Here is a 107987-nt window from a genome sequence, read left to right as displayed (position 1 = left end):
GTCCGCGCTGCGCGCCGCGCGGCTGCGCCACCGCTTGCGCCACGTCCGCGCCTGCCGCCCGCTTGTTCCTGCTCGACTGCCGCGTCTTCGCCCATGGCTCTGCCTTCCGTAAGAATCCGTTTTTTGCCGCCCATGCGGCTCTACGACGGATCGTAATCATGCACCCATATCGAAACGGCTTGCCAGCGCCAACGCCTGTCGCAAAATCGACAAGCCGACAGCCAAGACGACAGCCGGACTGCCAGTCGCTTTCGTTTTGCAGGAGGTCGCAAATCAGCTATGGATTTGCGGCACTTGCAAGCTAGGTATAGCGCAACATCAGCAAGCCGCACTTTAGCGCTGCCTCGAGGGAGCCTCCGAAGATGTCCGACGACGAAATCATCCTGTCCGAGCTTTCCGACGACGAACTCGTGCAGCAGATGCACGACGACCTTTATGACGGGCTCAAGGAAGAAATCGAGGAAGGGACGAACATCCTGCTTGAGCGCGGCTGGGTGCCCTACAAGGTCCTGACCGAAGCACTGGTCGAAGGCATGCGCATCGTCGGCGAGGATTTTCGCGACGGCATCCTGTTCGTGCCGGAAGTGCTGCTCTCGGCAAACGCCATGAAGGCCGGCATGTTCATCCTTCGCCCGCTGCTTGCCGCCACCGGCGCGCCCAAGCAGGGCAAGATGGTCATCGGCACCGTCAAGGGCGACATCCACGACATCGGCAAGAACCTCGTCGGCATGATGATGGAAGGCGCTGGCTTTGACGTCATCGACCTCGGCATCAACAACCCGGTCGAGAACTATCTCAATGCCATCGAAGAGCATCAGCCCGACATCATCGGCATGTCGGCGCTTCTGACCACGACCATGCCCTACATGAAGGTCGTCATCGACACGATGAAGGAAAAGGGCATCCGCGACGACTACGTCGTGCTCGTCGGCGGCGCGCCGCTCAACGAGGAGTTCGGCAAGGCCGTCGGGGCCGATGCCTACTGCCGTGACGCGGCAGTCGCCGTCGAAACCGCCAAGGACTACATGAAGCGCAAGCACAATCTGCGCGCTGCCGGCTGATGACGAAGGGCCGCCCCTTGCGGCGCGGCCCTTTCATTCCGATCTGAGTCTTGCCGATCTGAGACGCGCCGATTTGAGATGTGGCGGCGTCGTGCCTTATTGGACTGTGTCTTCGATGGCGTTGGCCGTGCCTTTGACATCCTTGCCGACGCCGCGAACGGTGTTGGCGCAGGAGGCCAGTGCGAGCGCACAGGCGATGACGGCGATCGGTGCCAGACGTGACAGTTTCATGGACGGTGTCTCCCTCTCTCGATAAACTTCGACCTATAGCAACGAAGGCCGGTTCGACTGGTTCCATGGCCGCAAAACAAACAACTAAACCCGACGTCGAAGACAGGCTGCTGGTCATAGGCTGCGGCATGATTGCGCGCGAGGTTTTGGCGGTCAAGCAGCAGCTCGCGCTCGATCATCTCGAACTGAGCTGCCTGCCGGCCGATTTCCATTTCCACCCCAACCGCATCGCGCCCGCCATGGACCAGGCCATCACCGCAGCGAAGGCGGAAGGGTATCGGCACATCTATGTCGGCTACGCCGATTGCGGCACCGGCGGCCTGCTCGACCGTGTCTGCGAAAAGCATGGCGTCGAGCGCATTGCCGGCCCGCATTGCTTTGCCTTCTACCAGGGTGCTGCTGCCTATGCGCAAGTCGGCGAGGCCGACATGATGTCGTTTTACATGACCGATTTCCTCTGCCGGCAGTTCGAGGCCTTCTTCATCAAGCCGCTCGGCCTCGACCGGCATCCCGAGCTGGTGCAGGACTATTTCGGCAATTACGAGAAGCTCATCTATCTCGCCCAGACCGACGACGCCGCGCTCGACAAGGTTGCCGAGGATGCAGCAAAGATGCTCGGCCTCGTCTATGAGCGCCGCGCCACCGGCTATGGCGACCTGCCCGAAGCTCTTGCCAACGCATCGGGCGCTGCGGCACATCATCAAAGAGCCTGATTCCTCCCCTGGGGTTCGGCCTTTGGAGAGGTTTGCCATGGCTTTTCGACAACTGACGGCTTTTCGACGACTGATTCTTGCGGCAGGCATCGCTGCCACGGCGACTTTCGCGCATGCCGACGGCGTGGTGCAGAAGCTGATCACGCCGGCCGACAAGGCCAGGCTCGAAAAATACGATGCCACGCGCACGGACGCGCTTCAGGCGGCCAAGGCAGGCGCGGCACGCGATGTCGCCGTCCTCGACGCCATCGCCGCCAGCAAGCCGCTGTCTTTTTCCGACTTCGATATGACCGGAAGCTGGCAATGCCGCACCATCAAGGCCGGAGGCCTGGGCCCGCTTGTCGTTTACGGCTGGTTCAAGTGCAAGGTCACCGACGACGGCTCCGGCTGGATGCTGGAGAAGATTTCCGGCTCGCAACGCACCAAGGGCCGCTTCTACACCGACAGTGACACCAGGTTGATCTATCTCGGATCCGGCTTCGTCGCGGGTGAGAAGCCCAAAGCCTATGGCCGTGGCCCCGACACCGACCAGGTCGGTTATGCCTTCCGCAGCGGACCCGCGGAATGGCGCATCGAGCTCCCGGCACCGCGATACGAATCGAAGCTGGACATCATCGAATTCCGCCGGTGATGTTGCATTCTGCGCGAAGCGACATCACATTCGCACCCTCTGGGGTCATCAAGGATTAACCTGGCCGTCGCACACTGCGACGGGGGTTGGGCGACGGGGATTGGCGCGTCTGAAAGCGGGCCGCAAGTGGACTGAAGGCTGAATGTCAGGGCTAGACAACCAAACCGACGCAGGCGAATTCGAAGCAGCGCCGAAGCGCCGCCGCGGCCGGCGCCTGTCTGCGATCTTCGCCCAGATCGCCCGCGATGCCAAAGGCAACATTTCGATCGGCGATATCAGGGACACGCTAGGCAAGCGCAGTTTCGCGCCGCTGCTGGTGCTTTTTGCCGCCTTCAACATGCTGCCGCTGCCGCCGGGCGCTTCGGCCGTGCTCGGCCTGCCGCTGCTGATCGTCGCCGCACAGATGGCTTTCGGCAGCAATCGCGCCTGGCTGCCCGACTTCATCACGCGGCGCTCGCTGTCGGCGGAACAGTTCCGCACCGTCACCGACTGGGTCATTCCAAGGCTGATCCGCCTCGAACAGGTGGTGCGGCCGCGCTACTGGCCCTTCTGGCGCAAGCGCGGCGACCGCGTCATCGGCATCATCGCCCTGATCCTCTCCGTCTCGATCACGCTGCCGATCCCGTTCGGTAACTGGCTGCCGGCCTTTGCCACCGCATTGCTCGGCCTGGCGCTGTCTGAACGCGACGGCATCCTGTTTGCCGTCGGCAGCGCCGTTGGCGTCGCCTCGCTCGCGGTCGTCTGTGCCGTCGTCGGCGGCGCCGGCTTTGCCACGCACGCCTTCCTGGCATGGCTGGGGTAGACTGAATGGACCGCAGGCCGATCGTCTTCGTGACCGAAGGCGGCGAACATATCTGGGCGATCATCAACAGCCTGACCGATCGCTTCGGCCCCATAACAGTCGTACTGGAAACGCCTTATTCCAAGCGTGAACTGCTGACCCGTCGCGCCAGGAAGCTCGGCTGGGTCTCGGTGGCCGGCCAGTTGGGAACCATGGTCCTCATCCGTGTCGCCAAACGTTTCCTGAACGGCGGCATCGCGCGCATCATCGCCGAGGAAAAACTGGAAACCGGGCCACGCCCAGGCCAGCAGATCGTTGCCGTCGCCTCCGCCAATGGCCCCGAGCTCATCGACGTCGTCGCCAAGCTCGCGCCATCAGTGGTGTTTCTCGCCAGCTGCCGGCTGCTGTCGGCCAGGACGCTGGCGGCCATCCCATGTCCGGTCATCAACTATCACTCCGGCATCAACCCGAAATACCGCGGCATGAATGGCGGCTACTGGGCGCTCGCCACCGGTGACCACGGCAATTTCGGCTCGACCGTGCATATCGTCGATGCCGGTGTCGACACCGGCTCCGTCCTCTACCAGGCCAGGGGAAATCCTGAAAAAGGCGACAGCATCGCCAGCTATGCGATGCGTCAGGCGGCCTTTTCGCGCGACATCTGCATCAGGGCAGTCGAAGACGTGCTCGCCGCCCGATTGACATCAGTTGATACCGGCCTGCCCTCGCAGCAATGGTACCATCCGACCATCTGGCAATACCTCTGGACGGGCATCCGCCGCGGCGTCTGGTAGCCGCGTCTGCGGCAATCCTCACTTTATCTTTTTGCGACAGGAGATCGCGTCGCTTTTGAATGCGCGCGCGTCGTCCCATAACAAGCAGCACCCGCATGGTTGCGGCAAAGCTCAACCTCATCGAAAGCGAGACTGATATGGCCGACCTGATCATCGTCTACTGGCGCGACATCCCTGCCCAGGTCATCGTCAAGAAGGGCCGGCAGAACGCCAAGCGCGAATTGCCGCTGCGTTTCACCGAAGCGATCGACATGTGCGCCATGCGCACCGGTGCCGGTGACACCGACGCCTATCTGGCGGAGTGGCGCAAGGCCGATCCGGTTCCGGTCAGCGACGACCTCGAGGCGGAAGCTGACAAGGCGATGGCCGAGATCGATGCGAATTTCACACGCGAGCGGCTGGTCGCTCTCGTCAAGGCAGGCGGCAAGGAAGATGGTTGATACCCAGCCGACAGTAACCCAGGCGACTTTGGTCAAGAAGGCCGCGCCGAAAAGCGACTACAAGCCTGCCGACGTGTCGCCGCAGCGACGCGTCCAGCGCAGCTACACAATCAGGCTGTGGTCGATCCGCCACTCGCGCCTGCTCGAATGGTTCTACAGCCGCTTCGCCGACATGTTCCTGCTGCTCCATCCGCTGTGGAAAAAGCTCGGCTATGGCCGCGTCGAGGCCCCGATCAAGTTTGTCGAGAAGCGGGTCAAGGGCCTGATGTTCGACTGCCGCATGTGCGGCCAGTGCGTGCTGTCGTCGACGGGCATGTCCTGCCCGATGAACTGCCCCAAGCAGCTGCGCAACGGGCCTTGCGGCGGCGTCCGTGCCAACGGCAATTGCGAGGTCGAACCCGACATGCCCTGTGTCTGGGTCAAGGCCTGGGAAGGTTCGCGCAACATGGTCAAGGGCGACGCCATCCTCAACGTCCAGAAGCCGGTCGACCAGTCGCTGCGTGAAACCTCGGCATGGCTGAGGGTGACCGCACAGGCTGCCGCAACGCGCGAAAGCGCCAGCAAGGAAGTCGCATGACACCGCCGCGCCCGCGCCAGCCCGACGAGCATCCCGACGGCATCGACCTGCCGCTCGATCCCCTGCCCGGCCATTCCTCGCGCGGCCGCCTCGAGCGCGTGCTGCGCCGTGGCGAGTTCGCCGTCACCACCGAACTGAACCCGCCCGACAGCGCCGACCCCGAAGATGTCTACAACCGCGCCAAGATCTTCGACGGCTGGGTCGACGGCATCAATGCGGTCGATGCTTCGGGTGCCAACTGCCACATGTCGTCGGTCGGCATCTGCGCGCTTCTGACCCGCATGGGCTATGCCCCGATCATGCAGATCGCCTGCCGCGACAAGAACCGCATCGCCATTCAGGGCGACGTTCTCGGCGCTGCCGCCATGGGCGTGGCCAACATCCTGTGCCTGACCGGCGATGGCGTGCAGGCAGGCGACCAGCCCGGCGCCAAACCGGTGTTCGACCTCGACTCGATGTCGCTGCTCGAAACAGTGCGCATCATGCGCGACAACGGAAAGTTCCTGTCGGGCCGCAAGCTGACCACGCCGCCGCAGCTCTTCCTCGGCGCTGCAGTCAATCCCTTCGCCCCGCCGCATGATTTCAGGCCCGTGCATCTCGGCAAGAAGATCGCCGCCGGCGCGCAGTTCGTGCAGAGCCAGTACTGCTTCGACGTGCCGATGTTCCGCACCTTCATGAACCGCGTGCGCGACCTCGGCTACGACGAGAAATGCTTCATCCTGGTCGGTGTAGGCCCCCTTGCCTCGGCCAAGACGGCCAAGTGGATCCGCGCCAACGTGCCGGGCATCCACATCCCGGATGCCGTCATCAAGCGTCTGGAGGGCGCCCAGGACCAGAAGAAGGAAGGCAAACAGCTCTGCATCGACATCATCAACGAGGTCAAGGAAATACCGGGCGTGTCGGGTGTCCACGTGATGGCCTACCGGCAGGAGGAGTATGTCGCCGAGATCGTCGATGAATCGGGCGTGCTGAAGGGTCGCCGGCCATGGAAACGCGAGGCCCGTGCCGACGACCAGCGTGTCGCCGAGCGGCTGGAGCACATCCTTCACGACGACGTCACCGAATCGCAGGTCGACATGGTGAAGACCGCGCACTGACAGGCAGGCGCGGCTGCCGCGCTTGAACGAAACCAGACAACGATATAAAGAAATCTTTATATCTTAGGGAGAACTTCATGACCCGCACCATCGTCGCCTCGGCGACCCGCGAAATCATCATCGGTTTCGATCAGCCTTTCTGCGTCATTGGCGAACGAATCAATCCGACCGGCCGCAAGAAGCTGGCCGCCGAGATGGTTGCCGGCAATTTCGAGACCGTCATCAAGGACGCCCTGGAGCAGGCCGCCTGCGGCGCGACAATGCTGGACATCAATGCCGGCGTGACGGCTGTCGATCCGAATGCGACCGAGCCGGCGCTTCTGGTGCAGACGCTCGAGATCGTCCAGAATCTGGTCGACCTGCCGCTGGCGATCGACAGCTCGGTGTCGGCGGCGATCGAGGCAGCCCTCAAGGTTGCCAAGGGCCGCCCGCTCGTCAACTCCGTCACCGGCGAGGAAGAGAAGCTCGAGGCGATCCTGCCGCTGGTCAAGAAGTACAACGTCCCGGTCGTCGCCATCTCCAATGACGAAACCGGCATCTCGATGGATCCCGACGTCCGCTTTGCGGTTGCCAAGAAGATCGTCGAGCGTTGCGCCGATTTCGGTATTCCCGCCCATGACGTGGTCGTCGATCCTCTCGTCATGCCGATCGGCGCGCTTGGCGATGCCGGCCGCCAGGTCTTCGCGCTGCTGCGCCGCCTGCGCGAAGAGCTCAAGGTCAACACCACCTGCGGCCTGTCCAACATCTCGTTCGGCCTGCCGCACCGCCACGGTATCAACGCCGCCTTCATCCCGATGGTCATCGGCGCCGGCATGACCTCGGCGATCATGAACCCGGTTCGTCCGCAGGAAATGGAAGCGGTCCGCGGCGCCAATGTGCTCAACGGCACAGACGAGCATTGCACCCACTGGATCAAGACCTACAAGGACTACAAGCCATCGGAGGGCGGTCACGCCGTTGCAGCCCCCGTTGCCGTCAGCGCACCGGGTGACGCCGCCGGCGGCCGCCGGCGCGGCGGTCGTGAAGCCCGGATGGCGCGCGGCTGAGATCAATCGTGATATACGACGCGCTCCATTTTCCCCCAGTCGTCCCGTCGGACGGGGAAGCGGAGCCGTCGCATGATTTTCCTTCCCCCCGCACGCGGGGGGAAGTTGCCCGCAGGCAGATGAGGGGCAACCCGATCGCCATAAGGTCGGTGCATTCCGGAGCATTGAAATGAACTCTCCCGCCAACATCACCGATCCGCTTGTCCTGTTCATGCCTTCGGGCAAGCGTGGCCGGTTTCCGGTGGGAACGCCCGTGCTCGACGCGGCGCGTACTCTTGGCGTCTATGTCGAAAGCGTGTGCGGCGGACGCGCCACCTGCGGCCGCTGCCAGGTCGAGGTGCAGGAAGGCAATTTCGCCAAGCACAAGATCATCTCGTCGAACGACCACATCTCGCCCAAGGGCCCGAAGGAAGAGCGCTATGAGCGCGTTCGCGGCCTGCCTGAGGGCCGGCGCCTGTCATGTTCGGCGACGATCCAGGGCGACCTCGTCATCGACGTGCCACAGGACACCGTCATCAACGCGCAGGTCGTGCGCAAGGCGGCCACCGATCGTGTCATCGAGCGCAATGCCGCCGTCCAGCTCTGCTATGTCGAGCTGGAAGAGCCCGACATGCACAAGCCGCTCGGCGACCTCGACCGCCTCAAGGTAGCGCTTGAAAAGGACTGGGGCTGGAAAGACCTGCTGGTCGCCCCTCACCTTATCGCCCAGGTCCAGAAGATCCTTCGCACCAAGCTGCCCGACCAGCCGGAAGTCACACCCGGCAAATGGGGCGTGACCGCGGTTGTCCACCGCGACATGGATTCCTCGCGCCCCTTCATAATCGGCCTGTTCCCCGGCTTGAAGAACGAGGCCTATGGCATCGCCTGCGACATCGGCTCGACGACCATCGCCATGCATCTGGTGTCGCTTTTGTCCGGCCGCATCGCCGCTTCGTCAGGCACATCCAATCCGCAGATCCGCTTCGGCGAAGATCTGATGAGCCGTGTCTCCTATGTGATGATGAACCCCGACGGTCGCGAAGCCATGACCAAGGCCGTGCGCGAGGCCGTCAACGGGCTCATCGGCAAGGTCTGCGAGGAAGGCCAGGCCAATCGTGACGACATCTTCGACTGCGTCTTCGTCGCCAATCCGATCATGCATCACCTGTTCCTCGGCATCGACCCGACGGAACTCGGCCAGGCGCCGTTCGCGCTCGCCGTTTCAGGCGCGCTGCAATTCTGGGCGCATGAGATCGACATCGAGGTCAATCGCGGCGCCCGTCTCTACACCTTGCCCTGTATCGCCGGGCACGTCGGCGCGGATGCCGCCGGTGCGACCCTGTCCGAGGGACCGTACCGCCAGGACAAGATGATGCTGCTGGTCGATGTCGGCACCAATGCCGAGATCATCCTCGGCAACCGGAACCGGGTCGTCGCCGCGTCCTCGCCTACCGGCCCGGCCTTCGAAGGCGCCGAAATCTCCTCTGGCCAACGTGCAGCTCCTGGCGCCATCGAGCGCGTGCGCATCGACCCTGAGACGCTGGAGCCGAAATACCGCGTCATCGGCACCGACAAATGGTCGGACGAGGAAGGCTTCGACGAGGCATCCTGGACCACCGGCGTCACCGGCATCTGCGGCTCGGCGATCATCGAGGTGGTGGCGGAGATGTATCTGTCTGGCATCATCTCCGAAGATGGCGTCATCGACGGATCGATGGCCGAGAAAAGCCCGCGCATCATCCCGAACGGCCGCACTTTCTCCTATCTGCTGCGCGAAGGCCGCCAGGGCGAGCCACGCATCACCGTTACCCAGAACGACGTTCGCGCCATCCAGCTCGCCAAGGCCGCTCTTTATGCCGGCGTGAAGCTGCTGATGGAAAAGCAGGGCGTCGAGACCGTCGACACCATCCGCTTCGCCGGCGCCTTCGGCTCCTTCATCGATCCGAAATACGCAATGGTGCTCGGCCTGATCCCCGATTGCGACCTCGACGAGGTCAAGGCTGTCGGCAATGCCGCCGGCACCGGCGCGCTGATGGCGCTGCTCAACCGCAATCACCGCCGCGAAATCGAGACGGAAGTCGGCCAGATCGAAAAGATCGAGACCGCGCTCGAGCCGCACTTCCAGCAGCTGTTCATCGACGCCATGGCGCTGCCCAACAAGGTCGATCCGTTCCCCAAGCTGCAGGCCGCGGTCAAGCTGCCGCCGCGCAAGGCGGCAAGCGCGGAAGGCGAACCTTCCGACGGCGCGCCACGCCGCCGGTCGCGCGAGGAACGCGCCGCGCGTCGCTCTCGCGACTGAACCGCAAGGACATCTGCCCAACCGGCGCTTCGACGAGGTTTTCCGCGCCTCGCCGGAGCGTTGTTGTGTTATGATGCACGTATCGGGTGTGTTTCAGTCAGGCAACAATTCGACCTAAAGTTGCCGCCCATACGAAATCGATACGAAACAATCCCGAACTAGTTTCCGCTCGTCAGCCGCCAGCGAGCTTCGCCTCTCGGGCGGCAAACTGCATGGCCTCGAAGATCGAATTCGGTTTTTGGCATGGATCAGGCAGCGATTCACACGAACCACAGCGTTCATTGCACGCCCCTGAGGCGCGCGGCGCAGCGGGATTTGCAGGAGACAACTAATGTCGATGATGAGCACCATCGGCCGCTTCGGTGCGGCCATCCAGAGCGCGCGCCGCGCCGCCCGCTCCGAACGCATGCTGAACAGGCTGCCGCCGGAGATCCAGAAGGACATTGGCTGGCCCACCCCGGAACATGGCCGGCGCCACGCGACACTGGCGCTCTACATGTCGCCGGATCGCTGAGACGAGTGTTTCAGCATCGCGCGCAATCTGAAACAGGAAAGCGCTCAAGCGATATCAACCTGAAACACAAACGAGCATAAACTTTGCCCGGCCGACGGCGCATCCAGTCTCGCGTGGTGCCGCCGGCCCGTTACTCCCAGGAGACGACCATGTCCATCATTGGAGAGTTTCATCAGTACGGCTCGGTGTTGCGCCATGCGTGCCGCGATAGCCGCATCGAGAACATGATGAACGGCTTGCCGCGCGAATTGCAGGTCGAGCTCGGCTGGATCGACGGGCTGACCCACCATGGGTCGGGCGCCGCGGGTCAACTCCACAAATATGGTCGCGTGGCGATGCTGATCGACGCGTTGCCCATGGACATTCAGATCGAACTCGGCTGGCCCGTCGGCCCCTTGGCGCCGGCGACAAATGTCATCGCGTTCGCCCGGCCGAAAGCGCGCTGCGCATGACCTTCGCCGAAAAGGTCGGCCTGCTCGCCTTTCGCCAGCGCACCGCCGGCCGGCCTGCCGCGGCCGACCGGCGCCTGCGCATGGCATTGAAGCCGCGCCGCCGCGCGATCTGACAGCCAGCATTTCGGAAATTGGAATTCACGAATTGAAAGGAGGGCCAGATGCCCCTTTTCGACGATCTCGGCCGCATTGGCGCCCGCTACAAGCAGGCGCGAAGCGCCCGCCGGACCGCCCGCATCATGAATGCGCTGCCACCGGAGATCCAGCGCGACCTCGCCTGGAACCCGCCATCGTCGCTGATGGCGCGCATCTACCGTTCGATGACCGCTGCGGTCAGGCGTTGAAACCTTCACCGCAGGTACGCGCCAGAACTTGACCGCAGCTGCGCTCTAGAACTTGCCGGTCAGGTTGAAGGTCTCGAAGGCCGCGCGGATGTGGTCGGCCGCGGCCTTGACCGGCGCGCTTGCCTCGGGTGCCACGATCATCGCGAGGCTGTAGTTGCCTATCTCCGGCATGCCGTCCTTGACGCCCAGTTCGACAAGTTCGTCGCCGATGAACGACCGCGGCAACGGTGCCACCGCCAGGTCGGAGAGAATGGCGGCCCGCTGGCCGGCCGTGTGTGCGCTCATATAGGCGACGCGGTAGTTGCGGCCATCTCGGCCGAGCGCTTCGAGCGCCCCTGCCCGCCAGGCGCAGCCCTCTTCCCAGATCGACACGGGCAGCGGCTCGCGCAGATGGGCGCAGCCGCCCCTGGCGCCAGCCCAGACGATCGGCTCGGTCAACAGCGTTTCAGCGCCTGCTGCATTGGCCCTGCAGGCATTGGTCAGCAGCGTGATGTCAAGCGCCCGATCGTCCATGCGGCGCCTGAGATTGCTGCTCTGGTCGATGATCACGTCGACGGCGATCGAAGGATGCGTCTGGGCAAAACGCTTGAGCACATGCGGCAGCACGCGTTCGCCGAAATCGTCGGGCGACCCCAGGCGAACAACGCCGACGATGTCGGGGATGATGAACTTCGACACCGCTTCGCGGTTGATCGCCAGCATGCGCCGCGCGTAACCGAGCAGCATCTCCCCGTCGGTGGTCAGAGTGACCGAGCGCGCGTCGCGGAAGAAGACCGAGCGCCCGAGAATGTCCTCGAGCTTCTTTATCTGCATCGAAACGGCCGAGGGTGTGCGGAACACCGCATTGGCCGCCGTCGTGAAGCTGCCTGTTTCTGCAATCGCAACGAAGGTGCGCAGCACGTCGAGGTCAAGCAGCGGCAGCGGATGATTGAGTGGTGCATTCATGGCCAATGCCCTTCAATATTTCTGATCGAACACATCATTTCATTTCGTTTGATTGAACCTCATCCCTGAGCGATAGTCAACACCATCGAAGCAGCGGCCATGGCCAAGCCTCGACAGAGCCCGGAACGGAAGCGCCATGGTGCGCGAGACGGTTGAAGCAAGCGGTGCCCACCGGGCGAGCACCTCAAGCCGGCCTTGAACCGGCCCAGCAGGAAGGAGAGACCGCAATGTCCATTTTCTCGTCGATCGGGCGCATCGCCAGCGAACTCAACGCCGCCCGTACACGCTTTAACACCGCCCGCTCGATCCGCTCGTTGCCGATCGAATTGCAGAAGGACATCGGCTGGCCGGAAGCCTTCGATTCCAACACCGGCTACCGTCGCGGCCACAGCGGTGAAGCGATTTGAGCAGTGTCGAGGCGAAGTCGCGAGCCTGTCGCCTAGTGCAGACAGGTTATGCGACCTCGCCTCAGCCATGCGAGCGCCGCACGCCTGGGATGAACGGCTTGCATGGCGCCGCCGAAAGCCCTCAAGAAACTGAAATCATTTGATTTTTCACCACAGCCGACGTCGCATCCATAGGAATGTCGCATGTCGTGTCGCTTTTGAGGTGTGCCACTTCGCATTTGCAGCATAATCCGCATCGGCCAAGGCCTATATGCGCGTCATCAAACGAGCTGCCCCACTCCAAAACGCGAAGGCACCCCGTGTAACCACTGTGCATGGAGACGTGTCATGAAGATTTTTGCCCGCCTGTTCGGTTTCCGCCGCGACACCTCGCTGTCGACCGCAATCGAGCGCCAGCGCCTTTCCAGGACGATGCCCGGCCAGACCGGCGCGATCGCCGCAAACCGCCTTGGCATGCTCGTCGGCTGAGTTTCATTCGATCCTTTCCTCCCGGATCGAACCCCGATCCTCCCGGGTCGAACCATTGGAGCGGCGCAAGCCGCTCTTTTCTTTTGCATCTTTTGCAGCTGCCGTCATTCGACTGCGCTGCGGACCACGACACCGCTGCTGTCTGGCCTGGCCTCGCCGTTTCAAACGCGTCATTTGCTCGCCCAATAGAGCCAGCGGCGTTTTGCCCATGTCGCAAACTTTAATTTTAGCGACAGCTTCAAACCCATTGACAGCAAGGGAATTTGCTGTTGACGCTATGCTATTCGCGACATCAAAGTCGCGTCGTTCCCGGCCAGCGCGAGGGTTCCTTGAACGCCATCAGACATCCGATCAAACGATCGCTTGTGTTCTTCCTTGTCCCCGACTTCACCATGGTCGCCTTTGCGACCGCCCTCGACCCGTTGCGCATCGCAAACCGCATGCTCGGCTACGAGGCTTACAAATGGCGCCTGGCCAGCATCGACGGCAAGGCCGTGCCCGCCTCGAACGGCGTCGAATGCGCCGTCAACACCTCGCTCGATGAAGAACGCAAGAAAATGGCCGGGCCGGAACGCCCTTCGATGGTCATCGTCTGCACCGGCATCAACGTCGAGACCTACACCAACAAGTCGGTCTTTGCCTGGCTGCGCGAGGAGTACAATCGCGGCGTCGCCGTCGGCGGCCTGTGCACCGGCGCCTATGTGCTGGCCAATGCCGGCCTGCTGTCCAACAAGCGCTGCGCCATCCATTGGGAAAATCTGCCGGGCTTCGCCGAGGCTTTCCCCAAGGCCAACGTCTATGCCGACCTGTTCGAGGTCGATCAGAACATCTACACCTGCGCCGGCGGCACGGCTGCCCTCGACATGATGCTCAAGCTGATCGGCGACGATTTCGACGACAACCTCGTCAACCGCATCTGCGAACAGGTGCTCACCGACCGCGTCCGCAGTCCGACCGACCGTCAGCGCCTGCCGCTCAGGGCACGGCTCGGCGTGCAGAACTCGAAGGTTCTGACCATCATCGAGCTGATGGAGGCCAATCTGTCGGAGCCGCTGTCGCTGATTGAGATCGCCGACCATGTCGGCCTGTCCAGGCGCCAGATCGAACGCCTGTTCCGCACCGAGATGGGCCGGTCCCCTGCCCGCTATTATCTTGAGATCAGGCTCGACCGCGCCCGGCACCTGCTGATCCAGTCCTCGATGCCTGTCGTCGAGGTTGCCGTCGCCTGCGGCTTCGTCTCGGCCTCGCACTTCTCAAAATGCTACCGCGAGCTTTATGCCCGTTCGCCGCAGCAGGAGCGTATCGACCGCAAGCAGTTGATCGCGGCCTGACCGGCTACTGTCGCCGGTACGGGTCGGAACCGTCGTCGCCGTCGTCCTGATAGCCGTCGCAGATGCACTCTGCCGACGATATCTGGTCGTTCCAGCCGCCGAGGGAGCGGGCATTGCGGTCGAACTCTTCCGACGCGCCCTGCATGCCGCTGTGCTGGTAGACCACAAGGGTGCAGCCGGGCGCCACCCGCACCGACGAAACGCGGTCGTTCCAGAACCGGCCGGCGCGGAAGCTGATCGACTGGTCGGCTCGCATCGGCAGGACGCGGCCGCCATAGCCGTTATGCTCGTACATCTCGCAGGCGACGTCGTCGTCATATTGGGCGTTGGCGCTGCCGGCCACCAGGGCCGATGCGACGGTGGCAAGGAGTGCTAGGCGTTTCATGATTCTCGTTGTCCTCGTGGCCAGAAGACGCAGAGAAAACAGCCGCGTGGCCAAACTTTGGCATTTCGCGCGACGACATCGCGGTTTGAAGGTGTTGCCTAGCGGCTGTCCCACAGCCAGGAGCGGTCGCGCCAGAGCTTTTCGCCGATCAGGCAGTCGTATTTTGGCTCCGACTGGGCAAGCATCACAGGCGGGTGCGCCGCTTCCTCCGCCGCCCAGTGGCGCGAAGACGGTCCGGCCAGTTCCATGACCAGCTTTCGCCGGATCGCCTCCGGAAACTGCGACCACTCATTCACCGGGATCATGAAGGCGCCCGGCCCGCCGATGACGCAGTCGGCATAATAGCGGTCTAGATCCTCGACATCATAGGCATTGCCAAAGCCGCCATTGGTCATTAGCGGCAGGCCGTTGATGGTGATGCCTTGCGCCACCGCAGCATCGCGGATGAGATCCACCGGCGGCCCCTGGTTGTTCGGTCCGTCGCCCGAGATGTCGATCACCCGCTTCAGGCCGCGATAGCCGCTTTCGGCGAAAAGATCGGTGCCGAACTCGAGCGCGCTGGAGATCGAGGTCCGGCGCGCGCTGTTGGGCGGCTTGGCCGACAATTGCCGCACCACACGTTCGGCATCGGCGCGATTGGCAATGACCGTCCAGGGCACGACGACGATCTGCGACGTCGAACCGGCCCACTCGACATAAGTCACCGCGATCTTGCCATAGGCTCCCTCGGCGATCGCCTCCAGCACCCGCTCATGGGTCAGCGCTGCCGCATAGCCGTGGCGCTGTATCTCGAGTTCATCAGGCGACATGGAGAGCGACACGTCGACGGCCAGCACCAGTTCGACATCGACCTGTTCGGCTGCATCGGCGTGCAGGCCGAGACCCAGCATCAGCGCCAAAGCAGCACCGCCTGCGAGAAGAGCTTTGGCCACGGCAGACATAAGCAAAGGGTAAGCGAGTTTCGGTCCGTTCAAAAGAAACACCCGGCGAGAAAGCCGGGCTTTTCAATCACATTGTCGGGAAGCGCACCGCAAATGGTTACCCCACCGAGGAATTGCCGTACGTCCTCGACCGAGCTTGCAGGCCGATCGTAAGGAAGACTGAAACGACGAAGACGATGGTCAAGCCGCTGGGCGGCATGATCGCCGTCATGACGGCGGTCCAGACGACAAGGCCCCAACCGACGAAAACGGGGATCGGCAGGCCGCGGCGATCGAGCCAGAAGATGAGGGCGCCGAGAATGACCAGCGGGATGGCCAGCGACCCGATGGATTGCCAGAACACACCGCCGGAAAGTGCCAGGTCGAGCGGCTGGGCCCTGAGCGGCGCCCAGTGATCCCAGGTCCAGAGATTGAGCGACAACCAGTTCGGCAGTTCCGCGGGGATTTCGGCCCCGAGCACGAGCATATGAATGATGCCGAGCGAAATCAGCGCAATGGCGCTCCATTTGACCATGACGTCCACCTCCTTCGATTGACCGCGGCCGCGCCGCAAGGCATGACCATACGCAACCGTATGTAGCGCGAGCGCCCAAAAATGACCATACGGATGCGTATGGTTTGGCGCGATGCCGCAAGAAGGGAGAGATGATGGCTGGGACTGGTCCGCAGACAAAAGGCGAGACAAGGGACCTGACGCGCGAAGACTGGCTGATCGCCGCCGTAGCTGCCCTGGCGGATGGCGGCGTTGAGGCAGTCAGGGTCGAGCGCCTCGCCAAGTCGCTCGGCGTCAGCAAGGGCTCGTTCTACTGGCACTTCAAGGACCGTCCGCAATTGCTAGCAGCGATCCTCGACCTTTGGGATGTCGACTTCACACAGCAGCTCATAGACAATGCGGCCGGATTGGCGACGCCGCAATTGCGCCTGCGCCATCTCGCCCGGGATGCCTTGGCAAGAACCGTCTACGGCATCGATTCAGCACGCGCAGAAGCCGCGATCCAGTCGTGGGCTGCGACCGACCTCCAGGTTGCGGAGCGTCTGCGAGCCGTCGACACCGCCCGCCTCGCCTATCTCGAAAGGGAACTCGCTGCCGCCGGCCAGCAACCAGACAAGGCCCGCGCCAGGGCGAAGGTGCTTTATCTGGCCTTGCTCGGGCTTTACGCGGCGCGCGGCTACAATCCGGAGCTCGCTGACGATGGCGCCTATCTCGCGCTGGTTGAATTGGCCCTGCAGTAGGCCAAGCCGCGCCTCAGCTGTGGGGGTGCGGCTATCATTGCAACTTGCTGGCATCGGCGTCGGGCATGCGGGATGCAGGCCAACGTCACCGTCGGATTGGCCGTCCGCCTTTGCCGCGCCACTCCAACGTCGCGGCTTCTTCCGGCGCTGGCTTCCTCGGCCTGGCCTTCCGGATGCCTCGCGCCGCCCGCCAGTTTGGACCGAAGGGCGGAGGCATCCAGATCAGGAAGCCTTTCGATGCCATCCACAGCATGGCAACTATGCGCAGTGTCGACAGGGTAAGGCCGAAAATCCCGACGATCCGCATCGCGGCTTGCGGGCTCAGCCTTGCCTGCAACAGCTCCCTGGCTATGAATCCCCCGTCGAGAGGCAGGGCCGGCAGCAGATTGAGACATGCGAGCGCAAGATTGAGGAGCGCGCCCAGCGCAAAGGTCCACGCCAGCAGGCGCAAAGGTTCGAGCGGTGGCGGGACAAGGCTGAGACCTGGCCCTGCGGAGGCAGCCAATAGATGATAGCCGGCCAGAAACAACAGCCCCAGGGCCAAGTTCACCATCGGCCCGGCAGCATAGATCCATGCCCATGGCGCGCGAATCTGGCCGAATGGTCTGAACAAGATAAACCCACCGAACAGATAGAATTCGATGCGCTCGGCGGCGATCTTGCTGCGGCGCGCGGCCCAGAGATGGCCGAGTTCGTGAAGCAGCACCGCCGAAAACAGCAGCACCGCGACAATGACGGTAAACACCAGCGCATGCTGCGGCCCGCACGAACCATTCATGCAGGAACGGCAGCATCACAGGAATGGCAAAGGTGGCGTGGACACGGACGGGAACGCCGGCCACGCGGAGCGTCAGCGCATCAACGCGCCTTTTTGATCGAACGGTCGCCAGAAGCCCCTCCCCGGTCGGCTGGTTTGGCCGAGGGTATCAGAGCAGCGCCAGGCAGGGGTAGAGCCGTGTCGAGCGGTCGACAGGATGTTCCGACCGTGCAACATCTGCCATGTCAGCTGCGCGGCTTGAGGTTCTCCGGATCATAGAGCGGCTTGTAGCCGATTCCGACAACCTCGACAGGATAGGTCTCGGCGAAATACTCGACATTCAGCTTGCGGCCTTCCTGGCAATAGGCGTGCGGCAGATAGGCCAGCGCGATATTCTTGCCGATGGTCGGGCCGAAGGCGATCGAGGTCGTGTAGGACCGGCGACCGAGCTCGTCGACAAGCACTTCGCCCGTCTGCGGGTCCATGACCGGCAGCGTGCCGACCGGGTAACGCTTGACGCCATTCCTGTCGGTGTTGTCAGTCATGACCAGCGTGCACAGCATAGCCGGCTGGTGCTCACGCGCTTTGTATTCAAGATGTTTGGCCTTGCCGCGGAAATCGACATCCTTGACCTTCGGGCGGGCAAGATCGGCCTCGATGAGATTGTACTGGGTGAGCAGGTCGGCGTTCTGCAGGCGCAGGCTCTTTTCCATGCGGCGCGAATTGGCATAGGTCTCGACGCCGAAGGCCATGACGCCGGTCGAGCGCAGCGCGTCCCAGACGGCGAGGCCATCCTCGTATTTCATGTGCAATTCCCAGCCCTGCTCGCCGACATAGGAGATGCGGAAGGCGGTGACCGGCTTGCCCGCGATCTCGATCTGCTTGATCGCGGCGAAGGCGAAGTTTTCCTGGTCGAGACCATCAGGGTTCGCCACCACCTTCTTCAGCGTCTCGCGGGCGTTCGGACCCCAGATGCCGATGGTGATGAATTTTTCCGAGGTGTCGGTGATGGTGACGTCGAGGCCACGATCCTCGGCGACACGCTTCATGTAGTGGAAGTCGCGAGGGCCGGCGTCGGCACCGTTCACCAGCCGGCAGCGGTCGGCCATGCGGAAGACGGTGAAGTCGGCGCGCACCATACCCTCGTCGTCGAGGAAGTGGGTGTAGACGCCCTTGCCGATGTTGCCCTCGCCGCCGATCTTGGCAGCGCAGAGCCATTCCAAGAGCTCGACATGGTCTGGGCCTTCTATATCGACCATGTGGAAGTGGCTGAGGTTGACGATGCCGCAATCCTCGCTCATTGCCAGATGCTCGGCGTTGGAGACGCGCCAGAAGTGCCTGGAGTCCCACTCGTTCTCGCGCACCGGCACGCGGTTGCCGTACTTCTCCAGCAGGTGCTCATTGGCCTTGTAGCCATGCGCACGCTCCCAGCCGCCAAGTTCCATGAAGTAGCCGCCGAGCTCTACTTCACGTTCGTAGAAGGGCGAGCGCTTGATGTTGCGGCCGGTGGCATAGGGCTCGCGGGTATGAACGGCCGGGAAATAGATCTTCTGGGCCGCCTCGAAGGTGCGGCCTTCGATAAACTTCTCTTCCAGCTGGTGCGGGTAGAAGCGGGCATAGTCGATTGAGTTGTGGTCGATCTCGGTGCGGCCGTCGGTCATCCAGTCGGCGATCAGCTTGCCGTAGCCGGGGCCGTCCTTGACCCAGATGGCGACACAGTACCAGAGGCCGCGCACCTTCTGGCTTTCGCCGCAGGAGGCGCCGCCGGCAGCGGAAACCTGCAGCAGGCCGTTGAAGGAGTGGCTCTCGTTGTAGCCGATCTCGCCAAGGATCGGCGTCAGCTGCATGGCGCGCTCAAGCGGCTCCATGATCTGTTCCATGTCGAGATCGCGCTGCGACGGCGACAGGCGCGCCTCATGTTTTTCCAGGAGCTCGCGCGGATGGCAGAGGCGCGGATTGGTCTGCTCGTAGTAGCCCCACTCGATCTGGCCGCCCTCGGTAGTCCTGGGGTCGCCGGTGTCACGCATATAGGCTGAGTTGCCCTGGTCGCGCAGCAGCGGGAAGCCGATTTCCTTGCCGGTGCCCTCGAACTCGTTATACGGGCCGAAGAAGGTCAGCGGGTGGTCGACCGGCATGACCGGCAGGTCCTCGCCGACCATTTCGGCGATCAGGCGGCCCCAGATGCCGGCGCAGACGACGACGTGGTCGGCCATGATGGTGCCGCGATGGGTGACGACGCCCTTGATGCGGCCGCCCTCGACGATAAGCGACGTCGCCGGGGTGTTGCCGAAAACCTGGAGCTTGCCGGACTTCTCGGCGGCATCGACAAGCTTGCCTGCGACCGTCTGCGAGCGCGGGATGACCAGGCCCGCATCGGGATCGAACATGCCGCCCATCACCTGATCTTCCTCGATCAGCGGGAACATCGCCTTGATCTCGGAGGGCGAAACATAATGCGCGCGGGTGCCGAACGCCTTGGCCGAGGAAAGCTTGCGCTTGATCTCCTCCATCCAGCTGTCGTCACCGGCGCGCGCCACCTCGAGGCCGCCGATGCGGGCGTAGTGGCCCATCTTCTCGTAGAAATCGATCGAGTACTGCGTGGTCCAGACCGAGAGATAGTCGTGGCTGGTGGTGTAGCAGAAGTCAGAGGCATGCGCCGTCGAGCCGATGTCGGTCGGCACGCCCGACTTGTCGATGCCGACGATGTCGGTCCAGCCGCGCTCGATCAGGTGATGGGCAATCGATGCGCCCACGATGCCGCCCAACCCAACGATGACGACCTTTGCCGTTTTCGGAAACTCAGCCATTACCCACGACTCCGAGATGATATTGCGCGCAGACTATAGAGCGCCGCCGAGCGATTGCAGCCTGTTTGCGACATTGCCACAAGGCCGCGCGACCTCGGCAAAATTGCCGGCATCGATCCGCCGCGCCGCCCGGTTCTGCTCTTGCCGCCGACGCGCCTTCGTCACCCCGGCCCACAGTCCGCGGCCACGGCGCAAGCATGGCGAAATCGGCCCGCTTAACGCTTTTGTCGCCATTTACCTGTAGTTGAATACAACAACGTCGTGTCGATCGAGATTGCCGCAGGTGCCGAAGATGAACACCACTTTCACGCCGCCTGCTGCATCCCTGGGTTCACGCCTCAAGGCCAAGACAACAAGCCCGCTTTTTCTTTTGGCTGTCGCATTTCTGCTGGTTTGCACCTTGCTGGCATTGCCGGTCTCCGTACCGATCGGTCCGATGTATTGGGACGTGCTGATCTATTACGATGCGGCGAACCGCATTTTCGACGGCCAGGTGCCGATCAACGACTTCTTCACCCCCGTCGGCCCGCTCGGCTATTACCTGTTTGCAGGCTGGGTGACGCTGTTTCCCAACGCCCAGCCGGCACTCGTGGCGCACTGGTCGCTGCTCGCCGTCACCGCGCCGCTGATGGCGCTGGTGCTGTGGGATGTCGGCCAGCGCTCGCGCGGCATAGCCTTTGCGCTGCTGGTGCCTTTCTTGCTGTTCGCGCTGCTGCCCTTCAACACGCGCGAATTCTATCCGTTCCCCGGTTCCGACGCATTCGGCATCTATAACCGCCAGGTCTGCCAGATGCTGTATGTGCTGGTGGCGGCGCTGATGTTCGTGCGCAATCGCTACCTGCTGGTTGCGCTGATTTCGCTCACAATGACGGCGCTGTTCTTCCTCAAGATCACCGGTTTCGTGGCCGGCGGCGTCATCGCCGCCTATGCGTTCTTCGCCGGCCGCGTGAAGTTTCGCTACGCGCTGGAGGCGCTGGTCATCTTCACCGCCGTCCTTGCCGTCATCGAACTGTCCAGCGGCATGGTCAGCCACTACATCACCGACATCCTCAAGTTGGTGATGATGAACGGCGGTACGCTGTTGCCGCGCTTCCTGCAGTCCACCTCGATCAATTTCGGTGTCGTGCTGGCGACGTCTGCGCTTGCCCTGGTCCTGCTCTGGTCCGACCGGCACAAGCTGTCCGAGCGCTTTTCCGCCGACCGCAAGACGTCGCTTGCGACAGCGGTTTCGGGGCTTCTCGACCATAACGGGCTTTGGCTGCTCGCTGTCCTGTTCGCCGGCGTGCTGTTCGAGACGCAGAACACCGGCAGCCAGGCGTTCATCTTCCTGGCGCCGCTCATCGTCGCCATCCTGCTCAAGGCGTCCAGGCTGCTTGCCAAGCCTATTGTGCTGCTCTCGGTCCTGGGACTGGCGGCGGCCGTCATATTGCCGCCGGCGTTGTTCGTCGTCGAGCGCGCGGCCCGCGCCTATATCGGCGCGCTCAAGAACCAGCCCATCGCGCAACGCAATCTGGCTACGCTCGGCGCCATCAACATGCGCAGCGAGGTCGCCGTCCGTGTCGACCATATGCTGAAATTCTACCCGGAGCATCGGCAGCTCTATACCGACCTCACCAATGCCGGCGAGTTGCCAACGCCGCTGCTCTATTCCGATTTCGACTTCCAGGTCACCTATCTCAGCAATGTCGACACGGCGGTCGATTCCATCCGCAAGCTGGAAGCCGACAAGGGCGTCCACTTCAACACGCTGATGTCGCTGAACTTCGTCAACCCCTTCCCCTGGCTGCTCGACCGCTCGGCACCGCTGCACATCGCCATCGGCGCCGATCCGATGCGCGCCGTGCCCGACCCCGGCTCGACCGAGGAGGCGGCGGTGGCGGACACCGACCTCGTCCTCCTGCCTACCTGCCCGCCGACCACGGCCAATGCCGCACTCTACGACATGTACAAGAGCGCACTAACCCAGCACCGCCGTATCCAGCTCGATTCCTGCTACGACGCCTTCGTCCATCCCAGGTTTTTCGCTGCGCTGGACAAGTAGCGTCGAGCCGCAAACGGAACGGCTTACCTGCTCTCGCGGTCGTAGTAGTCGGTCGTATTCTCGGCCCGGAACATCTTGCGGAGCCCGGGAAATCCCGGCTTGCCGGAGACGACCATCACCTTGCCCGAGTCCGGGTACTCGCAGGCATCGACCAGCGTCGACAATGCCAGATACCGCATCGTCGTCGTGCCGGTGTTGATGATCTGGTGGGCCACTTCAGCTCCCCCGGTTGGGCAGGCGATGACGTCGTGCTGGCGGATCGGAAAGCGCTTGTCGCCGAAGCGTAGCTCGCCCTCACCTTCCAGGATGAAGAACATCTCCTCTTCGCCGCGATGGTTGTGGAACGGGCACTGAACCTTGCCCGGCGGCAGGACTGTGAGGTTGTAGCCGAGGTTTTGCGCGCCGATGTGACGGCTTATCGACGCCCTCTTCGACGTGTAGATGCCATTCTCCTCGATGTCGTCGAACTCGACCTCGTCCAGATTCATGATCGGCTTGACCATTCGCTCCTCCCGATTTTTGCTCCGCCGCGCCATCCGAACATGCCGCGCTTGCGGAAGCCGGACAACCGCCTCCCGCCGACAGCGACAACGCCCTCCGGCAACCAGCTAACAAAAAAAGCCGGGTCGAGACCCGGCTTTGGAGGCAACGGGATGATGTCCCCTTACTTGACCTGGCTTTTGACGAAGTCCTTGACGATCGAAACGATGCCGCGGCCGAGCAGGCTGTCGAGGGCTGCGATCAGCACGTCGACATCGGCGCGGCTGCAGGTCAGCGGCGGCAGCAGGCGCACGACATTGCGGTTGTACTCGGTGAAGGCCACCAGCACGTCGTAGTCACGCAGCAGCAGCGCACCGACGAAGCCCGACAGCGACCCCTTGAGCTTGTCGTCGAGCACGCTGACCACCGGGCGCAGCACCATCGGCAGCGTCTGCGAGAAGTCGTGGAACTCGAGCCCGACCATCAGTCCCTGGCCGCGAACCTCTTTGATGATCTTGGGGTACTTGGCCTGGAGCTCCTCCAGCCGCGCCAGGAGATAGGCGCCGGTGTCGGCCGAATTCTCGATCAGGCCTTCGTCATAGAGCACGTTGAGCGTCTCGATGGCCGTGATGCAGCCTTCGCCGATACCGCCGAAGGTCGCCATGGCATGGATCATCGCGGTCTTCGGCGTGCCATAGGCCTTCATGTAGACGTCGCGGCGTGCGATCATTGCAGCCATCGCTGCCTTGCCGCCGCCCAGCGACTTGGCAACCGCAGTGATGTCGGGCACCACGTCATAGTGCTCGAAGGCATAGAAACGGCCCGAACGGCCGACGCCGCACTGCACCTCGTCGGCGACCCAGATCACGCCATACTGGTCGCACAGCGCGCGCAGCTTGTGCCAGAACGCGGCCGGCGCCTTGTTGATGCCGCCGCCACCCTGGATCGTCTCGAGCACGATGGCGCCGATGGCCGGATCGGAACGGAACGCCTTCTCGATGGCATCGATGTCGCCGAACGGCACCCGCACGGTGTTTTCGGTGAGCTTGAACTCACCGCGATAGAGCGCGCCGTCGGTGACCGAGAGCACGCCCTTGGTCTTTCCGTGGAACGAGTTCTCGGCATAGACGATCTTGGGACGTGCCGGACCCGCAGCACGCTCGGCGAGCTTGACCGCGGCTTCCATGGCTTCCGAACCGGACGAGCCGAAAAACACCATGTCGAGATCGCCGGGCGAGATCTGCGCCAGATTGTAGGCCAGCGCCGAGGCGTATTGCGACATGAAGGCGATGCCGATTTCGTGGCGCTTCTCGTCCTGGAACTTCTTGCGCGCCTCGAGCACGCGCGGATGGTTGTGGCCGAGCGCCAGCGAACCGAAGCCGCCGAAGAAATCGAGGATCTTGCGGCCGTTCTGATCGATGTAGTGCATGCCCTCGGCGCGCTCGATCTTGATCTTGTGGAAGCCGAGCAGCTTCATGAAATGCAGCTGGCCGGGGTTGAGATGCGCCTTGAACAGGTCGGTCATCCTGGCGACGTCGAGCGCCTTGGCCTGCTCGACCGACATCAGGTTCGGCTTGGCGAGCTTTGCCGAAGTCATTGCCGGAGCAACCGCGACGGCATGCGAATGGGCCGTATCCGGCTTGGTGACAAGCGTCATGTTCATATCCTCTATTCAGCCGGGGCGTGCTGCGTCGACGCAGCGAGGCCGTCCTTTTTGGCGCGATATTCCTTGTAGGCTGCGATGAGCATGTCCTCGTCGCGGTATTGCGGCACCCAGCCGAGCTGGCGCTCGCCCTTGGAGACGTCGAGCACGCACTCCTCGTCGGCGATCAGATACTGCTCGGGATCCATGATCGGCATGTTCATCAGGTCGAGCAGGTCGAGCGTCCGCTTGACCGCCCAGCCCGGCGTCGGCAGCAGGATCGACTTCGAACCGGCATGCTTGACCAGGTCGCCGAGCAGCTTGCGCACCGGCGGCGGATTGAGCGAACCGAGATTGTAGGCCTCGTTCGGCACGCCGGCCTTCCAGGCAAGCCGCGCTGCCTCGGCGCAGTCGAACACCGAGATGAATTGGTATGGATTCCTGCCCGAACCGATCATCGGCACCGGCAGGTTCCAGTCGATCAGCTTGAACAGCTTCTCCAGAATGCCGAGACGCCCGGGCCCGATGATCAGGCGCGGGCGGAACAGCGAGATGTTCATGCCGCGCGTCCGCCACTCGGCCGCCAGTTCCTCGGTCTTCTGCTTCGACCAGCCATATTCGCCGAGCGGCGCCACCGGATGCTCTTCGGTCATCGGATGGGTCACGGTGTGGCCGTAGATCATGTCGGTGGTGTAGTGGACCAGCCTCGGCGCTGCCGCATGGTCCATCGCCTTGATGATGTTCTCGGTACCGAAATAGTTGACCGGGAAAAAGAAGTCGTGGCGCTTGGCCCGCACCTGCAGCGGCGACAGCATTTTGGCCGACAGGTTGTAGACCATGTCGTCGGCCTTGATGCCAACGGCGGCGATCGCGGCGGGATCGGTCACGTCGCAATGGACAAAGCGTGCGTTGCGGTAATGCGCCAGATCGCTCTTGACGATGTCGGCAACGACAACCTCTTCGCCGTCGGCGATCAGTTTGGGCGCAAGATGACGACCGACGAAGCCGTCGCCTCCGAAAATGATGTGTCTCATCGCAAAAGCTCGCTTGTCTTGGTGGGTTCGGTAGAGGCCGCGGCGACAACTTCGCCATGGTCGCGGCCGCTCTGGGCGATCAGCACGGTGCCGACGCAGATGAAGGCGATGCCGGCGATGCGCCAGGCATTCAGGTCTTCATGAAAGACGAAGTAGGCAAACACCGCCACCGCCACATAGGCTAGGCTGAGGAAGGGATAGGCGAAGCTGAGCTCGACCTTGGACAGCACATAGAGGTGCGACGCCATAGAGATGACGAAAGTCAGCAGTCCGGCGAAGACCCATGGGCTGAAGACGATCTGCAGTATCTTGATCAGCGGATTGGTGCCTTCGAAAGAAAGCGGCCCAAGAGACATCATGCCCTGCTTCAGCATCAGCTGGGCCGCGGCATTGGTCATCACTGTGAAAAGGATGAAGAGGATATATTTCATTGCTTTGTCCGTCCTTCGCACAACCTATCGGAAAGCCCCTGATATTCTGTGAAGCTTTCCCGGCAATTTGAACTTTTTCCGCATTTCTCTAACAAGCGGCTACTCGGCCGCCTGCGCCGTCTCGCCATTGCGCCCGCCCAGGCGGCCGGCGGTCCGGGCCCAGAAGTCGGACATGAATGCCGGATCGCGCATCGCCTCGAGCCGCTGCCAGTCCCGGAACGAAGCCGCGAATGTCTCAGCCGACATGCGCGCGTCCTTGTAGGGATTGACCGCGCCACCGGCGCCGACGGTGATCCGGTCGAGTTCGGCGAGCAGTTCCAGCGTGCGCCGGCCATGGTTCGGAAAATCGAGCGTCAGCGTGTAGCCCGGGCGCGCGAAGGACAGCAAAGCTGGCGAACGCTGGCTGCCAAAACGTTTGAGCACGGTCAGGAACGAGCCCTGCCCGGCGCGCCGCGCCGCCGCCAGCAATGCCGGCATGGTTTCGCGCGCCGCAGCTTCAGGCACGACGCTCTGGTGCTGGTAAAGCCCGCTCGGACCGTAGAGCCGGTTCCAGTCGGCAACACCGTCGAGCGGAAAGAAGAACTTCTGGTAGCTCGCCTGGCTTTCCCTGAGGCGGCCGCGCCGCCAGCCATAAGCGGCGTTGAACAGCCTCAGGAAGGGCCGGTTGAGCAAGGTCAATGGCGGCTGGAACGGCACCGACAGTCTTGCCGTGCCGCGTTCGGCCGTCCGCGCGCCATAGGCGGCGTGGTTGCCGGCAAGCAGCAAGCCGCGGCCGGCATGCTTGCCGCCGGCCATCTGGTCGATCCAGGCAACGGCATATTCGTTGTCGCGGTCGGCGGCGTCGGCGAGATCGAAATATTCGCCCAGGCTGCCGAAAGGCTTCACCGTCTCGGCGATGTCGAGCGAGGGTACCCGCATCAGCCGGATCGTGGCGGACAGGATGATGCCGGTCAGCCCCATGCCGCCGATCGTCGCCCAGAACAGCCGGGCGTTCTCGCCGGCCGAGCAGGCATAGCTGCGCCCGTCCGAGCGCAGCAATGTCAGGCGTTCGACATGGCAGCCAAAACTGCCGCGACGGTGGTGGTTCTTGCCATGCACGTCGTTGGCGATGGCGCCGCCGAGCGTGACGAACTGCGTCCCCGGCACGACAGCCGGGAAAAACCCGTGTGGGGCGGCATAGGCGATGATGTCGGCCAGCAGCGTGCCGGCCTCGGCTTCGATCAGGCCGGTCTCGGCATTGAATGCGATGACGCGCTTGCGCGGCCGCATGTCGACGACGGCGCCGGCGCTGTTCTGGCAGCTGTCGCCATAGCTGCGGCCATTGCCATAAGCGAGCAGCGATCCGGCGCGTGCCGTCCCGCTGGCCAAAAGCCGCGTTGCCTCGGCGATATCCATCGCCTGGCTTGCGCCCGGATTGGCACGGCCAAAGCTCTGGTAACGGGCCGGTCCCACGCTCACAGGCCCGCCACCACAAGCAGCACCGCGCCGGCGAAAACGACGATCTGACTGCGCCAGTCACGAATGATGAAGACGACGGGATCGTCATGCAGTTCATCGCGCCGCGCCAGGATCCAAATACGCATGGTGAGATAGAGCACGATCGGGGCCAGCGGCCAGACCAGCCAGGGATGTTCGTAGAGCTCGCGCACTGCGCTGCTGTCGATGTAGAGCGCCAGAACCAGCGCCGAGGAAAACGCCGACGCCATGCCGGCCTGGGCAACGATCTCCTGGTCCTCGATGCGATAGCCACGACCGGCGATACGCTCGCCGACGCTGAGGCTGGACGAACGCAGCTCGACATAACGCTTCACCAGCGCCAGCGAGAGGAAGAAAAAGATCGAGAAGGCGAGCAGCCAGAACGACACGTCCACCCCGGTCGCTGCGGCACCCGCCAGGATGCGCAAGGTGTAGAGCCCGGCCAGGGTCAGCACGTCGAGCAGCAGCATCCGCTTGACCGAAAGCGAATATGCGGTGGTGGCGACGAGATAGACCAGCAGAACGCCGGCAAACTCGATCGTCGTGAAGGCCGCCGTTGCCAGGCTGATGACCAGAAGCACGGCCACGGACGCCAGTCCGAACGGGATCGACAGCCTGCCGCTGGCGAAAGGCCGTTCGCGCTTGGTCGCGTGCGCCCTGTCCAGCGCCAGGTCGAAGAAGTCGTTGACGATGTAGATGGCCGAGGCGGCGGCACTGAACGAGATGAACGCCAGGATGGCCGGCACAAGCATCTCGGGATTGAAATATTTGTGCGCCAGCACCAGCGGCACGGCGATCAGCACGTTCTTGAGCCATTGATGGACGCGCAGCATCTTTCGGATGGTGCGCAGGTCGGGCTTCGGCGTCTCGATCAGCTCGGACTGATGGCTGGCCTGCCAGCGTGCGGCGGCCCGGTCGGGCGCAACCACGATCGCCTCGCGCGCGGCATCGAACACTTTGACGTCGTGGCGGCTGTTGCCGGCATAATCGAAGCCGCCATCGCCATAGGCTGCCACCAGCGCCCTGCGCTTGCGTTCAGCGGTCAGGTTTTCGCCGCCGTCACTGGCGAGCACCGCGTCGAACAGGCCGAGATGGCGTGCGATGGCTTCGGCGAACTTGCGGGGCGTGCCGGTGGCCAGAACGATCTGGCGCCCATTGGCCTGCTCTTCGCGCAGGCGTCTCAGCACTTCCGGCCGGTAAGGCAAGGTCGCCGGGTCGATGTCGACCACCTCGGCAATCGCCTGCTTGAGACGCGCTGGGCCGCCCTTGAGCAACCAGAACGGCACCATGAAGATGGCGAGCGGGTTCTTCTTGAGAAGGGCAAACAGTCCTTCCCACAACAGATCGCTGGCGATCAGCGTGCCGTCGAGATCGACCGCCAGAGGTACTATCTTGTTGTCTGATCGCGCATCCATCAAACTGCCTGCCCTGCCCATTGCCGGACGGCGTGAACCTTCCGGACCCAATGCCGCTATAGCGGGCGACCACGTTCCGGATGGTTAAGGTCGAGGCCGAATGCTAAACGAGCACCAGTCATTTCGCCAGTCATGCTTAAGCAGACGTTAGCAGAATGCAGAAAAGGCCGGGCTGATGCCCGGCCTTTTCGATCATTAGCCTGCGTGTTGACAGACTTTACTTGATGCGGGCTGCGCCGCCCGAAATCTCTACTGTTTCATCACCGGTCAGCGCTTCGCGGTCACCATTCGGCAAGGTCACGAAGCAGCCGCTCGAGCAGAACTCGACCGTTTCGCCGGCGGCAAGGGAAAGCTCCGTCTTGGAGCCACCTTCCGTGACGATCAGGGTCCGCGGTTCGGCGTCGAGGTTTACCGCGCTTGCAGCATGCGCAGCGCCCGACATTGCCAGGACCAGCGCGCCTGCAGCGACAAGAAACCTTTTCATTTGCACTCGGTGTTTCCACCGTCCCTGTTCATCTCAGCAAGGCATTTTCGCCGTTTGCATGAGAGCTTATATGAGTTTGAAGCTGAACGGCAACTGAATGCCTTGTTCATGCCATAATTGCCCGACGCGCCCTGCCGTCACTCCGGATCCGGCTTCCTGGGCCTGCCGGGCTTGCGGCCGGCTGCGGCTTGTGCGGCGCGTTTGCTGCGCGCTTCCTCGAGTTCAGCCACCTGTGCCTCGACTTGTTCGTCGTCGGCAGGCCACTTTTCCGCCGGCTTGACGTCATGCGCCCGCGCCGTCGACGGGATGGCGATGTTTTCGCGCTCGAATGCTTCCAGCACGCCGAAGCGGATATCGTTCTGGACAGTATTGCTGCCGAGCAGATCAGCCAGGAAGAACCGCATTTCGAATTCCAGCGCTGCCGGGCCGAAATTGGCGAAAAGCACGAACGGCTCCGGGTTCTTCAGCACCATCGGATGCGAGCGCACGATGTCGAGCATGATCTCGTGGGCGCGCTTGGCGTCTGAATCATAGGCAACGCCGATCTTGATGTCGACGCGGCCCAGCTTGTTGCGGTGGGTCCAGTTGCCGACGGCGCTGTTGATCAGGTCCGAATTGGGCAGGATCACCGACTGGCGCTGGAAGGTCTCGATCTCGGTGGCGCGCACGCTGATCTTCTTGACCGTGCCCGACACGGCGCCCGCGACGATCCAGTCGCCGACCTTGAACGGACGCTCGGCCAGCAGGATCAGGCCGGAAACGAAGTTCGACACGACGTTCTGCAAGCCGAAACCGATACCGAGGGAGAGCGCACCGGCAACAAGCGCCAGGTTGGAAAGATCGATGCCGGCCGCAGACACGGCGATCAAACCGGCTATCGCCACGCCGGCATAGCCGACGGCGAGGCGTATGGAATTGCGCACGCCGGCGTCGACCTTGCCACGTGCCATGACCGAGCCGTCGAGCCAGCCCTGGAACCAGCGTGTCACGAAATAGCCGATGGCAAATACCATGACGCCGGAAAGCAGGCCGGCGGGCGAGAAGGTGAAACTGCCGATCTGGAAGCCCGAGCCGATACGATACAGCCATGTGATCATGTCGCCGGGCTGAAATCCCCAGGTAAACAGGATCAGCGGCACACCGACGATCAGCACGATCAGATTGATGACCATGCTGGTGACGAGGCCGAGCTGATCGAGCGTCGCATCGTCGAGCGTGAACATCCGCTTGATGCGACGGCCGACCGTCGTCTTGATGAAGGCGTCTTCCTCGTTGATCGCCTGCGAAGACAGGAAGCCGATATACATGGTCGCGAGGATCGTGCCGGTAATGACGATCTGCTGCGACACGAAGCGCGCAAGCCCGATATAGCCCAACAGTGCCGCGGCAATGGTGACCCCGCCCAGCGTGAGCACGATGTAGCGGAACAGACGCGGCCAGGGCTTCGGCCGTCCGTCCTCATCGATGAACGGCTTGACCAAGCCGATCAGCATGACCAGCACGCCGATCACTACGGTCGAAGTCAGCGCCTCGCCGACGGTCAACGCAACCGGCGAGCCGAGTACCTGATAGACCGAGCTCAGGAAGTAATCGAGGCCGGTAAACAGAGCGGTCGCTGTGATCAGCAGCATCAGCCAGCGCGCAGCGCCGCTTTCGACCGGTATAAGCCGCCACTTGGGCAGCCTGGGCGACAGCACGGCCATGCCGAGGCGCGAAACGAAGAACACGATGGCGATGACGTAGAACAGCGACCACAACATGGCGCCGATGTCGCCGCGCAGCACCTCGAAATAGGCGAACAGATAGTAGGTGACGCCAAGGAAGACGACGAGCGCCGCCGACTGCATGAAGGTCGACCAGAACGCGACCGACAGCCTGCTGAGATAGGATGGCTCCTCAACCCGGCCGTCAGGCTCGAACATCCGTCCGAACATGCGCCGGCCGCCGATGATGATGACCGCCGCCGCACCCAGGGCGAAGAACGTGGCCGCCAGCATCGACTTGAGCTTGAAGCTGACGACGAAACGAACCCAGGACGAGACCGTCCGGTAAAGGTCGTTAATCTCCGTCTTGAAGGCGTCGGCCACCTCGGAGCCCAGCGCGAAATTAATCTGGTAGCGCTTGGTCAACAGGTTCTGGAACAGGCTGCGGCGGATCTCGGTGATCTGGCTGATCAGCTTGTCAATGCGGATCGACAGGTTCTCGGCAACGCCGAGCACGGCATTGATCTCGGTCTTCTCTGCGTTCAGCTTCTCGCGCTCGCTGGTCACGACAGCGGGCTCGGCCGGTTGGCCGTCGGCCGGCGGCTTGCCGAGCTGTTCCAGCCGGGCGTTGATTTCGGTCAGGCGCGGACGAAAAGCGACGCCGCTTTGCAACAGGTCGCGCGACAGCTGCTCGAGCTGCAGGCGGATGTCGACGAGACCGGCATCGTCCTCGGCGCTCTGCTCCATCTTCTTCTGCAGCGCATCCGTCCTGGCGGTGATGCTGGCGATGACCTCCTGCTGGTCGGACACCACGCCGGCCGGCGCCTTGCCGAGATCGGCATCCTGCGCTGCGGCGTTTGCCACAAGCACGGCTGTGAAGATGAACAGGGTGGCAGCGATGCGCCGGACTGCGGAAAAAAACATGATTTGTCAGCGACTCGTAGTCAGTTTGCCGATGAAAAGGCGTGGCCATTGATAAAGACGCGCATCTCGGCGGGCAAGCCGATGCGCGCTGGCCCATGGGAAAGTCGGCCTGACGAAAAACAATGGCGGAATATTGGCTTGATCGCAGCAGTGCTGCCTGTAGTGTCCCCGCGCAGCCTGAAGGATGACATGAAGTATGGCGGAATATTCGGCCTTTTCGCTTCTCAAGAACGCGCTCAGCGGTAACCGCGACTGGAAGCCGGCATGGCGCAAGCCGAGCCCCAAGGCATCGTATGACGTCGTCATCATCGGCGGCGGCGGCCATGGATTGTCGACCGCCTACTACCTCGCCAAGGAGTTCGGCATCACCAACGTTGCCGTGCTGGAAAAGGGCTATCTCGGCTCCGGCAATGTCGGCCGCAACACCACCGCCGTCCGCTCCAACTACCTGTTGCCGCAGAACACACGCTTCTACGAACACTCGATGAAGATGTGGGAGAACCTTTCCCACGACCTCAACTACAACGTCATGTTCTCGCAGCGCGGCGTGCTCAACCTGGCGCACACGCCGGGCCAGCTCGACGACCTCGCCCGCAAGGGCAACGCCATGCGCCATCTCGGCGTCGACGCCGAGCTGATGACGCCGGCCGAGATCGGTCGCCGCGTCCCCGGGCTCGACATGTCGCAGCGGGCACGTTTCCCGATCTATGGCGGGCTGATGCAGGAACGCGCGGGTACTGCCCGCCACGATGCCGTTGCCTGGGGTTATGCCCGGGGTGCCGACCGCCGCGGCGTCGATATCATCGAGAATTGCGAAGTCACAGGCTTCCTGCGTGACGGCGACCGGGTCATCGGCGTCTCGACAAGTCGCGGCGAGATTCGTGCCAGGAAGGTCGCCGTTGCCGTGGCCGGCAGCACCGGGCGGGTAATGCAACTCGCCGGCATCGACCGCATGCCGATCGAGAGCCACGTCCTCCAGGCCTTCGTCTCGGAATCGCTCAAGCCGTTCCTCGACACCGTGCTGACCTTCGGCATGGGCCACTTCTATGTCGGTCAGTCCGACAAGGGCGGCCTAGTCTATGGCGGTGACCTCGACGGCTACAATTCCTATGCCCAGCGCGGCAGCCTGCCCATCGTCGAGGAAGTGATGAGCGAGATGCTGGCGCTGTTCCCTTCGCTGGCACCCGTGCGCGTGCTGCGCTCATGGGGTGGGGTCTGCGACATGTCGATGGATGGCTCGCCGATCATCACCACCGGCCCCTTGCCCGGCATGTATCTCAATTGCGGCTGGTGTTACGGCGGCTTCAAGGCAACGCCGGCTTCCGGCTTCTGCTTTGCCCACACCATCGCCAAGGACGCGCCGCACGAGTTCAACGCGCCCTTCACGCTCGACCGTTTCAGCCGTGGCACCGTCATCGACGACAAGGGCCAGGGTCCGACGCCGCGAATGCACTAGGGATTCGAATATGTTGATCACCTGCCCCTATTGCGGCCCGCGCGACGTTTCCGAATTCGCCTATCAGGGCGACGGCAACCGCAGCCGTCCCGATCCCGCTTCGACCGATGCCGAGGCGTGGAGCGCCTATGTCTATGACCGCCTCAACCCGGCCGGCATCCACAACGAGATCTGGCAACACGCCGGCGGCTGCCGCGCCCATCTCGCCGTCGTCCGCGACACGCTCACCCATGAAATCAAGAGCGTGCGTTTTGCCCGCGAACATGGCGCGCCGCCCCACGGCCGCCGCACATCCGGAGCCAAGGCATGAGCCCGCGCCGCACACCGTCGGGTGGCCGCATCGACCGGCTGCGGACCATCCGCTTCACCTTCGACGGCACCGCCTATACCGGCCACCAGGGCGATACGCTGGCCTCGGCGCTGCTTGCCAATGGGGTTTCGCTGTTCGGCCGCTCATTCAAGTACCACCGTCCGCGCGGCGTGCTGACATCAGGCGTCGATGAGCCGAACGCGCTGGTGACGGTGCTGCGCGGCGAGGTCCGCGAACCGAACATTCCCGCCACGATGGTCGAGATCCATGACGGCCTCACCGCCGTCAGCCAGAACCGCTTTCCCTCGCTCGCCTACGACGTCAGCGCCATCAACCAGCTCGGCGGCAAGTTCATCTCCGCCGGCTTCTACTACAAGACCTTCATGGGACCGGTGATCGGCCCGCTCAAGGGCACCCGGTTCTGGATGCTCTGCGAAAAGATCATCCGCCGCGCCGCCGGCCTCGGCCGCGCCGGCCACGCGCCCGATCCGTCGCGTTATGAGCGCATGAACGCCTTCTGCGACGTGCTTGTCGTCGGCTCCGGGCCCGCCGGCCTTGCCGCCGCGCACGAGGCTGCACAGTCGGGCGCTCAGGTCATCCTGGCTGAGCTCGATCCATGCTTCGGCGGCTCGGCCAATTGGTCGGGCGAGACGATCGACGGCGAGCCCGCCGCAACCTGGGCCTCCGACGTCGTCGGCGAACTCAAGACCCATGACAATGTCCGCCTGCTCAAGCGCACCACCGTCTGGGGCTATTATGACGGCAACACGCTGGCCGCCGTCGAACGTGTCAGCGACCACAAGGACACGCCCGCCAAGGGTGCGCCGCGCCATCGCCACTGGACCATCCGGGCAAGAAACGTCGTGCTCGCCACCGGTGCCTTCGAACGGCCACTTGTGTTCCCCGGCAACGACCGGCCGGGCGTGATGATGGCCAGCGCCGCGATGCGCTATGCCAACCAGTACGGCGTGCTGGCTGGCGAAAAGATCGCCGTTCTGGCCAACAACGACAGCGCCTATCGCGCAGCCGCGGCTCTAGCCAAGGCTGGAGCCAGGATCGTCGCCATCGCCGACCTGCGCTCCGACGTCTCCGCGGCCTGCCGCACGCTTGCATCAGAGGCCGGCGCCGAACTTTTGGCCGGCCATGCGGTGATCGGCACCGAAGGCGGCAAGAAGCTCTCCGGTGTCAAGCTGGCCCCATTCTCCGCCGCATCGGGTGTCTCCAAGGGCAACGCGCGCGACATCGGCGCCGACTGCCTAGTCGTTTCGGGCGGCTGGTCGCCGACCATCCACCTCGCCAGCCAGGCCGGGGCGCGGCCGGTCTGGAGCGACGACCTGCAGGCCTTCCTGCCGCCGGAAACCGGCAAGGGCTGGATCGGCGCCGGCGCCTTCAACGGAACCTTCTCGACGGCCGAAGTCATCTCCGAAGGCTTTTCCGCCGGCCGCAAGGCGGCAGGCCAGCCGGCGCTCGAAACCGCCACCCTGCCCCACGTCGAACCCGCGCCGCTCGACCCCAACCCGGCGCCGGTCTTCGAGATCAAGGCCAAGGGCAAGGCCTTCGTCGACCTCCAGCACGACGTGACGGCTGACGATGTCCGCCTCGCACACCTCGAAGGTTTCGTCTCGGTCGAGCATCTCAAGCGCTACACCACCCTCGGCATGGCCACCGACCAGGGCAAAGGCTCCAACGTGCCCGGCCTCGCCATCATGGCCGAAGCCCTGGGCAAGCCGATCCCCGAGGTCGGCACGACGCGCTTCCGCCCGCCATACGCACCTGTCTCCGTCGGCGCGCTTGCCGCCGAGCGTTTCGGCGACCTCAAGCCTGACCGGCTGACCCCGATGCATGACTGGCATCTGGAAAACGGCGCGACGATGTATTCGGCCGGCCTGTGGTTCCGCCCGATGATCTATGGCGGCCCCGGCGAGACGATCGAGCAGGCCTATGTCAGGGAAGCGGGAGCGACCCGCGAAACGGCGGGCATCGTCGACGTCTCGACGCTCGGCAAGATCGCCGTCCAGGGACCGGATGCCGCAGAGTTCCTCGACCGCATCTATTCCAACGTCTTTTCGACCTTGCCCGTCGGCAAGGCGCGCTACGGCCTGATGCTGCGCGAGGACGGCCTCGTCTTCGACGACGGCACCACCTGGCGGCTTGGCGAACACGACTTCCTGATGACCACGACCACGGCCAATGCCGGCAAGGTCATGCAGCACCTCGAATATTTCCTCGACGTCGTCTGGCCGGATCTCAAGGTTCACCTGACCTCCGTCACCGATCAGTGGGCCGGCGCGGCGATCGGCGGCCCAAAGGCGCGGGACATCCTCGCTGCCTGCGTCACCGGCACCAGGGTCGACAACGAGGCCCTGCCCTTCATGGGCATCGTCCATGGCGAGATTTCGGGCGCACCGGTGATGATCTGCCGGCTCTCCTTTTCAGGCGAGATGGCCTTCGAGGTATATTCCGGTGCCGGTCACGGCACCCATGCCTGGGAAGCGCTGATCGAGGCCGGCAAACCTTTCGGCATGGTTCCCTACGGGCTCGAGGCCCTCGGCACGATGCGCATCGAAAAAGGCCACGTCACCGGTGCCGAGATCGACGGCCGCACCTCGGCACGCGACCTCCATCTCGGCTGGATGCTGTCCAAGAAAAAACCCTTCATCGGCTCGGCGATGATGGACCGCGAAGGACTTGCCGCCTCGGGCAGGCTCGAACTGGTCGGCCTGATCTCACTCGACAACCGACCGCTCAGCGGTGGCGCGCACATCGTCGAGGAGGTCGACGCCGCCAACCCGCACGGATCGCTCGGCCACATCACCGCCGCCTGCTTCTCGCCCGCGCTCGGCAAGTACATAGCACTTGCCCTGGTCTCCGGCGGCAAAGCGCGCCATGGCAAGCGTGCTCACATCTCCGACCCGTTGCGCAACCGCTTCGGCCCGGTGGAAATCGTCAGCCACCACTTCTTCGATCCCGAAGGGAAGCGCATGCATGGTTGAGCAGCTTTCACCGCTCGAACCGGTATTCCGGCCCGGCTCGCATGGCAATTTCGTCGACGGCGTCGGCGTAACCTTGTCCGAGATCGCACCCGGCTCGATTGTCCAGCTTGCCGCCTGGCCGGGCGAGGAAAAGAAGCTGATGGCAACGATCGGTTCGGTCACCGGCCTCAAGCTGGCCGACGGCGCAGGCGCCGGCGCGTCGTCCGAGCGCTGTTGCGCCTTCGGCTTCGCTCCGGGAAAGTTCCTGGTATCAGACGCTTCGGAAGGACTTGCCACAGCCTTTGCCGGCAAGGTCACCGCAGCGATGGGCACGATCACCGACCTGTCGCATGGACGCACGGCGATCAGAATCGGCGGCCCGAAATCGGAATGGGTGCTGGCCAAGCTCTTCGCCGTCGACTTTGCGCTGGCCGCCTTTCCCCAGGGTTCCGGCACCTCGACCACCCATCACGACGTCTTCACCCAGATCCAGCGCAGCGGCCCCGACAGCTTCGACCTCTACGTCTTCCGCTCCTTCGCCCGCTCCTTCTGGAAAATGCTTTGCCATGCATCCGAAGACGTCGGCTACGAGGTCAGATAAGTCAGGCGGCAGTCATGATGCCCAGCCCGCATTCTGCAGCACGACGCGGTAACCATCACCGTCCTCGAAGGTCACGCCCCGCCTGTCCCAGTAGGGATTGAAGGACGGCACCGGCTGATGGCCATGCACCTTCATCCGCGAGACCGCCGCCTGCCAGTCGTCGCTGTCGGGCAAATAGAACACGACGAGATTGTCCTGCGTCGGCGCCCTGCCGGCGTCATGGCCATGGGCATGGGTGAACTCGAAATGATGCGCGTCGCCGGCCTTGCCGAGCATCAAGCCATCGAAACCGTCATGATTCTCGAAGCGGGCGAGTTCATCGAGCCCGAGCCCGTCGCGGTAGAAACGGACGGTGGCCTCGAGGTCGTTGGTGGGCCGCGCTACGCGCAGGACGACGTTCTGTTTCATGGTCTCTCTCCCTGGGTCGAGCCTAGCCTGCCTTCGCCGCACTTGCCCACTGGGTGACGACGAGCCCCATGACGATCAGCACCAGACCCGCAACCCTGGCGAGACCGGCCGGGCGCTGCACGAACCCCATCAGCCCGAAATGATCGATGACGAGCGACGCCATCATCTGCCCGCCGATGACGGCGACGACGAAGCTCGCCGCCCCCATCTTCGGCGCCAGCAGCAGCGCCGCCGTGACATAGACCACGCCCGCGGCGCCGCCGATCCAGATCCACCAGGGCCCAGTGGCTGCGGCGGTTGCAAAGCTCGGCACTGGGACCTTGAACGCCAGCATGACTGGTACGGCCAGGGCCACGCTGACGGCCAGCGAGACCATCGTCGCCCAGAGCGGATGGCCGAGCAGCCGCCCGAGCATGGCGTTGGCACCGGCCTGAAACGGGATGGCGGCGCCGGCGACCAGCGCTGCGGCGAGCAGGGATGAACCTAGGTTCGGCATGACATGTCTCCTTGTTTTCCAAGGCCTAGGCCATCCGAAATTCCGATGGAAATTCGTAATTCGTAGCCGCAATATGCACAGCATGAATAATCTCGCCGGCATCGACCTCAACCTCCTCGTCGTGCTCGACGCGCTTCTGGCCGAGCGCCATGTCTCGCGTGCCGCCATCCGCCTGAACAAGAGCCAGCCGGCGGTCAGCCATGCGCTTGGCCGTCTCCGCCATCTGCTCGACGATCCGCTGCTGGTCCGGCATGGCGGCGCGCTTCAGCCGACCATGCGTGCGCTGGAGATTGCGCCGCGGCTCGCCGAGGCGCTGGAACGCATGCACGATCTGCTCGCCCCGAGCGGCTTCGATCCGGCCACGGCACGCCGCAGCTTCCGCCTCGCAATGTCCGACTATGGCGCCACCGTCGTTTTGCCGCGCCTGTTGCCGCTTTTGCGCCGGCGCGCGCCAGGCATCAATCTCCAGGTCAGCCAGGCCGGCCGCGAAGCCATGGCGGCACAGGTCATGGACGGCGAGGTCGACATCGCGATCGGCGTTTTCCATGCGCTCGACAAGGCCGTCCGGCGGCAGCGGCTGTTCGAGGAGGACTATGCCTGCCTGGCCGATGCCAGTTTGCTGGGCAAAGCGGCTGGAATGGACATTGCCGCCTATCTCCAACGGCCCCATGCGCTGGTTGCGCTGCGCGCCGACGTCGAAAGCGAGATCGACGTGGCATTGGCCGCCGCTGGACACAAACGGCGCATCGCACTGGTGCTGCCGCATTGGGGCGTCGCCCCCGGGCTGATCGCCGGAACCGATCTGGTGCTCACCATCGCGCGCCGCCTGCACCCGGCAGTGCCGGCAGCAAGCGGCCTCGCTGCCTTCGAGCCGCCATTTGCGATACCGTCCTTCGCGTTCCAGCAGATCTGGCACAGGCGCCGCGACGGCGACGCCGCGCATCAATGGCTGCGCGAGACGATTGCGGGCCTGTTCGAAAGCCGACAACGCCTGCCATAGCCGAAAAGGAGCCGATGCATTAAGATCGACGTCGCTTGAATGGCGGTTGCACACCGGTATCGGCACTCATGGCCAGCAACGCGTTCCGCTTCGATGAGGTCTGGGAAATCCCCGAGGCATCCCCGCAACAGGTGTGGGACGTGCTCGCCGACGCGACGCTGCTGCCACTGTGGTGGGGCGACGTCTACAAGGACGTGGAAAAACTGACCTCCCATGACAAGCCGTCGGTCGGTGCCAGGGTATGCGCGCGTGCCCGGGGTTTTCTGCCCTATGAGCTCAACTTCATTCTCGAAGCGGTGGAACTTGAGCCCGGCAAGGTCGTGGCGGTGAAAACGTCGGGCGATTTCGACGGGCACTGGCGTGCGGTGCTGACGCCCTCGGGCCATGGCACCCACGTCGCGCTCACCTGGCAAGTCATCGTCGAGCGGCCGATCCTACGCCTGCTGTCGCCACTGCTGCGCCCGGCCTTCGCCTGGAACCATCGCTGGACCACGCCGCGCGGCGAAGCCGGCCTGCGCCGTTATCTCGCCGAGGACAGGCCGGCCGGGCCTGATCGCGCCGTCCGGCAGATTGACAGTTCCGACTGAAATTGCGTCATGTCGCCCGTGGCATGTGCAGCCGGCCGCTCGCCCCTTCCGGGAAGGTGAATGCACCAGGATTGACGTGGTTTGACCTTTGCACGGGCGATCCGCCAGAATGCGAACACTGGCACTTTCCAAAGTTCGCCCGAGCCAAGGATCGGACCACGCATTCCTTTCTCGACGCCAAACTGACGCCAAGGCGCTGCGCAAGACCATGGCGGCGCTGCGCGCAGCGCCGGCATTTCCCGGCTATTTCAGGAACTGCACCCACTCGTCGAGCGGCGCGCGATCGGTGCGGAAGGTGCTTTCCGGCTTCGACGTGTCTTCGTGGCCCAGCGCCATGCCGCAGACCACGACCTCTTCCTCGGGGATGCCGAGCACCGGCCGGATCTGGCGGTGATAGGGCGCGAACGCTGCCTGCGGGCAGGTGTGCAGCCCCCGCGCCCGCGCCGCGATCATGATATTCTGCAGGAACATGCCGTAGTCGATCCACGAGCCTTGGTTGAGCCTGCGGTCGATGGTGAAGATCATGCCGACCGGCGCGTCGAAGAAGACGAAGTTGCGGTCGTGCTGGGCGCGCATGCGGTCAACGTCGCGGCGGCCGATGCCGAGCGTGCTGTAGAGCCCGAAGCCGTTGGCGCGGCGGCGGCCGAGATAGGGCTCGAAGAACTGGTCCGGGTAATATTTGTATTCGTCCCAGACGGCCTTTTCGGCACGCACGCCCGAATTCAGGATGGCGTCGCTGATGCCGCGCAACGTCTCGCCCGAAGTCACATAGACCTTCCACGGCTGCATGTTGGTGCCGGAAGGCGCACGTGCGGCAACGTCGAGTATGTCTCTGATGACGCTGTCCTCGACCGGCGTCGGCAGGAATGCGCGCACCGAGCGGCGCGACACGATGGCCTCGTCAACGATATCGGTTTCGTCGTAGTGCTGCGGTTGTTGGTCCGGTGCCAGCATCAGCGGTCCCTATGGCATGGCTATTGTCGGATCGCCCCTCACCGCCCGTCCGAAACCGAGCCTTTGCACTCTCTCCCGGAGTCTCGCAAGAGAAACTTGCTGGACTGTGAAAATAGGCTTGAATTTTTCACCGCAATGCCATCACATGAAATTCTGCTTTGAAATTTCACGAGGGCGCATTTTGAGTCCCAACGCTACCGCCTCGCTGCGCAAGGACGGCAACGTCGCAACCGATGTGCTCGCCCACGACCTGCGCGCGCTGCGCAAGTCGCGCGGGCTGACGCTGACGGAGATCGCGCTGAAGCTCGGCCGTTCCGTCGGCTGGGTCAGCCAGGTCGAGCGCGGGTTGTCGACGCCCTCGATCGGCGACCTCCGCGCCTTTGCCGAACTGTTTGGCGTGCCGATCAGCCTGTTCTTCGGCCATGAAGCCACCAATGACATCGAGCGCGGCGTCGTTGTCCGCTCCGGACGGCGGCGATCGCTGGGCAGCAGCGAATCGGGGCTGGTCGAAGAGCTCTTGTCGCCCGACCTCGGTGGCAGCTTCGAAATGCTGCGCTCGATTTTCGCGCCCGGCGCCGGCATGGCGAAGCCTGTGACGCGCCCCACCGAAGAGGCCGGCTACGTCGTCTCGGGCGGCTTCGACATCGAGATCGACGGCACCTGGCACAGCCTGGGCGAAGGCGACAGCTTCCGCTTCGACCACAAGCCATTCCGGTGGCGAAACCCCGGCTCGGTGCCGGCGGTGGTCATCTGGGTGGTCTCGCCGCCGGTCTACTGAGAGAAATCATGAGCTCGACCCCCACTCCGTCTCGGCTGCGCCTCGACACCTCTCCCCCGATCGACGGGGGAGAGGAATTGCGCGTGGACCGCCGCAGGCGGATCCTCCCCCATGAGCAAGGCGAGAGGTGGTTTGCGCAGCAAACCGGACTGGGCGCGCTTCAACAAGGAGCCGATTCCAATGGCTGAACTCCCCTCTTTTGCACGCGTGGTGATCATCGGCGGAGGCGCGGTCGGCGTCTCCTCGCTCTATCACCTCGCCAAGGCCGGCTGGACGGATTGCGTGCTGCTTGAGAAGAACGAGCTGACCTCCGGCTCGACCTGGCATGCCGCCGGCAACGTGCCGACCTTCTCCTCGTCCTGGTCGCTGATGAACATGCAGCGCTATTCGACCGAGCTTTATCGCGGGCTGGCGGCCGAGGTCGACTACCCGATGAACTACCACGTCACCGGCTCGATCCGCCTCGCCCACAGCAGGGAGCGCATGCAGGAGTTCCAGCGCGCCAAGGGCATGGGCCGCTACCAGGGCATGGACATCGACGTCATCGGCCTCGACGAGATCAGGCGCCGCTATCCCTTCATCGAGACGCATGAGCTCAAGGGCGCGCTCTACGATCCCAGTGACGGCGACATCGACCCGGCGCAGCTGACCCAGGCGCTGGCCAAGGGGGCGCGCGACATCGGCGCGAAGATCATCCGCTTCTGCCCTGTCCTTTCGGTTCGCCGCGACAAGGACGAATGGGTCGTTTCGACCGAAAAGGGCGAGATCCGCTGCGAGAAGGTGGTGAATGCGGCGGGCTATCGCGCCGCCGAAGTGGGAAAGATGTTCGGCCGCGACGTGCCGATGATGGTGATGAGCCACCAGTACATCCTGTTCGACGAAATCCCCGAGCTTGCTGCATGGTCGCGGGAAGCAGGCCAAAAGCTGCCGCTGCTGCGCGACGTCGACACCTCCTACTATCTCCGCCAGGAGAAGAACGGCATGAATCTCGGCCCCTATGAGCGCAACTGCCGCGCCCATTGGGCAACGCTCGACGACCAGATGCCGGCGGATTTCTCCTTCCAGCTCTACCCCGACGATCTCGAGCGGCTGGAATGGTATCTAGACGACGCCGTCCGCCGCGTGCCGATCCTCGGGACCGCCGGCCTATCCAAGGTCATCAACGGCCCGATCCCCTACGCCCCCGACGGCAACCCGCTGATCGGCCCGATGCCCGGCGTGCCCAACGCCTTCGAGGCCTGCGTCTTCACCTTCGGCATCGCCCAGGCCGGCGGCGCCGGCAAGGTGCTGGCCGAGTGGGTTACCAAGGGCGAGACCGAATGGGACATGTGGTCCTGCGACCCGCGCCGTTTCACGTCGTTTGCCTCAGCGCCCGACTACGCTGTCGCCAAGGGCATAGAGGTCTACGGCCACGAATACGCCATCCATTTCCCGCGCCACGCCTGGCCGGCGGCGCGCAACCGCAAGCTCTCGCCGGTCCATGACCGGATCGCCGCCCTCGGCGCGCAGTTCAACGCCTATAATGGCTGGGAGCGCGCCACCTGGTATGCCCAGCCCGGCGACGACACCTCGGAAGCATCGACCCGGACCTTCGCCCGTTCCGGCCCCTGGGAGAAACGCATCCGCGAGGAATGCCTCGCCGTCCGCGATGCCGCTGGCATTCTCGACCTGCCCGGCTTCTCCCGCTTCAACCTCGACGGCCCGGGTGCGGCCGCATGGCTTGAGACGCAGGTCACCGGCACGGTGCCCAAGGCCGGTCGCATCGGGCTGTGCTATTTCGCCGACGATCATGGCCGCGTCGTCACCGAGATGTCGGTTGTCCGCCATTCCGACGACCTGATGACGCTGATAACCGCCGCCGTCGCCCAGTGGCACGACTTCGAATGGCTGAAGTCGCACATGCCTGTCGACGCCACCTTCAAGCTCATCGACCGCACCGAGGAGTATGCGACGCAGATCCTCGCTGGCCCGAATTCGCGAAAAATCCTGGTCGAGGTCTGCGAGGCGGACCTGTCCAAACCCTGGCTGACGCATCAGGAGACGACCATCGCCGGGCGTTGGGCCAAACTGGTGCGTGTCTCCTTCGCCGGCGAGCTCGGCTGGGAAATCCACACCAGGGTTGCCGACACCGCCGCTGTCTTCGACGCCATCTGGGTCGCCGGCCAGAGGTACGGGCTAAAACCCTTCGGCATGTTCGCGCTCGACGCGCTACGGCTGGAAAAAGGTTACCGCGCCTGGAAGGGCGACCTTTCAACCGACTACACCATCCTGCAGGGCGGGCTAGAACGCTTCATCAAATGGGATAAGGCCGACTTCCGCGGCAAGACAGCGCTGCTCAATGAGAAGCAGCAGGGCACAAAGAAGCGTTTCGTCACGCTTGTCATCGATACGCCGGGCGAATGTGACGCGCCCTACATGTCGACGCTTTGGCACAATGGCGCAATTGTCGGTGAGACCACGTCAGGAGGATGGGGCCACAGGGTGGACAAATCGATCGCGCTAGGCATGCTGCGAACCGATCTGGCCGTGCCGGGCGTCACCATCGAAGTCGAGATTTTCGGGGAGCGCTTCAGCGCGACGGTCCAGCAGGATAGACCCTTATGGGATCCCGAAAACGAAAGGCTACGCTCCTAATGACACCTCCCTTTTCCGATCGAGGCTTTGGCGCCTTCATGTTCGACATGGACGGCACCATCCTGAGCTCGATCGCGTCGACTGAACGCGTCTGGACGGCCTGGGCGATCAAGCACGGCCTCGACGTGGAAAGCTTCCTTCCGACCATCCATGGCGTCCGGGCCTATGAGACCATCCGCAGGTTGAACCTGCCCGGCGTCGACGTGATGACGGAGGTCGAGGTACTGACGCAGGCCGAATTCGACGACATCGAGGGAATCGAACCCATCCTCGGCGCAGCACATTTCCTCAACGCCTTGCCGGTCGAACGCTGGGCGATCGTCACCTCGGCCCCGCGCCGGCTGGCGCTCCGCAGGCTCGAGGCCGCCGGCTTGCCCGTGCCACCAATCATGGTCACCGGCGAGGACGTCGCCAACGGCAAGCCGGCCCCCGACTGCTTCCTGCTCGGTGCTCAGCGGCTCGGCCACAAGGCAGAGGATTGCCTGGTGTTCGAGGATGCGCCGGCAGGCATTCGCGCGGCGGAAGCCGCTGGCGCGCAGGTGCTGGTCATCACCGCCACCCACAATCATGCCGGCGACACCCCGCATCCTTCGGTTCCTGGCTATGGCGCGCTGATGCCCCGGCTCGACGACACGAGCAGGCTGACGCTCGCCCGTCTGGTGGCCTTGCAGGATGCAGGAGCCTGAGATGCCGAAACCATCCGCCCGCATCTCCGGCATCGTCCCATCAGGCAAGGACGGCTGGGAAGTGCATTTCGCCGCCATGACACGCAAGCAGGCCGGCGAGGACATCATCATGCTGTCGGTCGGCGACCACGATTTCGATACGCCGTCGGAGACGGTCGAGGCCTGCGTCGACGCTGTGCGCGCCGGCTACCACCACTACACGCAACTGCCCGGCCTGCCGCGTCTGCGTGCCGCCATGGCCAGGATCTCCACGCGCTGCACTGGCGTCGACACCGCACTTTCCGAAATCATCGCCACGCCGGGGGGCCAGGCGGCGCTCTACGCCGCGGTCCAGGCAACGCATGATCCGGGCGACCACGCCGTGGTCGTGGCGCCCTATTACGCCACCTACCCCGGCACCTTCCGCGCCGCCGGCGCCGGCTACACCGTCGTCGAGGCCCACGCATCGGATGGCTTCCAGCCGCGTGCGGCGGAGATCGAGAAGGCGCTGAAGCCCAACACGCGCTCGATCCTCATCAACACGCCGAACAACCCGACCGGTGCCGTCTATTCCAGGAAATGCCTGGAGGGTATCGCCGAGCTTTGCATTCGTCGCGACCTCTGGCTGCTCTCCGACGAGGTCTACTGGACACTCGGCGGCGGCGAGCATGTGTCGCCGCGGGCCCTGCCCGGCATGGCCGAGCGCACCCTCATCATCAACTCGATGTCCAAGAGCCACGGCATGACCGGCTGGCGCATCGGCTGGCTCACTGCCCCCGCCGATCTCGTCTCGCTGGTCATCAATCTCAACCTCGTCACCACCTACGGCCTGACCGATTTCGTCAGCCGCGCGGCGATCGAGGCGCTGGAGAACGACTTCGGCGTCGCCAAGATCGCAGCTATCTACTCCGGCCGCCGCTCCCTGTTCGTCGATCAGATGCGCGGGCTGAACAACGTCACCGTGCGCGGTTCGGAAGGCGGCATGTATGTCATGCTCGACGTCAGCGCCATCGAGCCCGACTGCGAGAAATTCGCCTGGGACCTGCTCGAGGCGGAAAAGGTCGCCGTCATGCCGGGCAAGAGCTTCGGCGACGCCGCCGCCGGTCACATCCGCATCAGCCTGTGCCAGCCCGACGACGTGCTGAGGGAAGCCGCCGGCCGCCTGAGGCGTTTCGCCAACAGCTATGAGAGGTCTGCCGCATGACCGAAATCCCCGCCCGTGCCCGCGCCGTTATCATTGGCGGCGGGGTGTCCGGCTGCTCCGTCGCCTATCACCTGGCGAAGCTCGGCTGGACCGACATCGTGCTTCTGGAGCGCAAGCAGCTCACATCAGGCACGACATGGCACGCGGCGGGGTTGATCGGGCAGTTGCGCGCCTCGCAGAACATGACCCGGCTGGCGAAATATTCGGCCGACCTCTACGTCAGGCTCGAGGAAGAGACCGGTGTCGCCACCGGCATGCGCCAGGTCGGCTCGATCACCGTCGCGCTGACCGAGGAGCGCAAGCACGAGATCTACCGCCAGGCGTCGCTGGCGCGCGCCTTCAATGTCGACGTGCGCGAGATTTCGCCCAGAGAAGTCAAAGAGATGTACCCGCATCTCAATGTGTCCGACGTGGTCGGCGCCGTGCATCTGCCGCTCGACGGACAGTGCGATCCGGCCAACATCGCCATGGCGCTGGCCAAGGGCGCCAGGCAGCGCGGCGCCAGGATCGTCGAGAACGTCAAGGTGTCGAAGGTCCATACCAAGGACGGCCGCGTCTCCGGCGTATCATGGGCGCAAGGCGGCGAACAGGGAACCATCGAGACCGACATCGTCGTCAACTGCGCCGGCATGTGGGCGCGCGAACTGGGCGCCCAGAACGGCGTTACCATCCCGCTGCACGCCTGCGAGCATTTCTACCTCGTTACGGAGGCTATTCCCGGCCTCGGCCGCCTGCCGGTGCTGCGCGTGCCCGACGAGTGCGCTTACTACAAGGAAGACGCCGGCAAGATGATGCTCGGCGCCTTCGAGCCGGTCGCAAAACCCTGGGGCATGGACGGCATCCGCGAGGATTTCTGTTTCGACCAACTGCCCGAGGACATGGATCATTTCGCGCCGGTCCTGGAAATGGGCGTCAATCGCATGCCGATGCTGGAAACCGCTGGCATCCACACCTTCTTCAACGGCCCCGAGAGCTTCACCCCCGACGACCGCTATTATCTCGGCGAGGCGCCTGAAGTCGGTGGCTACTGGGTCGCCGCCGGCTACAACTCCATCGGCATCGTCTCCTCAGGCGGCGCCGGCATGGCTCTGGCGCAGTGGATCCATGATGGCGAGGCGCCGTTCGACCTCTGGGAGGTCGATATCCGCCGCGCCCAGCCGTTCCAGAAGAACCGCCGCTATCTCAAGGAGCGCGTCTCGGAGACGCTCGGCCTGCTCTATGCCGACCATTTCCCCTATCGCCAGATGGCGACATCGCGGAACATCAGGCGTTCGCCGCTGCACGAGCACCTGAAGGCGCGCGGCGCCGTGTTCGGCGAAGTCGCCGGCTGGGAGCGCGCCAACTGGTTTGCCCGCGAAGGTCAGGAACGCGAATACAGATACTCCTGGAAGCGGCAGAACTGGTTCGACAACCAGCGCGACGAGCATCTCGCCGTCCGCAACGGCGTCGGCCTGTTCGACATGACCTCTTTCGGCAAGATCCGCATCGAGGGTCGCGACGCCCTGGCCTACCTCCAACGCCTCTGCGCCAACGACATCGACGTCGAGCCAGGGAAAATCGTCTACACCCAGATGCTCAACCAGCGCGGCGGCATCGAAAGCGATCTGACTGTGACCCGTCTTTCGCCGACCGCCTTCCTGGCAGTCGTGCCCGGCGCCACGCTCCAGCGCGACCTCGCCTGGTTCCGCAAGCATATCAACGACGAGTTCGTCGTCATCACCGATGTGACGGCTTCCGAAAGCGTGCTCTGCCTGATGGGACCGCAGTCGCGCGAGCTGATCCAGAAGATCAGCCCCAACGATTTCTCCAATGGAAACAACCCGTTCGGCAGCTGTCAGGAGATCGAGATCGGAATGGGCCTCGCCCGTGCCCATCGCGTCACCTATGTCGGCGAACTCGGCTGGGAGCTCTATGTGTCGACCGACCAGGCGGCGCATGTATTCGAGGCAATCGAAGAAGCCGGAGCCGATATGGGGCTGAAACTCTGTGGCCTGCACACGCTCGATTCCTGCCGCATCGAGAAGGCTTTTCGGCATTTCGGCCACGACATCACCGACGAGGATCATGTGCTGGAGGCCGGGCTCGGCTTTGCGGTGAAATCGGGCAAGGGCGAATTCATCGGCCGCGATGCGGTGCTGCGCAAGCGCGACGCAGGTCTTGCCCGCCGGCTGGTCCAGTTCCGGTTGCAGAATCCGGAGCCGTTGCTGTTCCACAATGAGGCCATCGTCCGCGACGGCAAGATCGTCAGCACGATCACGTCGGGCAATTATGGCCACCATCTCGGCGGCGCCATCGGTCTCGGCTACGTGCCATGCGCCAACGAGACCGAGGCGGACGTGCTCGGCTCTCGCTATGAGATCGAGATCGCCGGCGAACGTTTTGCCGCCGAAGCCGCGCTGAAGCCGATGTACGATCCCAAGGCCGAACGCGTGCGCATGTAGCCGCCCCTTACAAATTCGCCCGTGCTGACATATTCAGTCGGAGGCGAATTTCATGCGGCGAGGCCGGGCAGTGACGAAAAAGCAGCGACGTGTCTGGTGGGGCGACTTCAAGGCGGCCGATTTCACCGGTCTCGATCCGGAAGCGACGATCGCCGTCATCCCCGTCGCGGCCGTCGAGCAGCATGGCCCGCATCTGCCGGTGTCCACCGATCTCGCCATCATGGAAGGTATGCTGGCCGAGACCTTTGCCTATCTGCCCGATGATCTCGACGCCCGATTCCTGCCGATCCAGGCAGTCGGCAAGTCCGACGAGCACATCCACGCACCCGGCACGCTCAGCCTGCCCGCCAACATGCTGGTCGACGCCTGGACCGAACTCGGCGCCTCGATCGCCCGCGCGGGCATCCGCAAGTTCGTGTTCGTCACCTCGCATGGCGGCAATGAGGAGGTGATGGGCATCGTCTCGCGCGAACTGCGGGTGCGCTTCGACGCCCTGTCGGTGCGCTCGAGCTGGGGCCGCTTCGGCACGCCCGACGGCCTCTATTCTGCCCGCGAAATCCAGCTCGGCATCCATGGCGGCGATGTCGAGACGTCGCTGATGCTGCACTTCCGCCCTGAACTGGTCGAGATGGCCAGGGCCGAGGACTTTGCCTCCAGCTTCGAGCGCAGCGAGGCCGAATTCGACCTGCTGCGCTCACATGGCCCACATGGCTTCTCGTGGATTGCGAGCGATCTCAACCCGCATGGCGTGGTCGGCAATGCGCTCGCCGCCACCGCCGAGAAAGGGCGGCTGACGGCTACGCATCAAGCCAAGGGGTTCGTGCGCCTGCTGCAGGACGTCCGCAAGGCGAAGTTGGCGGAGTGGCTGGCGTAGAGATGGTGCGTTCTTCGAGGCTCGCCCATCGAGGACAGCGGCTCAACGGGGGGTGAAGGGCCGCACGACCGGCCTCATCCTGAGATGCGAGCGCGCACAACCTGCACTGTTGCGTTTTGCACAGTTGCGTTCAACCACCAGCTGGCGAGCCTTGAAGCACGCACGACCGGCCAGGCCGAACCAGCGTCGATCTAAACCTCCAGCCCGAACGGCACGCCCTCGAAACAGTCGGCACCGCGGCCGATAGCGGCGATCGCCCTCACCATGCGCCCGTTGCGTCCCAGGATCTGGTCCGCCACCTCAATCAGCCGTGGATTGGGCGTCGCCGTTGGTGAAAGCCTGCGCAACAGCAGGGCAAGTTCCGTCTCGTCGCGCGACGGATCGAATGCCGCAGCGATAATGTAGGCCGACGCCGTCGACCGGCTCACACCAGCCCAGCAATTGATCGCCAATGGCCGCGAGCGGTCCCAGGCACGAGCGAAGTCGAGCAACTGCCGCACATGCGCTTCGCCGGGCAACGTCATGCCGTCCTGCTCGGCCGATATGTCGTGCATGTTCATCAAAAGGTGGTTCTCGGCACGGATCGACACTGGCCGCGTCATTTCCGTTCCGGCTGACAGCAGCGAGACAAGCCGATCCGCGCCGATGCGCGGGACTGTCTCTTCGACCTTCGAAAGCGGGCAGACAAAGATCACCGCACAGCCTCCTTCCTCGCCGTTTCCCGGTCCTGCGCCCAATCACCCAGGGCCACGTCAAGCCGTCGCCACTCGACCTCGTGGCCCGGCAAGCCGCAGCGCAACTGGGTCGGTCGATCGGCGAAACTGCGCACCAGGATACCCTCGCGCCCCAGCGCCTTGAACAGCCCTGCGGCGTCGGGAATGTCGACATGGCGGAACAGCGACGTGCCACCGGTGACGATCAAGCCGGCGCGGGCAAAGGCCTGGTCGAGACGATGCGCGGCATGCGCCAGCGTCGTCCGCATCTCACGCTGCCAGTCAGCATCCGACAGCGCCTTGATGCCGTATTCGAGCGACGGCACGGCCACCGACCAGGGCCCCAGCTCCTCCTCCAGTCGGCCAGCAATATCCGGGTGGGCCAGCGCGAAGCCGAGACGGATGCCGGCCAGCCCGTAGAACTTGCCGAAGGAGCGCAGCACCACCAGGCCACCCTGCTCGACATCGCCGGCAAGGCTCTGCGCCTGCGGGCCTACATCCATGAACGCCTCGTCGACGACCAGAAGCCCGCCGCGGGAGCGCAGGCCGGCGGCCAGTTCAAGCAGGTCCTTGCGCTGCACGACACGGCCGTCAGGATTGTTCGGATTGACCACGACGGCAAGGTCGGCGTCGAAAAGCTGCCCGAAATCGCGCGTCTCGGCCACCTGATGACCGGCGATCGCAGCGGCGCGGGCGTGTTCCTGATAGGTCGGCCCGAGCACGAAGGCATGGCCGGGCCGCACCAGCGAGGCGATACGCGGCAGCAGAATCTGCGTGCCCGGCGCCGGCACCACATGGGCGGCCGTGGGCGCGCCGTATGCAGTGGCGGCAACTGCTGCGAGGTCGCGCGCCCGGCCGGGCTCGGGCAGGCGTGACAAGGCTGTGGCAGGCAGCTCGAAAAGCGGATAGGAGTTTGGATTAATCCCGGTCGACAGGTCGACGAACGGCTCGGGCGCTCCCGGAAACAGCGCCCTCGCCCGTTCCAGGCTGCCGCCGTGGTCCACGGTCCCTGTCCTACGTCCTGCAAGAAGCGTCATGTCTTTTCCGCTCGCCTTCCTGTCGCTTCTGTTCGAACTCGGTCTCGGTTACCCGGATCGGCTGGTGCGTGCGATCGGCCACCCGGTGATCTGGATCGGCAAGCTGATATCCTTTCTCGACACCAGCCTCAACCGCGCCACCGATACCGACGCCAGGCGCCGTTTTCTGGGCGTGGTTGCGCTTGCCGTCATCGTCACAGTGCCCGCCACAATCGCCTTCGCCATGGAGCGCCTGTTCGGTTTGCTGCCCTTCGGCATGCTCCTGACCGCCATCGCCGCTTCCAGCCTCGTCGCCCAGCGCAGCCTCGGCAGCCATGTGAAGGCGGTCGCCGACGCGCTCGACAGCGGCGGCATCCTCGCCGGCCGCAAGGCGGTGTCGCAGATCGTCGGCCGCGACCCCGAACGCCTCGACGAAGCAGGCGTCAGCCGTGCCGCAATCGAGAGCCTGGCCGAAAACTTCTCCGACGGCATCACTGCACCTGCCTTCTGGCTTGCCATCACAGGTTTCGCCGGAGGTGCTGCCTACAAGGCGGCAAACACCGCCGATTCGATGATCGGTCACCGCACCAGTCGCCACGAAGCCTTCGGCTGGGCCGCCGCCCGTTTCGACGATCTGATCAACCTGCCGGCCTCGCGGCTGACCGCACTTGCCATCGTGCTCGCCGCCTTCCTCGTGCCCGGCGCCGACCCGAAGGCCGGCTGGGAGGCCGTCTGGCGCGACGCCAAAAAACACCGTTCACCCAATGCCGGCTGGCCCGAGGCCGCAATGGCCGGTGCGCTCGGCCTCGCTCTTGCCGGCCCTCGCGCCTATGGCGGCGTTTTGGTCGAGGACGCCTTCATGGGCGCGGGCGGCCGCCGTGACGCCAATGCCCGCGATATCCGAGCGGCACTCCGCCTCTACTGGACCGCCGACGCCATCCTGGTCGGCACCATCGGCCTGATCGGCTTCGCCATCTGGCTCTGACACAGCGACGCTAGAACTCGATTCCCTTCTGCGCCTTCACGCCGGCCGAGAAGTGATGCTTGGTCGCGCCCATCTCGGTGACGAGGTCGGCAGCCTCGACCAGCGCCGGCTTGGCGTTGCGGCCGGTGACCACGACATGCAGCCCCTCGCGACGGTTCTTCAGCGTCGCGACCACCGCTTCCAGATCGAGATAGTCATAGCGCAGCGCGATATTGAGCTCGTCGAGGACGACAAGCGCAATTGTCGGGTCGGCCAGCAGTTCCTGCGCCTTAGCCCAGGCTGCTTCGGCGGCCGCGATGTCGCGCTTGATGTCCTGCGTCTCCCAGGTAAAGCCCTCGCCCATCGTGTGCCAGACGGCGCGGTCGCCGAAGGCGGCGAATGCGTCCTGCTCGCCCGAATGCCAGGCGCCCTTGATGAACTGCACGACGCCAACCCGCTGGCCATAACCCAGCATGCGCAGCGCCAGACCGAATGCCGCGGTCGACTTGCCCTTGCCGGGACCTGTGTTGACGATCAGCAGCCCCTTCTCGACGATGGTCTTGCCGGCGACCTCGGCATCCTGAACCGCCTTGCGCTTGGCCATCTTGGCGCGGTGGCGTTCGGCTTCCTGATCGTCGATCGTCTTCATCATTTCACCTTCATCGGCAGGCCGGCGACAAGAAACAGGACCTCTTCGGCCACGGCCGCCACCTTTTGATTGAGCCTGCCGGCATCATCACGAAAACGGCGGGCCAGTGCATTGTCGGGCACGATGCCGAGCCCAACCTCGTTGGAGACCACGAACCACGGCCCGCGCGGACGCGACAGCACCTCGACGAGCGCCGCACGTTCGGCCTCGACGTCATGATCGGCCAGAAGGTGATTGGTAAGCCAGAGCGTCAGGCAGTCGACCAGAACAGGGGCGCCATCGGGCAGGCTGGCGAGCGCGCCGACCAGATCCAGCGGCGCGTCGAGCGTTCGCCAGCCCTCGCCGCGGCGGCCGCGATGGATCGAAATGCGCTCGCGCATCTCGTCGTCGTAGGCCTGCGCCGTGGCGATATACGTCCACGGCGCAGGAAACTGCATGATCAGCCGCTCGGCATGCGCGCTCTTGCCGGAGCGCGCGCCACCGAGCAGGAAAGTCAGCTTCTCAGGCAAGGCGGCCTTGCAGCGCTGGCGTCGCACCCATGAAGCGATTGCGCACCATACCGACTGCCGCGCCAAGCACGGTCCAGAACACCAGGTTGGTGATGGTGACGGCGACGACGAAGCTGTGGTGCAGGTCGGCGGGGATCGGCGAGTCGTGGCTTTCCGGCTGCGGCGCACCAACGATGTGCGGCGCAACGATCAGCGCCACGCCAAGGATGGCGAGCGGCAGCGACTGCCGGAAGGCAATCAGCGCAAGACCCACAGCCGTTGCAACCACCGTCGAGCTCCACCAGATTTGGCGCGACACCAGATCGGCCGCCGGCATGGCCGGCAGTTCCGGTGGCAGGCCAAGGCCCGGCGCAAGCGTGAATACCGCAAAGCCGGCGAACCCCCAGAATACGCCCTGGCGCCAGTTGGCGATGCCACCGGCGAATTCGGAAACGGCGACAAGGATCAAGGCGAAAGCGATGCCACTGACGATGTTAGCCAGCGCCGAATAGGCAAAACGCTCGGCGCCGTCGGCGGGAGCCCAGGCCTCTGCCTCTTCTTCAGCGGGAGCCGCCGCGGGTGCCGCGGCTTCGGTGCCGGCTGCCGGCGTTGTGGCCTCGGTGCCAGCCGCTGGCGCAGCAGCGGCATGCTCATGGCCGCCGCCGGCATTCTCATATGTCTCCGCCTTGAAGATTAGTGGATCGGTTGCATAGGTTTGAAGGGCAGCGAGGACCACGCCGGCCAACAGGCCGCTGATCGCCGCGATGAACACGACGTTTCTGAAGATCGACATTGTTGGATCGCCTTGGTCAGTGGCAGGGGAAAGCCATCGAGTGGCGATAGTCGTGGGCAGCATTGTGCACCACGTCCATATGCGAGAACCCGAGGAAGCCAACAACGAAAAGGCCGAGCAGCGCGGCAAGCGCCAGTTGCATGCTACGCGACTGCGAAGTGACGTCGGTGCCGAGAGCAGAAACAGTGTTCATCGTAAGTCCTTTCGCCCTCCACCCGAGGGCACAGAGATAAGTGCCTGTCGCCGGCAGGTCTCCTGGCTTGCGGATCGGCACCCTTCCCCGCCTTCCCGAAGCGAGCTTCAGTGGCATTTGGGGAGAGCTAACCGCATACAGTTGCGGGGGCAGCCACGGCTTCGGACCTTCAAATGGCCCTTACCGCATTCCCTCTTGATTCCGTAACGGAACCGACGACGCCGCAACTATAGAAACAAATGGCTTGGGCGGCAAACCAAATTCCGACGCCGCCGCGCTCGAAAGCGGCGTTCCGGCGATCATCCGCGGGCCACGATTCGCTCGGCCACAAGGTGCTGGAGCCGCCACAGATGGCGGTCGTGGATCGCCCGCTGCTCGAGGTTGCTGACCACATTATAGAGGTAGTCCGCAGCCGAACCCCAATGGCCGCATGTCGTCGCCAGTCGCTCCGCCACCGCGTCCTCACCCAGCGCGCCGGCATAGGCGTGGCCTTTGCGGTTGATGACGAAGGCGAGCGCGGTCAACGGACCTTCATCGGTGGCGAGATTCAGCCAGCGCGGCTTGTAGGTGGAGGGTTTCAGCGTCATCTCGCGGCGAAACAGCTTGTCGAGCTGCTCGCGGCGGTCGCCGTCCGTCAGTCTGAGCGCCACGCCCTTGCACTGGCCGCCGCGATCCATGCCCATCATCAGTCCGGGCTCAGCCTTTGTGGCGCGCCAGCGGGTCATGTTGATGCAGAAAGAACGGTGCCAGCCGCGCGCCAGCGCCACCCTTTCGTCGGTATGCTCCACCTCGGGTTTCCAGATCAGCGATCCATAGGCAAACAGCCACAACGGTCCATTGCCGGGGCGCGCGGCAAGCGTTTCGTCGATCATCGCCTCATAGTCGGCGTCGTCGAGATGCATGGCATCGGGGTCAGGGCCCGTATCGGCAACCTCGCGATGGCAACGCGCCACCAGTTCTTCGGTCAGCGACATCTTTCGTCCGCTCATGCCCGCCCCATCAATTGCTTAACCCTGTGCACGACAGACAGTTCTGCTCTCTTCCGCCCCGCTTCAACCATGATAGTGCTGCATGGGCGCTGCAACACCCGAAAACGCAGAAGCGAACAACATGACGATGCAACCGAACCCCGACCAGATCAAAGCAACTTCTCGGCGCGTATCGGTCATCGACATCGCACGCGGTGCAGCCCTGATCGCCATGGCGATCTACCACTTCGCCTGGGACCTCGAATTCTTCGGTTACGCCGATCCGGGCATGACCGCTTATGGCAACTGGAAGCTGTTCGCGCGCTGCATCGCCTCGAGCTTCCTGTTCCTCGTCGGTGTCAGCCTGGTGCTGGCACATGCCAAGGGCATCCGCTGGCCCGGCTATTTCAGGCGGCTCGCCATGGTGGCAGCGGCGGCACTGGCGATCACCGTCGCCACCTGGTTCGCCACGCCCGACACCTTCATCTTCTTCGGCATCCTGCATCATATCGCGCTCGCCAGCGTGCTTGGCCTCGCCTTCCTGCGCGTCCCGCCGGTACTGACGCTGATCGTCGCCGCTTTGGTGGTCGTCGCACCCCACTATCTGCGCTCGGAGGCGTTCAATCACCCGGCTCTGGTCTGGATCGGCCTTTCAATGGCCAACCCCCGCTCCAACGATTTCGTCCCGCTGTTTCCCTTCTTCGGCGCGGTGCTGGCCGGCATCGGTGTCGCCGGACTTGCGCTCAGGGCAGGCCTGATCGAAAAGATGGCGCGGCTTCAGCCCGGCGCCTGGTCGCGGCCCCTCTCCTTCTTCGGTCGCCACAGCCTTGCCTTCTACCTCATCCACCAGCCGGTGATGATCTCGCTGGTCTGGCTCTTCGCCCAGGTCTTCCCGGCCCCTGTCGAAACCCGCGAGGTCACTTTCCTGAAATCCTGCCAGCTTTCCTGCGAGCAGAGCCGCGACACCGATTTCTGCTCGCGCTACTGTGTCTGCATGCTCGACGAGTTGCAGAAGGATGATTCGTTCGATCGGCTCTATGCCTCCGACCAGAGCCCGGAGTTGAAAGCCCATGTCGGGCAGACCGCCGCCATGTGCACGACAAGCACCGAAAATCAGACCATACCAGGAGGAGCGCAGTGACCAATCCAAACGCCGCCCCCAGCAAGGTGCCATGGCCGCCGATCCTCTACCTCGCAGCGATCGTGGTGGCGGCGGTTCTCGGACTGCTCTATCCCTTGCCGTGGATCACCGAACCGCTGTCGGACCTGCTTTTTGCCGCCGGCTGGCTGGCAATCGCCGGCGTCGTTGCGATCTATTATTCGGCCATGCAGACGCTGAAGCGGGCCAAGACCACCATCCGCCCCGACAGGCCGTCCGAGCATCTGGTCACGTCGGGCGCCTTCTCCTTCACCCGCAACCCGATCTATTTCGCCAACACGCTGCTGATGATCGCCATCGGGCTGATCACCGCAAATGTCTGGTTCCTGGCGCTGGCCCTCATTGCCGCCTTTGCCACGCAAAAGCTCGCCATCGTACCGGAGGAAAAGCACCTGCAGGCACGTTTCGGCAAGAAATACATCGACTATGCGAAGAAGGTCCGGCGCTGGATCTAACCGGCGACGGTGGTCGCTTGCCTTCGGCGGAAACTGCTCGTCCCATAGACCGCGACGATCGCCAGCGCGAACACCAGCCATAAGATCAAGCCGATCCATTGATGCTGGGCCGCATCGCCGCCTTCAAACACGCGACCGAGATAGCGGACGCTGTTCTGATGCGATGCATGCATCAGGATCGCCGGCAGCACGCTTCCGGCCGAGTTCTGGTACAGCCATGTGAACACCACCGCTGCCGCCATGACATTGAGCGCACTTGAAATGCTGTAGTCGTTCAGCAGCACCAGCGGCAGGTGCCAGGCCGCCCAGATCAGCCCGAGCACCAGACTGGCATTCAGCGCTCCGCGCTCGCCGAGAAGCAAGGGCAGTGCAAAGCCCCGCCATCCCGGCTCCTCGCCAAGCGGACCGCTGAACACCAGAAGCAGCGCGACCATGACGGCGATTTCAGTTACAGCCGGCACATTCGCCCAGTTTGGCGGGGCGGAGCCGAACATCGGGTTGAGCCAGATCGCCAGCAGTTGCACCGCCACGGGCATGCCGATCGCCACCAGGTACCACACCGGAGGCACCCGCCACTGCACCACCGAGGCAAGCAGGGCACGTAGCCTTGGCCAGCCGCCCAGGAAAGCTGAACTGACGATGGCAGCGACAAACGGGCCGAAGGTGAACCAGGCAATGTCTTCGCCGCCGGCCTGATAGAACGGAATGAAGGCTATCCAGGTGATCGCGAATGCCAGCAGCACGAAGCTCACGACCGACCAGTCGCAAACCATCCTGCCGAGCATCGACATCGCAGTCACTCCCGAGGGGTAGCCGACCATACCACAATGCCGGTGGCGAGTCCGGGCTGCCGCCCGTAGAGCGTGACCCGATCGGACGTCAGGTGTTGACGCCGAGTTCGACCAGCCGCTCGACACAGGATTCCTCGGCCTGGTCGAGCTCGGCCAGCGTCTCCTCGAGGTCGCGGCGCTTCTGGCGCAGGTCCTCGCGCTTCTCCTCGATGCGCTTGATCATCAGCTTGAGTTGACCGACTTCGCCGGGCGGCTCGCGGTACATCTGGATGATCTCGCGGATCTCGTTGATCGAGAAGCCGAGCCTTTTGCCGCGCATGATCTGGCGAATGAGATGCCGGTCGGATGGTCGGAACAGACGGGTGCGGCCACGGCGGACGGGCTGGACGAGCCCCTCGTCCTCGTAGAAGCGCAGTGTGCGCGTCGAAATGTCGAATTCCCGGGTCAGTTCGGTAATCGAGTAATATTCCCGCATCGTCTCTCCACCCGGCGGACGCCATCGCCCCGCCTCAAATTCATGCCGGGCACTAGCCGAGGCGATCGTGCCGCGCGACTGATCCGCGCAAGCCGAGGAACCGTCACCGATCCCTTGCGGAGTCTGGCACGCGATTTACGTAAAAGTCAATCGAGCACAACTATCCCGGAGCGGCTCCGAGATGCAGCCACCAGGTGGCGAGACTGAGGAAGGCCAGGAAACCGATGACATCGGTGATCATCGTTGTGAAGATCGATGACGAGATCGCCGGATCGGCGCCGAATTTGTCGAGCAGCAACGGAATGAGGATCCCGCCGAGTGCCGCCGCCAGCATGTTGAGGATCATCGCCGCGGCAATGACAAAGCCGAGGTCCGGATTGTGGAACCACAGGCCGGCAACGAGGCCGAGGATGGTCGCGATGACCGCGCCGTTGAGCAGACCGACCATCACCTCGCGGCGAATGACGCGGCCGGCATTGTAGATGTCGAGGTCGCGGGTCGCGAGTGCGCGCACCGTCACCGTCATCGTCTGCGTGCCGGCATTGCCGCCGAGCGAGGCGACGATCGGCATCAGCGCCGCCAGTGCCACCATTTCCTCGATCGTCGCGCCGAACTGGCTGATGACGGATGCCGAGATGAAGGCGGTGCCGAGATTGACCAGCAGCCAGGGCACGCGTGAACGCGACGTCGCAGCCACCGTGTCGGACAGCTCTTCGTCGCCGACACCGCCCATGCGCAGCAGATCTTCCTCGGCCTCCTGCTGGATGACGTCGACGACGTCGTCGATGGTCAGCACGCCGACAAGACGCTCGTTCTCGTCGACGACGGCAGCGGAAAGCAGATCGTATTGCTCGAATTCGCGCGCCGCCTCTTCCTGGTCCATCGTCGCCGGAATGGCATGCCGCGTCTCGTGCATCACCTCTTCGATCTTGACGGCGCGCTTGGTGCGCAGGATCTGGTCGAGGTCGACAGCGCCCAGCAGCTTGAAGGTCGGGTCGATGACGAAGACCTGGCTGAAGCGGTCCGGCAGGTCCTTGTCGTCGCGCAGATAGTCGATCGTCTGGCCTATGCTCCAGAAAGGCGGCACGGCGACGAACTCGGTCTGCATGCGCCGGCCGGCCGATTCCTCGGGATAGTCGAGCGAACGGCGCAGCCGGATGCGTTCGGTGAACGGCAGCTGCGCCAGGATCTCGTCCTGGTCCTCGGTGTCGAGATCCTCGAGAATGTAGACAGCGTCGTCGGAATCGAGTTCCTGGACGGCCTGGGCAATCTGCTCATTGGGCAGGTTGTCGACGATGTCGAGGCGGATCGCCTCGTCGACCTCGGTCAGCGCCGAAAAGTCGAAGTCCGAGCCCATCAGCTCGACAAGCGCCAGCCGCTGTTCCGGCAGCAGCGCCTCCAGCAGGTCGCCAAGTTCGGATTGGTGCAGGACGGAGACGTCGCGCTTCAGCGTCAGCGTATCGCGGTCGGCGATCGCCGCCCCGATATGGGCCAGGAACGGCGCGAGAATCACCCCGTCATCGCCATAGATTTCGGCGCGGACAGCGTCAGCGGCGTCGGCGCCGTGGCTATGGTCGTGTCGGGCTTCCATCGGCGCTTCCCGCTTGCGGATTTCGGGATTCGAGGTGGGTTATCCCTAGCCCGCAAAGGGCCGGAATATCAAATGAAATACGGCCCGAACGCAGCACTTCGAACAGGCGGCGCGCGCCTGTCTCAATCAGGTCACATGATCGGCGGCGCAGTGGCCGTGATCGGCCAGAACCTCGATGATACGGCAGTCGCAGATGCGGCCATGGCCGCACTCGTCGATCATGCGTGCGAGCTCGCCGCGCAGCCGCTTGAGCTTCTCGATGCGACGGTCGACCTCGAGCAGATGCGACTGGGCGATACTGTCGGCCTGATGGCAGGAGGCCTGCGGCTCCTGCGACATGGCGAGCAGTTCGCGGATGTGATCGACTTCGAAGCCGAGTTCGCGGGCGTGGCGGATGAAGTTCAGCAGGTCGATCTCGGTCTTGCCATAGCGGCGCTGGTTGCCCTCGGTGCGCGGCGGCGCGGCGATCAGCCCTATCTGTTCGTAGAAGCGGATCGTCGGCACTTTGACACCGGTTCGCCGCGCCAATTCGCCAATCGGCAGATTCATCGAAAAATCCTCTTGATCCTCTAGTGGCTAGAGATTCTAGCATCGTTTCATATAGGATTGAAAGGATCTGAAATGAACGACGCCAGCCACGGCAAGACACGCTTCCGCGTCGGCGGCATGGATTGCGCCTCTTGCGCAACCAAGATCGAAAACGCGGTCAGCCGCCTGCCCGGCATCACCGAGGTCGGCATTTCGGTGTCGGCCGGTACCATGATCGTCACCCATCAGGGCGCCGTCCCCTCCGCCGCCATCTCGAAACAGGTTAAGGCGCTTGGCTATTCGGTTGCCGAAGTGGGCGCAGCCAGGACCGCGGCACCAACGGCTCATGTCCACGAGCACGGCCCGAACTGCAGCCACGATCACGCCGGCCATCACCATGCAAGTCACGACCATGCCGGCCACGATCATGGCGACCATTCCGGACACGACCATGGTGCAGCGACGGCGAGTGTCGCTGGCGCCGGCCACGATCATTTCGACCTCGACGACGGCCCGTGGTGGAAATCGCGCAAGGCCAAGCTCACCATCGCCTGCGGCGCAGCGCTTGTCGCCGCCTACGCAATCGGCCAGCTCTTGCCGCAGATAGGGCATTGGGCCTTCCTGGCAGCACTTGCGGTCGGCCTGGTGCCTGTCGCCCGCCGCGCTTATGCCGGTGCCATATCGGGCACGCCATTCTCCATCGAGACCTTGATGACCATTGCCGCCGTCGGCGCGGTGTTCATCGGCGCGACCGAAGAAGCGACGATGGTCGTGCTGCTGTTTCTCATCGGCGAACTGCTCGAAGGCGTCGCCGCCCGCCGTGCGCGCGCCAGCATTCGCGGCCTTGCCGACCTCGTCCCCAAGACAGCACTGGTCGAGGAAAGCGGTGCGACCCGCGAAATTGCAGCCGATGCGCTACAAGTCGGCGCGATCATGCTAGTCCGTCCCGGCGACCGCGTCGCCGCCGACGGTGTCATCATCGACGGCTCCAGCACGCTCGACGAAGCCCCTGTAACCGGGGAGAGCGTGCCCAAGTCGAAGACTACAGGCGACGATGTCTTTGCCGGCACCATCAATACCGACGCGGTGCTCAGGGTACGTGTCACCGCAGCCGCCGCCGACAACACCATTGCTCGCGTCATCAAGTTGGTCGAGGAGGCTCAGGAGAGCAAGGCGCCGACCGAACGCTTCATCGACCGCTTCTCGCGCTACTACACCCCGGCCGTCCTTGTCGTCGGCGCGCTCGTCGCCATCCTGCCGCCGCTCGTTGCGGGCGGTTCGTGGGAAGAATGGATCTACAAGGGCCTCGCCATCCTGTTGATCGGCTGCCCCTGCGCGCTGGTCATCTCGACGCCCGCAGCGATTGCCGCAGGCCTGTCCGCCGGCGCCCGCCGTGGCCTGTTGCTCAAAGGCGGTGCCGTGTTTGAAGGCATGCGCCGCGTCACCATGGTCGCGCTCGACAAGACCGGCACGCTGACCGAGGGCAAGCCCAAGGTCACCGACATCATCGGCGTCGGCCATTCCGAAACCAAAGTCCTGTCGCTGGCCGCGGCCTTGGAGACTGGCTCCAGCCATCCGCTGGCGCTGGCCATCCTCGGTCGCGCCAAGGTCGACGGCGTGCCGATACCACCGGCCAACGCCGCCAAGGCCATCGCAGGCAAGGGCGTGACAGCCAATGTCGGCGGCGAGGAGGTTTTCCTCGCCTCGCCTGGTGCTGCCGAAGAAATGGCCGGGCTGTCAGCCGAACAAAACGCGCGGATCGCCGCCTTCAATGCCGATGGCAAGACGGTATCGGTGCTGCTGGTCGACGGCAAGGTCGCGGGCATCCTTGCCATGCGCGACGAACCGCGCGCCGATGCGATCGCCGCCCTCGCCCGGCTCAAGGACGATGGCATCGCCACCGTCATGCTGACCGGCGACAACGAGACGACGGCAAAGGCCATCGGCAAGGGTCTCGGCATCAACGTCCGCGCCGGCCTGATGCCAGACGACAAGCAGCGCATCGTGCGCGAATTGCAGAAGCAGGGTCAGATCGTCGCCAAGGTCGGTGACGGCATCAACGACGCCCCTGCCCTGGCTGCGGCCGACTTCGGCGTCGCCATGGGCGGCGGCACCGACGTCGCGCTCGAAACGGCCGACGCCGCGATCCTGCATGGCCGCGTCAGCGACATCCCCGACATGATCGCGCTGTCCAAGTCGGTTATGGGCAACATCGCCCAGAACATCACCATCGCGCTCGGCCTCAAGGCGGTATTCCTGGTGACCACGATCATGGGCATCACCGGCCTGTGGCCGGCGATCCTCGCCGACACCGGTGCCACCGTGCTCGTCACCGCCAACGCCATGCGCCTGCTCGCATGGCGCGGCAGGTAAGGCAGTCGGCATTACTTGAGCGCGACGGAATGTGTGTTATCGTCCCTGAATTGCGAAGGGACGATCGCAGTGTATCGTGGATAACATGCGCGCACTGAATGTCGTCACAGCCAGAATCTGCCCCAGAACTTGCCACCATCGTCATCGGCTACCGGGCACCGGCGGAAATCGTCGGTGCCGTCCGCTCGTTGAGCGGGCAATCGGTGGCGACCGAAATCCTCGTCGTCAATTCCGGCGGAGGTGATGTCGGCGCCCTGCTGCGCCGCAACGGTCTCGACGTCCCCTTCGTCGAGTTCGAAGAGCGCCTCTATGTCGGCGCCGCCAGGAACCGCGGCATCGAACGAACCAGGGCGCCCTACGTCGCCTTCCTCGCCGATGATTGCCGCGCCGCACCCGGCTGGGTCGAGCGCCGCCTTGCACGCCATAAGGCCGGGGCGCCTGTCGTCGCCAGTGCTGTGATCAACAGCAAGCCGCAAAATCTGGTCGCTTGCGCCGCCCATCTCAGTCTGTTCATGCGCCGCCTGCCCGGATTGCCGGAGGAGCAGGCGATTCGCTATGGCGCCTCCTTCGAGCGCGGCCTGTTCAGGGGCCACGGCCTCTACGACGAGACGATGGCGACCGGCGAGGACAGCGAATTCCTGCAGCGCCTGCCCGCCGAGCTCAAGCCGGCCTGGGACGGCGACATTAGAACGGTCCACCTCAACGAAACGAGGATCTTGCGCTTGCTCGTCGACCAGTATCAGCGCGGCACCAATTACGGCCGCGAAATGCACCGGCTTTCCGGCAAGCCGTTGCGCAAGATCGCCCGCGACGTGCTGCGCCAGCACCGCCCTGCTCGCCAGTTGGCCATGGCGGGGCTTTCAGGCGACGAACTGATCCAGACACTGCGGGCCATGCCCATCCTGCGGCTCAGCCTGTTTGCCAAGGCTGCCGGCGTGCTGATGGCTGCCGACAACAGGGACAGATCGGTCGTCGCGCCGCTCAGCCGACACGAGACGCGCCGATGATCACCGTCAAGATCAACAAACGGCAGCCACGGGGCTGGCGCGGTCTTTTCAGCCGCCCGCAGACGGTACTTGCCGTTTTCAGCTACCGCTACGATGCGCATCTGGTGCCCGACCTGCTCGCCAACATCGATCCGATCGTCGATGGCTGGGTTGCATTGGACGATCGCGCCTCCACGGGGATCGTCAGCAGCGAGTTCGAGCGCCAGCGAACCCTCATTGGCGCCGCACGCACGGCCGGCGCGGACTGGATTCTGGCGATGGATCCGGACGAGCGCTTCGAGAGCGGTGCTGCTACCGCCATCCGCAAGCTGTTGCGCCCGCGCAAGCCGACAGCCTGGGGCTTCAACCTGCGCGAACTCTACGAGGCAGACGCCTACCGCGTCGATGGCATCTGGGGCCAGAAGGTCCGCTACCGGCTCTTCCCGGCCTTTGACGCTGCCGAATTGCCCGATCGTGGCATGCATGCATGCTGGTATCCGCGCGACGGCCGCTATCTCGAGCGCCGTTGCGACCTGAACCTCTATCACCTCAAGATGATTGCCCCGGTCAGGCGTGCGGCGCGCCGCGATCTTTCCAATCACCTCGATCCGCAGCTTCGCGACCAGCCGATCGGCTACGACTATCTTGCCGACGAAACAGGCGCCCGCTTCGAAACGATTCCGCCGGGCCGCGCCTACGCGCCGCCACATCATGATGACGGCGGCTTGTGGATGGCCGATCTGACGGCAGCAGTTCAGACAGAGCCTTAAAAAAGGCCGCCAACACCCTGCATATATTTGATGATTGAGGAGCTTCCGGCTTTTTAGCCTGCCGGCGCGTCTGGCCGGAGAAGCGGATATTTCCGCTTGGGAGTGACTGGTGCGGTCGAGAATTGTGCCACTTTCTTTATTTTTCAACGTCTTACCCAAAAGTGCGGGCGGAAACCGGCCCTTGATTTCATTTGCGAATTCGCGACACTCCCCGCACCGAGAAACCTCGCAGGCGGCTATTTCGAGGCTCGGATTTGGGGGAGCACTCATTTGAAATCGGCATTTGAGATTATCCAGCGCACGCCTAAATGATTGGGCTCCTCGCCGCCACCATCCTCTCCTGTTCCACCCTCACCGCAGTCGACGGCGACACCATCCGTTGCAACGGCCAGAACATGCGCCTGATCGGCGACGGCGTTCCGTTCAAGACAGGGATCGACACGCCCGAGATCGGCCGCGCCAAATGCGAGCGCGAGCGGATGCTTGGGAGAGAGGCGAAGAAGCGCCTGGCCGAGCTTATCCAAGATCCCGGCTTGAGGATCGAGGACACCGGTCAGCGGGATAGGACCTCCCCCCGCCGGCCACTGGTGCGCATCAGGCTATCGGATGGGCGGCTGGCTGAGAATGTGTTGCTGGCAGAGGGCCATGCGATGATCTGGAGGCCGAAGGTCAAGCGACCCTGGTGCGGGTGATCAGTGGCCGTTCGAATTCCGGGCATAGGGATTAACGTCCGTCGTTGGCGGGGAATAGATCAGCCCGACTGCCTTCCCTCCGCACTTTTCGCAGCGAAGTTTTGGCGTCAGATCATCGGCCATGGCCGGCGCATCCGGGCCGAGCTTGTCGCGTATGGCGAGCAGGTCGAGCACCTTGTGGTGATTGCAGCGCGAGTTGTGACAGTACGCCGTCACTGTCATGCGCTTATCGATCAATCTTTGAACAGTCCACTCGGCCATGGGCGAACGAAATATGAACATCGGCGCGTTCTGTCAATTGACCGGACCAGCCGGCAGGAATAAATCCCTCCGCGTGCGGCGACCTCACACACTCTGGAGGCCGCTATGGAAATGGAATGCTCGGCCCTCGTCGGGAAGGCCTATTACGAGATCAAGCTCGACGACATTGCCGAATGGTGGGTCTTGGGCGGACGATGCGCCTGCTGCAGTCACAAGGGGCCGTTCGACCGAGCCAGGCTAGAACGGCGCGCACAGATCCGTTTTCTGCGCTTTGCGAGCGATTTTCTTCGCTGCACTCAGTGCGGCAACAAACACCACAACCGGATCTACATTGCTGGTAAGATGCCGCGGTGATGATGGACGGCGGGGTTGCGATGTCCACGATCGATGAAATCATGAAGCTTCTCGCCGAGGCCAAGCGCCAGGCCGATGCTATCGACGAGCGAAATCTGTCCTACCAGATCGTGACTGCGCTGCTGGTCGCCCAAGAGGTCTCGCTGGGCCAGACCAGCAAGAGGCCTCGCCGCTGATGGCGGCCGGCGTCTTCATCCCGCCCTGCATTCCGACGCTGGTCGACAAGCCACCTGAGGGCGACGCCTGGACGCATGAGATCAAATATGACGGCTACCGCACGCAGATCCATCTGAGCGGCGGGAAGGCTCGCGCCTTTACCCGCAATGGCCACGACTGGTCGCCGAAGTACCAGACAGTGCTTTCGGACGCGCGCGACCTGGTCAGGCGCGATGCCATTCTGGACGGCGAGATGGTGGTGCAGGATCAAACCGGCCGCTCTGATTTCAAGAAGCTTGCCAGCGCCATCAGATGGGAAAACGCCAGCCTGGTCTTCTACGCCTTCGACCTGCTCGGACTCGACGGCAACGACATTCGCAAGCAGCGCTGCGACGATCGCCGGCAGCGGCTGCGCGACCTGCTCGGCGACCGCCGGCAGTCATCGCGCCTTCAGTTCAGCGACCATTTCGAAGGATCCGGAGCGAAGTTTTTTGCCGAGGTCGAGCTCCTGGACCTTGAAGGCGTCGTCTCGAAGCGCCGCGCCAGCATCTATCGCAGCGGCGACAGCACGGATTGGAAGAAGACGAAGGTCTACACGACGGGCGAATTCGTCGTCATCGGCTATGAGCGAAAGCGCGGCGCCGCCCCCTCCCTGCTGCTGGCCGAGGAGACCGACACTACGCTTCACTATGTCGGCCGCGCCATTCCGGCTATCGCACAGGCCAGGCGCGACGAGCTGTGGCAGGCGCTGGAATATCTGCACACAAGCCACTTCGCGACGCCCATCGGCGCCGGTAACAAGGCTGCGGTGCCGGTTCAACCGGTGTTGAAGGTCATGGCGAAGCATCTACGCGGCGAAGAAAAGCTTCGGCATGCAACAGTGGTGGAAATCCTCACCCCTTGAAATTCATCCGCTCGCGGATAGGCTGCCTCTGCGAATGCGGGCGTACAGCAGCCCTCGCAAATGAGGGAAAGTGAATGCTACAAAAAGTTCTCACCGATTACGGTGTATTCACGCCAGGTGAGTTGGATCTAATCGCCCGGGTGTATGAGGCTACCTTGCCTTCAGGTGCCACCGACGAAGAGCGCGAGAGCCATGCCTCAAAACTCCTGCGCCTTTTCACCACCTCCGGTTTGAAAACAGAAGACGAGTTGACCGCCGCCCTGCGCGAAAGCTTGCAGCCATAAGAAAAAGCCCCACCACCTTTCGGCAGCGGGGCTAGGGATGGGAGTGTGTGAACGCTGTCAGGCTACCACGATTCTTCTGCCGTTACGGCAGTTTGAAGCCGCCGCCCATCATGAAGGCGACGATTGCCAGGATGATCCCGCTGATGACCAGCTTGCGATCCAGTTCGCTCTGGAGCTGCCAAGCTTCTAGCGCGGTCAGCCTTATGCGCTTCGCCGGTCCCTGCCCGGGTTGTCTTGTCGGTCGATGATCTTGTCGAGCCGATCGCCCAGCCGGTCGATCGCCACCACGATCCGCTCTTCGACTTCCTTGATGGCGGCATTGGTGGCGTAGTTCTTCGCCACCTCGAGCTTGAAATCGGCAAGCTCCTGCGCCCCCTTTGCCCGAATGGTTTCCACCCTTTCGGCAAGGTGCTTATGCGCTTCATGCGCCGTCGCCAGCGACACGGCGTTTTCGGAAAGCTTAGCATCGTGGCCTGCGATCCGGTGCAAGGCGGTGACCCACGCGGCAATGCCTGCCCCAAACCCCACGATCAGTGTAACCATCGTGCCAATGTTGATCGTGAAATCGAAGGTCATTCCCAGCACCCCTGCCGCTGGCCATTTCGGTCGTTGCCCGCAACCCGTTCAAAGGCGCCCCGATCTGCCTTGATCAGGGCCACCGTGCCGGCCGGCGACAGATTATTCTTGCTGAAGCCCGCGCAGCTGGTCGCAGGCGTCGACTGGCATCCCGTTGCCGCGAAGCCCAAGCACACACAGATCAAAATCAGAAAGCCCCTGAAGCTTGGCATCGTCGCCCTTCCTTTCCAGTTCCGCCTTGAGTGATGCCGCGGCTATTTCCGCGACATGCTTGTCATATCCGGCACTGGCGCCGCGCCAGCTCCCCACCTGGTAGGCGATCGCGCCGGCGACGAGCGCGCCGGCCGCAGCCGACAGCCAATTGATGCCGGGGATGATCATGACGTCACCAGGTCGAGCGCGTCGTTGATCTCGGCTTCGCGCCGCTTGGCATACCAGCGATAGGCAAGGCCACCGATGGTCAGGACCGCGCCGGTAACGGCAAGGATGACGACAACGTTCGTGATCCAGTCGCCAGCCGCCGAGAACGGCGTGAGCTGTTCCTGCAGGCCCTGGACCGCGCCGGCGATGCCGCCAGCGCCGACGCCGCCGCCGGTTGCCGCGTCACTGAGGCCTTTGCCGGGCGCTTTCCGCGCGTCCTCGATCGTACCCTTTGCCTGCCCGCCCTCGACGAAGCCGAACGTTTGCGCGTCCGACCCGTTCGCCCATGCCTTGCCGACGGATCGGACACCATCGATCCTTGCCTTCCAGCCTCTGCCGAATGTGCGCCAGGTCCGCAGCGCCTTGAGGAATGCCAGCCGGCGGTCGCAGATGCGATCGACAAGGGCGTCATGGTTGTTGGTGGCATTGAGAGCGGCGAGTGTTGCAAGGCCCATCACCCCGTCGACCTGGCCCGTATAGGCCGGCTGAAGCGCACGCTGCAGCCACTTGATGGATTGCTGCGGACCCGAGTTCACGGCCCCGTCGAACACCACGTAGTCGACGCCGGCCGGCAGTTGATCCGCCTTGACCGCGTCCCAATACTGCCGGTCGTAAATGTCATCCCGCTCCACCGGGGTCATCTGCTTGACGGACCGAATGGGCAACTTCTTGCCCTTTCGATACGCATCATAGGTCCGCTGGATGACCCCCTGATTTGTGGCGCCGCCGGGGTCCTTCGGGTGGTTTACATAACCACCCTCGTGCACAAGCACCTTGGCCAGTGCCTGCTTCTGGTTCTTTGCGACCATGGCTAGTGTCCTTTCGGCCTGTCTGGGCAGATTTGAGTTGGCAAGAATGTGGTTGAGGGAGGCGAACGACTTCAGCCGACGAGATGCGTCAGTTGATATCGACGTGAGTTTGAGGTCCTTTGCGGGACGAGGTCGGCCAGCGGTTGAAACAAAGCGACCTCGCAGCTAGGGAGTGCTGAGGGAGATCGAACGCATGAATATTTTTGTGCTTTGCACTGGGCGCTGCGGCTCAACTACCTTTGCACGCGCCTGTGCCCATATCGACAATTTCACGTCTGGCCATGAAACCAGGTCGCGGTTAGTCGGCGAAGAACGGCTTGCGTACCCGACTCGGCATATCGAGGCCGACAATCGGCTGTCATGGCTACTGGGGCGGCTTGATGCGCAGTTAGGCGACAGTGCGCACTACGTGCATCTGACCCGCGATCCCGAGGCGGTTGCGCAGAGCTTTGTATCGAGAAGTGCACACGGCATCATGAAAGGCTACCGCAATGCGATCCTGATGGAAGCGGGCAATGCCGACGAACTCTCGGTTGCTCGCGACATGATCGACACGGTCACCAGCAACATTCAAGCGTTCCTTCGGGACAAGACCAATTCAATGCACGTTCGCTTAGAGACCGGTGGCGAGGATTTCGCCCGCTTCTGGGAATGGATCGGAGCAAGGGGCAATTGGGAAGCCGCTGCGGCGGAATGGTCCATTCGCCACAATGCTACTGCGCAGGGCTAGCATCGGTCACTTCGCGTACCAGGTCTGCCTTGCGCCTCCGACTGGCTAGAGCCATGAACGGCGCCTCCAACCAACGGAAGCTCAATCCAGCCAGCAGAATTGTGACGATCAGGACCACGAAAATGATGACAGGTGACGCCTGCCATGCATTCCACCCTGCGGCGCTAAGCGCCTGTTGCAGAGGCTCGCCGACGATACGAATAATGAATGGATGGATGAGGTAGACCCCGTAACTAACCTTGCCCAAATAGATCGTTGCTCGGTTTACGAGGAAGGGAACGGGGTACAGCGCAAAACCGAGCACCAACGGAAGCAGGGCAAAACCAACGATTGAGCTGCCAACTGCCCAGCCATTATATCGGTACTCGAAGATGCCGAAAGCGCCGCCCAAATACAGGCCAACTATAGTGGCCCCAAGTATTGCGACCGCCAGCCCTGTTTGAAGCTCAACCGAGGCTCCCGCTATTCGACGGTAAGCGGTGTAGAGCAGCATCCCACCGATGAAGAACGCGAATTGCACCGGCAGCGCCATCCAGAAAAAAGTTGGCGACCAATCCATCACAAACAGCCAATAGCTGGAGATGAACGACACAGCCGTCGCCAAGACCATCGCGACGAACGCCCTCTTCAAACTGCTCACAAAGACCAGCACTACTGGGAACAAGATGTAGAACAGCATCTCGATGCCCAGCGACCACCCCGCCGGAACAAGACTTTCATGCTTGCCTGGGACAAAAGGAAACAGGAAGGTGAGATTGAGAAAGACGTCGGGAACCGTGGGTTCTCCCCAACCGACGTAAGCACGCCGAGCTACAGACAGCACCATCATTAGGTAAAAGAGAGGCGCAATACGAAGAAAGCGCCTGGTGTAGAACCGCCGGATGGCAGCCGCTCCTTCGAGACGGCCATCGTACCCTACGCAAAGAGAAAAGGCACTGATTGCGAAGAACAGGGGCACGGCGATGTACAAGTACTTCGTGAACGCCGGGAGATCGTCCCATGCATGCAGACTCAACAGGGCGATACAGTGATAAACTGCGACGGCAACCGCAGCGAAGCCACGCAAGACGTCTAACCCGAAGATTCTGTTACTTGATCCGATCATTGGTCACTATTGACATAGCCCCCGAGCACCGACAACCCGATCTGGTCTAACTGATCTTTCCCGCGGCTACGAACAGCCCGTCGACCGTTTCGTCTGACAGGCCAAGCTCGATGGCCAGCGCCGCCAGATATGGATGGTCACGCGAGATGAATGTCGCCTTGCGCCACCAGATACGAACCGGCTCATACGGGTAGCTGTCGATCAGCGCATTGACCTGGCCGAGCAGAACGCCGTCGTCATGCCGATGAAGGGCAATCTCAGCCTGAGCCGGCGAGACGCGATCGGGCACCAGATCCACAGGCCCCTGCAGCGCATGAACCGCCAGCACGGCGGCAAGTTCTTGTTCGGATGCAATGCGCGTGATGCCAGCCCCGTCGGGAAGTGTCGGCACGTAGTCGCCGGCTGCACTCGACCAGAAGCGGCTTTCGTCGCCGCTGACAATCCAGAACCAATTTTCCGGCTTAAAGACCCACATATCAATTGGATCGATCATTGATACTGACCTCCTGTTGCCGTGGTTCCTGCAACGTCACCTGGCAGTGCACTCGCCCCGGCTCCACCAGTCTGAATGACGCCGTTCAGGACCGCGTCGTAGCGTTTGCCGGTCGCGGAGCCCGAGTAGGTGTTGCCGTTGACCAGTGCGTTGCCAATTTGATCAGCACGAACGAAAGCACCGGAAAACGCTGGCGTACCTGTTAGCGTTACCGTGCGTGCAGTGCACCTGAACATGCCGCCATATCGGGCCTGTGCATGGTTCACAGCCCCGCCAGAGATCGAATAATTCCCAGTGCACTCGACTAGCGCACCGACTGCATCTGCGTTTATCTGCGCTGCGGCACAGGAGCCAAACTCAGTGCCGGAAAAGGTGACCTTCCCGCCGGCGGAGTTGCGAATGCAGTCCCCCGCACCTGAAGTTTGCAGCTTTAGCCCGGAAATCGACAGGACATTCGACAGCGGCACCGTCGTCAAGATGGCGTGGTTGCCCGCGATACTCACAATGGCCGAAGTCGACCCTGAGAATATAACAGTGCCACCAACCCAGTTCTTGGATATCAGGATGCCCGCCGTATAGCTGCCATCGGCCACCGCAACGGTAACGTCAAACCCATTGAGATCCAATGTTAGCAGCGTTTCATAAGCCTTCTGTTTGGTCAGGAAGGCTCCGCCGGCGGTGTTGGTGCGGCCATCATTGCTGTTCGAGCCGTCAGTGCGGACAAAGTAGGTCCGATTGGCGGTCAGCGCCTCGCGGGACTTCGCCGGCACCCACAGTGTGCCATTCCACTTGAAGGCGTCGCCGACAGTCGGCGCGGCGGTCGTGTCATCGAGGCCCAGGCTGCGGCGCCGACGTGCCTTGGTGTTACCGGCGCTGACCGCCATGACGGACCAGGCGTCGGCTCCATTGGAAACGAGCTCAGCGCCTTCCCAAGGTGTATCGAGCACAAGGGTCGTCGCGCCGTCGATCGTGTCGGTTCCGGCCCGTTGAATGGTCAGCGTGTTGGTCGACGAGACCCCGCCAACGGCATCTCGCACGACAAGCCGTCGCCCGGCCTTGTAGGCGCTCGCCGCCGGCAGAGACCAGATGCGGCCTGCAGTAAGTGCTGCCGTAAGAAGAACTGCACGATCCGTGGCGAGGATCGCATACGCCGCATCGCCGCGCGTCGTAGCCAGCGTTGACTGCGTGTCTACGCTCGCCTGGTCGATTGTGCCCCAAGCAACGGCACCATCCACGCCGCTGGATTTAACGGGAACCTGCCCGGTCGTACCCCCTGCCGGCAACCCATAGCCGCCCTCGCCCACGCCGGGCGGCCCCTGCTCACCCACCAGCGAATACGGCCCGATCCAGCCCGACGGCGTCTTGAAGTAGAGCGTCGGGTCGAAACCGGGCTCTTCGCGCAGCCAGCAATATTTGTCCGTCGGCATCGGGTTCAGCGCATCGCGCTCGGCCAGCGTGCCCCGCCCGTCGGGAACGACACCTGTGCCCCACGGCTTTGTCATCAGCCGTGCCAGCCGGTCATTGATCCAGGCAGCGCGCACCGCCTCGGATGTTTCGCGGGCGATGGCATAGGCGCCGCTGGCCGTTGTGCCCGGCCATGCATAGGCCAGCGTCAGCGACGTGTCGCTTTCGACGCTCAGGATCGGCACAGACATGCCGGCGAAGCTGAACATGCCGCCGGTGACCAGCGCCAGCGCCCAGGCCGTGCCCGTGCCTGTGACAACAGCCGAGGCGTTCGACACGGAAACCGTGCCGGTCGAATAAACCAGAGATGTCATGATCTGCCCTTAGAGGCTGAGGGGGATGGCGAAGAGATACCAGCGGATGCCTACGAGGCTTGGGCCGTAGATAGGGTCAGCATATGTGCCAAAGGCGCCAGACTTGACCTCAGTCCGCCACGGCCGCCCGCTGGCATGATAGAACTCGAGCTTGTTGCTGCTCACGCGGCAGTTGGTCGTGCAACCGGCGACCTCATTATCCCACTTCGGGGTTTGGTCGAGGTTGAACGATCGCAGGATGCGGTTGACCGGGGCGGATATCGAGCCGTCCGACCATGTCGCCATGTACTTCACGAACGGCAAAAAGCCATCATTCGTGAAGTTGATCGTCTTCTTGGCGGTGCCGAGGATCAGGCTGTCAGTCGTCTCGGTGAAAGCGCCGGCCGCAAGCCAGCCCTCGTCGACAATCGGCACATAGGGCAGACGGGTATCGAGAATGATGTCGTTCAGCCCCGGCGCGCTGTCTGACGAGCCCGGCCGCTTAGTCTGGATGAGGTCGACGGTGCCGTCATTGTCCTTGTGAAGGATTTTCGAACCGCCCGAAGTCGGCGCGGAATCGTCGTCGGCCAGGATCATGTAGCGAACGACGATGTCGGGATTGCCGGTGTTGTAGATCCTGACGCCGTCCGTCTCGATGACGTATTCCATCTGAACCTTGAGCGTCTTGGCAGTGCCCGAGGGCAGGTAAGCCGGATGGTGCATGGCGTCGCTGGTGCGGCGGACCATATAATCCATGTATGTGCCGAGGGTAGTAGGTCGCTTGGTGAGCACCTTGACGTTGGCGCCGGAGTTCACCTGCACCTCGCCGGCGCCGATCAGCTTCGCCGGAATGCGGCTCTCGTTGAAGACGAAGGCTTCGTGCGCGCTTTCGGCAACGTCATGACCGGGATAGGCCATGCGCACGGTCGTTGGGTTGATCTGCAGCACCTTCTGCCCCTCGATCGGCGTGCCGGCAAAGGAGGGCATTGCCTCATTGCCAGCAGGCAGTTCCAGGACAGCGAACAAATCGCGATAGACGCCGTTCTGCGATAGCGGCCTAGCATTCACATACTCGCCGGTGATGCCCCCAAACCCATAGAGGCTATACGCACGCCTGCTCAGGGTTTCGACACCGAAGGTGGCAACGAGTGACGAGTCCCGAAACTGGGCTGTAAACGCCATTCTGCCTTGCACGTAACCGGTTTCGCCACCCCCACCTATGTCGGAGGGTGTGTAGGAATTGGTCGCGCCAAAGAACCGACTGTCGGCCACCGTCTGCGCCCGACCCTCGATGATTGGCGTATAGGCGAAACCCAGCTTCTCCGGGAAAATCACGTGGTTCTGGCCGGCGTCGGTGACGGACCCGTTGTCGCGGACAGTCCAGATCTTCTCCAGCGCCGTGCTGTTGTTGGTGCCCGGCGGCTCGTAATAGATGGCGGTAGAGTTATCCGCCGCCGGCCTGGGCCATTTCGTCAGGCTGTAGTTGATCTCCCTGATGTCGTAGATGTAGCCGAGCTTGTGAGCGCGAGTGTTGTCAAAGATGAACTTCTGCCAGTCCGTTGACGGCGTCGTGCGTGGATCATCGGTATCGTTCTTCATGACCCTCAGCACCGGGCCCACGCCGTCAATCCACCCCATGAACCAGCGCGTCATGCGAAAATCTCGATGCTGGCATCGCTACCCGCGCCCTTGAGAACTAGCTTGCCGTTGGCCGAGCGAAGCTCCTCGAAAATAGCCAAGGCGATGCGCGCCACCTGAAGCTTTAGCTCGCCGCTTTCGAACACCAGAGGCTGGCCCTCGTTGGTGCCGTCCGTCACCACGAACTGATCAGCCTTCACCACGAAGCGGGAAAAGGGCATGGCGGGATTGCCGCCAACGAAGCCGGCTTCCCAGATCGTTGCCGCAGACACCCAGGCCGAGCCGGTTGTCGCCCGAACCTGCATGACAATCTGGGCTACCACATCGCCCGCGCCCGCCTGGGCCGTCATGCGCCACAAGCCCCCAGCCGATAGATCGCCGACGGATGTCTCGACCGCATCCAGTGATTCAGCGAACGCGACCAACTGACCATTGACCTCTTCCACCGAGGCCGTAAGGCTAGACATGGCAACAGCGGTGGCGTCACGGAAGCGAACCGCGACCGCATGCTGTTCGGTGACGACGCCGGCAGCATCGGACGCGGCGAGCGCGATCTGCTCCAGTCGGGCATAGGCATCGTCGAGGCCAAGGCTCAGCGTGCGGAACAGCTGATAGATGTCAGTCTTGACCTGCTCCAGCCCGACCGACACGGAAGGCAGTGCAGCCGCCGGCGTGCTGACAACGGACCAATCCGTCCAGAACGTGGTGCGAACCGGTGCCGTGACCAGCCGATGGCGATATTCATAATCCGCGTCGGCCAACACGCCGTCACCCGTAACCAGTACCTGCAACGGCACGTCGGCACGCTTGATGATGCTGTCGGCAGCACCGACCGGCCGATACTCGATCTCGACAGCAACGACAGTGATGTCGTCGAAGGCATTCCAGGTGAAGCGGAGGCCGGGTTTGCGCTCGGGCGAGCCGGCAACGATGGTCTGCACCCCGGCGGCAATGAAGTTCGCCGCAACCGACGCATACTGCCCCTCCCCGGGCGCGGTCGGCAGCGTCGGTGTCGTCGTATACTCAGTCGGGTCGAAGATGCCCGCACCGACTTCCTGGAGCTCGAGGTAGATGTTCCGCGCGCCCTGCTGGCCGAGCGGACCGAGGCGCTTCTGCCCGATCTGGAATTTACGGTCACCATGCTTGGCCGAGTTCCACCTCACCCAACGACCGGGCGGCATGCGATCGAGGAACTTCGGATGCAGGCAGATTGCGCCGTTGGCCTGATAGCGGCTGGCCTTGATCGCGATGTCGGCCAGGCGGTCGGCAACCTTGGCGTCGTTCACCGCGCCATACGGGATCGACGCGGCCAGTCGCTCGCGATCCTCGGCAAGTGCAACGAGGTCAATGCGGGTCGCGAATGGCACTGTCTCATAGAAGCTGGCAGGATCACGCCAGGTACCGGCAACCGTGTTCACCAGTTCCGACCGCGTGCGATACTTCGAGAACCGGAACGGCTCGTCGATCATCAGGTCGTCGTCGGTGAAGGTCGCAACGACAGCCTGTTCGGCACCGACCAGCGGATACTCGCCAGATGCATCCTCGACCCATGTTGCAGCGCACGCCTCGAGCAGCGGCTGCAAGTTGGCATCGTGCGTGACGCCATTGCCGGCGGCAGCGATCAGCCCTGCCTTGTAGCGCCGGCCACCGCCCACGAACTCGTCGCAGATGTTGGCGGCAACAGTCCAAGGCCCAAGCGGCAGGCGCGAGGCAGGCACACCCTTGCCGACCATCAATTCCGTGCCGTTGTAGAAGCCGCGCTCCAGCGCGTACATCATCAGCACCGGGTTCTCTGAAAACTCCCAGGTCGACTGATCATTCCAGCGGTGCGAACCATCGCCGCCGACGCTCGTATCCTTGCGCCAGTCGTACAGCGGCGCGCCTTCGACCTCGAAGAACGCCGCGATCGGCTGTTGCAGCTTCTCGCGGTCCAGCACCTGCGTGACGACGGCATAGGCAACGCCAGCGCCGCGATGGTCGGCTGTCCAGCGTGTCGGCGGATTGGCATTGGCGATCAGGCCGGCATCCGCAGCCTGCACCATCGTGCCAAGGTGGACCTTCTGCCATATCTCGCCGTCGACACCTTGCACACGGAAGCCGGGATGCGGGTTCTCAGCCCCACCGGTCACGCGCCATTCGCCTTCAACCCGAATTCGCGACACGCCGGTGATGCGGAAGTGCGACAGGACATAGAGGTCCTGTATGCGCCGGTTCCCCTCGCCATAGGCGTTGCGGTAGATGTGATGCCCCGCCGTGCCGGCCTTGCCGAGCACCACCGTGCGCGGCATGTCCTCGCCATAGGAGGTTTGCAGCTGGACGGCCTGCGCCTGCTGCTTCGGCTGGAAGATGGCGCCCAACGCATACTTGAGCGCAACGCCAAGCCCGAGGCGTGCAACGCCGGCAAGGATCGTCGAGCCGCCGAGCCAACTGAAGGCGCCGGTTATCGCTCCGCCAATAGAGGCGAAGATCGGAGCGAGAAAGCCCATGGGTCAGCCGACCTTGAAAGCGGATTTGATTTCAGTCTGGGGATAGAAGGCGAGCCCGGTCTCGACCTTCACAGCCAGGCCGCGTTCGGTGACGAAGCCGGCGGCCAGCACGCCGTCGCGCTCGACCACGCCAACATCGCCACGCTGCGCCATCAGCCGGCCGACAGGCGGGAACAGCTTGGCGAGCACCGCCTCGACATCGGCGCACTTGCGCCGGCGCATCAGCTTTGCGGCGCCGAGCTCGCTCGAGTAAGCACCGCGGATCTTCGCCGCGGGATCGACGCCGGTGACCGCCTCGACAGCATCAGAGACTGTTAGCAGGCAATCAGCCACACCCCATTCGCCAAGCTTGTCCAGGTGCTGCTCGACGACATGCGCAAGGCGGCGCTCCCAGTCAGGGAGACGTGTCAGTTTCAGCATGATGGGAATGCCTTCAGAGCTTGATGTCGAAGTATTCGGACTTCAAGCGGCTGGCGAACTCGAAAAACTTGTCGCCTGGTGAAACCAGCTGCTGGTCTTCGTGGCTGGCAGAGCGATAGCCATCCCGGTGATTGTCGAGCCTGCCGTCGATGACGTTTGCGACAATCTTGACCTCGCCACCGTCGGTAACGTGGTCGACGGTGTCGCAGAAGCCGTAGACCATCGGTTCAACATGCAGCAGCGCCCGCGTGTCGGGATCGAAATAGGCGTCATAGACCGTGACCGGTCGACCTTTGTAATCCTCGTTTTCGATCAGCAGCAGCTTGTCCGGCTCAAGCCCGAAATCGCGCTTGGCGGTCAACGAAACCGTAAAGGTGGCGGCTGCGGTGCCAACGCCGTAGACCGGCTCGGACACATCTATCAGCGTCGACGGCCAATATGTCAGGCCACTCCACACCAGGTCGGCGTTGCCGTTCCAGAAGCCATAGGTGCCAGTGCCGCATTCGATTTTCATCAGCGAGCGGATCACCGCCCGCCCCTCGTCCAGCACCTGCTGCAGGCGTGTTGGAAATGCCATCAACTTTTCTCCGCCGAAATGGACAAAGTGGATCGGTGCGCCATCTATTTCTGATGTCGTTGCGCAGGAGAGCCATCACCGACAAAAGCAGCGCAGAACAAGCCGCGCTGGAGACCGTGTGTGCGGTTCTGTTGGGGGAGCTTGCATTGCTCCATGACAACCCTCCTCAGAAGCTGGAGGAGTTGGCCGCTAACCTCCGCCAGGTAGCGAGACAAGTGTCGGATGAGCTTGGTTCCTCAGCTTTCGCAACTACCATTGATGAGGTTTGCGAATTGGCCGAAGAGTCGCTGGTCACCGTATCCTAGCTTGCTGGCATCATTTCGGCACCTCGACCAGCGTGAAGGATGCGGCCGGCAGATAGTCATCAGGCATCGAGCCGGAGCCCGGCATCATGCGCATGTTGAGCTCGAGGTCGCGGAACCTCACCTCGGCGCCTGGCACGATGTATCCCGGCACTGCGGGCTCAACGGTCAGGCTGATAGCGCCTGCGGATGCAACAGCCCCGACCATGACCCGATGGAGCGATCGATAGTCGCCGCTCTTCAGGCTGATGAGATCACCGCGGCGAAGGTCCAAACCATTGGTGACACTGCCGATGGCGACAATGAAGCCGTCGGTGACTGACACCAGTGAGCCCGTATTGCTCAAGGCGGCATTGGCCTCGTCGCCGACGTAGGCCTGAGGCACCTTGAGATACTTCGGCGCGAACAGGACGGTCTTGGTGCCCGCCCCTGCCTCATCCAGGAAGGCCTGAACTAAGGCCACCTTTTCAGCCGCCAGCGGCCCCGTCTCGACCTCAACCCGCCAGAACGGGTCAGCAAACTCGACGAATGCCATCGCCCGCTGACCAGATCGGCCAACCGACGTTGACCGGACGATCTGAGGAAGCCCCTTCACATAGGGGACGATTGGCAAGTCGATCATGCCAACCCCCTCGTCTTAATCTCGCGTAGGGCCTTGACGACACGCGGCGTGAAATCCTTGTCGGCAAAGTGTTTCAATGCCTTGGTGACTTCCTCTGAAGTGTCACTGCCACCTCCTTGAATGCTAACCACTGGTGCGAAGTTAAAGTTGGCAGCGACAGGCTGGTTGTTGTTGGCCCCTCGTCCAAGCATGTGGTTCGGAACAACCCGTTCGCCGCCGCGGAACCTCACCAGTTCCGGGCCGCGCTCGCCCACCATCGCCACACCTGCCCGCGCAGAGGCCGTGCCGTCGGCATAGCCTCGGAGGCCAGCCCACGGATCGGAGCCGCCGCCACCAAGCCCGAGGATTGACCCCAAGATACCGTAGCCACCGGTGGACCCACCGCCGAACAGCATGTCGAGCCCACTGTCGAGCAGTTTGGAAGCGACCTTGTCGAGAGCGTTCACCGCGGCATCAGCGAACGACTTCCACAGTCCCTCGCCTCGGCGCAACCCGCCCGCAAAGTCTTCGAAGAACCCACGCGACACGTCCTGGGCGAAATCAAGCGTATCGCGTAGCCGACTGGTCTCGGCTTCGGCGCCGGCCATGGCTGCGGCATACGACTTCAACTCGGCGGCCTTGGCAGCATCGATCGTGATACCGGCCTGCATCGCCTCATTCAGCAGATCCTGCTCATAGCGAAGCGCGTTTGCTGCCTCTTCGGTCAGCAGCAGCGCATCCTTCTCCGCCATCTGGGAGGCGATGAAACCCTCAGCACCAAGCAGGATGTCGTTGTAGCGCTCGGCCAGGCGCTCGGTTTCGCTCTTGCTCTTCTTGGTCTTGTCCTCGACCTCACCGAGACTGCCGGCCAGTTCGCGGAGCTTGTCCGAGGCCGCCGAGGCACCACGGGAAATGGCGCCGCCGAATTCGCCAATGTAATCGACGCCTTGGGCGCTCTTATACGCCTCCAAGGCCGCGTCCATGGCAGCATTCCCCCGGTCCGACACGGCTGGAGCCTTCTGGGGCGGGAAGAGCTTGTTCGGGCTGCCGAGGTTGGGCAAGGCAACGCCTAAGTTCTCACTAATCTGCTTCAGCGCGACGTTGACCTCAACAACAAGCTGGCGCAGGCCCCAACGCACCTGCTCCATGAACTTGTGCATGGCTAGTTGGCCGACCTCTCCCATCACATCCGGGAACTTTGACCACACGACATCTGCGGCCTTGAACGCCCCGACGAGCACACCGGTGATGGCATTCGCACCGGCCTTGGCCTTATCGACGATGTCGAAGCCGAGGATTTCCGCGAGATCGTCACGGAACGCGTAGATGGCCAGGCTGGCGGCACCAAGGGCAAGGAAGAACCAACCTGCGGGGCCTAGCGCAGCAAGCCACGCGATAGTGAAGGATGCGGCAGCGCGCATCGCAGCCAACCCAAGGCCGACCACAGCAGTGGTCAACGCGGCCGCACCAGAAAGGATAGCTGGTGCGAACATCAGCGTCAGAGCGGCAGCAGCAGTCAGGGCATAGGGCGCGATCAGGTCAAGCCCATCAGCCAGCCCACGCAGCAGCCCGGCACCGACCTTCGTCCAATCGATGAATTGAAGGCCAGCGGCGACCAAGGTGGTAAGGCCGATCACAAGGAGACTGACGGGCGAAAGCACCGACAGGAACGCGGCTCCTAACCCGCGAACCGGGTTCTCCATGGAGGAAATCACCGCGGCAAGCTGGGTGCCTTGCTGCAGACCTATCTGCAGCGCTCCCATGCCCATCTGTGCGGACACGGCAATGTCCTGGAACTGCGCGGCGATATTGGCGGTGTTGAACCTGCCCACCATGGCAACATTGTCGTTTGCGGCGGCATTGAACTTCCCGGCAGCACTGGCAGCCCTCAGGGCCGCGGCCGATTGCGCATCCAGCGCCCCTGCCGTGGCAAGAGCTGCTGCCTGTGCGCGCTCCTCAGCCGTGGCAAACTGCCCGAGAGTGTTGCGAAGCTTGCCTGCCTTGTCCGTCCAGAGTCCCATCGACTTCGCTGCTGCGCCGGCTGCAACGGCCATGGAGGCAGATGCGGCCTTGGCTGTAGCCGCACCAGAAGCCATGCCAGAGGCTGCTGCCTCAGCGCGTTTCGCGGAGTTCGTAAGGTGATTAAGGGCAATCGTGCCTTTGTCCACCTGACTGGAGTCTACGGCCAAGCCGAGAGCAGCGACATCCATCTTTACCTCCTATCCCGACGCGCAGTATCGTCCCGGCCCTTTGGAGGGACTGAGATGCGGAAACTTGCGATAGTGTTTTCGATGCTATTGGCGTCGCCAGCATTGGCGATGACGCCTGACGAGCTTGGTGAACAGGCGGAGAGATGTTGGAACATGCCGGCAGGGCTGACCGAACTGCCTGACATGACTTTTGATGTGCTTTTTGATGCAAGCGGCGGCGTCAAAGACATCGCGGTTGTCAGTTTCAAGCCGGAAGGTGAGGAAGGCAAAGCCGTTGTTATCGGCGCGTCAAAGGCAATCGAGCAATGCGCTCCTTACAAAGGCGCGCCTGAAGGTATCGCCCGTGTTCATATACACTGGGAGCCCGAAGGACAGGCTATTGACCCGTTTAAGCCAATCAACAGCGACTGAGGCACTAAGCGCCGGACTTTTGTCGCTCGGTCACCTCGGCCTGCTCTTTGGCGATGGCCGACATGAACGCCCCATCCATGGCGCGCAGGATCGATAGTTCCTCCCGCCTGACTACAGTGCCCGTGAGCGTCGACCAGTTGGCAATCTCGGTCATGGAGAGGGGGTTCGGCCCGCTGAAACCATGGGATCGGCCTGCGCTGATGTCCCAGAACCATTCGAGCAGATACTCGAAGTCTGGATTGACCGTATCTGGATCAACCGCCGGCAGACCGAACCGTTCATTCCGCTGCCGGCGCGTCTCGCCATTCTCGTCTGGGGTGTTGAGCCGGACGTGCTGGGCTATGTGATCGGCGAGGATTGGCCCGAGTTCGAGAAAAAAGCGGCTTCGTCTCCGAGCGCCTGGTCGATCTGCTTGGCGATCCAGCCCGCTGCGAGCAGCTTGCCGACGTTGATCTTGGACAGCGGCGGGTTCTTGAGATCGCCCAAGGTCAGCCCGTCAGCCCAATTCCAACCGACGACAGCCGCCGTCAGGATCTCAACCGTGTTGTCCTCGATTTTCTCGGCGGTGACCGTGTTGCGGCCGCCACGGAGCGCGCGGTTCTTGATGGAGCGCTCCACCTGCTTGACCCGGTCGTCTTCCAGGCTGACGCACTCAACCTTCAGGCCGATCGGCGCACCGGTGGCCGGGTGTTTGATGTCAACAGTGATGGTCGACGGCTGAATTGCCAGAATGTCCATGTTTCACCTTGTCGGAAATCGGGATGTCGAGGTGGGCCGCCTTGCCCCGACAGCAAGAGCGGCCCGTTCTGCGCAGAAAGGCTTAGGCGCCGACGAGGCCGACAGGCAGCGAGTAGGCCACCGCAGATGCTCCGGCCGGATTGACGGCAACGACACCCACGCGCACGGCATCGCCGGACTGCCCCGCAGCCAGCGTGTAGGTCTTGCCCGTGGCGGAGCCGATGTTGACGAAGGTGCCATTGCCCGACGTGTCCGCCTGCCACTGATAGGTGAAGCTGGTCGGGTTGCCGGTCCACATCCCCTCATGGGCGGTGAGCACGGCAGCCTGCGCCAGGCTTGCACCCGTGATGGTGGGAAGCCCCACATTCGTCGCCACGACTAGCGCTTCGGGGTCGACGACGATTTCGAGCTGGTTGAGCCCCAGGGTGTAGATCTCGAGGATGAAGTCCTCGTTGCGGCCGTTGGGACGGGTCGGGCCAGTCACGACGCCGCGATTATAATAGATCGAGTTCGTGCTGTTGGCGTCGGGGGCGTCATTGTCCTCGGTCTTGAAGGCATATTGGAACTTGGTCTTGCCCGCGGCGCGCATGGCAATCTGACCTAGATCGGTCGGATTGCGGGCCACCTCGACAGGAGGGTCGCCGGCATTCGAAATGCCCTTCTGCTTCTGCGTGACCTCAGTCGCGAGTTCGTCGTAGCTCGGCAGATTGGTCTGCGTGCCGCTTTCGCCGATAGACCCAGCATTGCCGACTTCCGTCCAGTTCAAAGCTTCAAACTGGCTCTTATTAAGCGGCGCCGACTGTGGTGCGGGAATCGAGCCGCCGGGCGATGTCACCGCAATATAGAACTTGCGGCCCTTGTTCGTGTTCGCCATCGGGGTTTCTCCTTTTCAATGGCTGGCATGAAAAAGGCGGCCCGAAAGCCGCCTTGATGAACCCGGATGGCCGGGAATGGCTATGCAAAGCACTCGTAGGCGATGGTGACGGGCACCTGAATGTGGGTGTCACCGTCGATCGGCTGGCCCACGTCGGGAGCCTTGGCGACGCTCACCCGGAGCCCGTCGCGCCACATGTCGGTGCCGCACGCAAAGTGCTCGGCCACCTTACCGGCAATCTCGACCGCAACCGCAGCATTCTCGTTCTTCTTGCCGAAGACGTCGATCTGCAGAAGCCCGAGGCGCTGGTGAGGATCGGTTGAGCCTAGGAACAACCGGCGGTTCACGTTCGGGATATGCGTGACGCGCAGATACCCACCCGTCGGCTTGATGAAGCTCTCATTCGGCCAAGCCACCGGGAGCACTGGCGACAGGACAAGCCCCTGCGCCCTCGCCTTCAGTGCGAGCCAGATCGCTGTTTCGACGGTGGGCATAGATTTAACCTTATGCTATCGCAGTTACTCGCCATTGCATCACATTGTTAAGCTCGCCCACGGACCATCATGCGCGTTCAATTCTATGGATTGCTGTTTGATCTTGCCGCCGGTTGGGTCGATGCAACTGGTGATCTTCCAGCCGGCTCGCCGCCAACGCTGGTGCGCCCAACCGGCGTTGGAGCTCTCCAGTTTTCAGTCGCCCGCTATAGCGGCGGCAAGCATCCGCATGTCAGCCTGGCGGATCTGCAAGACATGATGGGCAAACATTGCGAAGGCCTCGCGCGCGATTTCGGTTCGCATACTGTGAGCGATGGTGACATTGACAAGGTGGGATGCGTTTCGTTCGAGCATGGTGAGACCATGGCGATGTGGTACCTGTCGAACGGTCGCGATGTCGTACTGGTCACCTATTGTGCAATGGGAACGGGCGATCCGGAAATCTCGAAGGAGCTCGCTGAGTCCAAACTGATGGTCGAAACAATCGACTTTTGATCCCCGCGCCCGTCGAAACTACAGCCCCAGCCGGCGCTTCACTTCGCCAGCCTTCTCGGCGACGATCATTTCCCACCGTTGAGCGACCATCGTCACCCAAGGCCGGGGTGTCCTGCCCTGCGCACCGAAATGCACGAAAGCGGCGTAGTTGGCGGTGTAGCCGAGATAGATGGTGTCCCCGAGATCCGCGCTATTGATCACCAGAAGGATATCCCCGAGGTCGGCCGGCACTGACATGCCTGGATTGGCTCGGGTCAGCGTCGGCATAGCCGTTGTCGAGACCATCAGCGAGGAGCGCAAGAACCCCGTCTCGCCGACAGGTACGAGTTGATTCAGTTGCGACACCAACTCCTGGGCGGCTTCCTTGAACACCGCCTCAAGCGCACCTTCGACCTTCTGGGCCCACTGACCGACCGTCGCAGCGAAACTGGCCATCAGCGCACCAACTGGGCAACGAAATCGATCTTGTACTCGGCGAAGCACTTGCAGCCGATGGTATGGCGCGATGGCGTACCGGGAGCATGCGGATAGCGAATCGTCGTCCCGTCTGGGGCGATAAACGGCTGATCGAACGGGACAACCTGGCCATGCATGACAACGTGCTGCGCCCTGGGATGTTCCTGTGGCGTATGTCGCCATGTCTTGGTGATGTGCTGCGCCTGCACCCTGCCTGCCTCGATCTGCTGGCGGAACGCGATGTCCCTGGATGCGCCCAAGGCCGAAAAGGTCTCATGCAGCGCGATGGTGTCGGCCCTGAGCTTCAACAGCCCATCCGAGTACCTGCCAACGATCCGGGCCACGGCATCAGCCGGCAGTGGCTTGCCGTCCTTCAGCGCCTTGAGAATGCTGCGGTCGAAGCGCTTATCCCGACGGGCGCGCTCCAGATAGTTGCGCATGGCCACAGGATCGCCAGAGAGCAGCTCCTGGCGAGCGCTGTCGACATAGGCGGCCTGCTGAGCCGTAAGGCCGAGGATGCCGCCCTCGCGCCTGCCTGTGACCCGGTTGACCCGCCCCACGATGTTCAGCGCGCTCCGGGTCGGGTTGTCGCCTCGGGCAAGCCCTTCTGACAGCACCGCACGGATAGCGGCTTGCTGGTCGGCGATGACGTTGCGGACCAGCGTAGCACTGTGCTCGCGCAGCCATTCCTCCGCGGCCAGGTTCCGCGCATCCCACCGGATGACGATCTGATGGCCGTTCGGATCACGCAGCGTCGGCATCTGCTCGATGGTGGCAACACCACCACCGTTGAAAGCCTGCCTGATAGCCTCATCGAGGGGACGGAAAGCTGCTTCTTCGAGATGCATGGCCGCGATGGCGCCGTTGACGTCACCGCGCTCCAGACGCTCCACGATGCGGCGCAGGACGATGTTCGACCTGATGTCGTCGATTGTCTCCATGAAGGCGGCGCGCAAGACGGGCGTGAGGTCCGCGACAAGCTGTTCCAGCCTCTCACGAGGTGATAGGCGTTTTAGCACAGGCGGCGTCTCGGATATGAGGGAACATGCGGGCTCAATTTGTCGACCAGTCCACTGGAAAGCTCATTCACAGCGCGGAAGATATAGAGCGATCTGAAATAGTGATCGGTGACCGGGTCAGAATTTCTAGGCACCGGACCTTCAGCAGTAAGGTCACCTTTACAGGGACAATCGTAGCCGTCGAACTATCTATTTCCGATCTTGCCACCCAACCGTCACCCAAGGAATTGACGGTATTCCTGAAAGCCGACTAGGCCGCACACCAAGCCTTGAACGCCACGACAGTTCCTGCCGGCGGTATCGGCGTCAGGTTGGTGATGACGCGCTCAGCGCCATCAATGACGAGCCTGTCAGTGATCTGCGGCTCAACCTCGGGCACCGAAAACGTCACCATGTCGCCGGTTTCTACGATCAGGACGCCGTTCTCATAGCGCTGGTGCAGCCGTTCGGCTGTGGCCGATAATGGCCAAGTCTCAACCGTCTCAGGCGCTGGCGTCCATTCGTTAGGCGGCGTGCCGAGGGTGACGCGCTTCAGTTGGACCGTGCCCTGCTTGAACCGCTCCATCAGCCGGGTTGCCGTGCCCTGCATGCGGCCATAGTCGAACGCAGCCATCACACCACCAGAATGCCGGGCAGTGCCACGGTCAGCAGCGGGGCAAGCATCCCGTCGATGACGGACACCAGTGGCCGGGCAGCGACGGCGAGGTCTGTCTTGTCCGAGACGGCGTATTCGACCTCTACCGCGCCCTCGACCTTCTCACGCTTGACCAGCGATGAACCGGACACAACAGCGGAGAGAGAGCCGGGCGACTGCAATTCGAGCAATGCGGCCTCATACGAGGCGTTCACTACCCGAACCGGAATGATGTCGCTGGCGAGCGCACTTCCGTAGGCAGTGGCACCGGTGCGAGGCCATGCCCTTTCCTGCTCAACACCTCCGGTGGGAAGGCCTGAGAAGCGAGCGCCATATGTGCCGTCGACATAGGTGCTCCCGCGCTGGCGGGCCGCGCCAATATCACCAGCGGGCACGGTGTAGCCGGCGGCGGTGGCGTAGGCGGTGAAGCCCTCATTCGTTCCGTAGCCAGCCATAGTTCCTCACATGGAAAGAAGGACCCGGCAGCGAAACTGCCGGGCCGGTTGATGGTCAGGGCTGGGTTGCCAGTTCCTCGAGCGCGGCGACGATCTCGTCCTTCTTCGACGGCGTCTTGTCGCCGAGCAGCTTGGACGCAGCCGACTTGAAGGCCATGAAGTTGCCGTCGACCATGGCGAGAACCTCGCCTGCGGTCTTCGGGGCGGAATCGTCGCTCGTTGCAACAGCCTTGGCCTTTGCGACCGTCTTGGCCTTGCCTTCGAAGCTGAACCAGCCAGTCGCCTCAGCAACCTTCAGTTCAGCCTCGCTGACCTCGACATCGACAGACTGACCCGGCTCGATCAGAACGGCGCCGCCGACGGCATTGATGCCGCGCGGCCCCTGCTGTGTGTTGGTGACCTTCATCGGTCCCTCCTTAAATGCCGTCGAGATAGCGGACAGCCTTGGGCCGGCGAATGTCGACGCCACCGAGGCGGAAGATGCCCGGCACGTCGAACTTGATCGGCCCAGTCTGCCAAGCCGGCAGGAACCGGAACGGCATCGGCATGTGGAACTTCAGCACCTCGGGCGAACGGCGGTAGGCCACCATGCGCTTGGTGCTGCCGGCACCGGCCGTGTCGAGGTAACCGAAGACACCACGAATGGTCAGTTCCTGGCCGGTGGTGAGCGTGTAGATGTTGTTACGCTTCACCCATTCCAGGATCGTGGTCTGGTTCACGGCGTCGATGCGGCGTGTCGAGATGTCCAGCAGCACCGAATACGGCAGCAGCAGCGTGTCCGCGAGTTCCGCACCGAGCGTACCGGTGAAGATGCCGGTCAGCTGGCCGTTGATGTCGCGGAGGATCTGGTCGGGCGTCTTCGACGCGAACGTCGTTGCGGAACCGGTGCCGTCTGCCGGCGCCGTGGTGGCGGTCGGCGTCGAGGCATTCACCAGACCGGTGAAGCCCTTGGCTGCATCGCCAACGAAGGCGACAAGGTCGATCTTTTCCTCCGCAATGCGGCGGGCGGCCGATGCCTTATCGTTGGACAGGTTCATGCCGAGCAGCTGGGCGGTGCCAAGCTCCTCGATATTGTAGCCGTAGCCGATCGCGGCCATGGAGACACCGGTTTCGAACTTCTCGCGGGTCAGCTCGACCTTCGGGACGTCGTGGGCGTTGCCGTTGAACCACTGCGCCTGGCCGACCGAATCCATCGAGAAATAGGTGACGGACTGGATCCACTCGGGCGCGGAGGTGTCGACCGGGATCAGGGACGGGTATTGGATGTCCTGATACTTGATCGCGTAGACCGTCGGCTCGATCAACGTAGCCTGACGGATAAGGAAGCTCATCGCGACCTGCTGAGCGTCCTGCATGATGTGTGCGTTCATTGAGATCGCTCCTGGTTAGCCGAGGCGCAGAGCAGCGAGGGCAGCACCCGAAGTGCTGGTGTCCCACTGTGCGCCTGCGATGAGGGTGTTGCCGGAGGCCGAGTTCGTGAGAACACCGGTTGCCGGAACGTAATAGACGGGATCGCCGACAGCGACAGCGACCGAGGCCTGAGCCACGATGACGCCCTTCTTCATCATGGCGACATTCGAGAACTGCTCGTACTTGCCCGTCGGCTGGGTGCTGTCGAGAACAGCGATGCCGGTGAACTTGGCCGTAGCTTCGGAGTCCACGACCTGATTGTCGGCAGTGCCCTGAACGCCGACTTTGCCGAAGCCGATGCCCTCAACGTCTTCCGCAACGCGGGTGACGACTACGGACGGCTCCATGTTGAGGACCATGCCCTCGACCCAGCGGGCGTGCTGGGCTGCGTAGTTAGTCTGGACCGCAGGCATTAGGCTGCTCCCTTCGTCGGGTTCTGCCAGGCCGACGTAAGATGGTCGGTCATGGCCTTGTGAGCGGTTGCCGAACTGCCGGCGTCATTGACCGGCTGAATGCCGGACTGGACAACCGTGCGGAACGGGTCGGACGGGTTCTTGCCCGCGTCCTCGACCAGGATGTCAAAGCGGGCGTCGATGTAGGCGTCGGCCTTGTCGGCCACGGCAGCGTCACCGAGCTTGGCGACGACTGCGGCACGGCGGATGGCAGCATCCGACAGGCCGTCGGTCTTGACGTCCTTGGCGATCGCCTTGGCCTTGCTGATCAGGTCAGCTCGGGCCGCCACCTTCTTGTCGAGGTCGGCATCGGAGAGGATCTTGGCCTTGAGGCCATCGATCTCAGCATCCTTTTTGGCCAGATCGGCATCCTTGGCCGCGATAGCCTTGGCATGGTCGTTCTGGGCGTCGGTGAACTTCGCTGCGGACGATGCAAGATCGGCCAGCAGCTTGGTGATGGCCTGGGCGCCCTGATCGGTGGTCTGCACCGATAGTCCGTCCACGACCACAGTACGAAGTGCGTCACTCATGGTGACAGTCTCCTTGTCAGTGGTTGAAATCGGGGCGGCGCCCCAGTTCCCCGCATCACCGATGCGAGCTTGTGAACCAGCCCGAGCGCGATCGACGAGCGCGAGATGGTTGATCTTGATGGAGCGCTGCTGCGCGTCGTAGGGCTCGCCATCGGCTGTCATGCCGGGCGTCCAGTCCAATTCGCAGTTGTAGCCGGCGGACAGTTCGCGCTTGCCACTCACCATGGCGGTGATGGCTGCTGCGTCCTTGAGGATCAGTGGGAGCATGACCCACTGCCCGTCCTGCTTGGCCGCGGTGCTAACCTCGCCGACCGACAGTTCCTTCCAGTTATCCGCCGTCACTTCCTGGTCAGGGTGATCAATGGTGATCGGCGCATGGCTGAACGACTGCAGGCTGTCCTGGGCGAAGACCTGATCGGCGGCCCGATAGACCCGCACCCTGGCAACGTCGGGCTTGCCGACCTCGTGGCCAGCGTAAAGCTGGATGCCAGTGCGCACCGCCCTCGCCTCAGCGATAAGGTAGCCGTCTCCGGTCCGCCGCGTTCCCGCGACGGTTACAGCGTCTGTGAATTGCATGGACGATCTTTCTGGCACCATGCCAGCGTGCTATGCACGGCAAGCATAAGGGGAAACTTTGGTATGGCTCTAATTACGCTCACTTTGCGCGGCAGCAGCACCAACTCACGAATTGCCGTGAACACCGAACAGATCGTGACGCTTCAGGACTTTGGCGCCTACACACACGTTGTTACCACCGGCACAAATTCGAATAGTGCTTCTTGGCAGTTCGCCGTCGAAGAGCCTTTCGACGTCATTGTCGGCCTGTTTCAAGAGGGCCGCCGCCAACAAGCCTAGGGCTAAGTTGCCTTAGCCACTTCCTCGAACACTTCCGGCCCCAGCACGATCTTGCCGCGATATGGCTCGATCGTGGTGAGGTCGACCGGTGCCTTGGTCAGGCCGATGTGCGGCTGGTAGTCCTCGAAATCGTGTGACGCACCAGCCCGCACGATTTCCTCGTGCCGCCAGCACAGTTGCGACGAAGCGAACATCAGCACAGCAGTCATGTTTCCGAGCGGCTCCACCACGCGGGGGCCACCCTTGGGAATCAGCATTGAACCATCACGCTCCGGGCCCCACTCAAAGGCGTTGCCCGCCTTGATCCAGTCGATGGGCGTGCGCGAGTAGACGATAGTGACGTGCAGGTCGGGCACGATATCCGTGATGCCCTGCGCTTCAGCCCACGCCTTGATCTCTGCGGCGTTCACCACATCGCGACGGACATAGAGCGTCCGAGGCAAGGCATCGTTCGCAGCCTGCTTTGCTGCCGGCTTCTGGGGCGTTGCCGCCGCTGCCTGCTCGTCTTCGTCCGGTTCCTGCTCGGCGAGCTTGCCATACTCCTCAATCGCCGCTTCAAGGCCTGGCAGTGACCCGTCCTCGACGAAGGTGTTGACCAACGCATCAGACAGCGCATCGATCGGCATAAGCGGCTGCTGGCCACTGCTACCGGCAATTGCGCGGGCAGCATCGGCCTTGGTCTTGAAGACGTCGGCCTTTTCCTTCTCCGACATGCCCCAGAGCGGTGCCCAGTCGTAATGGACCTCATCCGGCCGTGAGCCGAGGGCCGAGCGAATAATCGCTTCGTCCATGCGGTACATCGCTGGGGTCATTTCCAGCGACTGCATGGCCGAAAGGCGATCATAATAATTGCGAAGATCGCTCTCGCCGGTAGCGTTCATCCCTGCCGGCGCCTGGCCAAGCAGGCGGGTCGCCGGGATGTCAGCCGCACCCGAGACGATCTGCAGGAACCGGTCCAGCACGTCTGGGAGCGTGGCGAATGAGGCCGACTTGCTCTCGTACTCCTCCTCCTTGTCGAGCATCAGCGTACCGTTGATGCCCTTGGAGGTGTTGGCCAGGGTGTAGCGCTCGATGATCTTGCGCTTGTAGCCCTCGTCTCCGAGCGAGGCCATGAAGTTCGGAATGCGGATAATGTCGATCTTGGCTTCGAAGATCAGGCTGGCAATGTTCGCCGCGGTTCCATCCGCCTGCTTAATCGCCTCCATGACAGCGAGCAGCACGCTGTCGCCCCATACCAGTTCACTGCTTCCGACCAATTCGACGTCAGGCTGAGGGTTGCCGGCGAAGATGACCAGGCGCGAAGGGTGAATGTCCACCTGAACCTTGTCGCCGGCCGTCAGCTTGTAGTCCTTGGGTTTGCCGTACCATTCCGAACCCGGATCGCGCTCGATCTCGCCGGCAGACAGTTGGCGGCGGGTCAGCACGGTCAGGTGCTTGATGCCACCCTTGCCGATCCGCTCGACGTCCAGCGGCTTGGCCAGTTCCTGATCACCGGTGCCGATGTGAATGGCAGCACCACCCCACAGACGGGCCTTGGTCCTCGCCTCGAGCACCTTGCCGCGGACGTTGAGGCGCTTCTCTTCGGCCTCGATGTCCTCGATCTTGGTCCCATCAGCCTGCCAGTCACGCCATGCCCGGACACTGTCAAAGGCGGGAATGTCGACGATCTTGCGGGGCAGCCAAGCGCCGCGATAAGCGTTCAGCAACTCGGCGTCCGACAGGACGGGCATCGAGTAGAAGCTGCTCGCCGCCTTGTCCCTGTCCGTGCCGAGGCGCGACACGAGATTGGTCAGGCTGTCGCGGAACATCGCGATCACATTTGTCATCGGCCTGGCTTCCTTCGGAACGGACAGCTGTTTCAGGTGTTGGGGATGTCCAACCCCAGAGGAGACCAGCAATGGATCACAGCACTCACGTTCGCCTCACCGAAGCTGAGCTCACGCCCGATATGCTGGAAGGCGCCACTATCTTTGGGCCCGACGATGAGGACATCGGATTTGTGTCACATCTTCACGGCTCTGGGAGCACCGCTCAGGTAGTCATTGATGTTGGCGGTTTCCTTGGCATCGGTGCCAAGCAGGTGGCGGTTCCTGTCAGCCAACTCCAATTCATGCGTGACGAGGATGGCGTAGTTCATGCCGTCACGACCTGGACGGAAGATCAGCTCAAAGACATGCCCGAGCATGTCGATTGAAGGCACGGGGCTTAGTTATGGCTGAGCCCCATCCCTTAAATATTGTCGAGAGTGAAGGTTGAGCCCAACGCCAGCTCATTCAGAGCGTCGGCAAAGGCGTCCAACTGGTCATCGAATTGTGCGTTGGGGAACGAGCACACCTCGTCAAGGAACGCTTCATTCCACGGCCCGCGGATGAGCTTCACGTTTCCAGCTTCGGCCTGGGCTGATGCTGGCTTGGCCCGCACCGCCTTCTCGCCAGTCGGCCTGACCACACCCACGTTGTAGCCGGCCAGCAGCTTGACCTTGGTTGCAGCGTCCGCCTTACCAGCAGCGCCTGGGTCTTCTGGCATCCTGATACGGACATCCAAGCCGTCTTGGCTGGCCGTGTTCTTCAGGTTCTTCTCTACGTCGTTGGGCGACCAGCGATCGCGCTTGACGTCCTCGACGTAGAAGATGCCACTCGCCCAGGCCATGCGAAGCCCAACGGTCCAGTCAGGCTGCTTGCCAGCCTTCTGTTGTGTCGCTGCGAAGTCCCATGCCCGGCATCGGATAGCGCCGGCCGGCACAGCATCGACGATCTCGAAATCGCCCCGCTGAAACATGCCGCCCGAACGAGGCGCTGGCCGCTGCTGGAACTGACCAGCAACCGCATAGGAGCCCATCGGCACCTTGTCGCGCTCCACCACCTCTCGGGGGAAGCGCTCAGGGAACAGAAGCTCGCCGTCTTCCTTTCGCGGATCCTCGAACCCTATCGAGGTGAAGCACTTGCGATCCGGCTCGAACTCCATGGGGAGCATCAGGTGCTCATACCCAAGCCCGAGCTTCATGATCTGGCCCGAGACATCGTCCTCGTGCAGTCGCTGCATGATGACGATGATCGCCGAACGGATCGGATCGTTCAGGCGGGTCGGAACCGACTCTCGGAAGATGCGGCTAGTATTTGTCCGTTCCGCCTCGCTCTCGGCCGTCTCGGTCGAATGCGGGTCATCGATGATAACGCGATCGCCGCGGCCGCCGGTGAGACTGGCAAAGGGGACACCTTCACGATTGCCGGTCTTGGTGTTGGCGAAAGATGCCTCGCCCGCCCTGACCAGTTCCACCTCGGGCCACAGCGCCCGATACCACTCCGACTGCACCAGGTCGCGCATGCGGCGACTGTCGCGCTTGACGTACTTCTCCGCGTAGCTGGTGGTCAGATACCGGAGCGATGGCCTTCCAACTGGCCCCCATTCCCACGCCGGCCACAGCACCGACGTCAGCAGCGACTTCATAGTGCCAGGCGGCACATTGATCAGCAGACGGTTGATCTGGCCGGACGTGACCGCCTCGAGGTGGTCGGATATCGCGTCAAGGTGCCAGCCATGGACAAAGGTCGAGTTCGGCTCGACCACATGCCATGCCTCACGAATGAACCCAGAGAGCGTCTGGCACCTCGCCCTGATGCGCTCGGCATCGCGTGCAACACGCTCTCGTTCAGCCTCTGCTGCTCTACGCGCCCTCTCCTGCCTGATCTGGCGCATCATCGTCGCCGGGTCCGGCAAGCGGGCCGAAAATGCTTTCGAGCTGATCGAGTTCATCACCACTCAGTTTCGTGAGGTCGACCGTCTGGATCGGTCCGCCGTTGCGGCCGGTGTGCTGCATGGATGCGAGCTTGGGATGCACATAGGGCGCCGCTGCCTTGGCCATATCATCGCGCCTGGAAGCATCGGCCTTGGGGTTGCGCATCACCTTCAGCATGTAGTCGAGAGGGGTATCGCCACCCTTGGCGATTTCCTTTTCGCGACGAGCTGTGGCCTTGTTTGGGGTGCCTTTGGATCGCCCGCCTGTCTTCTTGCCGACTGCCATCTAACCTGCTCTACTTTTCATCTATTTTAGATGGGAGGGGACAGTGCCGGCATACATGATCAGCTACGACCTTCGAAAGGTGCGAAACTACGACGGCCTGATCAAGATACTGAGGGGCTGGAAATGCATCTCTCCTCTCAAGTCTCTATGGTTAGGCACCCTCACAGGGCCCGCCGGAACGATCCGAGATCTGCTCAGAGCCCAGATGGATTCTGATGACGGGCTAATAGTCGTCGAACTCAAACCTGGCGCGGACTGGGCACTCTACAAGACGAATGAGAACGCTGCCGCGTGGCTACAGGCGAACGTAACGCCTTAGACGCACCGATATTACAGGCGGAGGCTCATCTCGACAGGTGTCGAGAGTGGTGGGAGGATGCCCGCCTCACCGGGAGGGGCGAATGGCACAACAGCGTATGAGTCGAGACGGGAAGCCGTGGCCTCCGGGGGTTGAGCCGCTACCCCTTGATGGGTTCGACATGCTCGGCTTTCACCGTGAAACGAAAGCGCTCCATTGGGATGGTGTTCCGGTCATCACCAAGCACGAGCTTGGCAAGCAGGAGTTCTTCCTGGCCTCAATTGCCGCGTGGGCAACCGTGGCCGCGGCGGTCTTCGCCGGGATCGCCTTGGTCGTGCAGATCGTCAGCGGTTGATCGCTTAGCGCTGCGTTCACCCGGCGTCCGGTAGGATCAGGAACTTCGTCCACATGCCGTCACTGCGAACAGTATCGGCATCGAAATAGCCGTTGGCGGCGGCGTCGGTCAGGTGATACGGCCCCTGACAATCGTTCCAGACCATGAGCCGGCGATGCCAAGCTAGGTCGACTTCGACGTCGGTTAGCTTCTTGATGGGTTTCCAACGCATCGCCTGTCCTGATCTGGTTGCAGGGGCAGGATTTGAACCTGCGTCCACTTGGTTATGAGCCAAGCGAGCTACCGGGCTGCTCCACCCTGACTTGTTCGATCGTTAAAATTGCTCAGCCCACGTTTGCCAATCCGACAGCGGAGCCCGCTACGATGCGTCTATGAGACGCTCGCGACATCAGTTCAGCGTACCGTTTGCTGCAGCCCTCCTGGGCTCTGCCGGCTTGGGGTACTTCATTGATGAAATTTCCATACCGAGCTTCGCAACCACGTCTGCAGGCAGCAAGGTAGCTCGCAACTGCGACATCAAGGGCAACGTCAGCATAGACACTGGCGAGCGCATATTTCACGTGCCCGGCCAAGAATACTACGACGAGACGATCATCCGACCTGAGTTCGGTGAGCGATGGTTCTGCTCAGAAAGCGAAGCTCGCTCGGCAGGCTGGCGTAAATCCAAGTCTTGAAGGTGCCCTTTGATCCCTCAGGACCGATCCCGGGCTCGGCACTCTAAAATACCCAGCTGGCCACAGCGGCGATGCAAAGCCCGAAAGCGAATGTCGCGGCCAATCCTGCCCAGGTAATCAAGGCGATCCGCAAAACGGTCCCGGGTAATTCAATCAGAAGGTCGGCGATCCGTTGCTTGGGAAGCGGACGCTCGAAAAGCATACCGACCAATCCAATGGCATTTACCAGCAAGACAAGCGAAGCAGGCCCACCCAGAAGACAGACCCCGAACACGATCCAGACATATAGGGGCAGATCTGGCCAGACCACCTACGCCTCTTTCCGCCGCCGCGTCTCACGCTGGCGTCTCAATTCGTTCCGCTTGGCCGCCCATGAGAAAGCGGATGCTGGAGTGTCCTCAACGAAGGGTGCGAAGGCGCCATCGGCCAGCCAGGAATTCAACTGGTCTCGTTCGCCCGCATCTTCCGTGATCGTATCTGAAACATCACTGATTTCATGGCCGCATGACAACACCCGGATTTCGCGGTTTTCGTCATGCAAATCGCGTTTCCCGGCCAGATGGTCGGAAATGCGCTGCAATGCCCGGTCCTTGCGCCTTCTGCCGGTCTCTGGATGGATGTCTTCGACCTTGAAGCACCATCGACGGAAAGACTTGCCGCCGGCCTTTGCCCTAGCCCATGCCAAGAGTGCGCGACGCTCGCAATCGTCGTCCAGCCCTGTCAGCCAGTCGAACACCACTTCCATGGCGGAAAGCTCCTCGGAGGTGGGCATTAGCCCAACGCGCTCCCAGAAGGCTTTGCGCTCGTCAGCGAGCGGGTCTTCACCTTCTACCAGCCAGTCACCACGAATGAGCCGGCCTTTCTTGTCGACAACCCTGCGCCCCGGCTCCTTGCGCCAGCCGTTCTTGTCGGCCTGGGTGTGGACGTAGGGCAGTTGCTGCGCCCGAAGCGCCGCTGGACCGACATGCTCGCGCATGTTCCGATCGATCTCGGCCGCCCGGATGAAGGTCTGTGCAATGTCACCGATGTTCATGTCCGCCGCCTGTCATCGAGAAGATCGGGTTGGATGGATCGCGGCCCGAACGCCCGCCACACACGCTCGTAGATCATGCCAGCAAGCACGGCGTTCAATGGGAACACGCCGCGGAGATCCTGGCTGATCCACTGCAACTCGCCTACCGGTGTCGCGTCCCAGACCGCCAGCCACTTGGAAGCATCCTCGACGTCTGCGGGCCGGGCACGAATGAGACCTGATGCGGCGCCGAACGCGGCTTGATCCAGTGACGCCTTGTTGTTCTCCGTCTCGGCCAGCGTCGTCATGACCAGACGCGCATGCTCCATGCCTTGGCGGCTGATGATCTTCTGCAGCGTTCCGACGGCGCGCGTCTCGCCCGGCCCCGGATATGCCGACTTTGGCACAATCCGAACCTCGAACTCGTCGCATAGGCTTTGGACGCGCGGGTCGATCAAGCGCGCCTCCGCTCGACCTTGACCTGCCGGCCCTTGACGACGATCGCTCCGAGCACAGCCTCCTGATCCTGAGCCGCGCGGGCGGCGCGTTGTTCATGCCATGCGGCGACGCCGAGGACGTCTTTGGCGAGTTCGGCGCGCTCGGCATGAATCGTCGGATTGAGGATGCGTCGAACACACGCCTTAGCCGCCTCTATGGCCTGGCTGGCCGTGTCGCATTCCACCGGCGCACCATCTTTGCGGACATACCGCCAGCGCTCGGAGGCGAAGAGCTTGAACAGCGGCCGATAGCGCCCGTTCCATGGCATCTGCGAATAGTCGGGGAGGAATTCGCCGCTCATGCCGTCTCCTTGATGGGCTGGCCCTTGATGTCGCTGATGACCTCTATGGTGGTGAACAAGGCCGCGCACTTGTGGCACTTGCGCCGCCGGATGATCGTGTCGCGCCTCGGCCGGCTGTCGATCACGAGCAGCAGGTGCGACTTGCAGACCGGGCATTTCAGGCCGTCTCGGTTGCTCATCAGAAGCCCTCGTCGAAAAGTTGGGCCGGGGCTTCCTCGCGAAGGGACGCGTAGCGAGTGAACTCTTTCTCGAAGCCGAGCTTGCGGCGCTGGGTCGGATCTCCGAAGCGGACCTTCAACGCGCCGATCTCTGCCTTGCCTTCCCAGCCGACGAACCGCTCGTCGATCTTGGCCGCTTCCTTGCTGTCCTTGGCGATGCGGACCTGGTCCTCTTTGTATTTGTCGGGCCGGTAGAGGTAGAGGATCGCGTCGTAATCCTCCTTGGCCTGCTCGCCGCCGAACATGTCGGATGAGATTGGCCGGGGGTTCTCTCTCTTCATGCCGGCGCTGTTGCGCTGGTTGAGGTTTAGCCAGACACACTCGAGTTCGCCGGCAAATGCCTTGCACGAGCCGTTGACCTCGGAAGCGATGCGGCCCTCGTGCGCTTTGGGATCGCGCGGGGCGACCTTGCGGACGTGATCGAGCAGGACCAGGGGAACACCACCGTCACGGGCGTATCGCTTTGCGAACCGGCGCGCGTGGTTGCCAATCTGGCCGATGCCTTCGCGGTGGCACTTCTGGATGACGATCGGCAGCTCGGACAGCATGTCGAGCGCGTTGTAGTAGCGGTCCCATTCCTTCTCAGTCAGGGCCCGGCGTTTGATCCTCACACCCTCGATGCCCGTCATCTGTCCGGCGATCTGGTCGATGCACTGTTCCGGCGACTGGTCATAGGACAGGAACAGCACCGGGTGGCCACGCATGGCCGCGTAATGGACGATCTGAAGTGCCAGGCTGGTCTTGCCCTCGCCCGATGACGACAAGAGCCCATAGAGGTTGCCCACTTCTAGATCAGCGCCGAGCACTTCCCTGATTTGCTCGAGCGGCAGCGGGATCGATGGGATCTTCTCGTTCTTGGTCGAGCGCTCCTTGAGCCGCATGGCCACGGCCTTGGCTGTGCCGGGTCCCTCTTCCTTCGGGCTCTCGGCCCGGAGTTCTGCCAACTTGCCCTCGAAGTCGCCAGCAATGGCCACGCCCGACTGTTCCGGGCCCGCCTGGAAAGCGGCGTCGACCATGTCGTGAGCAATGGAGACCAGTTGCCGCCGTTCGTATGCCTCCACGATCGCCAGCCCGTGCGCCTTGGCGTGGTAGGCGCCGACGGTCTCCGACATCAGCTTGGCCATGTACTGCATCAAGGACATACCCCCGATGGTCCGGTCGGCCGGCAGGAACGGCTTGATCGTGATCGGCGTTGCGGCCTTGCCTGCTCCGATCATCTTCGCGATGAGATCGAATATCTCCCGGTGGATTGGCTCGAAGAAGTGGGCTGAGGTCAGGAAGGCCGACACGGCATGGAAAGCGTCATTGCTGACGAAGATCGAGCCAAGCAGGGATTGCTCGGCCTCGACGTTGTTGGGGAGATCAATGTTGAAGTCGCCAGGGTGCGCGTTCATGCAACCAGCCCCTTTTCAGCGCGTTGATTGCGATGAACATCGCTCCGTCCATACTGATCAACGGCCCCGGCTTCTCCCTCCGTGAGGTGAAGTCGGTTTCCGAAGCGCTTGAGTTCCTTGAGGAATGGCCGAAAAACGCGCGCAGCCCGTTCTGGTATCTGGCGCGCAACGCGCTGGATGGCGCCCTCACCGGTTCCATGCCGACTGACCATGCCAGAGACGCCTTTGAGGCGTTCTGCAAGGAATCCGGAATTCTGCTGGTCTAAACGCCGCTTCACGCCGCCACTCCCTGCCGCATCATCTTGAACCGCTGGCAGGCCTCGCCGGCTATGGCGATGCCAACAGCCTCGGCGGCGTCCGCGTTCTTCACATCGATCTTGAAGGCCCGGCACCGGTCGACCGCGGCGCGCTTCCATGCCGCTCGGTCGAACCCGGGTGAGCGGCCCATGCCGAGGAAATGCTTGCGCCAAGTCGCCGATGGGATCGTCTCCCATGGGATGCGATAGGCAGCGATGATTGCCACAGCGGCACACACCAGCCCTTCGAGCTGCAGCGCGTTAGGATTGATGGTTTGCTCGTCGACGGGCCCGGCCAGCGTCTGTCTGGTCTTCTTGAACGAGACGACGTTGCGCATGGGCTGTTCGATCGACACGAAGTCTGGCCGACCGGCCTTGAACATCGCGACGAGCTGCTGAGCGAGTGATGCCGCCTTCTCCTCGGCATTGTCGCCGACGGCCTTGATGAGGCCCGTCTTGATGGATGCGAGAGGCGAACCCGGTTCATACCAGGCGAAGCCAGTCGTCGTTGCGATGTCGAGGCCAAGGATCAGCACGGAACGGTCTCCTCTCGCAGCAAACCGCAGAGCCGCAAGTCGGCTTCCGTCGGCTCTTCGATGTGATCGATGAAGCAGCGGCCCCACATGCATGATGTATCGAAAACGGCGCGCTGATCATCTGTCCGGCCTTCGAGCAACATCACGCCTGTAAAGCAGTCTTTCGACTCGGACTCGTCTGGCCAAACCTCAATCCGCGAGCCGCTGTCCATGACAGCGATCATGCCGACAGGCGGATAGAACAGCGGGCCAGCCCATTGCACTTGCGTCATGCCGGCCTCCGGATTTTCAACAGCCCCGTGGGGACGTTCGTTCCGGCCTCGGCGAAGCTGCCGACAGGCAAGTCTCGCCATTCGCCCTGCAACTCGTCATGATCATAGTGAGCCGTCGCCGGCAGTATCGAAACGAGTTGGCCGCCAGGCTTCAGGAACTTCAGCGCGTGGCGGACATGCTTGACGTAGTGCCGGCCATAGAACGGCGGGTTCATCACCACGAAATCGAAATCGGGCTTTGGTGGGCATTCGAGGAAGTTGGCTGACAGGACGTTATGGCCTTTGGCCCGCGCCTCGGCAGCGCGCCCGGCGTGATACTCGATGCCGAAGACATGATGCCCGCGCTTGCGAACAGCATCCATGATCCGGCCATCACCGCATGACGGCTCCAAAACACGAGACGGCTCTGGCGGGTTGTGGTTCCAATCGCGGAGATTGTAGAGCCCGGCTAATTCCAGCGCCCTCTCGATCACATCCGCTGGCGACCAGTAGAACTGCAGGTCTTTCGAGACCGCTGTCCCCGTCTTGGGCTTGGCGTCCTCTTCTTCAGCATCCGGCAGCACCTCGCCGTAGAACTCGGCCAGTGCCTTGTTGATGTCGAGCAGCGTTTCCGGCCCAAAGAACACATGCGCATTGCCATTGGAGAATTTGCGAATCCAAAGGCCGCGGTCAAATGTCTGGTGTTCCTCGACCTTCCCATATCTTGGTTCGCCAGCGTAAACGCGGCCATCCAGAATTGCGTCTTCGCCATTCCGGTGAGCAACATCGATGGCGCTGAATTCGGAGTATTCCATCAAAGGCTGGCCGCGATAGGCAGCAAGCGCGTTCACGATGTCGCGGAACTTGTCGCGTCCGTAGTTGCCGTAGAAACTGCCGAAGCTCGACAGGATTACCCGCTTAGGCAGACCCTTCACGCCGATTTTGACCTTGGAATGGGATTTGTAAGCCGGGTCCAGGTCTGCAAACACCTCCGCCAGGCCGCGCAGAATGTGGTGGCGGGGCCGCTCCAGATAGTCGCCGAAGGTTGCCTTCGCGTTGTCGAACGTCAGCTCCGGCGGGCTCTCGACGGTGCGCTCGAAGAGCTTCCGGTCCTTGGCGCTGGCGATCCGATCGATTTGGAGACGGTCATAGATCGCTTTCCAACCGGACTTGCACAGATTTCGCTTCAGCTCCTCGGCGCTGATGTGGGGGCGATTCCGCGAGACCGGCGCGACGAACTTGCCCTGGATGCAGGCCGCCATTTCAAGCTTGAGATACGCAGCCTCGAATGAGGCAACCTCGCTTTCCATGGCCGCGCGCTTCTGGTCGTACTCGTCGATCAGATCAGAGACGGTGCTTTGGCGGGCGAGCGCGTTCATGCAGCCTCCCCGAAAAGCTCACGGCCTTCCCAGATGATGCGGGGCGAGTAGACCGCGCCCTTCGGGCCCCATACGTACCAAGCGTGATCTTCCGTCCCTGAGCTATCGCCGGGGAACCACTGGATCCTGTCGACGAGCGCGATCTTTGCCCAGAACCTTGGATTGTCGCGGAACAGATCGGTGCGGGTTTTGCCGAAATCGAATTTGGCCGTGAGAAGCAGGGCAACGAGGCCGTCGCACCGCTCCAGCGCCAACCGGGCAAACTTCACAGCGTCCCGGTTGCTCTTGCCGTAGGGCGGATTCGTGATGATGGCCTGGATCGACGGTTCATCATGCGGGCGATCGAGGAGAAAATCGAAGATGGCATTGTGCGGCCGATCATAGACAGCGATATCCGACGTGCACACTGAAGCACCGTGGTCGCGGAGAACATCGGCCATGAGATGGTTGCCTGCCGCCGGCTCCCACACCGTCATCCCGCGAACCGGGAATTGGCGAATGAGCGCTTCCGTAGCCCATGGCTCCGTCTGGTAGAGGTCGTTTTCCTTGCGGGCATAGTTGGAGGCAACGACCGTCATTTCACCACCGTCATGAACAGCACGAAGGCATAGGCAGCGGAGGTAGCGCAGCCCCACAGGCAGACTGCGGCGAGCCGGCGACGCAATGGCGTGATTTCGTGGGGCTCCATGGTCGGCCCTACTCCGCTGCTTCGCGGTGGTCGTCGTCGGCGAAGGGGTCGCCGTCATCATCGCCAGCCTGGATAAGCTCGTCGCCTGATGCCTCCTCTTCCTTCTTCTTAATGCCGGCGAAGAGAGCGCCCTGCCCGTCGTGCCAGCCGCGGGCATATTCCTGCCCTTCGGCCGAGCCTTCGTTGTAGGGATTGGACAGGCTGTCACCGCGAAGGCCGGATTCCTCGCCGTCGCGATATGCGCGCTCAGTCAGGGGCGCACGGTCGGTGAAGATGTCGAGCTGGGTGTTGATCGGGACGCCCGCGAAAGCCATGGCATGGCGCTCGGCTTCCTGCTTGGCCTTGAGCTTGGCTTGTCCTTCTGGCGTCTGGGCCTTTTCGTAGGTCTTGATCTGATCGAGGCCATACTCGCCGAGATCGGCTTTGATGACCTTGCCGACCTGCTTCATGCGGGCGTTGGCGGCCTTCTGCGCGGCCTGCGCCTCGAGGTAATTCTTGCGGTTGATGAAGAACAGAACCTTCCGGTCCTTGTCACTGACATCGCCTGAGTTATGTCCTGCTGTGGTCATGTCGTTCTCCTCCTCACCACACAGTGGCGCGCTGGGTTGTTGGTCGTTGCGTGATCGCCATTCCGTTGGCGTCCATGGCCCAGATCGTCACCAGGATCGCCGCTGCTGCACCGGCCGCTACGAAGACGAAGCCCCGCGCAGGCCGATGCCGCATCCGTTCAATTTCGAGCATCAAAGTCGCTCGTGCCCACCTGCGCAGGCCTTTGGTTAACCGCATCTCGGATTGCCTTAAGTTCGTGCCGCTGAGCGTCTTTGCGGTCGGCGGCGGCCTCGGTTGCCTCGCACAGGTGGTCGTAGGCGAGCTTCAGCCGGCGATATGCCTCACCGGCCACGTCTGACATTTCCCCGACCTTGTACTGGAGCCGATAGAGGTAGCTCTCGCGAACCCCGATCCGCTTCGAAAGCCGGAACCTTGCCGCCCCGTCAGTGTCTTTCCGGCCTCGAAACTCCGCATCATGCAGAGCGTCGGCCCAGGTCTTTGCTTCATTCAATGCAACGGTACTCATGCCGCCCTCGGAAGAACTTTTTCCGCGCTCGGAAAAACGTTTGCCGCACATTCCAGGTCTCCACGGTTACATTCGAACCGTGGATGGCCGGGAGTAACCGCCGGGTAGCCCACAAGGCGGGGTGTCCCGTCGGAGTAGTCCAACGTCAGATCCATGAAAGGATCGAACCATGCGCACTCATCAGAACCGCCGAGCCCGTCAGAGTGTGCAGTTGCAGTTGCCGTTCTCATGGGCGCCAACCCGTGCGAACGAACCGAAACGCCACGAAGCCAATTGTGGCGGATACCGAAACAGGCCAGCCAATGACGACGACCCATTCACCCAGGCGCGCGGGTTTATTCCGCCCGTCGGCGCCTTCGGTGTGGATGGCCGCCAAGCCCGCCACAACGCCAAGCGCGTAGAGTGAGATTGCCAACAAGGTCATGCCGCGACCTCGCGGCAGATCCGGGCGAAATCGTCCATGTCCCGGTCAGTGACTGAGAGAACTCGCGCTATCGTTTCAGTTGAAGGCCACCGCAGCCGGCCATTGGGTTTTACCCGGGCGCTGCGGTTAAACGCCGTGGAGTCCAGACCAGCCAGTTTTGCCAGACCCGAAGTCGACAGGCCGGCATCCGCTGCGATCTTGTCGACTGCGGCCCAGATCGCGAGGTGATGATGATCATGACTCATGCTGCCTCGCCTTCCGCCATCAGCTTCTTGCAAGCGTGGCAGTGGTTGCGGCCGGAGCCCCCGCAGAGATCAGTTCCAGGGTGCTGGCAATGAGGACGGAGCTGCCGGATCTGATCGGCTTTGCTCAACGCCTTGTAGGGTGCGACCGGAGCGGCGGGGATGACGGGCACCGCTCCGGTCTGTTCGGTTGCCTGGGAGGAGGAAGGCACCGAATGGGCATTGGACAGCGACGGTTCAACGCTATCGGCGTTCGCCAGTCGGGCCTTGCCCTTCACTGCAACGAATGCGCCGCCGTCCAATTGGGAATTGGTTGCGGCACTCTCTCCGCCCGTCACGTCCATGGTCTCAGACGTTGCAGATGCTGTTCGGCCAGCATCGACCCTACTCACCTCTCCCGTCATGCAGTCGGCTGGCCTCATCGTGGCTTTGCCTGTCGCACCGTTGTCCTCGGAGGCTTTCGCTTGGAATTGAAGTTCGTTTACGGCCAGGAAATGGACGCGAGCCGCATGGGCAGCGCAATTCCAGGCATTCTGCAGATCGTTGTATTGCTGCTCTTCGTCGTCGACGCGGATGCCGGCCGGCCGTTGCTTCGCCACATGTCGCTCGCCCGACTTCACCAGATTGACGGAAACCCGCTCGTTCTCCCGCTCGACGCGTCCGCGCCATTCGGAGACGATCTCGGTGAACTCGGCCTCGGGGATAGCGGCCATCTTGCGGGCACGATTGGCGAGGTTCTTGTCGATGCCAGCTTCTGCGAGGGTTGGCCGATCGTCCCGTGGGTTTTCTTGCAACCCACGGCGAAGAGCGCCCGTATTCAGACCGACTGTGTCTTTCTGCGCTTCGATCAGCTGACCGAGGCGGCGCTCGGCTCTGATCCTTATCTCGGCGGCATCGACCTCGAGTTGCTGGTTTTTCGCCTGCCTTGCGTAGGCACGCATAGCCTCGGCGTGGTCGCGGATGTCCTTTACGTCGTCGACGGACTTCGCCTCGGCGAGAGCCCGGCAAGCGGCGTCATAGCGGATGAGCGACGAAATAGGCTGCTCACCAGCCGGCATGATCTGGTGCACCAGGCTCATGCTACTGTCTCAGAGGCAGGGAAGAATTCAGCCGCGGTCAGGGGGATGCCCTTGTCAGCAGCAGCGGCGAGGAGCGCATGAGCGTGCTTCAGAGGGATAACACCACCGGTGCCTCCGTCCTCGCGACTGCGCATCCACCCATAAACACGGGTCCTATGAACGCCAACAATGGCCGACACAGCGTTTGGGCCACCGAGGCGATCGACAATGCTCTTTGCGGGTTCCATGGAAGCATTCGTAGCGCTTTTCGCTACATTTCGCAACCCAATTGTTGCGATTATCGCTTCACAAGATCGTCGCGCTTTTCGCTACACCGATAAGATGTTGAAATTGCACGAATGGGTTCGCCAAGCACATCACGCGTCCGGGATGTCCGGCTCGGATTTGTCCCGGCGTCTTTACGAGAAGCTTGGTCGAGAAACTCAAGACAGAAGCATCATAGGAAAGATGTCAAAAGCTCCCGGGTCTGCGGGGACAAAGCCTCGTCGCACGAGCCTCGAGGAAGTTGTGGCGCTAGCTGAGATTACTGGATACCCGCTTCCCGATGAGATTCTGGGTTCCTTTGGCGCACTCCGGCCGGATCGACAGATTAGCGAGCCCGCCGAGCGAGTGAAGCGGCAAGCCCCCCTCAAGGCCTCAGACGTAGACGAGCCGATCGACGGTCAAAGAGCGATTGAGGGGGCCCTGCGACGCATCGTGGGTTTGACTGACCTGGATGTCAAAGGTCTCATGTCAATGATCAAGGCCGCCAGGGCTAAGAATGGCGTGCCACTGTCACCAGACCAACCTCATGATCAACATGAATCCACCATTCCCCGCCATGTAGTAGAGCCATCAAAGTAGAAATCTCGGCTGCTTTCCGCTTGATAACGATGACCGGATCCAGCGGTGGAACCGCACCGGCCGCCTCGATCAGGCCGGCAACAATTTCCTCATTCCGCGAGGCAAAGCGCTGCTTGACCTGGTGACTTATCGCCATTCTCGCCCCCGCCCGCTCCGTTAGACACGCTGCATTTCGTTCATCTCTTCGGGCAGCTCGCCATATGCGGCGATCAACTTCGGCTCCTCGAAATCACCCGTAATGGCGTCGCCCTCCCGGACGAAGGCCACGACCAGGGGCTTTCTGCCGGCGAGCCGCTCCGCGAGCTGCTTCGCGTGAACCACATCTCGCGCGACGACCGGAGTGTCTGCTACGATCGCGCCGCGCTTACCGGGCTGATAGCTCTGGACTACGTACATTGCACTCATACTCGCCTCCCATGGCGTTCTTGTTGAATGCCCAATAGGAACGCTGTCCTATTGACAGAGTCAAGAACGAAAGAGGAACAAATTCCTCTCTTGCGCTATTATCCCTAACGTTGAAGATGGCGGGACCAAAGCAGCCGTGGGGAGGCTGTCGGGATCCAACCGAATGAGCCGAGATTGAATATGGCCGGCGCCTTCATCTCCGAATTAATCCGCGCCGCGAATGAGACTGACAGATTGACCGAACAAGAAAAGGCACGGCTGCTCCAGCGCGCCGCGTCCACGATCAGCCACTACCGTGAACTGATCAACTATTCCGAGACGCCTGCGAACGATGCAGGCCAAGGCGATATCGTTTTCGAACTCAACTCGATGGCCAGCGCGATTGATCTGTTTCCAGCCGATCGCGTGTCAACAATGCTCATGGAAGCTGTCGAGGTCATCAAGGCCTGCAGGGTACTGCTCGAAGAACAACGGAAGATTCTGGAATAGCTCTGGGGGGGCGTGGGGATGGACGATCATGAGTTTGGTGGAGTATCGACTGACCTGAAGCTGAAGCTCATAGAGGACTACCTAACCGCCTTTTCAACGGCATTGCGCCCGTACTTCTCGGAGCTTTGGTACATCGATGCGTTCGCCGGCACTGGCGTCCGGACGGTCAAGCATAAGGCTCAGCCAGAGACCCTTTTCATGCCAGCCATCGAGGAGAGGATGGAGCGTCTCCGAGGTTCCGCCCGCATTGCCCTCGACGTCAAACCGCCCTTCGATCGGGTGGTCTTTATGGACAAGAAAAAGGCGCACTGCAAAGCCTTGGAGGCCCTGGCATCGAGCTATCCCAATCGCAGGATTGACGTCGTGAAGGGCGATGCGAACGATGCAATCCGTGCGGAATTGGCCGAACGACGGTGGGCAGGCAAACGGGCTGTAATGTTCCTCGACCCCTACGGAATGGCGGTCGACTGGTCGACTTTGCAACTCATCAGGGACACTGAAGCGATCGACGTCTGGTACCTCGTATCACTCGCAGGCCTTTTCCGTCAGGCGTCTCACGATCCAGCAAACCTGACGCCAAAGAAGAAGGCTGCAATTACCCGGATGCTCGGCACTCCTGAATGGGAGGATGCCTGGTACGCCCGTGAGACAAAGACCGATCTGCTCGGCCCCGTCGACGAGACGCACCAGCGCATAGCTGACGTGGCAGCTATGGAAACATTTGTTGAGGGACGATTGAAATCCCTGTTCCCCAAAGTCTTGCCGCCACTGCGCTTGCGAAGCGACAAGAACGTACCATCGTTTTCGCTGTTTCTAGCGATCTCAAACCCGGAACCCAAAGCCATCGGCTTGGCTACCAAGATCGGCAATCACATACTTAAACCGAAGCTGTCGCCGGCATCTCGTCATACGTCCGGCCGTTGAGTAGCCGACCGGTGGCCTTCTTGTTCCGGCCGCCCCATTGCTTGAAAAAGAACGCGGTGCCGTTTCGGCGACACATGCTCTCGATCTCGTCGACCCAAGCCGGCTCCATGTGTCGCGCATTCGGGCCACTCTCTCCACCAACGATCGCCCAGTGGATGTCTTTCAGGCTGGCGCCAGCGACGGAGCCGATCAATGGCTCGAACGAAATGAAGCGGACGGTGGCCGGGACATTGCGCAGTTCGTCTATCCGGTAGAGCACGCGGCTATCCTCGACGCTCGTCCCAAGCCAGACGTTCGGAAGCTTCGTAAGACCAGGCACGATATCGACCATGCGGTCGGGCCGTTTTGTGAGAATCTGATAGGTGTGGCGCGGCGTATCTGCCATCACCTGCCACACTTCGGCGATGAACTCTGCCGGCACATCTGAATGGAACAGGTCGGACATCGAGTTGACGAAGACCTGGCGCGGCTTCGACCACGACACCGGGATCGATAGCGCTTTTCGATCAAGGTAGATCTTGCCGGTCCACTTCGCCCGGCCGCCGGTCTTGCGTGTCAGGCCAGCATATTTTTCTACGCCCATCGCGTCGAGGCGCGCCGCCATTCGCATGGCGTAGCAGTTGGTGCATCCCGCGGTCAGGATCGTGCAGCCCGCGACCGGATTCCACGTGGCATCAGTCCATTCGATTGAAGTCTCAGCCATAGGAAGATTCTCCTTCTCATTAATGGTTAATCTGTGATCGTGAATTTTCGGTTTTGAACCCGAGTGAAGGGAGGGAGCAGGCAAGGCTTCCCCCTACCCCATGGCTTTCGCCACAAGGCCGGGGAAACC

129 protein-coding genes and 1 riboswitch (1 of these 130 only partly in view) are annotated in these 107987 nt (G+C 62.8%); of the genes, 53 read left to right on the top strand and 76 right to left on the bottom strand.

All coding sequences use genetic code 11. The annotated features are described in order from the left end of the window. A protein-coding gene (locus DY201_RS13580) for a trimethylamine methyltransferase family protein (protein ID WP_115731654.1) crosses the window boundary here: on the bottom strand, positions 1-95 show its start. 1480 nt of this gene lie to the left of the window's left edge; 95 of the gene's 1575 nt are visible here — the first part of the coding sequence; the start codon lies at positions 93-95; its stop codon lies beyond the left edge, outside the window. A gap of 267 nt (positions 96-362) precedes the next feature. On the opposite strand from DY201_RS13580, the gene DY201_RS13575 reads away from it, so the two are divergent. Beyond that, positions 363-1061: a corrinoid protein gene (locus tag DY201_RS13575; protein ID WP_115731653.1), complete on the top strand. Its 699-nt coding sequence runs from the start codon at positions 363-365 to the stop codon at positions 1059-1061. 96 nt (positions 1062-1157) lie between these two features. Here the strand turns inward: DY201_RS13575 and DY201_RS13570 are convergent, their stop codons facing one another. Then, positions 1158-1292 carry an entericidin A/B family lipoprotein gene (locus DY201_RS13570; RefSeq protein WP_115731652.1) on the bottom strand — a complete coding sequence of 45 codons (135 nt, stop codon included), beginning with the start codon at positions 1290-1292 and terminating at the stop codon, positions 1158-1160. 65 nt (positions 1293-1357) lie between these two features. Between DY201_RS13570 and DY201_RS13565 the strand changes: the two genes are divergently transcribed. The 12 genes from DY201_RS13565 to DY201_RS13510 all read left to right on the top strand — a co-directional run bounded on the left by DY201_RS13565 (position 1358) and on the right by DY201_RS13510 (position 10959). Beyond that, positions 1358-2005 carry a DUF1638 domain-containing protein gene (locus DY201_RS13565; RefSeq protein WP_115731651.1) on the top strand — a complete coding sequence of 216 codons (648 nt, stop codon included), beginning with the start codon at positions 1358-1360 and terminating at the stop codon, positions 2003-2005. A gap of 37 nt (positions 2006-2042) precedes the next feature. Next, entirely contained in the window at positions 2043-2636 is a 594-nt protein-coding gene (locus DY201_RS13560) for a DUF4893 domain-containing protein (protein WP_115731650.1), read from the top strand. Between the two features lie 142 nt (positions 2637-2778). Next, positions 2779-3438 carry an exopolysaccharide biosynthesis protein gene (locus tag DY201_RS13555; protein ID WP_115731649.1) on the top strand — a complete coding sequence of 220 codons (660 nt, stop codon included), beginning with the start codon at positions 2779-2781 and terminating at the stop codon, positions 3436-3438. A gap of 5 nt (positions 3439-3443) precedes the next feature. Next, a complete protein-coding gene (locus DY201_RS13550) occupies positions 3444-4211 on the top strand; it encodes a formyl transferase (protein WP_115731648.1) in 768 nt (255 codons plus the stop codon). A gap of 137 nt (positions 4212-4348) precedes the next feature. Further along, on the top strand, positions 4349-4651 hold the full coding sequence (locus DY201_RS13545) for a virulence factor (protein WP_115733777.1): 303 nt from the start codon (positions 4349-4351) through the stop codon (positions 4649-4651). After that, complete coding sequence (locus tag DY201_RS13540; RefSeq protein WP_115731647.1) at positions 4644-5228, top strand: methylenetetrahydrofolate reductase C-terminal domain-containing protein; 585 nt, start codon at positions 4644-4646, stop codon at positions 5226-5228. Before DY201_RS13545 ends, DY201_RS13540 begins: the two co-directional genes overlap by 8 nt. Beyond that, on the top strand, positions 5225-6325 hold the full coding sequence (locus tag DY201_RS13535; RefSeq protein WP_115731646.1) for a methylenetetrahydrofolate reductase: 1101 nt from the start codon (positions 5225-5227) through the stop codon (positions 6323-6325). Before DY201_RS13540 ends, DY201_RS13535 begins: the two co-directional genes overlap by 4 nt. A 77-nt stretch (positions 6326-6402) precedes the next feature. Beyond that, positions 6403-7371 (top strand): methyltetrahydrofolate cobalamin methyltransferase, encoded by a 969-nt coding sequence (locus DY201_RS13530; RefSeq protein WP_067960930.1) that lies wholly within the window; start codon positions 6403-6405, stop codon positions 7369-7371. 169 nt (positions 7372-7540) lie between these two features. Continuing rightward, on the top strand, positions 7541-9649 hold the full coding sequence (locus DY201_RS13525; RefSeq protein ID WP_115731645.1) for an ASKHA domain-containing protein: 2109 nt from the start codon (positions 7541-7543) through the stop codon (positions 9647-9649). 331 nt (positions 9650-9980) lie between these two features. Beyond that, complete coding sequence (locus DY201_RS13520) at positions 9981-10163, top strand: hypothetical protein (protein WP_115731644.1); 183 nt, start codon at positions 9981-9983, stop codon at positions 10161-10163. A gap of 149 nt (positions 10164-10312) precedes the next feature. Further along, entirely contained in the window at positions 10313-10615 is a 303-nt protein-coding gene (locus DY201_RS13515; protein WP_131922296.1) for a hypothetical protein, read from the top strand. Positions 10616-10776: 161 nt separating this feature from the next. After that, positions 10777-10959 (top strand): hypothetical protein, encoded by a 183-nt coding sequence (locus tag DY201_RS13510; RefSeq protein WP_115731642.1) that lies wholly within the window; start codon positions 10777-10779, stop codon positions 10957-10959. A 45-nt stretch (positions 10960-11004) separates the two neighbouring features. On the opposite strand, the gene DY201_RS13505 is transcribed toward DY201_RS13510, so the two are convergent. Continuing rightward, the gene (locus DY201_RS13505) at positions 11005-11904 is read right to left on the bottom strand and encodes a LysR substrate-binding domain-containing protein (RefSeq protein ID WP_067960915.1); all 900 of its coding nucleotides are present in this window, start codon (positions 11902-11904) and stop codon (positions 11005-11007) included. 227 nt (positions 11905-12131) lie between these two features. Between DY201_RS13505 and DY201_RS13500 the strand changes: the two genes are divergently transcribed. From DY201_RS13500 to DY201_RS13495, 3 genes are all read left to right on the top strand, one after another. Then, positions 12132-12311: a hypothetical protein gene (locus tag DY201_RS13500; RefSeq protein WP_115731641.1), complete on the top strand. Its 180-nt coding sequence runs from the start codon at positions 12132-12134 to the stop codon at positions 12309-12311. 327 nt (positions 12312-12638) lie between these two features. Next, complete coding sequence (locus DY201_RS29040; RefSeq protein ID WP_165915881.1) at positions 12639-12779, top strand: hypothetical protein; 141 nt, start codon at positions 12639-12641, stop codon at positions 12777-12779. Positions 12780-13171: 392 nt separating this feature from the next. Further along, positions 13172-14110, top strand: coding sequence for a GlxA family transcriptional regulator (locus tag DY201_RS13495; RefSeq protein WP_353622437.1), 939 nt, complete (start codon positions 13172-13174; stop codon positions 14108-14110). A gap of 4 nt (positions 14111-14114) precedes the next feature. On the opposite strand, the gene DY201_RS13490 is transcribed toward DY201_RS13495, so the two are convergent. The 3 genes from DY201_RS13490 to DY201_RS13480 form a co-directional block, all read right to left on the bottom strand. After that, positions 14115-14495: a peptidase inhibitor family I36 protein gene (locus DY201_RS13490; protein WP_115731640.1), complete on the bottom strand. Its 381-nt coding sequence runs from the start codon at positions 14493-14495 to the stop codon at positions 14115-14117. Between the two features lie 98 nt (positions 14496-14593). Then, positions 14594-15436 (bottom strand): DUF1194 domain-containing protein, encoded by an 843-nt coding sequence (locus tag DY201_RS13485; protein ID WP_115731639.1) that lies wholly within the window; start codon positions 15434-15436, stop codon positions 14594-14596. A 97-nt stretch (positions 15437-15533) separates the two neighbouring features. Next, positions 15534-15950, bottom strand: coding sequence for a DUF6463 family protein (locus tag DY201_RS13480; protein ID WP_131922298.1), 417 nt, complete (start codon positions 15948-15950; stop codon positions 15534-15536). Between the two features lie 134 nt (positions 15951-16084). Here DY201_RS13480 and DY201_RS13475 point away from each other — a divergent pair, with 134 nt between their 5' ends. Beyond that, positions 16085-16669, top strand: a complete 585-nt coding sequence (locus DY201_RS13475) for a TetR/AcrR family transcriptional regulator (protein ID WP_245431990.1) — start codon at positions 16085-16087, stop codon at positions 16667-16669. Between the two features lie 85 nt (positions 16670-16754). Here the strand turns inward: DY201_RS13475 and DY201_RS13470 are convergent, their stop codons facing one another. Both DY201_RS13470 and DY201_RS13465 read right to left on the bottom strand, forming a co-directional pair. Beyond that, a complete protein-coding gene (locus DY201_RS13470) occupies positions 16755-17393 on the bottom strand; it encodes a site-2 protease family protein (RefSeq protein ID WP_165915882.1) in 639 nt (212 codons plus the stop codon). Positions 17394-17671: 278 nt separating this feature from the next. Beyond that, positions 17672-20233, bottom strand: coding sequence for a GcvT family protein (locus DY201_RS13465; protein ID WP_115731635.1), 2562 nt, complete (start codon positions 20231-20233; stop codon positions 17672-17674). Positions 20234-20525: 292 nt separating this feature from the next. On the opposite strand from DY201_RS13465, the gene DY201_RS13460 reads away from it, so the two are divergent. Further along, positions 20526-22274: a glycosyltransferase family protein gene (locus tag DY201_RS13460; RefSeq protein ID WP_115731634.1), complete on the top strand. Its 1749-nt coding sequence runs from the start codon at positions 20526-20528 to the stop codon at positions 22272-22274. 23 nt (positions 22275-22297) lie between these two features. Here DY201_RS13460 and DY201_RS13455 read toward each other — a convergent pair whose 3' ends face one another. The 8 genes from DY201_RS13455 to DY201_RS13420 form a co-directional block, all read right to left on the bottom strand. Beyond that, positions 22298-22777, bottom strand: a complete 480-nt coding sequence (locus DY201_RS13455) for a cupin domain-containing protein (RefSeq protein ID WP_115731633.1) — start codon at positions 22775-22777, stop codon at positions 22298-22300. Between the two features lie 161 nt (positions 22778-22938). Beyond that, on the bottom strand, positions 22939-24351 hold the full coding sequence (locus DY201_RS13450; RefSeq protein WP_245432127.1) for an aspartate aminotransferase family protein: 1413 nt from the start codon (positions 24349-24351) through the stop codon (positions 22939-22941). Positions 24352-24422: 71 nt separating this feature from the next. Continuing rightward, positions 24423-25430, bottom strand: a complete 1008-nt coding sequence (locus DY201_RS13445; RefSeq protein WP_067960875.1) for an NAD-dependent epimerase/dehydratase family protein — start codon at positions 25428-25430, stop codon at positions 24423-24425. Continuing rightward, complete coding sequence (locus DY201_RS13440) at positions 25427-25861, bottom strand: EamA family transporter (RefSeq protein ID WP_115731631.1); 435 nt, start codon at positions 25859-25861, stop codon at positions 25427-25429. The genes DY201_RS13445 and DY201_RS13440 overlap by 4 nt, the downstream gene beginning before the upstream one ends. Before the next feature lie 99 nt (positions 25862-25960). After that, positions 25961-27256, bottom strand: a complete 1296-nt coding sequence (locus tag DY201_RS13435) for an FAD-binding oxidoreductase (protein ID WP_115731630.1) — start codon at positions 27254-27256, stop codon at positions 25961-25963. Positions 27257-27315: 59 nt separating this feature from the next. Further along, positions 27316-28752: a UbiA family prenyltransferase gene (locus DY201_RS13430; protein ID WP_115731629.1), complete on the bottom strand. Its 1437-nt coding sequence runs from the start codon at positions 28750-28752 to the stop codon at positions 27316-27318. A gap of 217 nt (positions 28753-28969) precedes the next feature. Continuing rightward, positions 28970-29236 carry a hypothetical protein gene (locus DY201_RS13425; RefSeq protein WP_067960870.1) on the bottom strand — a complete coding sequence of 89 codons (267 nt, stop codon included), beginning with the start codon at positions 29234-29236 and terminating at the stop codon, positions 28970-28972. Positions 29237-29373: 137 nt separating this feature from the next. Further along, positions 29374-31863 (bottom strand): mechanosensitive ion channel family protein, encoded by a 2490-nt coding sequence (locus DY201_RS13420; RefSeq protein ID WP_115731628.1) that lies wholly within the window; start codon positions 31861-31863, stop codon positions 29374-29376. Between the two features lie 196 nt (positions 31864-32059). Here DY201_RS13420 and DY201_RS13415 point away from each other — a divergent pair, with 196 nt between their 5' ends. The 4 genes from DY201_RS13415 to soxG are packed head-to-tail and all read left to right on the top strand — an operon-like array spanning position 32060 to position 37202. Beyond that, positions 32060-33319 carry a sarcosine oxidase subunit beta family protein gene (locus DY201_RS13415; RefSeq protein WP_115731627.1) on the top strand — a complete coding sequence of 420 codons (1260 nt, stop codon included), beginning with the start codon at positions 32060-32062 and terminating at the stop codon, positions 33317-33319. Between the two features lie 10 nt (positions 33320-33329). After that, the gene (locus DY201_RS13410; protein ID WP_115731626.1) at positions 33330-33629 is read left to right on the top strand and encodes a sarcosine oxidase subunit delta; all 300 of its coding nucleotides are present in this window, start codon (positions 33330-33332) and stop codon (positions 33627-33629) included. Continuing rightward, positions 33626-36622, top strand: coding sequence for a sarcosine oxidase subunit alpha family protein (locus DY201_RS13405; protein ID WP_115731625.1), 2997 nt, complete (start codon positions 33626-33628; stop codon positions 36620-36622). The genes DY201_RS13410 and DY201_RS13405 overlap by 4 nt, the downstream gene beginning before the upstream one ends. Next, complete coding sequence (gene soxG, locus DY201_RS13400; RefSeq protein ID WP_115731624.1) at positions 36615-37202, top strand: sarcosine oxidase subunit gamma family protein; 588 nt, start codon at positions 36615-36617, stop codon at positions 37200-37202. The genes DY201_RS13405 and soxG overlap by 8 nt, the downstream gene beginning before the upstream one ends. 12 nt (positions 37203-37214) lie before the next feature. Here soxG and DY201_RS13395 read toward each other — a convergent pair whose 3' ends face one another. After that, positions 37215-37610 carry a VOC family protein gene (locus tag DY201_RS13395; RefSeq protein WP_115731623.1) on the bottom strand — a complete coding sequence of 132 codons (396 nt, stop codon included), beginning with the start codon at positions 37608-37610 and terminating at the stop codon, positions 37215-37217. A gap of 22 nt (positions 37611-37632) precedes the next feature. Continuing rightward, entirely contained in the window at positions 37633-38106 is a 474-nt protein-coding gene (locus tag DY201_RS13390; protein WP_115731622.1) for a DMT family transporter, read from the bottom strand. An 82-nt stretch (positions 38107-38188) separates the two neighbouring features. Here DY201_RS13390 and DY201_RS13385 point away from each other — a divergent pair, with 82 nt between their 5' ends. Together DY201_RS13385 and DY201_RS13380 are read left to right on the top strand one after the other, a co-directional pair. After that, on the top strand, positions 38189-39106 hold the full coding sequence (locus tag DY201_RS13385; RefSeq protein ID WP_115733776.1) for a LysR substrate-binding domain-containing protein: 918 nt from the start codon (positions 38189-38191) through the stop codon (positions 39104-39106). Between the two features lie 68 nt (positions 39107-39174). Then, a complete protein-coding gene (locus tag DY201_RS13380) occupies positions 39175-39693 on the top strand; it encodes an SRPBCC family protein (RefSeq protein ID WP_115731621.1) in 519 nt (172 codons plus the stop codon). A 243-nt stretch (positions 39694-39936) separates the two neighbouring features. Here DY201_RS13380 and DY201_RS13375 read toward each other — a convergent pair whose 3' ends face one another. Further along, complete coding sequence (locus DY201_RS13375; RefSeq protein WP_115731620.1) at positions 39937-40647, bottom strand: nitroreductase; 711 nt, start codon at positions 40645-40647, stop codon at positions 39937-39939. A gap of 181 nt (positions 40648-40828) precedes the next feature. Here DY201_RS13375 and DY201_RS13370 point away from each other — a divergent pair, with 181 nt between their 5' ends. From DY201_RS13370 to DY201_RS13345, 6 genes are all read left to right on the top strand, one after another. Further along, positions 40829-41425 (top strand): helix-turn-helix domain-containing protein, encoded by a 597-nt coding sequence (locus DY201_RS13370; protein WP_172582931.1) that lies wholly within the window; start codon positions 40829-40831, stop codon positions 41423-41425. Positions 41426-41605: 180 nt separating this feature from the next. Beyond that, positions 41606-44059, top strand: coding sequence for a GcvT family protein (locus tag DY201_RS13365; RefSeq protein ID WP_115733774.1), 2454 nt, complete (start codon positions 41606-41608; stop codon positions 44057-44059). Continuing rightward, a complete protein-coding gene (locus tag DY201_RS13360) occupies positions 44059-44745 on the top strand; it encodes an HAD-IA family hydrolase (RefSeq protein WP_115731619.1) in 687 nt (228 codons plus the stop codon). Before DY201_RS13365 ends, DY201_RS13360 begins: the two co-directional genes overlap by 1 nt. 1 nt (position 44746) lies before the next feature. Beyond that, positions 44747-45928, top strand: coding sequence for a pyridoxal phosphate-dependent aminotransferase (locus tag DY201_RS13355; protein WP_115733773.1), 1182 nt, complete (start codon positions 44747-44749; stop codon positions 45926-45928). Then, on the top strand, positions 45925-48369 hold the full coding sequence (locus DY201_RS13350) for a GcvT family protein (protein WP_115731618.1): 2445 nt from the start codon (positions 45925-45927) through the stop codon (positions 48367-48369). The genes DY201_RS13355 and DY201_RS13350 overlap by 4 nt, the downstream gene beginning before the upstream one ends. 70 nt (positions 48370-48439) lie before the next feature. Next, a complete protein-coding gene (locus DY201_RS13345; protein ID WP_115731617.1) occupies positions 48440-49243 on the top strand; it encodes a creatininase family protein in 804 nt (267 codons plus the stop codon). Between the two features lie 191 nt (positions 49244-49434). On the opposite strand, the gene DY201_RS13340 is transcribed toward DY201_RS13345, so the two are convergent. Together DY201_RS13340 and cobD are read right to left on the bottom strand one after the other, a co-directional pair. Then, the gene (locus tag DY201_RS13340) at positions 49435-49938 is read right to left on the bottom strand and encodes a tyrosine phosphatase family protein (protein ID WP_115731616.1); all 504 of its coding nucleotides are present in this window, start codon (positions 49936-49938) and stop codon (positions 49435-49437) included. Continuing rightward, positions 49935-50993 (bottom strand): threonine-phosphate decarboxylase CobD, encoded by a 1059-nt coding sequence (cobD, locus tag DY201_RS13335; RefSeq protein WP_172582930.1) that lies wholly within the window; start codon positions 50991-50993, stop codon positions 49935-49937. The genes DY201_RS13340 and cobD overlap by 4 nt, the downstream gene beginning before the upstream one ends. On the opposite strand from cobD, the gene cbiB reads away from it, so the two are divergent. After that, positions 50992-51957 (top strand): adenosylcobinamide-phosphate synthase CbiB, encoded by a 966-nt coding sequence (gene cbiB, locus DY201_RS13330; protein WP_115731614.1) that lies wholly within the window; start codon positions 50992-50994, stop codon positions 51955-51957. The two genes, cobD and cbiB, sit on opposite strands and share 2 nt — an antisense overlap. Before the next feature lie 10 nt (positions 51958-51967). Here cbiB and cobO read toward each other — a convergent pair whose 3' ends face one another. From cobO to DY201_RS13305, 5 genes are all read right to left on the bottom strand, one after another. Further along, positions 51968-52585 (bottom strand): cob(I)yrinic acid a,c-diamide adenosyltransferase, encoded by a 618-nt coding sequence (gene cobO, locus DY201_RS13325; RefSeq protein WP_115731613.1) that lies wholly within the window; start codon positions 52583-52585, stop codon positions 51968-51970. Next, complete coding sequence (gene cobU / locus DY201_RS13320; protein ID WP_115733772.1) at positions 52585-53094, bottom strand: bifunctional adenosylcobinamide kinase/adenosylcobinamide-phosphate guanylyltransferase; 510 nt, start codon at positions 53092-53094, stop codon at positions 52585-52587. The genes cobO and cobU overlap by 1 nt, the downstream gene beginning before the upstream one ends. Further along, positions 53087-53866, bottom strand: coding sequence for a CbtA family protein (locus DY201_RS13315; RefSeq protein WP_115731612.1), 780 nt, complete (start codon positions 53864-53866; stop codon positions 53087-53089). Before DY201_RS13315 ends, cobU begins: the two co-directional genes overlap by 8 nt. Positions 53867-53882: 16 nt before the next feature. Beyond that, the gene (locus DY201_RS13310) at positions 53883-54059 is read right to left on the bottom strand and encodes a CbtB domain-containing protein (RefSeq protein WP_115731611.1); all 177 of its coding nucleotides are present in this window, start codon (positions 54057-54059) and stop codon (positions 53883-53885) included. 35 nt (positions 54060-54094) lie between these two features. Then, positions 54095-54291, bottom strand: a riboswitch (cobalamin riboswitch). Between the two features lie 67 nt (positions 54292-54358). Then, positions 54359-55048 carry a gamma-glutamylcyclotransferase gene (locus DY201_RS13305; RefSeq protein ID WP_115731610.1) on the bottom strand — a complete coding sequence of 230 codons (690 nt, stop codon included), beginning with the start codon at positions 55046-55048 and terminating at the stop codon, positions 54359-54361. A gap of 121 nt (positions 55049-55169) precedes the next feature. On the opposite strand from DY201_RS13305, the gene DY201_RS13300 reads away from it, so the two are divergent. Further along, positions 55170-56168, top strand: a complete 999-nt coding sequence (locus DY201_RS13300) for an acetyltransferase domain-containing protein (protein WP_115733771.1) — start codon at positions 55170-55172, stop codon at positions 56166-56168. Next, positions 56165-56641, top strand: coding sequence for a methyltransferase family protein (locus DY201_RS13295; RefSeq protein ID WP_115731609.1), 477 nt, complete (start codon positions 56165-56167; stop codon positions 56639-56641). Before DY201_RS13300 ends, DY201_RS13295 begins: the two co-directional genes overlap by 4 nt. Here the strand turns inward: DY201_RS13295 and DY201_RS13290 are convergent. The 4 genes from DY201_RS13290 to DY201_RS13275 all read right to left on the bottom strand — a co-directional run bounded on the left by DY201_RS13290 (position 56638) and on the right by DY201_RS13275 (position 60047). Then, complete coding sequence (locus tag DY201_RS13290; RefSeq protein WP_115731608.1) at positions 56638-57432, bottom strand: CPBP family intramembrane glutamic endopeptidase; 795 nt, start codon at positions 57430-57432, stop codon at positions 56638-56640. The genes DY201_RS13295 and DY201_RS13290 overlap by 4 nt on opposite strands. Before the next feature lie 88 nt (positions 57433-57520). After that, positions 57521-57907, bottom strand: a complete 387-nt coding sequence (locus DY201_RS13285; RefSeq protein WP_055969316.1) for a MerR family transcriptional regulator — start codon at positions 57905-57907, stop codon at positions 57521-57523. Between the two features lie 160 nt (positions 57908-58067). Further along, a complete protein-coding gene (gene mgtE / locus DY201_RS13280; RefSeq protein WP_115731607.1) occupies positions 58068-59498 on the bottom strand; it encodes a magnesium transporter in 1431 nt (476 codons plus the stop codon). A gap of 126 nt (positions 59499-59624) precedes the next feature. Further along, positions 59625-60047 carry a MerR family transcriptional regulator gene (locus DY201_RS13275; protein ID WP_115731606.1) on the bottom strand — a complete coding sequence of 141 codons (423 nt, stop codon included), beginning with the start codon at positions 60045-60047 and terminating at the stop codon, positions 59625-59627. A gap of 72 nt (positions 60048-60119) precedes the next feature. On the opposite strand from DY201_RS13275, the gene DY201_RS13270 reads away from it, so the two are divergent. From DY201_RS13270 to DY201_RS13255, 4 genes are all read left to right on the top strand, one after another. Further along, the gene (locus tag DY201_RS13270; RefSeq protein WP_115731605.1) at positions 60120-62399 is read left to right on the top strand and encodes a heavy metal translocating P-type ATPase; all 2280 of its coding nucleotides are present in this window, start codon (positions 60120-60122) and stop codon (positions 62397-62399) included. Between the two features lie 98 nt (positions 62400-62497). Further along, positions 62498-63406 carry a glycosyltransferase family 2 protein gene (locus tag DY201_RS13265; protein ID WP_115731604.1) on the top strand — a complete coding sequence of 303 codons (909 nt, stop codon included), beginning with the start codon at positions 62498-62500 and terminating at the stop codon, positions 63404-63406. Beyond that, positions 63403-64155, top strand: a complete 753-nt coding sequence (locus DY201_RS13260; RefSeq protein ID WP_115731603.1) for a glycosyltransferase family protein — start codon at positions 63403-63405, stop codon at positions 64153-64155. Before DY201_RS13265 ends, DY201_RS13260 begins: the two co-directional genes overlap by 4 nt. Positions 64156-64463: 308 nt before the next feature. Continuing rightward, positions 64464-64847: a thermonuclease family protein gene (locus tag DY201_RS13255; protein ID WP_115731602.1), complete on the top strand. Its 384-nt coding sequence runs from the start codon at positions 64464-64466 to the stop codon at positions 64845-64847. On the opposite strand, the gene DY201_RS13250 is transcribed toward DY201_RS13255, so the two are convergent. After that, a complete protein-coding gene (locus tag DY201_RS13250) occupies positions 64848-65129 on the bottom strand; it encodes a hypothetical protein (protein ID WP_245431989.1) in 282 nt (93 codons plus the stop codon). A gap of 84 nt (positions 65130-65213) precedes the next feature. Between DY201_RS13250 and DY201_RS13245 the strand changes: the two genes are divergently transcribed. The 4 genes from DY201_RS13245 to DY201_RS13235 all read left to right on the top strand — a co-directional run bounded on the left by DY201_RS13245 (position 65214) and on the right by DY201_RS13235 (position 66806). Next, positions 65214-65462 carry a hypothetical protein gene (locus DY201_RS13245; protein ID WP_131922300.1) on the top strand — a complete coding sequence of 83 codons (249 nt, stop codon included), beginning with the start codon at positions 65214-65216 and terminating at the stop codon, positions 65460-65462. A 20-nt stretch (positions 65463-65482) separates the two neighbouring features. Then, positions 65483-65638, top strand: a complete 156-nt coding sequence (locus DY201_RS29035) for a hypothetical protein (RefSeq protein ID WP_165915883.1) — start codon at positions 65483-65485, stop codon at positions 65636-65638. Continuing rightward, on the top strand, positions 65638-66522 hold the full coding sequence (gene ligD, locus DY201_RS13240) for a non-homologous end-joining DNA ligase (RefSeq protein ID WP_115731600.1): 885 nt from the start codon (positions 65638-65640) through the stop codon (positions 66520-66522). Before DY201_RS29035 ends, ligD begins: the two co-directional genes overlap by 1 nt. A 74-nt stretch (positions 66523-66596) precedes the next feature. Next, complete coding sequence (locus tag DY201_RS13235; protein ID WP_115731599.1) at positions 66597-66806, top strand: hypothetical protein; 210 nt, start codon at positions 66597-66599, stop codon at positions 66804-66806. 201 nt (positions 66807-67007) lie between these two features. Here DY201_RS13235 and DY201_RS13230 read toward each other — a convergent pair whose 3' ends face one another. The 3 genes from DY201_RS13230 to DY201_RS13220 form a co-directional block, all read right to left on the bottom strand. Continuing rightward, complete coding sequence (locus tag DY201_RS13230) at positions 67008-67382, bottom strand: hypothetical protein (RefSeq protein ID WP_115731598.1); 375 nt, start codon at positions 67380-67382, stop codon at positions 67008-67010. 102 nt (positions 67383-67484) lie between these two features. Beyond that, positions 67485-67763, bottom strand: coding sequence for a hypothetical protein (locus DY201_RS13225; protein WP_115731597.1), 279 nt, complete (start codon positions 67761-67763; stop codon positions 67485-67487). Continuing rightward, positions 67760-68611 (bottom strand): glycoside hydrolase family 108 protein, encoded by an 852-nt coding sequence (locus tag DY201_RS13220; protein WP_115731596.1) that lies wholly within the window; start codon positions 68609-68611, stop codon positions 67760-67762. The genes DY201_RS13225 and DY201_RS13220 overlap by 4 nt, the downstream gene beginning before the upstream one ends. Positions 68612-68804: 193 nt before the next feature. On the opposite strand from DY201_RS13220, the gene DY201_RS13215 reads away from it, so the two are divergent. After that, positions 68805-69341: a hypothetical protein gene (locus tag DY201_RS13215; protein WP_115733769.1), complete on the top strand. Its 537-nt coding sequence runs from the start codon at positions 68805-68807 to the stop codon at positions 69339-69341. Here the strand turns inward: DY201_RS13215 and DY201_RS13210 are convergent. The 7 genes from DY201_RS13210 to DY201_RS13180 are packed head-to-tail and all read right to left on the bottom strand — an operon-like array spanning position 69325 to position 77817. Then, positions 69325-70446 carry an acyltransferase family protein gene (locus DY201_RS13210; protein ID WP_115731595.1) on the bottom strand — a complete coding sequence of 374 codons (1122 nt, stop codon included), beginning with the start codon at positions 70444-70446 and terminating at the stop codon, positions 69325-69327. The two genes, DY201_RS13215 and DY201_RS13210, sit on opposite strands and share 17 nt — an antisense overlap. 46 nt (positions 70447-70492) lie before the next feature. Continuing rightward, positions 70493-70939, bottom strand: coding sequence for a hypothetical protein (locus tag DY201_RS13205; RefSeq protein WP_131922302.1), 447 nt, complete (start codon positions 70937-70939; stop codon positions 70493-70495). Then, positions 70936-72717 (bottom strand): hypothetical protein, encoded by a 1782-nt coding sequence (locus DY201_RS13200; protein WP_115731593.1) that lies wholly within the window; start codon positions 72715-72717, stop codon positions 70936-70938. Before DY201_RS13200 ends, DY201_RS13205 begins: the two co-directional genes overlap by 4 nt. Before the next feature lie 9 nt (positions 72718-72726). Continuing rightward, positions 72727-74349 carry a hypothetical protein gene (locus DY201_RS13195; RefSeq protein ID WP_115731592.1) on the bottom strand — a complete coding sequence of 541 codons (1623 nt, stop codon included), beginning with the start codon at positions 74347-74349 and terminating at the stop codon, positions 72727-72729. Further along, entirely contained in the window at positions 74346-76820 is a 2475-nt protein-coding gene (locus DY201_RS13190) for a phage tail protein (RefSeq protein WP_115731591.1), read from the bottom strand. Before DY201_RS13190 ends, DY201_RS13195 begins: the two co-directional genes overlap by 4 nt. A gap of 3 nt (positions 76821-76823) precedes the next feature. Continuing rightward, a complete protein-coding gene (locus tag DY201_RS13185; protein WP_115731590.1) occupies positions 76824-77240 on the bottom strand; it encodes a DUF6950 family protein in 417 nt (138 codons plus the stop codon). Between the two features lie 13 nt (positions 77241-77253). After that, complete coding sequence (locus DY201_RS13180; RefSeq protein ID WP_115731589.1) at positions 77254-77817, bottom strand: DUF2163 domain-containing protein; 564 nt, start codon at positions 77815-77817, stop codon at positions 77254-77256. On the opposite strand from DY201_RS13180, the gene DY201_RS13175 reads away from it, so the two are divergent. Beyond that, positions 77811-78122, top strand: coding sequence for a hypothetical protein (locus DY201_RS13175; RefSeq protein ID WP_131922303.1), 312 nt, complete (start codon positions 77811-77813; stop codon positions 78120-78122). The genes DY201_RS13180 and DY201_RS13175 overlap by 7 nt on opposite strands. A gap of 10 nt (positions 78123-78132) precedes the next feature. Here DY201_RS13175 and DY201_RS13170 read toward each other — a convergent pair whose 3' ends face one another. Further along, a complete protein-coding gene (locus DY201_RS13170; RefSeq protein WP_172582929.1) occupies positions 78133-78654 on the bottom strand; it encodes a hypothetical protein in 522 nt (173 codons plus the stop codon). Positions 78655-78737: 83 nt separating this feature from the next. Beyond that, a complete protein-coding gene (locus tag DY201_RS13165) occupies positions 78738-80930 on the bottom strand; it encodes a phage tail length tape measure family protein (protein ID WP_115731586.1) in 2193 nt (730 codons plus the stop codon). Positions 80931-80984: 54 nt separating this feature from the next. On the opposite strand from DY201_RS13165, the gene DY201_RS13160 reads away from it, so the two are divergent. Continuing rightward, a complete protein-coding gene (locus tag DY201_RS13160) occupies positions 80985-81341 on the top strand; it encodes a hypothetical protein (RefSeq protein WP_115731585.1) in 357 nt (118 codons plus the stop codon). Positions 81342-81345: 4 nt separating this feature from the next. Here DY201_RS13160 and DY201_RS29840 read toward each other — a convergent pair whose 3' ends face one another. The 4 genes from DY201_RS29840 to DY201_RS13140 all read right to left on the bottom strand — a co-directional run bounded on the left by DY201_RS29840 (position 81346) and on the right by DY201_RS13140 (position 83447). Then, the gene (locus DY201_RS29840; protein ID WP_425358759.1) at positions 81346-81609 is read right to left on the bottom strand and encodes a phage tail assembly chaperone; all 264 of its coding nucleotides are present in this window, start codon (positions 81607-81609) and stop codon (positions 81346-81348) included. A 71-nt stretch (positions 81610-81680) separates the two neighbouring features. Beyond that, positions 81681-82079: a hypothetical protein gene (locus DY201_RS13150; protein WP_115731583.1), complete on the bottom strand. Its 399-nt coding sequence runs from the start codon at positions 82077-82079 to the stop codon at positions 81681-81683. Between the two features lie 82 nt (positions 82080-82161). Next, positions 82162-82953: a hypothetical protein gene (locus DY201_RS29235; protein ID WP_174969006.1), complete on the bottom strand. Its 792-nt coding sequence runs from the start codon at positions 82951-82953 to the stop codon at positions 82162-82164. A gap of 80 nt (positions 82954-83033) precedes the next feature. Next, positions 83034-83447 (bottom strand): DUF4128 domain-containing protein, encoded by a 414-nt coding sequence (locus DY201_RS13140; RefSeq protein WP_115731582.1) that lies wholly within the window; start codon positions 83445-83447, stop codon positions 83034-83036. Between the two features lie 69 nt (positions 83448-83516). On the opposite strand from DY201_RS13140, the gene DY201_RS13135 reads away from it, so the two are divergent. Then, positions 83517-83942, top strand: coding sequence for a hypothetical protein (locus tag DY201_RS13135; RefSeq protein ID WP_115731581.1), 426 nt, complete (start codon positions 83517-83519; stop codon positions 83940-83942). Between the two features lie 18 nt (positions 83943-83960). On the opposite strand, the gene DY201_RS13130 is transcribed toward DY201_RS13135, so the two are convergent. From DY201_RS13130 to DY201_RS13090, 8 genes are all read right to left on the bottom strand, one after another. Further along, complete coding sequence (locus DY201_RS13130) at positions 83961-84377, bottom strand: HK97 gp10 family phage protein (RefSeq protein WP_165915884.1); 417 nt, start codon at positions 84375-84377, stop codon at positions 83961-83963. After that, positions 84377-85339: a head morphogenesis protein gene (locus DY201_RS13125; RefSeq protein WP_245431987.1), complete on the bottom strand. Its 963-nt coding sequence runs from the start codon at positions 85337-85339 to the stop codon at positions 84377-84379. Before DY201_RS13125 ends, DY201_RS13130 begins: the two co-directional genes overlap by 1 nt. A gap of 328 nt (positions 85340-85667) precedes the next feature. After that, positions 85668-86030, bottom strand: a complete 363-nt coding sequence (locus tag DY201_RS13115) for a hypothetical protein (RefSeq protein WP_245431986.1) — start codon at positions 86028-86030, stop codon at positions 85668-85670. Beyond that, complete coding sequence (locus DY201_RS13110) at positions 86030-86506, bottom strand: DnaT-like ssDNA-binding protein (protein ID WP_115731578.1); 477 nt, start codon at positions 86504-86506, stop codon at positions 86030-86032. The genes DY201_RS13115 and DY201_RS13110 overlap by 1 nt, the downstream gene beginning before the upstream one ends. Positions 86507-86561: 55 nt before the next feature. Continuing rightward, positions 86562-86912, bottom strand: a complete 351-nt coding sequence (locus DY201_RS13105) for a hypothetical protein (protein WP_115731577.1) — start codon at positions 86910-86912, stop codon at positions 86562-86564. A gap of 10 nt (positions 86913-86922) precedes the next feature. Continuing rightward, a complete protein-coding gene (locus tag DY201_RS13100; RefSeq protein ID WP_115731576.1) occupies positions 86923-87876 on the bottom strand; it encodes a DUF2184 domain-containing protein in 954 nt (317 codons plus the stop codon). Positions 87877-87891: 15 nt separating this feature from the next. Next, on the bottom strand, positions 87892-88329 hold the full coding sequence (locus DY201_RS13095; protein ID WP_115731575.1) for a structural cement protein Gp24: 438 nt from the start codon (positions 88327-88329) through the stop codon (positions 87892-87894). Continuing rightward, positions 88329-89474: a DUF2213 domain-containing protein gene (locus tag DY201_RS13090; protein ID WP_115731574.1), complete on the bottom strand. Its 1146-nt coding sequence runs from the start codon at positions 89472-89474 to the stop codon at positions 88329-88331. Before DY201_RS13090 ends, DY201_RS13095 begins: the two co-directional genes overlap by 1 nt. A 63-nt stretch (positions 89475-89537) precedes the next feature. Here DY201_RS13090 and DY201_RS28740 point away from each other — a divergent pair, with 63 nt between their 5' ends. Next, complete coding sequence (locus DY201_RS28740; RefSeq protein WP_131922305.1) at positions 89538-89753, top strand: hypothetical protein; 216 nt, start codon at positions 89538-89540, stop codon at positions 89751-89753. Between the two features lie 2 nt (positions 89754-89755). Here the strand turns inward: DY201_RS28740 and DY201_RS13085 are convergent, their stop codons facing one another. Then, positions 89756-91579, bottom strand: a complete 1824-nt coding sequence (locus tag DY201_RS13085; protein ID WP_115731573.1) for an anti-CBASS protein Acb1 family protein — start codon at positions 91577-91579, stop codon at positions 89756-89758. Positions 91580-91650: 71 nt separating this feature from the next. Here DY201_RS13085 and DY201_RS13080 point away from each other — a divergent pair, with 71 nt between their 5' ends. Beyond that, positions 91651-91947, top strand: coding sequence for a PRC-barrel domain-containing protein (locus tag DY201_RS13080; RefSeq protein WP_115731572.1), 297 nt, complete (start codon positions 91651-91653; stop codon positions 91945-91947). Positions 91948-91982: 35 nt separating this feature from the next. On the opposite strand, the gene terL is transcribed toward DY201_RS13080, so the two are convergent. Continuing rightward, a complete protein-coding gene (terL, locus tag DY201_RS13075; protein ID WP_172582928.1) occupies positions 91983-93452 on the bottom strand; it encodes a phage terminase large subunit in 1470 nt (489 codons plus the stop codon). Beyond that, on the bottom strand, positions 93418-93774 hold the full coding sequence (locus DY201_RS13070) for a hypothetical protein (RefSeq protein WP_115731571.1): 357 nt from the start codon (positions 93772-93774) through the stop codon (positions 93418-93420). The genes terL and DY201_RS13070 overlap by 35 nt, the downstream gene beginning before the upstream one ends. 55 nt (positions 93775-93829) lie before the next feature. Here DY201_RS13070 and DY201_RS13065 point away from each other — a divergent pair, with 55 nt between their 5' ends. Both DY201_RS13065 and DY201_RS28735 read left to right on the top strand, forming a co-directional pair. Beyond that, complete coding sequence (locus DY201_RS13065) at positions 93830-94093, top strand: hypothetical protein (protein WP_245431985.1); 264 nt, start codon at positions 93830-93832, stop codon at positions 94091-94093. 82 nt (positions 94094-94175) lie between these two features. After that, entirely contained in the window at positions 94176-94427 is a 252-nt protein-coding gene (locus DY201_RS28735; protein ID WP_131922307.1) for a hypothetical protein, read from the top strand. Positions 94428-94443: 16 nt separating this feature from the next. Here DY201_RS28735 and DY201_RS13060 read toward each other — a convergent pair whose 3' ends face one another. Next, positions 94444-94638 carry a hypothetical protein gene (locus DY201_RS13060; protein ID WP_115731569.1) on the bottom strand — a complete coding sequence of 65 codons (195 nt, stop codon included), beginning with the start codon at positions 94636-94638 and terminating at the stop codon, positions 94444-94446. A 160-nt stretch (positions 94639-94798) separates the two neighbouring features. Between DY201_RS13060 and DY201_RS13050 the strand changes: the two genes are divergently transcribed. Further along, the gene (locus DY201_RS13050; protein WP_115731568.1) at positions 94799-95101 is read left to right on the top strand and encodes a sunset domain-containing protein; all 303 of its coding nucleotides are present in this window, start codon (positions 94799-94801) and stop codon (positions 95099-95101) included. 310 nt (positions 95102-95411) lie between these two features. Here DY201_RS13050 and DY201_RS13045 read toward each other — a convergent pair whose 3' ends face one another. The 5 genes from DY201_RS13045 to DY201_RS13025 are packed head-to-tail and all read right to left on the bottom strand — an operon-like array spanning position 95412 to position 98524. After that, the gene (locus DY201_RS13045) at positions 95412-96134 is read right to left on the bottom strand and encodes a hypothetical protein (protein WP_115731567.1); all 723 of its coding nucleotides are present in this window, start codon (positions 96132-96134) and stop codon (positions 95412-95414) included. After that, the gene (locus DY201_RS13040; RefSeq protein WP_115731566.1) at positions 96131-96571 is read right to left on the bottom strand and encodes a hypothetical protein; all 441 of its coding nucleotides are present in this window, start codon (positions 96569-96571) and stop codon (positions 96131-96133) included. The genes DY201_RS13045 and DY201_RS13040 overlap by 4 nt, the downstream gene beginning before the upstream one ends. Continuing rightward, on the bottom strand, positions 96568-96912 hold the full coding sequence (locus DY201_RS13035) for a hypothetical protein (protein ID WP_115731565.1): 345 nt from the start codon (positions 96910-96912) through the stop codon (positions 96568-96570). The genes DY201_RS13040 and DY201_RS13035 overlap by 4 nt, the downstream gene beginning before the upstream one ends. Further along, complete coding sequence (locus DY201_RS13030; RefSeq protein ID WP_115731564.1) at positions 96909-97091, bottom strand: NrdR family transcriptional regulator; 183 nt, start codon at positions 97089-97091, stop codon at positions 96909-96911. The genes DY201_RS13035 and DY201_RS13030 overlap by 4 nt, the downstream gene beginning before the upstream one ends. Continuing rightward, complete coding sequence (locus DY201_RS13025) at positions 97091-98524, bottom strand: replicative DNA helicase (protein WP_115731563.1); 1434 nt, start codon at positions 98522-98524, stop codon at positions 97091-97093. Before DY201_RS13025 ends, DY201_RS13030 begins: the two co-directional genes overlap by 1 nt. A 32-nt stretch (positions 98525-98556) precedes the next feature. On the opposite strand from DY201_RS13025, the gene DY201_RS13020 reads away from it, so the two are divergent. Continuing rightward, complete coding sequence (locus DY201_RS13020; protein ID WP_115731562.1) at positions 98557-98790, top strand: DUF982 domain-containing protein; 234 nt, start codon at positions 98557-98559, stop codon at positions 98788-98790. A gap of 8 nt (positions 98791-98798) precedes the next feature. Here the strand turns inward: DY201_RS13020 and DY201_RS13015 are convergent, their stop codons facing one another. The 11 genes from DY201_RS13015 to DY201_RS12965 form a co-directional block, all read right to left on the bottom strand. Continuing rightward, on the bottom strand, positions 98799-99356 hold the full coding sequence (locus DY201_RS13015; RefSeq protein ID WP_115731561.1) for a hypothetical protein: 558 nt from the start codon (positions 99354-99356) through the stop codon (positions 98799-98801). Then, positions 99350-99628, bottom strand: coding sequence for a hypothetical protein (locus DY201_RS13010; RefSeq protein ID WP_115731560.1), 279 nt, complete (start codon positions 99626-99628; stop codon positions 99350-99352). Before DY201_RS13010 ends, DY201_RS13015 begins: the two co-directional genes overlap by 7 nt. Further along, a complete protein-coding gene (locus DY201_RS13005; protein WP_115731559.1) occupies positions 99625-100986 on the bottom strand; it encodes a class I SAM-dependent methyltransferase in 1362 nt (453 codons plus the stop codon). The genes DY201_RS13010 and DY201_RS13005 overlap by 4 nt, the downstream gene beginning before the upstream one ends. Continuing rightward, complete coding sequence (locus DY201_RS13000) at positions 100983-101564, bottom strand: hypothetical protein (protein ID WP_115731558.1); 582 nt, start codon at positions 101562-101564, stop codon at positions 100983-100985. The genes DY201_RS13005 and DY201_RS13000 overlap by 4 nt, the downstream gene beginning before the upstream one ends. 118 nt (positions 101565-101682) lie before the next feature. Then, complete coding sequence (locus DY201_RS12995; protein WP_115731557.1) at positions 101683-102243, bottom strand: hypothetical protein; 561 nt, start codon at positions 102241-102243, stop codon at positions 101683-101685. A gap of 13 nt (positions 102244-102256) precedes the next feature. After that, positions 102257-102415, bottom strand: coding sequence for a hypothetical protein (locus tag DY201_RS29030; RefSeq protein WP_165915885.1), 159 nt, complete (start codon positions 102413-102415; stop codon positions 102257-102259). Then, positions 102402-102800: a hypothetical protein gene (locus DY201_RS12990; protein WP_131922309.1), complete on the bottom strand. Its 399-nt coding sequence runs from the start codon at positions 102798-102800 to the stop codon at positions 102402-102404. Before DY201_RS12990 ends, DY201_RS29030 begins: the two co-directional genes overlap by 14 nt. 369 nt (positions 102801-103169) lie before the next feature. Further along, a complete protein-coding gene (locus tag DY201_RS28730) occupies positions 103170-103418 on the bottom strand; it encodes a helix-turn-helix transcriptional regulator (protein WP_131922311.1) in 249 nt (82 codons plus the stop codon). Beyond that, a complete protein-coding gene (locus DY201_RS12980) occupies positions 103415-104494 on the bottom strand; it encodes a hypothetical protein (RefSeq protein WP_115731554.1) in 1080 nt (359 codons plus the stop codon). Before DY201_RS12980 ends, DY201_RS28730 begins: the two co-directional genes overlap by 4 nt. 754 nt (positions 104495-105248) lie before the next feature. Beyond that, the gene (locus tag DY201_RS28725) at positions 105249-105473 is read right to left on the bottom strand and encodes a hypothetical protein (protein ID WP_131922313.1); all 225 of its coding nucleotides are present in this window, start codon (positions 105471-105473) and stop codon (positions 105249-105251) included. A 20-nt stretch (positions 105474-105493) separates the two neighbouring features. Further along, positions 105494-105742: a hypothetical protein gene (locus DY201_RS12965; protein WP_245431984.1), complete on the bottom strand. Its 249-nt coding sequence runs from the start codon at positions 105740-105742 to the stop codon at positions 105494-105496. A 180-nt stretch (positions 105743-105922) separates the two neighbouring features. Here DY201_RS12965 and DY201_RS12960 point away from each other — a divergent pair, with 180 nt between their 5' ends. Together DY201_RS12960 and DY201_RS12955 are read left to right on the top strand one after the other, a co-directional pair. Further along, on the top strand, positions 105923-106231 hold the full coding sequence (locus tag DY201_RS12960) for a hypothetical protein (protein ID WP_115731550.1): 309 nt from the start codon (positions 105923-105925) through the stop codon (positions 106229-106231). An 18-nt stretch (positions 106232-106249) separates the two neighbouring features. Continuing rightward, entirely contained in the window at positions 106250-107155 is a 906-nt protein-coding gene (locus tag DY201_RS12955) for a three-Cys-motif partner protein TcmP (protein ID WP_115731549.1), read from the top strand. On the opposite strand, the gene DY201_RS12950 is transcribed toward DY201_RS12955, so the two are convergent. Next, positions 107109-107858 (bottom strand): DUF5131 family protein, encoded by a 750-nt coding sequence (locus tag DY201_RS12950; protein WP_115731548.1) that lies wholly within the window; start codon positions 107856-107858, stop codon positions 107109-107111. The genes DY201_RS12955 and DY201_RS12950 overlap by 47 nt on opposite strands. Positions 107859-107987: the final 129 nt, after the last annotated feature.

The organism is Aminobacter aminovorans (assembly GCF_900445235.1).
In the GTDB taxonomy this organism is placed as follows: domain Bacteria; phylum Pseudomonadota; class Alphaproteobacteria; order Rhizobiales; family Rhizobiaceae; genus Aminobacter; species Aminobacter aminovorans.
This window is presented reverse-complemented; position numbering and strand designations above follow the sequence as displayed.

Excerpts from the sequence above, each read along its gene's own strand:
- DY201_RS13510 (WP_115731642.1), top strand. The coding sequence starts at position 10,777 with ATGCCCCTTTTCGACGATCTCGGCCGCATTGGCGCCCGCTACAAGCAG.
- DY201_RS13310 (WP_115731611.1), bottom strand. The coding sequence starts at position 54,059 with ATGAACACTGTTTCTGCTCTCGGCACCGACGTCACTTCGCAGTCGCGT.
- DY201_RS13555 (WP_115731649.1), top strand. The coding sequence starts at position 2,779 with ATGTCAGGGCTAGACAACCAAACCGACGCAGGCGAATTCGAAGCAGCG.
- DY201_RS13420 (WP_115731628.1), bottom strand. The coding sequence starts at position 31,863 with ATGTTTTTTTCCGCAGTCCGGCGCATCGCTGCCACCCTGTTCATCTTC.
- DY201_RS13050 (WP_115731568.1), top strand. The coding sequence starts at position 94,799 with ATGAGACGCTCGCGACATCAGTTCAGCGTACCGTTTGCTGCAGCCCTC.
- DY201_RS12965 (WP_245431984.1), bottom strand. The coding sequence starts at position 105,742 with ATGAGTGCAATGTACGTAGTCCAGAGCTATCAGCCCGGTAAGCGCGGC.
- DY201_RS13385 (WP_115733776.1), top strand. The coding sequence starts at position 38,189 with ATGAATAATCTCGCCGGCATCGACCTCAACCTCCTCGTCGTGCTCGAC.
- DY201_RS13200 (WP_115731593.1), bottom strand. The coding sequence starts at position 72,717 with ATGACATCTCTGGTTTATTCGACCGGCACGGTTTCCGTGTCGAACGCC.
- DY201_RS13395 (WP_115731623.1), bottom strand. The coding sequence starts at position 37,610 with ATGAAACAGAACGTCGTCCTGCGCGTAGCGCGGCCCACCAACGACCTC.
- DY201_RS13225 (WP_115731597.1), bottom strand. The coding sequence starts at position 67,763 with ATGATCATCCCCGGCATCAATTGGCTGTCGGCTGCGGCCGGCGCGCTC.
- DY201_RS13375 (WP_115731620.1), bottom strand. The coding sequence starts at position 40,647 with ATGCTGGCACCGGACCAACAACCGCAGCACTACGACGAAACCGATATC.
- DY201_RS13175 (WP_131922303.1), top strand. The coding sequence starts at position 77,811 with ATGCCATCAACTTTTCTCCGCCGAAATGGACAAAGTGGATCGGTGCGC.
- DY201_RS13020 (WP_115731562.1), top strand. The coding sequence starts at position 98,557 with ATGAACATCGCTCCGTCCATACTGATCAACGGCCCCGGCTTCTCCCTC.
- DY201_RS13435 (WP_115731630.1), bottom strand. The coding sequence starts at position 27,256 with ATGGATATCGCCGAGGCAACGCGGCTTTTGGCCAGCGGGACGGCACGC.
- DY201_RS13250 (WP_245431989.1), bottom strand. The coding sequence starts at position 65,129 with ATGTTCATATTTCGTTCGCCCATGGCCGAGTGGACTGTTCAAAGATTG.
- DY201_RS13575 (WP_115731653.1), top strand. The coding sequence starts at position 363 with ATGTCCGACGACGAAATCATCCTGTCCGAGCTTTCCGACGACGAACTC.
- DY201_RS13165 (WP_115731586.1), bottom strand. The coding sequence starts at position 80,930 with ATGGATGTCGCTGCTCTCGGCTTGGCCGTAGACTCCAGTCAGGTGGAC.
- DY201_RS13530 (WP_067960930.1), top strand. The coding sequence starts at position 6,403 with ATGACCCGCACCATCGTCGCCTCGGCGACCCGCGAAATCATCATCGGT.
- DY201_RS13025 (WP_115731563.1), bottom strand. The coding sequence starts at position 98,524 with ATGAACGCGCACCCTGGCGACTTCAACATTGATCTCCCCAACAACGTC.
- DY201_RS13215 (WP_115733769.1), top strand. The coding sequence starts at position 68,805 with ATGAATATTTTTGTGCTTTGCACTGGGCGCTGCGGCTCAACTACCTTT.
- DY201_RS13475 (WP_245431990.1), top strand. The coding sequence starts at position 16,085 with ATGGCTGGGACTGGTCCGCAGACAAAAGGCGAGACAAGGGACCTGACG.
- DY201_RS13505 (WP_067960915.1), bottom strand. The coding sequence starts at position 11,904 with ATGAATGCACCACTCAATCATCCGCTGCCGCTGCTTGACCTCGACGTG.
- DY201_RS13525 (WP_115731645.1), top strand. The coding sequence starts at position 7,541 with ATGAACTCTCCCGCCAACATCACCGATCCGCTTGTCCTGTTCATGCCT.
- DY201_RS13205 (WP_131922302.1), bottom strand. The coding sequence starts at position 70,939 with ATGATCGATCCAATTGATATGTGGGTCTTTAAGCCGGAAAATTGGTTC.
- DY201_RS13135 (WP_115731581.1), top strand. The coding sequence starts at position 83,517 with ATGCGCGTTCAATTCTATGGATTGCTGTTTGATCTTGCCGCCGGTTGG.
- DY201_RS13110 (WP_115731578.1), bottom strand. The coding sequence starts at position 86,506 with ATGGCTGGCTACGGAACGAATGAGGGCTTCACCGCCTACGCCACCGCC.
- DY201_RS13010 (WP_115731560.1), bottom strand. The coding sequence starts at position 99,628 with ATGACGCAAGTGCAATGGGCTGGCCCGCTGTTCTATCCGCCTGTCGGC.
- DY201_RS13480 (WP_131922298.1), bottom strand. The coding sequence starts at position 15,950 with ATGGTCAAATGGAGCGCCATTGCGCTGATTTCGCTCGGCATCATTCAT.
- DY201_RS13150 (WP_115731583.1), bottom strand. The coding sequence starts at position 82,079 with ATGGACATTCTGGCAATTCAGCCGTCGACCATCACTGTTGACATCAAA.
- DY201_RS13185 (WP_115731590.1), bottom strand. The coding sequence starts at position 77,240 with ATGCTGAAACTGACACGTCTCCCTGACTGGGAGCGCCGCCTTGCGCAT.
- DY201_RS13260 (WP_115731603.1), top strand. The coding sequence starts at position 63,403 with ATGATCACCGTCAAGATCAACAAACGGCAGCCACGGGGCTGGCGCGGT.
- DY201_RS13270 (WP_115731605.1), top strand. The coding sequence starts at position 60,120 with ATGAACGACGCCAGCCACGGCAAGACACGCTTCCGCGTCGGCGGCATG.
- DY201_RS12955 (WP_115731549.1), top strand. The coding sequence starts at position 106,250 with ATGGACGATCATGAGTTTGGTGGAGTATCGACTGACCTGAAGCTGAAG.
- DY201_RS13350 (WP_115731618.1), top strand. The coding sequence starts at position 45,925 with ATGACCGAAATCCCCGCCCGTGCCCGCGCCGTTATCATTGGCGGCGGG.
- DY201_RS13300 (WP_115733771.1), top strand. The coding sequence starts at position 55,170 with ATGACGATGCAACCGAACCCCGACCAGATCAAAGCAACTTCTCGGCGC.
- DY201_RS13560 (WP_115731650.1), top strand. The coding sequence starts at position 2,043 with ATGGCTTTTCGACAACTGACGGCTTTTCGACGACTGATTCTTGCGGCA.
- DY201_RS13220 (WP_115731596.1), bottom strand. The coding sequence starts at position 68,611 with ATGGTCGCAAAGAACCAGAAGCAGGCACTGGCCAAGGTGCTTGTGCAC.
- DY201_RS28725 (WP_131922313.1), bottom strand. The coding sequence starts at position 105,473 with ATGGCGATAAGTCACCAGGTCAAGCAGCGCTTTGCCTCGCGGAATGAG.
- DY201_RS28740 (WP_131922305.1), top strand. The coding sequence starts at position 89,538 with ATGGCTCTAATTACGCTCACTTTGCGCGGCAGCAGCACCAACTCACGA.
- cobO (WP_115731613.1), bottom strand. The coding sequence starts at position 52,585 with ATGAAGACGATCGACGATCAGGAAGCCGAACGCCACCGCGCCAAGATG.
- DY201_RS13030 (WP_115731564.1), bottom strand. The coding sequence starts at position 97,091 with ATGAGCAACCGAGACGGCCTGAAATGCCCGGTCTGCAAGTCGCACCTG.
- DY201_RS13070 (WP_115731571.1), bottom strand. The coding sequence starts at position 93,774 with ATGGCAGTCGGCAAGAAGACAGGCGGGCGATCCAAAGGCACCCCAAAC.
- DY201_RS13360 (WP_115731619.1), top strand. The coding sequence starts at position 44,059 with ATGACACCTCCCTTTTCCGATCGAGGCTTTGGCGCCTTCATGTTCGAC.
- ligD (WP_115731600.1), top strand. The coding sequence starts at position 65,638 with ATGGCGGCCGGCGTCTTCATCCCGCCCTGCATTCCGACGCTGGTCGAC.
- DY201_RS13410 (WP_115731626.1), top strand. The coding sequence starts at position 33,330 with ATGTTGATCACCTGCCCCTATTGCGGCCCGCGCGACGTTTCCGAATTC.
- DY201_RS13445 (WP_067960875.1), bottom strand. The coding sequence starts at position 25,430 with ATGAGACACATCATTTTCGGAGGCGACGGCTTCGTCGGTCGTCATCTT.
- cbiB (WP_115731614.1), top strand. The coding sequence starts at position 50,992 with ATGTCTTTTCCGCTCGCCTTCCTGTCGCTTCTGTTCGAACTCGGTCTC.
- terL (WP_172582928.1), bottom strand. The coding sequence starts at position 93,452 with ATGATGCGCCAGATCAGGCAGGAGAGGGCGCGTAGAGCAGCAGAGGCT.
- DY201_RS13140 (WP_115731582.1), bottom strand. The coding sequence starts at position 83,447 with ATGCCCACCGTCGAAACAGCGATCTGGCTCGCACTGAAGGCGAGGGCG.
- DY201_RS13520 (WP_115731644.1), top strand. The coding sequence starts at position 9,981 with ATGTCGATGATGAGCACCATCGGCCGCTTCGGTGCGGCCATCCAGAGC.
- DY201_RS13290 (WP_115731608.1), bottom strand. The coding sequence starts at position 57,432 with ATGTCGATGCTCGGCAGGATGGTTTGCGACTGGTCGGTCGTGAGCTTC.
- DY201_RS13550 (WP_115731648.1), top strand. The coding sequence starts at position 3,444 with ATGGACCGCAGGCCGATCGTCTTCGTGACCGAAGGCGGCGAACATATC.
- DY201_RS13255 (WP_115731602.1), top strand. The coding sequence starts at position 64,464 with ATGATTGGGCTCCTCGCCGCCACCATCCTCTCCTGTTCCACCCTCACC.
- DY201_RS13235 (WP_115731599.1), top strand. The coding sequence starts at position 66,597 with ATGCTACAAAAAGTTCTCACCGATTACGGTGTATTCACGCCAGGTGAG.
- DY201_RS13460 (WP_115731634.1), top strand. The coding sequence starts at position 20,526 with ATGAACACCACTTTCACGCCGCCTGCTGCATCCCTGGGTTCACGCCTC.
- DY201_RS13100 (WP_115731576.1), bottom strand. The coding sequence starts at position 87,876 with ATGAACGCACACATCATGCAGGACGCTCAGCAGGTCGCGATGAGCTTC.
- DY201_RS13275 (WP_115731606.1), bottom strand. The coding sequence starts at position 60,047 with ATGAATCTGCCGATTGGCGAATTGGCGCGGCGAACCGGTGTCAAAGTG.
- DY201_RS13485 (WP_115731639.1), bottom strand. The coding sequence starts at position 15,436 with ATGTCTGCCGTGGCCAAAGCTCTTCTCGCAGGCGGTGCTGCTTTGGCG.
- DY201_RS28730 (WP_131922311.1), bottom strand. The coding sequence starts at position 103,418 with ATGAGTCATGATCATCATCACCTCGCGATCTGGGCCGCAGTCGACAAG.
- DY201_RS13065 (WP_245431985.1), top strand. The coding sequence starts at position 93,830 with ATGATCAGCTACGACCTTCGAAAGGTGCGAAACTACGACGGCCTGATC.
- soxG (WP_115731624.1), top strand. The coding sequence starts at position 36,615 with ATGGTTGAGCAGCTTTCACCGCTCGAACCGGTATTCCGGCCCGGCTCG.
- DY201_RS12990 (WP_131922309.1), bottom strand. The coding sequence starts at position 102,800 with ATGTGCGGCAAACGTTTTTCCGAGCGCGGAAAAAGTTCTTCCGAGGGC.
- DY201_RS13355 (WP_115733773.1), top strand. The coding sequence starts at position 44,747 with ATGCCGAAACCATCCGCCCGCATCTCCGGCATCGTCCCATCAGGCAAG.
- DY201_RS13455 (WP_115731633.1), bottom strand. The coding sequence starts at position 22,777 with ATGGTCAAGCCGATCATGAATCTGGACGAGGTCGAGTTCGACGACATC.
- DY201_RS13570 (WP_115731652.1), bottom strand. The coding sequence starts at position 1,292 with ATGAAACTGTCACGTCTGGCACCGATCGCCGTCATCGCCTGTGCGCTC.
- DY201_RS13380 (WP_115731621.1), top strand. The coding sequence starts at position 39,175 with ATGGCCAGCAACGCGTTCCGCTTCGATGAGGTCTGGGAAATCCCCGAG.
- DY201_RS13500 (WP_115731641.1), top strand. The coding sequence starts at position 12,132 with ATGTCCATTTTCTCGTCGATCGGGCGCATCGCCAGCGAACTCAACGCC.
- DY201_RS13085 (WP_115731573.1), bottom strand. The coding sequence starts at position 91,579 with ATGACAAATGTGATCGCGATGTTCCGCGACAGCCTGACCAATCTCGTG.
- DY201_RS13090 (WP_115731574.1), bottom strand. The coding sequence starts at position 89,474 with ATGCAATTCACAGACGCTGTAACCGTCGCGGGAACGCGGCGGACCGGA.
- DY201_RS13160 (WP_115731585.1), top strand. The coding sequence starts at position 80,985 with ATGCGGAAACTTGCGATAGTGTTTTCGATGCTATTGGCGTCGCCAGCA.
- DY201_RS13000 (WP_115731558.1), bottom strand. The coding sequence starts at position 101,564 with ATGACGGTCGTTGCCTCCAACTATGCCCGCAAGGAAAACGACCTCTAC.
- DY201_RS13005 (WP_115731559.1), bottom strand. The coding sequence starts at position 100,986 with ATGAACGCGCTCGCCCGCCAAAGCACCGTCTCTGATCTGATCGACGAG.
- DY201_RS13305 (WP_115731610.1), bottom strand. The coding sequence starts at position 55,048 with ATGAGCGGACGAAAGATGTCGCTGACCGAAGAACTGGTGGCGCGTTGC.
- DY201_RS13180 (WP_115731589.1), bottom strand. The coding sequence starts at position 77,817 with ATGGCATTTCCAACACGCCTGCAGCAGGTGCTGGACGAGGGGCGGGCG.
- DY201_RS13540 (WP_115731647.1), top strand. The coding sequence starts at position 4,644 with ATGGTTGATACCCAGCCGACAGTAACCCAGGCGACTTTGGTCAAGAAG.
- DY201_RS13195 (WP_115731592.1), bottom strand. The coding sequence starts at position 74,349 with ATGACGCGCTGGTTCATGGGGTGGATTGACGGCGTGGGCCCGGTGCTG.
- DY201_RS13095 (WP_115731575.1), bottom strand. The coding sequence starts at position 88,329 with ATGCCTGCGGTCCAGACTAACTACGCAGCCCAGCACGCCCGCTGGGTC.
- DY201_RS29235 (WP_174969006.1), bottom strand. The coding sequence starts at position 82,953 with ATGGCGAACACGAACAAGGGCCGCAAGTTCTATATTGCGGTGACATCG.
- DY201_RS13190 (WP_115731591.1), bottom strand. The coding sequence starts at position 76,820 with ATGGGCTTTCTCGCTCCGATCTTCGCCTCTATTGGCGGAGCGATAACC.
- DY201_RS12995 (WP_115731557.1), bottom strand. The coding sequence starts at position 102,243 with ATGACCACAGCAGGACATAACTCAGGCGATGTCAGTGACAAGGACCGG.
- DY201_RS13125 (WP_245431987.1), bottom strand. The coding sequence starts at position 85,339 with ATGGAGACAATCGACGACATCAGGTCGAACATCGTCCTGCGCCGCATC.
- DY201_RS13265 (WP_115731604.1), top strand. The coding sequence starts at position 62,498 with ATGTCGTCACAGCCAGAATCTGCCCCAGAACTTGCCACCATCGTCATC.
- DY201_RS13450 (WP_245432127.1), bottom strand. The coding sequence starts at position 24,351 with ATGACTTCGGCAAAGCTCGCCAAGCCGAACCTGATGTCGGTCGAGCAG.
- DY201_RS13105 (WP_115731577.1), bottom strand. The coding sequence starts at position 86,912 with ATGAAGGTCACCAACACACAGCAGGGGCCGCGCGGCATCAATGCCGTC.
- DY201_RS13465 (WP_115731635.1), bottom strand. The coding sequence starts at position 20,233 with ATGGCTGAGTTTCCGAAAACGGCAAAGGTCGTCATCGTTGGGTTGGGC.
- DY201_RS29040 (WP_165915881.1), top strand. The coding sequence starts at position 12,639 with ATGAAGATTTTTGCCCGCCTGTTCGGTTTCCGCCGCGACACCTCGCTG.
- mgtE (WP_115731607.1), bottom strand. The coding sequence starts at position 59,498 with ATGGAAGCCCGACACGACCATAGCCACGGCGCCGACGCCGCTGACGCT.
- DY201_RS12980 (WP_115731554.1), bottom strand. The coding sequence starts at position 104,494 with ATGAGCCTGGTGCACCAGATCATGCCGGCTGGTGAGCAGCCTATTTCG.
- DY201_RS13545 (WP_115733777.1), top strand. The coding sequence starts at position 4,349 with ATGGCCGACCTGATCATCGTCTACTGGCGCGACATCCCTGCCCAGGTC.
- DY201_RS13130 (WP_165915884.1), bottom strand. The coding sequence starts at position 84,377 with ATGGCCAGTTTCGCTGCGACGGTCGGTCAGTGGGCCCAGAAGGTCGAA.
- DY201_RS28735 (WP_131922307.1), top strand. The coding sequence starts at position 94,176 with ATGGCACAACAGCGTATGAGTCGAGACGGGAAGCCGTGGCCTCCGGGG.
- DY201_RS13440 (WP_115731631.1), bottom strand. The coding sequence starts at position 25,861 with ATGAAATATATCCTCTTCATCCTTTTCACAGTGATGACCAATGCCGCG.
- DY201_RS13230 (WP_115731598.1), bottom strand. The coding sequence starts at position 67,382 with ATGACCTTCGATTTCACGATCAACATTGGCACGATGGTTACACTGATC.
- DY201_RS13495 (WP_353622437.1), top strand. The coding sequence starts at position 13,172 with ATGGTCGCCTTTGCGACCGCCCTCGACCCGTTGCGCATCGCAAACCGC.
- DY201_RS13415 (WP_115731627.1), top strand. The coding sequence starts at position 32,060 with ATGGCGGAATATTCGGCCTTTTCGCTTCTCAAGAACGCGCTCAGCGGT.
- DY201_RS13210 (WP_115731595.1), bottom strand. The coding sequence starts at position 70,446 with ATGATCGGATCAAGTAACAGAATCTTCGGGTTAGACGTCTTGCGTGGC.
- DY201_RS13365 (WP_115733774.1), top strand. The coding sequence starts at position 41,606 with ATGGCTGAACTCCCCTCTTTTGCACGCGTGGTGATCATCGGCGGAGGC.
- DY201_RS13405 (WP_115731625.1), top strand. The coding sequence starts at position 33,626 with ATGAGCCCGCGCCGCACACCGTCGGGTGGCCGCATCGACCGGCTGCGG.
- DY201_RS13430 (WP_115731629.1), bottom strand. The coding sequence starts at position 28,752 with ATGGATGCGCGATCAGACAACAAGATAGTACCTCTGGCGGTCGATCTC.
- DY201_RS13170 (WP_172582929.1), bottom strand. The coding sequence starts at position 78,654 with ATGGCATTCGTCGAGTTTGCTGACCCGTTCTGGCGGGTTGAGGTCGAG.
- DY201_RS13515 (WP_131922296.1), top strand. The coding sequence starts at position 10,313 with ATGTCCATCATTGGAGAGTTTCATCAGTACGGCTCGGTGTTGCGCCAT.
- DY201_RS13245 (WP_131922300.1), top strand. The coding sequence starts at position 65,214 with ATGGAAATGGAATGCTCGGCCCTCGTCGGGAAGGCCTATTACGAGATC.
- DY201_RS13425 (WP_067960870.1), bottom strand. The coding sequence starts at position 29,236 with ATGAAAAGGTTTCTTGTCGCTGCAGGCGCGCTGGTCCTGGCAATGTCG.
- DY201_RS13565 (WP_115731651.1), top strand. The coding sequence starts at position 1,358 with ATGGCCGCAAAACAAACAACTAAACCCGACGTCGAAGACAGGCTGCTG.
- DY201_RS13035 (WP_115731565.1), bottom strand. The coding sequence starts at position 96,912 with ATGAGCGGCGAATTCCTCCCCGACTATTCGCAGATGCCATGGAACGGG.
- cobD (WP_172582930.1), bottom strand. The coding sequence starts at position 50,993 with ATGACGCTTCTTGCAGGACGTAGGACAGGGACCGTGGACCACGGCGGC.
- DY201_RS13045 (WP_115731567.1), bottom strand. The coding sequence starts at position 96,134 with ATGAACATCGGTGACATTGCACAGACCTTCATCCGGGCGGCCGAGATC.
- DY201_RS13535 (WP_115731646.1), top strand. The coding sequence starts at position 5,225 with ATGACACCGCCGCGCCCGCGCCAGCCCGACGAGCATCCCGACGGCATC.
- DY201_RS13390 (WP_115731622.1), bottom strand. The coding sequence starts at position 38,106 with ATGCCGAACCTAGGTTCATCCCTGCTCGCCGCAGCGCTGGTCGCCGGC.
- DY201_RS13060 (WP_115731569.1), bottom strand. The coding sequence starts at position 94,638 with ATGCGTTGGAAACCCATCAAGAAGCTAACCGACGTCGAAGTCGACCTA.
- DY201_RS13490 (WP_115731640.1), bottom strand. The coding sequence starts at position 14,495 with ATGAAACGCCTAGCACTCCTTGCCACCGTCGCATCGGCCCTGGTGGCC.
- DY201_RS13115 (WP_245431986.1), bottom strand. The coding sequence starts at position 86,030 with ATGGCTGCGTTCGACTATGGCCGCATGCAGGGCACGGCAACCCGGCTG.
- DY201_RS13285 (WP_055969316.1), bottom strand. The coding sequence starts at position 57,907 with ATGCGGGAATATTACTCGATTACCGAACTGACCCGGGAATTCGACATT.
- DY201_RS12960 (WP_115731550.1), top strand. The coding sequence starts at position 105,923 with ATGGCCGGCGCCTTCATCTCCGAATTAATCCGCGCCGCGAATGAGACT.
- DY201_RS13315 (WP_115731612.1), bottom strand. The coding sequence starts at position 53,866 with ATGTCGATCTTCAGAAACGTCGTGTTCATCGCGGCGATCAGCGGCCTG.
- DY201_RS12950 (WP_115731548.1), bottom strand. The coding sequence starts at position 107,858 with ATGGCTGAGACTTCAATCGAATGGACTGATGCCACGTGGAATCCGGTC.
- DY201_RS29035 (WP_165915883.1), top strand. The coding sequence starts at position 65,483 with ATGTCCACGATCGATGAAATCATGAAGCTTCTCGCCGAGGCCAAGCGC.
- DY201_RS13080 (WP_115731572.1), top strand. The coding sequence starts at position 91,651 with ATGGATCACAGCACTCACGTTCGCCTCACCGAAGCTGAGCTCACGCCC.
- DY201_RS29030 (WP_165915885.1), bottom strand. The coding sequence starts at position 102,415 with ATGCTCGAAATTGAACGGATGCGGCATCGGCCTGCGCGGGGCTTCGTC.